We start from the raw sequence: 93,523 nt of genomic DNA on the forward strand, positions 1-93,523 counted from the left end.
AGTTTTTGTATTTTAGACCGCGCAGGCGGTCAAAGTTTGTATAGAGGCTAGACAAACTAAGCCTGCCTACGCAGGCTGAGAATAGTTTTTGTATTTTAGACCGCGCAGGCGGTCAAAGTTTGTATAGCCGCGACTTTAGTCGTTAGGCGGAATTTATATTATTGTAACCATAAAAGAGGTATAGGGTCATGTTCTAATATAGCCAATCCTGGTAATTGTTCTTTAAGCGATGAGTTTTTGATGTTTGTAAACTCTGGCTCTCGTAAAGCCAGCATCTCTACACCAGCCAATTTTTGTATTACTGCTTTATTCCGTAAATACAATACCCCATCCCAAGGCGCAATATCTATGGCTACACCGTTGCAAGTAGCTTTCCAAAAACTATACTGTCGTCTACAGTATTCACTCCATCTCAAACCAGTAGGTTTTTTATTGTCAGCTTTAAAAATACTGCGTATTGTCCGGATAGGACTTCTATACAACCAATCATATTTTATATATACAGTAGGAATACCAGAGTCTTGATCGGTATCAACACCAAATATCACAACATACTTGGATAGCTTGGCAAGAGTCGGCTGTAAAACTACCTCTGCGGGAATTATTTTATTAGCTGGTACAGGTGCTTGATTGAGTAAAGGTTGATAAAAATCTATAAAGTAAGATTCAGCTTTTGAAACTAATTCCGGATCGTTAGGACAAACCATCCAAGCTAACTTGATAGGACTTTTACGGTTAAGTTTGTTTAGATGTTCAAAACGATGATGGTTTTTCCATCTTGTTAAGAGTTTAATTGCCTTACCTACGTACAAGACTCTCTGGTTAGAGTCAAGGGCAAAGTAAATAGCCGGACAATCAGGTAAACTGTCCCGTTGTGCTAAATATTAAAATGGTAGTTGAGATAAATCAAATTCAGGAAACATAAAAACTATGATTCTGGCAATGGTGTCATGGTAAAATGATTAAGCGATCGCACATCATAAGACGCAGCAGCCACAGCGCTAACCAACCTTTCATCAAGCGTCAGTAGCGGCGCACTAACTTGCTGAGAAAGCGCAACATAACACGCATCATACGCGGTAATTCCATAATTCAAACCGATATTAACAGCTTCTTCCATTAACTCAGCTGTGGAAACTACTCGTAATGGTAAAGCTTTGAGACTGCCTAAATTTCCTTGCGCTAGAGCAACAGCATAACGCCCAGCACGGACATATTTCCAGAGGATATTAGCAGACTCGATATAAAACAGATCGGGTACGTATATTTCAGTCTCAGGAGAGGAAAGGCGAGCAAATAGATCCACTACTTTAGAGGATAGTGGATCTGGAATAAATTGCTTGATGCCTACACTTGCATCTACAACGCATCGGAGAGGTGTTGTCATCTGTCGCGGTCTTCTCTTAGTAAAATGGTACTATCAGGTAGTCCGAGATCTTGTGGTAGCGACTCGCGGCGTCGGTTGATCTCAGCCAAAATTTCTTGTACAGACTTGTTAGGCGCTTCTACTTGAGGTGGTTTTGTTTCACTTTTCAAAGCACTTTCTAACAGTGTAAGCACTTGTACATCAATTGAGCGATTTTGCGCTGCGGCTAATTGTTGCAATTTTGCATACAATTCATCGGGAAAGTTTTCCAAGTAAAGGGTTGCCATACATTTACCTTGAAATAGTTTTTCCTCAATTGTACATAACAACTACTGCACCCGCTACTCTTCTGTTCCCAAAACCTTACCACCTGTCATCAAATAACCGATTTGTTCCACAGTAGCGTTGCTAGCATCTAGGATATCCACGAATTTTCCTTCATACATGACGGCGATGCGATCGCTCATCATCATCACCTCTTCTAATTCGGTCGAAATATACAGGATTGCCGCCCCTCTTTCGCGTTCAGCTAATAGTTTTTGCTGCAGGTATTCCGTCGCCCCCACATCCAATCCCCGCGTCGGTTGCATGGCGATAATTAAATCTGGTGCCCCAGAAAGTTCTCGCGCCACTACAACTTTTTGTTGATTCCCACCCGATAATTGACTAACTTTAACAGATGGATTTTCAGCCCGAATATCAAACTTGTTCATTGCCGATGTGGCGCTATCATTGATTATCCCATACTGAAGCAACCAACTACGACAGAAAGGCAACAAATAAAAAACTTTCAAAATCAGATTTCTAGCGATGCTAAATCCCAAAACCAACCCCATTTTTTGGCGATCTTCAGGAATATAAGCGATCTCCCGCCTTGGCGAGGAGGGGTTAGGGGGGAATCGGCTAATTGTTCCCGCAGCCAGAGGGCGTAAGTTTGCTAAAGCATCCGCCAATTCCCTTTGTCCATTCCCATCTACTCCAGCAATTCCTAATATTTCCCCGGCGTGCAATTGAAACGAAACATCACGCACAGCCAATAATTTTCGGTCATCCTGCACTTGCAATCCTTGTACTTCCAACACCACCGACCCCAATTTTTTTGCAGGTTTATCCAACTGAAATAATACTGCCCTTCCTACCATCAATTCGGCTAATTGCTGACGGTTTGTATCGGCGGTTCTTGTCGTCGCGACTACCTGTCCTCGCCGCAACACGGTAACGGTATCGCAGAGATTCATTACTTCTTCTAACTTATGACTAATAAAAATAATTGTCTTGCCATTTGCAGCATGGCGTAAAATATTAATCAAAACCTCTACTTCTGGTGGAGTTAATACCGCTGTTGGTTCATCTAAAATCAGCAGTTGTGCTTGGCGGTAAAGTGCTTTGAGAATTTCCACTCGCTGCTGCACGCCTACGGGTAAATCTCCCACTTTTGCTAAAGGATCGACCTCCAAATTGTAGGATTTTGATAGAGATGAAATTGTCTCGGCTTTCTGCTTTAAATTTAGCCGCCAATTCCAGTTTTTGCCGAGGATAATATTTTCCGTGACGGTGAGTTGGGGGACTAGCATGAAGTGCTGGTGAATCATCGCGATGTTGCGCGCGATCGCATCGCTAGGCGAAGATATTTTTATCAACCGATCTTCCAGATAAATTTCTCCGAAATCTGGCTGATAAAGTCCGCACAAGATATTCATCAAAGTTGTTTTACCTGCCCCATTCTCGCCCAGCAACGCATGAATTGAACCGCGACTGACGGTTAAACTGATATTGTCATTGGCGACAAAATTGCCAAAGCGTTTGGTAATGTTTTCAAGGCGTAAATATGTCATGGTAATTTTGGATTTTAGATTTTTGATTAAGATTCCCAGACTGAAGTCTGGGGCTACACAAACGAAGTCCGCCTGCGCGGACTTTTTGATAATTTCAACCCGCGCAGGCGGGTTTTGTTTGTGTAGCCGCGAATTCCATTCGTTATGGCTAGTTCAACCCGCGCAGGCGGGTTTTGTTTGTGTAGCCGCGAATTCCATTCGTTATGGCTTGACGCATCGAGTATCTTTGCCATTTTCCTTGCAAGGTTCAAACATAATTTTTTTAGCCAAAATTGCCTGTTTTGTCTGCATTGCTTTTTGCTGCACCTCCTGGGAAACCATCGCGCCAAACTTGCCCAGGTGTAAAATTTCTGGATTTTCTAAACCAATCGTGTAAATCTCTCCCTTCAGATTTCCCTTCACCGCCAAATCTGCTAAATAAGCAATTGCCAAATCAATTCGCTTCACGGCACTGGTTAACACCGCCTTGGGCGCAACATCCAATTGATCTGCCGTATTCCCAAAGGCAAATATGCCCTTTTCCGCAGCAGTTTGCAGCACAGCAGGCGAGGCATTATCTAACCACTGATAAACCACATCCACTCCCGAAGAAATTAAAGCCAGCGTTGCTTCTTTCGCCTTCGCCGCATCATTCCAGTCACCCGTATAACTGGAAGCAATTTTAATATTCGGCTTCACAGACTTCGCCCCTAATTCAAATCCGCGCAATTCTTCATCTGTCGCTTGAAATGACTGTGCTGCAAGATAAGCCAATTGCCCCGATTTTGTCATCGCAGCCGCAATAATTCCGCAGACATAACTTGCTTGCAGGTGATCGATGCGTAACGAGGCAATATTATTTCCCTTGACGTTACCATTCACACCCACAAAAAAGGTATTGGGAAATTGCGCCGCTACTTGTTGAATCGCTGCATCAAATTGTCCGCCGTGGGCAAATACTACTTTATAACCTCGCCGCGCAAAGTCGGACATCGCTTCTGCTTGATCTGCTGGCTGGACTTTTTCTACATAAGCGGTTTCAATTCCCAGTTTTTCTTTCGCCGTTTGTACGCCTTGATAACCAGATTGATTCCAAGCTTGATCGGTGATAATTCCCGGTAAAACAATGGCAACTGGGAAATTTTTATCCGTTTTTGTGGTTTGGGTATTGCTGTTGCAAGCTTTCAGCAATAAACTCGTTCCCAAGGCGGCCCAACTGTATAACAGGAATCTGCGCCGAGTTACGTTTTCTGTCATGGGCGAAGCTCTCCCATACTCCTCGCTATGTAGTTATGTTACAGCTAGAGGTGGGATTTTGCGTTCGCGTTCGCTAACGCTTGCGGATGCGCGGATTCGTGCGGTCGGCATATCGCTTAACCCCAGATCAGATGATGAATTAGCGCGTCAGACCGCCAACACCAGGGCAGCTGGCGCGTAAATCTACCCCGGTCTTGTTAAACTCAGCTTCCCAATGGGCATGATAAATGATGACGCTTGAACGGATTCAGGGAGAATGACTGGGATGAAAGTGCTTGCAGATGCTGCGATCGTAGGATATCAAATTACCGAACAACTTTATACAGGTTCGAGAACGTTAGTTTATCGAGCAATTCGAGAGTCTGACCAGAAGCAGGTGATTTTGAAGCTGCTGCGAAACGAAATGCCCACCTTTAGCGAGTTGGTGCAGTTTCGCAATCAGTACGCCATTATGCGTGGAATTACTGAGATATACAGTAGCAATATATCGGGAGTTATCCAACCTTATAGTCTAGAACCTTGCGGGAATGGCTACGTTCTCGTGATGGAAGACTTTGGCGGGATTTCTCTATCGCAATTTACCCAAGGACACCCGCTAGAGATCGCTACATTTGGTGCGATCGCAATTCAACTCGCGGATATCCTGCACCACCTGTACCAACACCGGGTTATTCATAAAGATATTAAACCTGCCAACATCCTGATTCATGAAGAAACCAAACAAGTCAAATTAATTGACTTTTCCATCTCGTCACTTTTAGCCAGAGAAACTCAAGAAATCCAAAATCCCAACGTTTTAGAAGGAACCCTTGCCTATTTATCACCAGAACAAACCGGACGCATGAATCGCGGGATTGATTATCGCAGCGATTTTTATTCCTTGGGGGTGACGTTCTATCAACTACTTGCTGGGAAACTGCCGTTTCAATCCGATGACCCAATGGAGTTAGTTCACTGTCACCTGGCAAAAACTGCACGACCGCTACACGAGGTCAATTCATCTGTGCCTGTCGTATTATCAAAAATTGTGGCGAAATTGATGGCAAAAAATGCCGAAGATCGCTATCAAAGTGCAATGGGATTGAAGCACGATTTGGAAAATTGTCTGCACCAATGGAAAGAAACGGGAACGATTGCGGAGTTTGAGATTGGGCAACAGGATAGGAGCGATCGCTTCATTATCCCAGAAAAACTTTACGGTCGAGAAACCGAAGTTGCCACCTTATTATCAGCCTTTGATCGCGTCGCTAACGGCAGCAGCGAACTGATGCTAGTTGCAGGCTTTTCCGGCATTGGTAAAACTGCCGTAGTGAATGAAGTTCACAAACCAATTGTGCGTCAGCGCGGCTATTTTATCAAAGGGAAATACGACCAATTTCAGCGCAACATTCCTTTCTCTGCCTTTGTGCAAGCCTTCCGCGATTTAATGGCGCAATTGTTGGGGGAAAGTAAGGCTCAACTCTCACAATGGCGAAGCAAAATCCTGCAAGCTGTAGGCGAGAACGGGCAGGTTATTATTGATGTTATTCCCGAACTGGAACGGATTATTGGCAAACAGCCACCTGTACCGGAATTATCCGGCAGTGCGGCGCAGAATCGGTTTAACTTGCTGTTCCAGAAGTTTATTCAAGTCTTTACTACTAAAGAGCATCCGTTGGTGATGTTTTTGGATGACTTGCAGTGGGCAGATTCGGCATCGCTTTGTTTGCTGAAACTGTTGTTGAGTGAAACGGAAACCGGATATTTGCTATTGCTGGGTGCTTATCGAGATAATGAAGTGTTTCCAGCACATCCGTTGATGTTGACGCTGGAGGAAATCAAAAAAGCAGGTGCAACGATTAATACAATTACCCTGGCACCGCTGCATCAGGTGGATATCAATCAGTTGGTAGCAGATACGATCTTTTGCTCAAAAGAATTAGCGCAACCCTTGACGGATATAACATATCATAAAACCAAGGGTAATCCGTTTTTTGCCACGCAGTTTCTTCAGGCATTGTATAGCGAACGCTTGATTGCATTCAACCAGAAAGAACACCACTGGGAATGCGATCTAGCGCAGGTAAAAGCCGCTGCCCTCAACGATGACGTGGTCGAGTTTATGGCAGCGCAGTTGCAAAAATTGCCTGACCAAACGCAAGAAATGCTGAAGTTAGCCGCTTGTATTGGCAACTCTTTTGATTTGACGACGTTGGCGGTTGTGTCGGAAAAATCGCCAGTTGATGCGGCTGCGGATTTGTGGAAAGCGTTGCAGTCAGGGTTGATTCTGCCGATTAGTGAAACCTATAAGTTTTTCCAAAACAATGACGCAAAATCTACTCAAGATATATCGGTTCCCTACAAGTTTTTGCACGATCGCGTCCAACAAGCTGCCTATTCACTCATTCCCGACGACCAAAAACAAACGACCCATTACCACATCGGACAACTGCTGCTGCAAAAGATATCAAAAGAAGCCAGAGAAGAGCGAATTTTTGAACTGGTTAATCAATTAAACTATGGAACTACTTTAATTACCGAACAAAAAGAACGAGATGAATTAGCCGAACTCAATCTCATTGCCTGTGGCAAAGCGAGAGTCGCCACCGCCTATCAAGCGGGGCGTGAATATGCCAGCATTGGATTGTCAATGCTAGGAGAAAAACCTTGGCAACAGCAATATGAAATGAGTCTAGCATTCCATGACTTAGGGGCTGAATTAGCTTGGCTATGCGGTGACTTTGAGGCAATGGATCGTTTGATTGAGATGGTGATCGAGCAAGCACACACTTTACTTGAAAAGGTTAATGTTTACCACATCAGGATTCTAGCCAATTTCTCCCAGAATAAACTGACCGAAGCCATTGCGATTGCCCAACAAATCTTGCAACAGTTGGGTGTGACTTTTCCCGAAACACCCACAGAGCATGACATTCAACAGGCAATTGCAGAGATTGCACAACTGATTGGAGACAGGGAAATTGAAGACTTTGTTAACCTGCCGATGATGACCGAGGTCGAAAAAATCGCCATTGTTCAGATTGCCAATAGCATCATAGCAGCCGCTTACATCTCTGGGTCTCCCTTGTTTCCATTGCTGGTTACCTTGTCAGTCAAGCTATCTATTCAATATGGAAATACATCAGTTTCCCCCTTTGCTTATGCTAGCTATAGCATCATTGCTTGTAATCTTTTGCAAGATGTGGATATAGGGGTAAAGTTCGGTCATTTGGCACTTCGGGTCGTCTCCAAACTGGATGCTAAAGCTGTCAAGCCAGAGATATTCAGTGTGGTGGGATTATTCATATTACACCGCAAATCTCACATTAAAAAAACGCTACCGCTTCTGCAAGAGGGGTATGCGGCAGCGCTAGAAGTCGGAAACCTGGAATACGTCGGATATACTGCCCACAAGTTTTGCCTCAATTCTTTTTGGTGCGGTCAGCCCCTTGCTACTTTGGAGCAGGAGACTCGCGCCTACTGCAATGGATTGATGCAATTAAATCAACTGACAACAGCTAATTGGTGTCGCATCTATTGGCAATCTATTTTAAATTTGCTGGGGCTGGGGTCTGAGCCTATTATTTTGTCTGGGGAAGCCCTCCAAGAAGCAGAATTTCTGCCCCTACTGCTCGAAGCCCATGACTTGTTTGGGTTGTATTTCTTTTATTTATACAAGCTGATGCTTTGCTACCTGTTTGGGGAAATTGAATCAGCTCAAAACCATGCAGTTGAGGTCAGACACTATTTAATGGCTGTTGTTGGAACTGTTGGTGAACCCGCATTTTATTTCTATGATTCTTTGACCGTTCTAGCAGCTAGTATTCCACAATCAGAGAAGACATCAGAGGCATTAGGGCGGGTGGAAGAAAACCAAACGCAATTACAACAGCACTGGGCGCACTATGCCCCCATGAATCACCAACATAAGGTTGACTTAGTAGAAGCGGAAAAATGCCGCGTTTTAGGCAAGAATTATGAAGCAGGAGATTGGTACGATCGCGCCATCTCTGGAGCCAAAGCCAACGGATACATCCAAGAAGAAGCACTTAGCAACGAACTCGCTGCTAAATTCTACCTCGACTGGGGTAAAGAAAAAGTTGCCGCAGGCTATATGCAAGCAGCCTACTACTGCTACGCCAAATGGGGAGCCAAAGCCAAAGTTGAAGATTTGGCAACCCGCTATCCGAAACTGCTGAGTCCAATTTTGCAAAGATTGCATATTAGCGATATCTCACCCCTCGCCACTTCGGTTAATACCCTTATTTCCCTGCACCAAACTGTCTCCAGTACTGCCACTTCTATCTCTAACCTGCTCGATCTCGGCACTCTCCTTAAAGCGGCTCAAACACTCTACAGCGAAATCCATCTCGATAAACTACTTGCTACTTTAATGCAAGTCATTGTCGAAAACTCTGGAGCCGATAAAGCGGCTCTATTTCTCGAGCGCGACGGCGAGTTAGAAGTGGCTGTCGAATATTTAAATAATGCCATTGAGTGCTTGTCTCCCAAGTCTGTAAATGAGTGCAAGCACTTCCCATCAGCCGTGATTCACTATGTAGAACGCACCTTAGAAACCGTCATTACCGATGCTAAAACCCATCCCAGCATTGTTAGCGATCGCTATTTCACCCAACACCAACCCCAAAGTCTGTTGTGTACCCCCATTCTGAATCAAGGCAAGCTAATTGGCGTGTTGTATCTAGAAAACTCCCTCACCAGCCAAGCATTTACTAGCGAGCGCGTCGAATTGCTCAAATTCCTCTGTTCCCAAGCCGCAATTTCTCTACAAAATGCGCGACTCTATCAACAATCCCAAACTTATGCCGAACAACTGCGCCAGAAATCTCAGCAATTGGAGCAAACCTTACAAGAACTTCAAACAATGCAACTGCAACTGGTGCAGAAGGAAAAAATGTCGGCTTTAGGCAATTTGGTAGCAGGCGTAGCCCATGAAATCAACAACCCAGTTGGCTTCCTCAAAGGCAACATCCAACCTGCCCTCGACTATATCAAAGACTTGTTTGGCTTAATCGATTTATATCAAGAAAAATACCCCAATCCCGATGCGGAGATTGAAGATGAAATCGAAACAATTGATTTAGAATTCTTACGCGAAGATTTACCCAAATTGGTTAGATCAATGCAAGAAGGAGTCGCTCGCATCGGTAACATCAGCACTTCACTGCGAACCTTCTCCCGTGCTGATAGCGACACTCCCGTTCCCTTCAACTTGCATGAAGGACTCGACAGCACGATATTGATTCTCAAACATCGCCTCAAAGCCAACGAAAATCGTCCAGAGATTAAAGTCATCAAAAACTACGGTCAGATTCCTAACGTTGAATGCTTTGCCGGACAGCTCAATCAGGTGTTTATGAATATTCTGGCGAATGCCATCGACGCGCTGGAAGATGCAAATATAGGCCGCAGTTTTGCAGAGATTAAAGCTCAGCCAAATTGGATTGCCATTACCACCGAATGGGTCGAAACTCAGAACGCAGTTTGTGTTAAAATTAAAGACAATGGCACGGGAATTCCCGAATCAGTGAAGCACAAGATTTTCGACCATCTCTTCACCACTAAAAGCGTTGGCAAAGGGACAGGATTGGGGTTAGCGATCGCTCATCAAATTGTGACTCAAAAACACAATGGTTTGCTCGAAGTCAACTCTACCTTCGGTCAAGGTTCGGAATTTATCATCACACTCCCTGTCAAGACTAATGTGTAGTTATGTTAAGGCAAGGCAGTGGTGAGAGCTTTCGCTCCGTTCGTAGTAGGCACTTGGGCGCCCCTCGTAGTTGCAAGATAAAATAATCAAATAGTTCAGTAGCTTATTGTTCTATGGATCGCGGCTACAAAGAGGATCTTGCTTACATTCACGATGTGGGATTTGGCACTTTCGCCACTCAATCCGCACCCGGATTACTAGAAATATTGCGCCAAAAAGGTATAGAAAAAGGTCTAATTGTCGATTTAGGATGCGGTAGCGGCATTTGGGCAAAATCCCTCACCGAAGCCGGATATAATGTTTTGGGGATAGATATATCCGATGCGATGATAGATTTAGCCAGGAAAAAAGCACCCAAGGCTAATTTCCAAACAGCATCTTTACTAAAAGTAGAAATACCAAAATGCAATGCCGTCACTTCAATCGGAGAATGCTTAAATTATCAATTTGACGAACATGGCTTAACCGAAATTAAACAACTATTCGCTCGAATATACGAAGCATTGCGCCCAGGCGGATTATTTATTTTCGATATTCTGCAACCAGGATCTTTAACCGTTTCCAATCCCCACCAAACTTATTACGAAGGGGAAGAATGGGCAATTTTGCTGGAAAAAGAAGAAGATAAAAAAAGCAGTACGTTAACTCGCAAAATGACAATATTCCGTCAAGTAGGCGAGCTTTACCGCAAAAGTGAAGAAATTCACTCTGTTCGATTGTATAAAAGTGCTGAAATTGCCAAAGAACTGCGGCAAGTTGGCTTTCGAGTCAGAATCATTCGCGGATATGGAGAATTAACATTTAGAAAAGCTCACGTTGGATTTATAGCAACAAAAGTATCGTGAAGAACAAGCAGAGATTAATTATAGCAGTCAGCATTTTCCTCCTGCTCACTCTCACACCAAAAGCAGTATTGGCAAATGCAGGTAGTCCGATGATGTGGTTCGGTCTCTTTCACCTTGCATTTGGGAACGCGCTGATAGGAATACTCGAAAGCTGGGTAGTAAAAAAAGTACAAAAATTGAATATTGAAGCATGGAAGATCGTATTAGGAAACTATCTATCAATGTTTTTTGGTCTTTACTACATCGCTCCATTTTTGGCAGTTGCAGCGGGAAATCGTGATTTTTGGCGTGCAACAAGAGCAGTCGAAGAATATAAGCTGGGAGGCTTTCTAGTCGGAATGTTTTTTGCTTACCTTGCCACACTATTCCTGGAATATCCATTCTTTAAATGGGCTATAAACCCAGAAAATAAATCAAAAGCTCTCCCAGCAACCTTATTGTCAAATACAGTCTCATACCTGAGCATGACAGGAATTTATTTTATAATAAATTTGCCAGAGAGTAAGTGGTAAAAAAGTGACCATCTGCAACGAATACAACATCGGCCTTTACTTGTTTTGTGCTTGGTAGTTGCCCAAAAATAACAGTTTTATCGCGCTCTGATAAAATATTATTTTCAGGACTTACGCAAAAAAACAAAGGGCGATCCGAAAAATCGTGGGTGTAGAGGCGCTCTATTGACGCATCACCTTTGTTTTTGGCCCCGCGTGCTAGAGTCCTGATTTTAATAAAGAGCGGAAAAACAGATGGCGCCTGCTCTATGATTTACCATCCTTATCTTCCTCTGCTTCAATTACAGCTTGTGGCAGTGTTTGATATAGTTTCCGGTTGCATTGGAATTACTCTGTGTAGGGGCAATTACCAATTACCAATTACCAAGAAAGCCAATCATTCCGATGCAACCGGATTTAATATGAGAGTTATATTTGACAAAATGAAGTTTATGGGTTCAGTCATGCCTACTATCGATATGACCTTCCCGCTCTGGGGTTTAGCAATCTTCATTCTGTGGACGATTGCGATCGTTATCCTTCTACTCGCAGTCAGGATTCGTCATCTATCTGCCGGTGGATCTGTAAAAGATTTCGCCACACAGAACGATGAAAGCTTGCTTTGGCGACTATTTCGGGTGCAGTCCAACTTGGTAGAAAACCTGCCTTTGTATATAGGAGTTGTTTTCCTCCTGACAGTTCGAGGCGTATCCGGAATAGCCGTAGATTCGCTTGTAGTTGTATACATTGTATTTCGGCTTATACACTCAGCGATTCACATAGCTGGTATCGATCCAACGTTTAGGTTATTAAGCTTAGTGATTCAGTTAGTCTGCTTGGTCGCCTTAACTGTTCTAGCAATTTTCTAGTTTTGGATGCTTGCAGCAAGTGTTGGTAGGATTCAATCAAAGGATTTAGCCCACAGATGAGTATAGAAAAACTCTCCATCGCTCGCCTGACAACTGATGAATGGGAAAAAGCAATAGATAGCATTACGCTGTTTTGGGATACCGCACCTAGTCAGGAAACAATTGTCAAATTTCTGAGCAATTCTCAAAACATTTTGTTGTCAGCAGAGCTAGATGATGCGCCAGTCGGTCAACTCATTGGTTATATTCTCGATCGCTGGGATAAAAATGAACCAATGTTATTTTTGTATTCAATCGATGTGGCAGAACCCTACCAACGCAGAGGAATTGGAAAAGCATTAATCGCAGCAGTCAGAAAACTTGGTCGGATAGAGGGTTGCTCCGAAGCATTTGTGTTAACGAATGAAAGCAATCTTCCAGCTATGCAGTTGTATCAATCTACGGGGGGGAAAAGATCGAACCCAGATGATGTTGTGATGTTTGAGTACGATTATTAGTTGCAGAAATCCTTGAGGTGGCAAGAGATGGCATCATTACAGGAATTTTTGGCGGCAAATCAGCAGAGGGATATTTTGGCGATCGCTCAATACATAGAAGCTCATATTGCGCTCAACTGGCAAACCCTAATTCACAAGAATATTGATAAGTTAGTGGGCGTATTCAACAAAGCCGGTGATATGGCCTATGGAATGTATCTAGGCTGGCTATTTCTCCCCATTCACAAGCAACTTAAACAAGCCCAATTGCGTCCCGAACCGAGATTTCCTGGAGATTTCAACATCTCAAGAGAATGGGGTAATCAAGAACAAACCGATCAACAACGTTGGATGTGGAGTACGATTGAATCAGCAGAAGGAAAGTCACTGGGAACCATTGTTACCATTACTTTTCACGACCACACCCAGTTTCGCATCCCTCAAAAACCCCAGATTATCGCCTTAACAGAAACGAGCAAAGAAGCTGTTGTAGAGACGCTGTCCCAACGTTCCGCTGATTTCAAAAACGCACTTGAATTCCAGATTGAATACGCAGATTACTTGCGAAATTTAGAGCGTGTTTGAAAAGTATTTGATCCCCCCATGCCCCCCTTTTTAAGGGGGGGTAAAGCGAGTAAAGCTTTCCCTTTTTAGGGAAAATTAGCGTATTCAAAGTCCCCCTTTTTAAGGGGGATTTAGGGGGATCTCCAACCAGTAAAGGTATCGCGAATCATGTCACTCTCCGAAAAACCAGAACGTTCCGCACTAACTGCAAGAGCAGTAGCAGCAGCAGTATCTATTGCTACTGCCCACGGTATAAATATTGATGAACCCCAGGTAATAGCTGATGCTTATTCCGTGCGAATCCATCTAAAACCTGCACCAATCGTTGCGCGTGTAAGTACCATCACCTCTTTGCTACGCTCTCCGATCGAATCATGGCTTTTGCGCGAACTTTCGGTGGCTGAATTTCTGGCATCAAAAGGCGCGAACGTAGTCCCACCCAGCGATATTTTGCCACCAGGGCCGCACTATTATGATGGATTGTTTATGACTTTCTGGCGATACTTCCAACCAGTATCTGATGCCTTACCAGAATCGGCAATTGTGGGAAAAATGCTAGCCGAATTGCACGCCGTTTTGCGCGATTATCCTGGGTATTTACCGCTTTTAGCACCGCCACTAAACGATATTCCAAGAGGACTTGAGCGGATTGAACGTGCTGGCGATATCCTCCCCAAAAGTGACTTGACGCTATTACAAGAAACCTACGATAAACTGCTTCCTCAATTGAACAATTCAGCTAGTTTGTTGCAGCCATTGCACGGGGATGCCCATGCTTTCAATTTAATCCCGACTGCGGATGGATTGCTGTGGAACGATTTTGAGGATACTTGCATCGGTCCGGTTGCTTGGGATTTGATTAACCTTGACGACGAGGGGAGGGCAGCTTACCCAGACGCCCCCGACTCTGCGACGCTGGAACCTTACATCAAGATGCGACAGCTACATGGGATTGTCTGGGTGTATGCATTGCTGCCTGAGTTTCCTAACTGGGTTGCACATGTCAAAGTCATGCTGGATGATTTGCGCGAGCGATCGCAAAGGTTACATTAGTATTTGCGACAGACCGATCAAAAAGTTCGTTCACTTCCCACTTCTCGGAGTCGTTTTGCTATGCCCCAAAGACTATACGTACACAACTTCAGATGCCTAGAAAACTTTGAACTAACCCTCAAGGAGATGCCATCTGCTCTGTTACTCCCTTCCCGCCGGAAGAATTTGTACTGAATGAACCGCGAAGACGCGAAGAACACGAAGGAAGAGAAAAGAAGAAGTACATAATTTTCTACCGGGATGGGAGTAATTGGAAAAAACGGTTCAGGTAAATCAACTATTTCTCATGTCTTAGAGGTATTTCAGTCCATCAGTCGAGTCACAAATAGAGTTCGCGATCTTGTCAAGTCAAAGGATTTCGCTCGTGGAAGGTCTGATGTTCCGATCCGATTTGAACTAGAAGTATTACTTGATGCCACCGGACATGATATGATAGACAATCCGAGCAAGTAGGTTATCGTTAAGCCGAGACAAGCAATTGCTCCTCAGGACTAACACTTAAATCATCCTTGTGTTTGAACACCAATAGGGTAATATCATCAAACACCTTTTGTTCTCCAATAAATCGCCGCAGGTCTTCAATTACGGCTTGCTTGATTTGCGCGGCATCCAAATGCCAATGAGAGCTAACTACGTCACACAGCCTTCCCAGTCCGTAGAAGTTTTTATGGATATCTATGGCTTCCGGAATGCCATCCGTATACAGAACTACCCCATCTCCGGGCTGTAACTCCACCGTTGTATGGCTAATTAAATCTGCAATATCCTCATCTAAACCAATGAGCATTCCTAACTCGATTGTGTCCACCCGTTCCACAGCACCGGACTTTCTCACCACTAAGGTTTCTTCATGGAAACCACTGATACTGAGCAGACCAGAAGCATAGTTGAGAATAGCGAGGGTCAGGTTTTTATCGGAATTCATCCGTTGCACGTTTTTATAAATCGTGCGGTTTAAGGTATCTAAAAATTTCACCGGGTCGTATTCTTGTACTTCCTTGAGCGTTCGCACAGCGGTTTGAGTCATCAGCATCAGCAGACCACTTTCTAATCCGTGTCCCGTTACGTCACCAATCCCTAAAGTGACAATACCTTCTGTCTCGAGTACGTCATAATAATCACCTCCTACTTCATCGGCAGGAGCCATATAACCAGCAATATCTAAACCTTCAATATTTTCGAGTTCTTCAGGTTTAGGCAGGAGCATCTGCTGAATTTGACGTGCAACATCAAGTTCTGCTCCCATTCGCAGGTTTTCCTGCTTCAGCTTCTGGTTGAGGGCGATAATTTCTTCGTTAGCGGTGGCGAGTTCGGAGGTGCGTTCTTTGACTTTGCTTTCCAAGGTAGCATTGGCATGGCGTAAATCGGCTTTGGCTTTGTCATTTTCGCTGAGTACTGCACCTAACAACAGAGTTGTAAGAGCAATAACACCAACAAAGGAATCCAGCAGTAGCAAGGATTCATTTTGGGAATTGCGAACAAAGTAGCCAAAGCCTTTTGCTGTTCCGACTACAGCAATTAAGCAAAGGATAACGGTTAGTAAGGTAGAGCCGGGTTGATGGAAGCGAAAGGCTGCCCAAACGATTAGGGGAATGACCATGAATTCGATTGGATAGCCGCCGCCAAAAGCAATGCGGCTGACAGCAATGACCAAGAAGAATAAAACGGCTGCTTCCATCCACCGTTTTTTAAACCGTTGGACTGCCTGCCTGCTGTTCTGACTCCAGGCTAGGAATAAAGGAGTGAAGATTAGAACGGCAAACTGCTCGGAAAGTGTCCAGGTTAAGACAACTGTGGGGTAGAGCGACCAGGGTATTTTGCCATAAAAATAGAGGATAGCGGGAGACATGATTCCTGAAGGCATACAACCGATAAATGCTCCCACAATCATAAAAATTACAACATCTTTTACCTGATTTAGGATGTAGCGATTGCCGATCAACCGTCGTACCAGATAAGCGGCAAAGATGCTGATAAATGTCTCTGATACGGTAACCCATAACGTAGTGACAAATCCATAGGACGATAACTGACCCAAGTAGCAGCCAACAAACACTCCTATCCACATGGGATAGCCCCATATCAAAGTAGCTGCCAGTGAAGTTCCCGCAGGAGGCCATAGAGGGACAACATCACCAGGTAGGGTAATAAAGGCAAGGGCTAACTTAGCAGTCGCATAGTAGGCGATCGCAACCAGAGCCGTTTTCAACCAAAAGTTCCAGTCCCTAAAAGATGAAGGAAAAAGTTTTCTTAAAAATGGGTTAACTTTCATAGGTTCTTTCCAATTTTTCAATCCTCGGATAGTACGACCAGAGCAAGTCGGAGGTGAAGCTTCAGGGGTGCTTCGTTCATGATTTGAGGCGATTCATGCTGCCAATGTCATCCACAAGGACATTAACCCCGCCAATATCGTCTTACACCCCGAAACCGGACAACTTAAAATCATTGATTTTGGCATTGCCAGCGTCTTAAGTCGGCAAAATCCTACGCTGACAAACCCCAATTGTCAACAACATTGTCTTCCAGCCTTTGGATATCGATGGCTCTCCCGTAAATCAGTTGATAAGTTTTCCTAATCAAACATACAAGCTAATAGCTTTTCACGGAGATGATCAAAATTACTAAACCCATAACCCTGACGGAGAATTAACTTAATTTTATTGTTGATACCCTCCATTACACCGCTGGTTGTTCGGCTAATAAAATAATTACAAATATGTTCTAAGTGCTGGCGAATAGTTTGAGCAACTTTCCCTAAAACAATTTCAGCATAACTTAACCATTTTTTCATTTTTATTAGTCCCATCTCGACTGTACTGGTTTCATAAATTTCTCTAAACTCCTCTTTTAGTTCATCAGCAATTGTCACAACTGCTGAGTTTGATAAAAGCTGTGCTAGTTCAACTTTTTCTGATTCATTCAAATCGGCACCATTTTTTAAAAGCAAGCACCGATTCTTTAAACCTTTTAACTCCAAGGCTAACCGAATTTTATTCAGAGCTTAATTTACCAATTTCATCACATGGAACCGATCGATAACTATGACAGCATTTGGGAAAGCTTCGGTAATCACTCTTCTACATCCTCCCCACATATCAACGCTGACCTCTTTGACTTTTGCTCTCACTGACAAAGGTTGTTTTTCTAACACTTTAATTATTTCTTCACTTTGATGGCTGTCAATCGCCTCAATTAAGGCTCCTCGGTCAATATCGCTGACTACTGTGACAAATTTTCTTTGACCTTTAAGCCTGCTAAACTCATCCAGACTTAGACGGTAAGGATCGCCCCAATCTTTTTTTTTCGGCGGCTAATCCGATGAAAAATTCCTTGGACTTCTTTGGCACTAATGCCTTCATTTCTACTGACTTGTTCGGTGGCTAGCTGTTTAACTTGTTCATAAATATATAATTCATATCTTTGGGTGTACTTTCGCCCCATCTCCATCCACTCTAAACGTTCTGTAGAATATCTTGAACAGTGATGACAATAAAATTGTCGGCGGGGAACTTGTAGATAAACTTCTTGCCCACAGATAGCTAAATCCCGCACAAAAAAAAATTGTGCGAGTTTGATTGATATCATCCGTATAGGTTTGGCAATGTGGGCAAACCGTCCCTTCATTTAAAAACTGGAGTTTTAGAATAATGAACTTTGGCTCTTGACAACAAGTAAAAACTGTCACATTCGGTAAATTTAACAGCGCATCTAAATGAAAGTCCATCACTAAGTTACCCCAATCAACAGACTTAACTGCATCAGTCGATTTTTTCAAGATAATTAACCAGCTTGTTTTAGGGAAAGGGCTAATACTTATAGCGAGGATGCGAGCTGGTTAATTATCTTCAGTTTAATGACTTGGCCTGGATATTTTGTAGCTTATGTTACTTTTTCCACCTCGACCCCGAAAGACCCGTTCCTTAAGTAACAATTCTTTTACACTCAGCTTGGCTTGCATAGAGTCAAAGTAGGCAGCGACTTCTCTTGTATTGTACTTTCTGGGAAACTATAGCGGATTGCAGCCGTATGAGGTACGGCTTCGTTTGTGTAGCGGCACCCTTAAGGGTGCCGCTACACAAACGAAGCGATTTCGCTTTCCCTTACTCGCTTGCAATCTGCTGTAAAGGGCAAAAAAGGTGCCGTACTCTCGGCTAACACACCCTACAGGATTTTAACTGCCCAACAGAGAACGATAACGCCCTAAAGCAGTCAGCGGGAAATGTTGAAAGTACAGATGATATTTCAGATAAAAGTGACAGGGGAAACCCGTACCTGTAAAGTAACTTTCATCCCAAGTACCATCCGCACGTTGAGTTTCAACTAAATAATTTACTCCCCGTTCAATCGCTGCTTTGGCATAATTTCCAGTTGCTTCACCTGCTGCTAGTAAACCAATTAATGCCCACGCAGTTTGAGAGGCGGTACTCTCTCCTTTTCCTTTCAAACTGGGGTCATTATAACTGCGGCAAGTTTCGCCCCATCCACCATCTTTGTTTTGGCAGGAAACTAACCATGCTGCACCGCGTTCTATATTTTGCCGATGAGATTTCGGCGCAACTAAAGCAAGTGCAGCGAGTACTCCACTCGTTCCATAAATGTAATTTACGCCCCAACGTCCAAACCAACAACCTTCTGGTTCTTGTTTTTTGGCGAGATAAGCTAAGGCGCGATTCAAGTTGTAATTATCAATAGATAAATCGCAATGCCCCAACATTTCTAAAACCCGCGCCGTCACATCTGCCGTGTTAGGATCGATCATCGCTTTTAAATCGCCATAAGGCACGGCATTCAGCCAATCTGCATTATTATTCAGATCGAATGCTGCCCAACCTCCATCAACGCATTGCATGGAAGCAACCCAATTTAAGGCGCGGATAATTGCCTGTTTCTTCAAATTCTCATTCGGCAATTTCACCCCTTGTAACGCCATCATTACAACCGCCGTATCATCCACATCTGGATAGAAGCGATTTTCAAATTCAAATGCCCATGCGCCCGGTTTTCCAATTTTATTTTTAACCGCCCAATCTCCATAAGAAAGAATTTGTTTCTCGAGCAACCATTCTCCACCTTTGACTAACGCAGGATGATCCGGGGCGAGTCCAGAATCAACTAATCCGCGCATGACTAACGCCGTATCCCAAACCGGGGAAATACAACAATTCATGCGGTAAGTATCTTCGGTTTCAATTGCAAATCCATCTACCGCTTTTAACCCTCTTTCCACAAACGGATCTGCCGGATCGTAATTTAAGCAGCGCAATGCTAATAGGGAATTCAGCATCGCGGGAATAATTCCACCCCAGTCGCCGGTTACTTCTTGGCGTTCCAATACCCATTTTTCAGCGGCTTTAATTCCTTCCTCTCGGAATGGAACTAAGTTCAAGTTTTGGGCTAATTTAAAGGCATTGTCGAGATAGACAAAGATATCCGTCCAATCATTGTTACGGGGTAATTCAAATCTAGCGTTTTCAATTCCCTCTGCATAAAGTTCGTCCAAATTAATCGGTGTATCGATTTTAAAAATCGGCTTGCGGTCAAATACAATCAGCAACGGAACCGTGCTACTGCGCGCCCAACTCGACATTTCGTAGATGGGGAAAGATTCCGGCAACAACATAATTGAAGGTGGAATCGAAGGAACGCCGCGCCAGTTGTAACACCCAATTAATGCCAGGTGGAGTTTAGTAAAAATGCGCGTTTTGCTAATGCCGCCCCGGTCTAAGATAAACTTACGTGCTTTTACCATCGCGGGGTCATGTTCCGACACGCCCAACAACTTCAGCGCCATATACGCTTCTACCGATGCGCTGATTTCTCCCCCATCGCCGTAGTATAATTCCCAACCGCCATGTTCGCGCTGTTCTCTGCGTAGATAGGTTTCGACTTTATGCAAAGATCGCGTTTTGTCTGTTCCCCAAATTTTGTGCAAGAGAACGACTTCTGCGGTAATGGATACGTTCGATTCTAATTCTGCCCACCAGTAACCTTCTGGGTTTTGAATCGAAAGCAGGTAGTTTTGAGATGCAGCGATCGCACGCTTTACCTTAGTCTCAGTCGTAGTCCTGTCTTGAGTCTGCATGTTTACCGTTCACTCTAGTCGTTTTTTAGTTCAAAAACCAACGGTTTAAATATAAAGCTTCCCAGTTTTGGCAGCAACGCGAGTTACCATAGGACTTTGATGATTTTGCTTGTTGTCGATTGGGTTGATTGTATTTGTCTGGTTAGGTTCAATCGGTAGATAATCTGGGTAGATATCAGTAACGCTCAAGCCTTACAGCAGAGGAGGCGAGGCGCAAATGGGTACTAAAATTGATTCGACCGACATCATCATCATTGGCGCGGGGATTGCTGGGCTGGCGGCGGGCTGCTATGCCCAGATGAACGGCTACCGCACCGAAATTTTTGAGCTGCACGACCTGCCCGGTGGTTTGTGTACTGCCTGGGAGCGCAAGGGGTACGTCTTCGACGGCTGCATTCACTACTTGTTTGGCTCCTGCGCGGGACAGCCTTTCAACCGTCTGTGGCAGGAACTTGGGGCGGTTCAGGGTCGGCAGTTCGTCGATCATGATGAATACATGCGGATTGTTGGGGCGGACGGGAAAACGCTGATTGTTTACAGTCACCCCGACCGACTCGAACAACACATGAAGCAACTATCCCCCGCAGACAGGTGGTTGATCGAAGACTTCTGTGCAGGGATTCGGGCGTTTACTCGCTTCGATATGTCATTGCTGCAACAGAAGCCGAAACCCCTGATGGGGCTTGCCGATTGGGGTCAGCTTGGTTTGAAGATGCTGCCGTTCCTTGGGTCGGTGACAAAATGGGGGACAATCTCGGCTGAGGAATTCGGCGCGCGCTTCCAAGACCCCTTCCTCCGTCGCGCCATCCCGCAAATGTTTTCCTGGACGAACATCCCCGTCATGGTGGGCATGTCGCTGCTGGCTTACGCACATAACAAGAACGCCGGATTTCCGGTGGGTGCGTCCCTGGAATTTGCCCGCGCCATCGCCAGACGCTACCTAGAATTGGGCGGTAAAATTCGCTACTGCTCCCAAGTAGAACGCATTCTGGTGCAGAACGACCGAGCCATAGGCGTGCGGCTGTACAACAACGAAGAGTACCGCGCCCACCGCGTCATCGCAGCCTGTGACGGTCGCGGCACCCTGTTCAACCTGCTGGGCGGTAAATACCTCAACCCCCAACTCAAAAGCCTCTACGACGGTCACCTGCCCGTCCACTCGCAACTACAGGTGTCCCTGGGTGTCAACCGCGACATGTCTGGCCAACCCCACTGGGTGACGTACCTGCTCGATCGACCTGTAGCGATCGCGGGTGAGCAACGCTACGAAATCGGTGTCAAGCACTACTGCTTCGACCCCTCCCTAGCCCCGACGGGCAAGTCAGTCGTTATCGTCATGCTGCCTACCCCCTACGATTACTGGCAGCGCATCTACGGACGGTCAATCTACAACGCCGAGCAAGTCCAGGAATCGGGCATTCTGATCGACCGATTGGAGCAGTTTTATCCCGGTATCAAAGCTGACATCGAGTATGTGGATGTTGCTACGCCGCTCAGCTACGAGCGCTATACGGGCAACTGGCAGGGTTCTAGCTGTGGCTGGCTGTTAACTAAACAGACGATGTTTATGATGATCTTCGGGCTGCCTAAGACACTGCCCGGTCTGCACAATTTTTACACGATCGGTCAGTGGGTTGAGCCTGGGGGCAGCGTACCCGTGGTCGCGATGTCGGGTCGCAACATCATCCAGCAAATTTGCCACGAGGATAAAAAGACGTTTGTCGCTACGATTCCCACTTAAATCATCCAGATGCACGACCCTACATAACTCAAGTTGCTAGTTATCTCATAAATAGAAGCGAATGGCTAATGGCTAATGGCTAATGGCTAATGGCTAATGGCTAATGGCTCAATCAGGATATTACGAAGCTATCTCACAATTAGCAATTAGCAAGCTTGCAACGCCAAAGTTTATAACTAGCAACTTGCGTTAATATTTTCCAGCAGTCCACAAAGCGTGGACTTTCGCTATTAGCCGGGGATTAAAATCCCCGGCGGGTTTTATGGGTAGCGACAAGGCTGTGAGATCTGGGTAATGACAAGGCTTGCAAGCCGGGGTTTTACTTTGATCTGATCTGTCCAAATATTCTGGAAGCACCTTGATTAAGTTCGCGCTACTTTAAGGGCAGCATTTGTTTATCCGTTTCTATGTCCAACTCTTCTATCACCGTCACCGTCAAACTGTTTGCTGTCTACCAGGAAACATACAAAGTCCCTGAGTTAGTCCTGGAATTTCCTCAAGATACACCCGTCGTTGCAGTGCGCGATCGCTTCATCACCGAACACCCCTCTCTCGCACAATGGCGCGATATCACCCGCTTTGGCATCAATCTCCAATTCGTCGAACCTGATACCGTTATGCAAGATGGCGACGAAGTTGTACTTATTCCTCCCGTCAGCGGCGGCTAAATTCACCAGGTGGGCAAGAGGTGCAGGTGTGCAGAGGGGCAAGAGGTGCAGGTGTGCAGGTGTGCAGAGGGGCAAGAGGAGAATTTGAATATATATTCTCCCTTGCTCCCTTGCTCCCTTGCTCACCCGCTCCCCTGCTCACCTGCTCACCTGCTTTCAAGAACTAAGTAACTTTTGTCAAGGTTAACTTAATTAATATTGAAATTAATTTTTAATTTTTAATAATACCGGATTTTGGAGTAGCGATATGCCTCCGGCACGCTTCGCGAACGCTCTCAATCCTACTGCTGACTCAGCTTACACAATACCCGACAAAAAAAGTCTGATATATTTGACGAGTATTTTTACTGCGTGATAGCATCGAATGCATGTTGACGGAATGCTGAAAGAGTAGAGATTAAACCCATGACTGTTGCGACCACCACCCCAACCCAGGCTAAAACCTCTAACTTTAAACACCTCAAGTGCAAAGAGTGCGGCGCAGAGTACGAAGCCAAAGCGCTGCACGTCTGCGAGTTATGCTTTGGGCCGTTGGAAGTCGCATACGACTACGACGCCATCCGTCGCCAAGTCACTCGCGAAAGCATTCAATCTGGGCCAAACTCGATTTGGCGCTACCGGCAATTTTTGCCCGTCGCCACCGACAACGTAATTGACGTGGGAACCGGGATGACGCCGCTGGTTCGTTCTCACCGCCTCGCCCGCCGCCTGGGACTGAAAAATCTCTACATCAAAAACGACGCCGTCAACATGCCCACCCTCAGCTTCAAGGATAGGGTGGTATCCGTCGCACTGTCCCGCGCCCGCGAGTTGGGATTCACCACAGTATCTTGCGCCAGCACGGGAAATTTGGCTAATTCTACAGCTGCGATCGCCTCCCACGCCGGACTAGACTGCTGCGTCTTCATCCCCTCCGACTTGGAAGCCGGTAAAGTTTTGGGTACGTTAATCTACGGCCCCACCGTCATGGCAGTTCAAGGCAACTACGACCAAGTCAACCGCCTCTGCTCCGAAGTCGCCAATACATATGGATGGGGATTTGTCAATATCAACTTGCGCCCCTATTATTCCGAAGGTTCCAAAACCCTCGGCTACGAAGTCATCGAACAACTCGGCTGGAAACTCCCCGACCACATCGTCGCCCCCCTCGCTTCTGGTTCCTTATTCACCAAGATTTACAAAGGCTTCCAAGAATTCGTCAAAGTCGGTTTAGTGGATGAAAAACCAGTCCGCTTCAGCGGCGCGCAAGCAGAAGGATGCTCCCCCATCGCCTCAGCCTTCCGGGAAAACCGCGACTTCATTAAGCCAGTCAAACCCAGCACCATTGCCAAATCTATCGCCATCGGCAACCCAGCAGACGGAGTTTATGCCGTAGACATCGCGCGGAAAACCAACGGTAACATCGAATCCGTCACCGACGCCGAAATAGTCGAAGGCATCAAACTGCTAGCCGAAACCGAAGGTATTTTTACCGAAACCGCAGGCGGCACCACCATCGCCGTATTAAAGAAATTAGTAGAAGCTGGGAAAATTGACCCAGAAGAAACTACAGTGGTATACATCACCGGCAACGGTTTGAAGACTCAGGAAGCCGTACAAGGTTACATCGGCGAACCCCTGACCATCGAGCCGAAGCTAGATAGTTTCGAGCGAGCTTTGGAACGCGCTCAAACCCTCGAACGCCTCGAATGGCAACAAGTGCTTGTTTAATAGCTAATGGCTAATGGCTAATGGCTAATGGCTAATGGCTAATGGCTAATAGCTAATGGCTAATGGAAGAGTGGCTTTTGAACCACCTAACAATTAGCAGTTAGCAATTAGCAGTTAGCAATTAGCAGTTAGCAATTAGCCATTAGCACTTCACAACTGACAACCGATCGCAAACTATGTCTGTAAAAGTTTTAGTCCCCACCCCACTGCAAAAATTTACCAACGACCAAGCAACCTTAGAATGTAGCGCTAACAACGTTGCTGAACTGATAGAGTCTTTAGAACAAAGCTGTCCCGGTATCAAATCCCGTCTGTGCGACGAAGAAGGAAAACCGAGAAGATTTTTGAACTTCTACGTCAACAGCGAAGACATCCGCTTCTTGGAAGGAACCGAGACACCGCTTAAAGATGGCGATGAAGTTAGCATCGTTCCAGCCGTTGCAGGTGGCTGAAGATTTGACCGAATTTTGGAATTTAGATCGCACTTCGTACAACAGACGGTTAAAAGCCTTGGCATCACCACCAAAAGCTTTTGACCGTCTTCTGCATAAAGGTATTCCTGCCAAGCGAATAGTGATATGATGTTCGTTGAATTTCCCATAATCAAAAAACCTCACCCCGTCGTTGCGTAGGGGCACGGCATGATAGATATCTCGGACAAACAGATAACGTTAATAATGCCGTGCCCCGGCTGCCGATTATGGGTAATCGACCGGACATGATATGACAAGGAATTAACAGCATAGTTATCGGAGAGCAGTATTAAGCACATATGCTCTCACCACGTTAGCTGGTGAAGAAAGCTGCTCAGCTTGTCTGTCAAACTGCTCTCTTGCTTCGTCAATACTGATTTTTGGCGCTTTTCCCTTTCTTGAATCCTTATCATCCCACTGATGACAGTTAAACCAACCAACTAGGTAAAGACCATATTTTGAAGAATTATCTTGCAAATAACGCTTAACAAGCTGTTCCTCCATCGCGCTGTTGAGATCCTTATGCCAACAACCTTTCACTTCAATGATGACAGTTATGCAGTCATATAACTCTCCATTTGGCTTTTTCACAACAGCATCCACATGAATATCTGTTCGCTCTCCTGGTGAACCTCCATAGTTACGCCTCAATTCTACTTCTCTGTTGACGACAATACCTCGTGACTTCAAATCTTTATCAAGAAAACGCTTCACGTAGTCCGAAAAGGCATTTTCATCAACGGGTTTGAACTTCTTGTCGTCAACCTTATCCCATAAATCTCTAACAGCAGGAGTTTCCCCTTGAAGTTCCAGTTCAAGACGTTTTAGAGATTCAAGCAATACATCTAGTAGTTGCTGACCATTTTGAACCAAACGTCTTGTGGAGTCACTGACAATCTGAAGAATCTGCTCTGGTTGCGGTGGTTGCCAAGTTTTACGCCGCATATTTGCTTGAGCATCAATCAGCGTTTTTCTGAGCCAAGCTATGTCCGGTAGTTCTTGGATAAGACGTTGAATTTCAGCACATGCCTGAAGAGTTGCTTGTTCCTTCAGTTGTGTCAAAACATTGTCTCTTAGATTAGCCATACCTTCTCTAGCCGTTACAAAGTGGGCAAGCACTTCATTGCTATAGTCGGGGTCTTCATCGTAAGGATATTGCTGAACAAGCCAAAGGTATAGGTCAGCTAATTGTGTTTCAGTCAAATGTAACTGAATCCCAAAAGAATAACGGTTGGCAGCTAATTCGAGGACTTCGCGCCCAAAAGATGAGTCTTGTTGAATCAGTGACCAAAGAAATGACCAACTAGATGGAGCTGAATTTTCAACCAGCACTCTAGAGGCAATCAGAGCCTTTTCACGCTCATTCTCAACTAATGGTAATGGAAAAGAAATTAAAGAATTTGCAAAATCTCTAGCTTCAGTTAACCCTTGCTTTAGAAGTTCTTCGAGCAACTGCCCAACACATTGGGGTTTCAGCGAAGGATCTTTAGCCTTTTCTATTAAGGCTAACTTTAGTCGTTCATCCCAACACTTATCAAAGCGATTAACTCCAAATAAATATTCATGCTCCTGATTGTCTTTATCAATGAGCGTTATCATTGTATTAATAAACACTTGGGGTGCATTTAGATAAGAACGTTTGAGTATTTCCAGATAGGAATCTTTGTGTTGATTATCAAAAGGAGCAGCAATAATAACAGGTGTCAATTTTCTGCATATTTCAGGCGAAAGAGTATTTAGGAAATCTGAGCTTTCTTTTAAAAGCAAATGTAAAGCTCTGCAACCTGCTAGTGCTGGTCGGTTGTCAGTGTTTGTTCCTATCCAGTCATAAGGTATATCATTTTGTTGTTGAATATACTTCTTAGCACCTTCAATGATTCTCTTTCGAGTAACTTCCTCTGCCTCCTGCCATCCAGGAAGTTTAGTCAAATCTAATTCAAGTTCATCGCCATAGTATTTACTTTCAGGCTTAAGAGTCATTTCCCTATTAAGCTGCCACCAAGCAGATAAATCTCCAGCTTCTAACTTCTCTAAAAGTTGAAGAACTCTTTCTTTGGGTGGTGGCTCTAGCAAAGGAGTATTTTGCCTACGATCTTGCATTTCTTGCATTCTGAGGTAATCATATCTCAGTTTTTCAGCTAGAATTGAATCTAGTTCAATTGGTTCAAAATAAGGTGCAAAAAATCCCAGCAAAATGTTATTAGTCTGAGTAGCCGTAATAATTGCATCTATTTGCTTTGCATCTTGACGGTTAAAACTCCATTGAAGCAGTTGAACCCAAATTTTTTGAGGCTTTTCATAATCATAATTCTGAAGCATTTCAAGTATCCAAAAAACATCTTCTGGAATTAGAACGTTTTCGTCCTTCAGATATCTGAATAGGAAAAACGGATTTTCTTCGGTTTTTGAAATAATTAAAACTGCTTGCTCGATTAGTGTGCGTCGTTTTTTACTGTCATTCAAAAGCGACGATGCAAATTGATCTTGTAGCTTACTATCATGAGTAATGATTCTCTGATGATCTCTCCATTGTACTAAAGCTACTTTAGTGAAACTTTCCGCCACACCAGGCAAATCAAAATGTTCCCAAGCTTTGATGAGAATAGCATCTGCAAGTTCTTCAAACGGATGCCCAAAACATCTAATGCCTTGCTTTTCAATCCAATTGAGGGCAAATACTAAGTCATGTGGCTGTAGTTGTGGAGCAAGATGGTATTTGAGAAACATCTGGTATGCACCGAAAAAGTTCAATTTCTTCGGTGAGGTCAAAGCTTGAAACAATTCCTCTGCTGTCAAATGATCTGACCAAAGTGCCTTAAGGATATACCCTTTAAGCCTGTCATCTTCATCTTCTGGAAGCTGCCTAACAGCTAAAGGCTTCAGCTTCAATCTCGTATCTACATCACCAACAGAGCAAATAGCCTTGGCAGCACTCACTCTTAGATAAATTGATTGTGATGAATCAAGAGCAAGATTCACTAACTCTTCCTGAAACTCATGTACTTCGCAACCTTCAGCAATATGAATTGCTAAATCTCGCGCATCAATCTGCTTATTCGGGTCACAGATATAAGGGTGTAACTGAGCAGCTAATCCGGAATGATTAAGTTTGGCATAGTGGCGATAGTTATCTAGGTTTCTATCAAATAGTTTTTCCTGCTCGTACTGGAGCAACAGGTTATCAACAATTGATGCTCTAACATCTGCATCGGTAGGTATATCACTTCTCAACAGAACATCTGGATCTGTCTTTATAATTTCTTGTAGGACATCCGCTCTCATGCTAGCTAACCATGCAGCAGTTTCATGAAGCTGAGGGATTAGTTTACGATCTGGATATTCAGATGAATAAATTAATTCCGTTATCTGAGTTAGAGGTATTTCATGTTGCACCAAATACCAAGCAGCCAGAAATTCAGCGTAGGTCTGATGGGACCATCCCATTCGATATAGTCCACGAGATGAGAACAATCCAGTATCTAAAACCTCTTTAATTGCTGCTTCAGTGACTTCAAAATTTCTTCCGTTAGCACTCTCATTTCCCTGACACAATTTTTGCAGCAACACATCTTCTTCCGGAACTTGCCCCCAATCAACACCAGTCCAAACTGCAAAACGATTACCAAAGATTGTAACCGCAGCAATCCGAGCGGCAACGATTAGGCGCTGCTCTAGCTCCAAATTGCCCTTCTGCCTCGAACTACGAGGATCTTCTGGATTATCCTCGTCACACAAAAGTTTACAACCAGCCTGATACAAGTCACATAAGGTTTGATTTTCAGGGAATTGACCGTTGTAGCGACGGTAGGTATTGAGAAGAAATTTCAGCGTGACTGGCTTTATAGCTAGGGGAACAAGGTTTTTGTTCCAAATTTCTGTCAAAAAATATTCGGATTCGATCCCCTCACTTGCTGCCGCTGCTCTTACATCTGCAAGACGAAGTGGTGCTAATTCATATACTCCTACACCATCTTTTCCAAAAATATGTTTCAGTCCTTCTTCGAGGGTAGTTGACCAAACAGCGGTTCGGCAATTGATCCGAAGGAATAGGCGATTTGCTTTATCCTGGTATTCTATAAACTCATCAGCCAACAATGCTGCTACAGTGTCTATTCGCAGCAAACACTCATCTAGGCTATCGAGAAAAATATACAGACGATGCGTACCTTCTACCCAAGTTGTAAATTTTGGACTTTCAAATAATTTCTTAACGAGCCTGTCTTCACTCCCGAATGAGTGAAGATCTAAGGTTAGTTCCTCGTCTCCATTCGCTTTGATTTGATTGCAAATCCTTTCTTGCTCGGCCTTCATTGCATGGGTTTTACCGATACCTGGTTCACCCAAAAGCACTAGGCAAGGCAAGCTGGATATTTCCGCAAAACTTTTCAGGTCTGGATTATCTGCCCTCCCCCATTCAGTATCCGGGTCACACAAATAACCGCGATCGCCAAGGCTAATCCGACTTGACCGAGGGCACCAGAATCGCTTCCAACTGTAAGCTTGTTCTGACATTTTAAATAATACGTAGAGCGAACAAAAGCTTGTATTTCTAAGGATAACCCGACCTGGGAGTTACGCCTAATTTGGCTCTGTCTCACCAGAAGTTGCTTGCTCAATCCTCCGTTCTAGGGTTTTCTCCCAATCAGGATCGTCCGGGTTGATGGTTATCATGCGCCCTGCTGCTTTTGAACGATCGACATAGACATGAAAAGCATTTACGTCTTCTCGGTGAATCAGCACATACCGACGCAGTTCGTCAAGACTCATATTGTTGTAGTTGACTAATGTCATGGCTCGTAACCTCCTGTTGGCTTGATTTCAAAGTCAAGACTATCTCCAGCAAGTACGTCAATAGACCTGTTGCAAAAGTATTCTTCATCCACTCTCTTCGGCAGGCGAGACGCCTACCCCACAAGAATTTTTTTTGTTTTGTGGGGTGGGCATCTTGCCCGCCGCCTACCCCACAAGAATTTTTTTTTGTGGGGTGGGCATCTTGCCCGCCCCAAATACTTTTGCCAGAAGTCAATCAAATCTGAAATCTCACGGCGATCGCTCGCTGTTGCCCGGTAAACGCTAGAATTTGCCCATGTCCAGTACATAATAATCCTAAAATTCTGTTGAATTGAGCTATGGCAGAAGCAACCAATCACAATGAAGCGGGTGAAGTAGCACCCAGCACAGTTGAACAGCAAGCTCCCAGCGTCGCTGAAGAACGCGCTCCCAGCACCGACTCCCCGGTGGCGACGGATATTCCCTCTGCAAACGCGCCCGATCCAACAGCATTAAATCCAGAAACAAGTCCGAATGCGGCAGTTGAGAAAACTGCTGCCAAAAAACCTGCTGGTGATGCAGCTAAACCAGCTGCTGCCAAAAAGGAAAAAGCACCAGCTGTTGAAGATAAACCCTTCGCCGAGTTTATTCAACAAGACTTCATGCCAGCGTTGAAAGCAAAACTGGCTAAGCAAGGTGTTGAGGATTTAGAACTGACGCTGGCAAAGCAAAAAATTCCAGTGATTGGCTATGCCGATGCGCCGGAATGTTCGCAAATTATCGGTCGCTGGAATGATGGTTGGCGTGAATTTCGCGTTTATTTCATCCAAGACAATCTTCAAGGGCCACGGGGTTTTTCCTATGCTGAAAATAAAGGAAAGCCTAGTACAATTGAACCTTTCTTGATTGACGAAAGAAAAATAACCCTCGATTTGCTATTGTTTGGGGTTGTCCAGCGGTTAAATGGTCAAAAGTGGCTGGTGAGAAATTAGGGAATAGGCATAATTAAACGCCACATGGATTTCTTTAAAAACCCGGTTTCTTAAAGAAACCGGGTTTTTTGAGCGCAATCGAAACAATAAGCAATACCCAAGTTATAGCCGGAAGTTACCCCCACGGGGGTAACTTCCCTGTTACCGTTACTGGTACATACTCATGCAAAAAATCAAGCAGTAAGCTGTTGAAAAATTTTGAATTATCTAGATTGGCCGCGTGCCCCGCCTTGGGAATCACCTGATATCGGCAATTTGGTTCGCGTGTTGCCCATACTGAGGCAATCTTTTTAATGTTACCTGTCATATCATTATCACCATGCGTTAACAACAGGGGTTGCGTAATGTGATATCCAGGTTCGTAGTGCAAGACCTTCGTTAACTCAGTCATCACCGCGATAAAATTATGCTTTGATATTTGCTCGAATGCTCGATTCAAATACGCTCGAGCCTCAGCACTGATCGCGCTCACCTGAACCATCTGATGCTTCAGTAAATTCCACGGATAGAACTTGAGCAGTGAAATGGCAATTTGAGTCTGCAACATTTCTAGTTGTGAAAGTTTGAGTGTGTTACAAGTGCAACCCAGCATGACCAATGCCCTAATGGAGTTTGGATAATAGAACACAAGCTCCTGATGAATGTTGCCTCCCATTGAGTGTCCAACAAAGGTTGCCTGGGAGCAACCCAACCGCTCAAGCATTGTGAGTAGATCGTTGATCGCATCGCGAATTGTAAACTCTTTGCCTCTTAGTTGCGATAGCCCATGTCCACGCACGTCCCAAGTCAGCACGCGATATTCTTGAGCAATGAAAGGTACTTGCGCGTCAAACTCGTGGTGATCTACTCCGGCTCCGTGCGTAAAAATAATTAAAGGTTTATCTTCTGAACCAGTCAGCCAGTAGTGAAGCAAACAGCCATCCTGCTCAACGATCTGCTCAGTAGTCACCTGATTAACTCGTTTCATTGCTGCCAAAACCACATTAATGAAAGCTGATATCTAACTGATACTTCTAAAATGCTGCGATTCTTACTATTTGCTAATTGCTAATTGCTAATTGCTCATGGGAATATTTGACGGCTCTACCATTAGCCATTAGCTATTAGCTATTAGCTATTAGCGATGATGGGCTATTAGCCGGATGTGTCTAAGAGCGATATGCCGACCGCACGCTAAGAGCATCCGCGCCGCGAAGCTTACGCGATCGCACCCCAACCTCACAATTCGATAAAGTCATAAATTACAACACCAGAAACTGGATCGTTACCGACATCGATATAGCCGCTTTGCACCATTTCCTTTAAAGTCGCTTCCACCTCGGCAAAGCCAACCCCAGTATCCATTACTGCTTGAGTGACCGTAATTTTACCACCACGAACCGCCGCCGCTTTGACGAGTTTTACCATCAATTGCTCGCGGGGAGTTTGAACAACAGCCGCTGCAACGGCGGCTTGAGTTAAAGGAACTCCCGTGGGAGATAAACCCAATTTGGCTCTAGTTTGGGCGTTGTGTTCGTCCACCATGTTGGGAACCAAAACTAAATCGATAAATTGCCCAACGCCAAATAAGCCCCAGGTACAAAACCACAGCAGCCCCGTGCCAATCTTTTTGTTATAAAGCCGATGCAGTCCGCCTAAGCCGAAAAACCAACCCAGCCAGAACAGATAGCTAGTGCCTATATCGTTCATCGGTTACTAACGCTAAAGTTATCCAATTTTAATCATAGTAGCTCTTCTTCACACCAGCTTCACAAATACAGGAATTACGCAAGGGCTTTCCTAGAAACCGGGTTTCTGCCTAGATCTCTAGTTCCAAAGCCACGATTTTTCACAGAAACCCGGTTTCTTTGCGTTGCGCGCTTCTTGACAAAAATAATTTACTGTGCTATAAAAAATCATTTACCTGCCTTCTGCCTTGTCATCAACCTTTGCAAGTCTTAACAAAATCCGCAACAATTAGTAGCCTAGACCTTGGTAGACTAAAACCCAGCCCCTGAATCGCTGGACACAGGCAAAAACTTAAAAACAGATAAAAGAACAATTACCTATGGTAGATTCCCTCAAGAAACCCAGCTTTGAAGAACTAAGGCCCGGAATAAAAGTCCCAGCAAAGGACACCATCCTGACGCCTCGGTTCTACACCACCGACTTCGACGAAATGGCGAAAATGGATATTTCGCCCAACGAAGACGAGTTGAGGGCGATTTTAGAAGAGTTCCGCACCGACTACAATCGCAACCACTTCGTGCGGGATGCTGAGTTTGAACAATCTTGGGATAGCATCGACGGGGAAACTCGCAAGTTGTTCATCGAGTTCTTGGAACGTTCCTGTACGGCGGAATTTTCCGGCTTTTTGCTGTACAAGGAACTGGGACGCCGCATGAAAGATAAAAGCCCAGTTTTGGCAGAATGCTTTAACCTGATGTCGCGGGATGAAGCACGCCACGCGGGTTTCCTCAACAAGGCGATGTCGGATTTCAATCTGTCCCTAGACTTGGGATTTTTGACCAAAAATAAAAAATACACCTTCTTCAAGCCCAAGTTTATTTTCTACGCCACCTACCTTTCAGAAAAAATTGGTTACTGGCGCTATATCACAATTTATCGCCATTTGGAAGCCCATCCAGAAGATCGGATTTATCCGATTTTCCGCTTCTTTGAAAACTGGTGTCAGGATGAAAACCGCCACGGGGACTTCTTTGACGCCATCATGAAGTCGCAACCCCACACGCTGAACGATTGGAAGGCGAAGCTGTGGAGTCGCTTCTTCCTGCTGTCGGTGTTTGCGACGATGTATCTCAACGATATTCAGCGCAAAGATTTCTACGCCTCGATTGGTTTGGATGCGCGGGAATATGATATTCACGTGATCGAGAAGACCAACGAAACCGCTGGGCGCGTGTTCCCGGTGATGTTGGATGTGAATAAACCAGAGTTTTATCAGCGACTGGATGTTTGCGTCAAGAATAACGAAAAGTTGACAGCCATAGTCAACTCCAACACTCCGAAATTCCTGCAATTGTTCCAAAAGCTGCCCTACTACATCTCGAATGGTTGGCAGTTACTGCGACTGTACTTGATGAAGCCAATTGATGTAACGCATCTCCAAGGTACAGTCAAATAGTTTTTCATATGTTGCTCCTTGATTATCCCGGTTCTGCTTTTAGCAGAACCGTTTTTTTTTGCAAAGGATTTTGCCGGGGATGTGACACATGATATATTTGCTACCGTATTACAGCGGATTGCAAATGATTGAAGGAAAGCCTTTTGGCGCTTTGTTTGTGTAGCGGGTATTAAATACCCGCTACACAAACAAAGCGCCGTACCACAGGGGGCTGCAATCCGCTATAAGATAATCTATCCCCTCCATTTGGTTCGCTGCTAGCACGCTGCGGGTTTAAACTTATAATTTTAGCTGGCAATGAAATTCAATTACTCGCTTGTACCGATCGGCATTAGCTTGACACTGGTAACAACTCCTGCTTGGTGTCAAACTCAACCCCAAGCAACTCCCACGCCTGCTGCTGGCGAACAAACTCAGCCGCAACAAAATCCTACCCCTGCTGCGGGTGACTTAGATTTAAGTCCAGAAATTATTGAAAGCAGTCCGGTTTTGCAGCGGTGGCGACAGCAAGTACCGAATGTTTTGCGGGATATTAGAAATGACCCTAGTTTTCGTACCAGATTGCGGTTGGGTTATTCCCAGTTTCCTTCGAGCGATCGCGCTAGTGGTGTAAATTTAGGTGTGGAAGATTTTTTTCTAGGTCGAACCGGGTTAACCCTAAGTGGAGAATACCAGACTTCGTTTAACGGCGAACGATCGGGGTATGGGGGAGATTTGCGTTATTATCTGCTGCCTTTAGGTGGCTATATAAATGTTGCCCCTGTGTTGGGTTATCGGCATTTAGAAACCGAAAAATATTCCAGGGGTGGGGTGAATATCGGTGCTAGGTTAATGTTGGTATTATCTCGCGGCGGTGCGGCAGATATTTCTTTAACTCAGAGTTGGGTATCCCCAGGAACCGATGAAGAAATTGGTTTGACAACGCTTTCTTTTGGTTATGCCATTACGCGCAATGTCCGAGTTGCTACAGATATTCAGCGGCAAAATGCTAGGGAAGATAAAGATAGTCGGGTGGGAATTGTTTTCGAGTGGATGCCTTGAGGTTATACAGCGAGGTCTAGAGGCAGCAAATCGCTGATATCTCTCAAATGCTTGCCTTCAACCATAATTCGCAACATTTCACCAGCATCCTCTAAATCTGCTTCCCTAACAGATGCCATTAACTCATAAAGAGAAAAATGGTAAACACAGTCTATATCACCTGTGCCAAGCGCAATAGAAGCAATTCGGCTGGGCAAAGGTTCAGCAGTTACTACAATAATGTGATGCCAAAGTGAGCGACGGGAGTCGCCTGGTCGCTTTTTGTTAAGCAGGCTAAAGCCTTGACAAGGCAAACCGCCGATCACAACATCCGACAGGGGAATTTTTGGTTTTCTCCCTAGCCAGTCTTCGATATTGGCTAATATCCCATGTCTGCCAAAATTAGCGGCATAACTTTCTATAGCAGCCTTATCGTTATCTAGGGCAAGGATACTTTGAAATCCACCCCCATATCGTGATATCGTGTCCGGTTGCATCGGTTGCGTTTGGAGAGCAAAGGGGATGGGGGAGCAAAGGGGATGGGGGAGAAAAAACGCTTTTTCGCACAATCAACTATACACAACTGATCTCTCGCGGACATGATATGAGTCGGTGAATCCAAGAGTCAAACCGCCTGCTCCTGAGAATAGGTCAATTAGACGATATTTCTTAGCTAGGCTTCTGTTCAATTGATCACCCCTGCTACTTTGTTGTAGTGCTATTGATTAATCAAAGATTTAATGCGATCGCTCACCTCGGCTATCTGTTTCTCATCTAGATGTTCGGCAATATCGTTATAAAATACGACCACAGCAACAACCGAACCCGATTCTACAATCGGCACGCCCAAAGCTGCCTTTAACCCGACTTTTTTAGCCAGATGGGATCTGTAGTATATTGATGGTTCTAAGGATACGTTTTCAATCGATTCGCTTTGTTGCGTTAACCACACGCGCCCCGGTAACCCAGCACCTGCGCCAAAGGTAAAAGTTTCGGATTCTTTGCGGAACTCTGCATATTGCTCATCAGCCATGTAGTAAGCTTGATGGCATTGCAGCATATCGTTTTTTGGCACCCAGATTTCGCCGTATTTCCAGCCAGCAGATTCGCAGATTTGTTTGAGGATCTGCGTCAATTCGGTTTCTGAATTATCGGTTTTAATTTCCGGCAAGATGGCGTTCCAGGTTTTATGCGATTGCCTATCATTATACATCTATCTTTAGCTATTCCGATAAAAATAACCCTCCAGCAAAGTTGCCAGAGGGTTATTTTCCAATCTTTCTCTTAACTAGCCCACCAATGTCAAATCTTTGTCAGGCGTAGAAGCAGAAGCTTTTTCTTCCGCCTTTGGGGCGTACAGCACTTCCTCAACCGTGACATCAGAGGCAACTTCTGGATGTGCGGTAGTATCAACTACAGCATCAACTACAGCGGCTTTTGCCATACGTGCTTTATAAACTACACCTGCTGCCACAGCGCCAGCAACGGCGGTAATCCCAACGCCTGCGATCGCCATCTTTTTGGTAAAATCGACTTTGTTGGCAGTTAAGCTGGGGGAATTGCCTTCTGTGGCGGCATTAGCGCCCTTATTCTTGCCGAACATACACGAATAAGCTTCGGCGGGAGCAACTGAAGCTAACAAAATGCTGCTAACAGCAGCCGTAGAAAGGATTGCTGAAAGGCGTAGATTTAGTTTCATTATTGCTAGTTGTTAAGAATGATTACTTTTGTAGCAACAATGTCAAAGGTTTGTCAAGTTAAGCTGGATACAAAAAGAACAAATTTATTTTATTGCTGGTAGGCAGGGAGTTTTTGACCCTGACAGAATTTATACATAGTTAATGAGAAAATCTGAAGCAGTTTATGAGATTTGGCAATATTAATTGAGTTGCTAAAAGAACTTAAGGACAAGCTGATGTTGACTTTGACGCAACGCTTACCAGCAAATCCGGATGCAGCAGTTAGCTTTACCCTGTCCCTGACCGCAGAGGAACGCACTCGCAGTCGCCATCGCTACCTTGCTCCTGACGGACAAGCAATGTATTTGCGCTTACCGAGAGGAACGGTGCTGCGAGATCGCGATCTGTTACTCTCGGACAGCGGTGATATTGTAGTTTGCGTGCAGGCTAAACCAGAACCCGTCCTGACGGTAACCGCTAAAACACCCCTAGCGCTGCTAAAAGCAGCTTATCATCTAGGGAATCGCCACGTAGCGCTAGAAATTACTACAACTTACTTACGACTGTCTCCAGATCCGGTGTTGAAGACAATGCTCGAACAAATGGATCTGGAGGTAAAAGAAGAAATATTGCCTTTTCAGCCGGAGGTAGGTGCTTATGGACACCAGCATTAGCGGCATGTGGGATTTTGGATTAGGTTTCTTCTTCGGGCGATCGCTTCGGGGTTCCCAACTCGTCTGGCAAATCTTCCAGACTGCAATTTAAAGCTCGACAGAGGGCTTTAATTTGAGGAATAGTCAAACTAGGTTGATACTCGCCACCCTCCCAAGCTTGAACAGCTCTGGTAGAAACTCCCAGTAACTTTGCTAGTTGCTCTTGGGTTAATTGTACTTTTCTTCTTAACACCTTCAAAGGACTTTCCGGTGCGTCTACTTCTCGTTTTTTCTTGACCATGTTAACCATAATGGATGACCTCGTAATGCTAAATTTGTTGCAATTGACTAATTCAGCCCTTCCTGTGGGCGCTTACAGCTATTCCGAAGGTTTGGAACAGCTAGTTTCTTGGGAAACTATTAAAGATGAACCGAGTTTGAAACATTGGTTAGAACGGGAACTAACCTGCGGTGCAATTCGGTTAGAAGCGGCGGTGATGTTGCGAGCTTATCAAGCTGCTAAACTGGGCAATTTAGAGAGGTTGAGTTATTGGAATGCTTGGGCGTCAGCGGCGAGGGAAACTGAAGAATTACGCCAGCAAAGCTGGCAAATGGGACGCGCTTTAACGCGCTTGCTGCAACAGTTGGAACCGCAGCTAATGCCGATGGTGAACGCTTGCGGGAGTCATTGTAATTATGCGATCGCTTTCGCCATTGTCGCCGCCCACTGGCAAATAACCGATAAAACCGCCGTACTCGGATACTTACACAGTTGGGCTACCAATTTAATCGGTGCTGGGGTTAAACTGATTCCCTTGGGGCAAACTGCCGCTCAACAGTTGCTGCTAAATTTACATATCAGCATCGTTGAATCGACGGAAAAAATTTTAGCTTTGTCAGATGATGACTTGAGCAGTTGCAGTTGGGGATTAGCAATAGCAAGTATGGCTCACGAAACCCAATATACTCGGTTATTTCGCAGTTGATTTATTTGGCTAATTGCTAATTGCTAATTGCTAATTGCTAATTGAAGCCATAATCGATTATCTTCTATCTCCTTCATGGTAATTGATGCCTCCTGATTTAATTTCGCCAATCAGATGTAGCTTTTTACACCTCAAACCTAGCTTATCCAATTATCTAGGTGGCGTCTACCATAAAAACGGAATTTTACTGAATCTTTATCTAAATAATTAGATTAATATTTATCCAAACATTGTTTAAAGATTGCATAAAGAAATGGGCTTAAATATACTGAATTTACTTAAAAATTTAAAATAGTTTATGAAGAAAAAAGTGGGTTTGGTGCAGCAGTTGCAAATCGACAAAGTTTTGGTAAAGTTGGTGTAAAATGAACAGGAATTACGCAGAAAGATACTATCACCTTTGTTTCTGGCTGCGAAAGAAACAAAGGTGATTTGCGTAAGTCCTGACGAAGAAAGCGCTCGCAACCAATTAAAAGTTCCAGTAAATTTACGGATAATAGCTGTTAGATGCTTTAATTAAAATAACTGGATCGGGAGAAACCATCTATGACTGGGTTTCGCGTGGGAATTGCAGGCCCGGTGGGGTCGGGAAAAACGGCGTTGGTCGATGCATTGTGCAAGGGGATGCGCCAGCAATACAGCATTGCGGTGGTGACCAACGATATTTATACCCAGGAGGATGCTCAGTTTTTGGTCAGGAGTCAGGCGTTGGAGAGTTCGCGCATCGTCGGCGTGGAAACTGGCGGGTGTCCCCACACGGCAATTCGGGAAGATGCGTCGATGAATCTAGTCGCCATCGAACAGATGGAAAATCGCTTTAACAACCTCGACCTAATTTTCGTCGAAAGCGGCGGCGATAACCTCGCTTCTACCTTTAGTCCAGAATTGGTGGATCTGACAATTTACGTGATTGATGTGGCGGCTGGTGATAAAATTCCCCGTAAGGGCGGCCCCGGTATCACCAAATCGGATTTACTGGTGATTAACAAAATTGACCTCGCTCCCTTGGTAGGTGCTTCTTTGGGCATTATGGAACGGGATGCCAAAAAAATGCGCGGCGATAAACCATTTGTCTTTACCAATTTAAAAACTCAGGAAGGACTTTCTTTTGTCATCGAGTTTATTAAACTGCACTTAGGCGAAACAACCGAAGCATCTTGGCTAATGGCTAATGGCTAATCGCTAATGGCTCGCCGATACAATAATGAGCAATGAGCAATGAGCAATGAGCAATGAGCAATTACCCATTACCCATTACCCATTACCCATATTTGTAGTATTTTTTGGAAAGGATTCATAGGTTTCATTCCATGCAACAGCTCTTTCACACGATTAACCGTTGGAAAAAATACTACACGCGGCTAATTTTATCAGTCGCGGCGCTCTTGCTGTTTACCATCTTGGTGGCAGCACCCGCAAGTGCTACTGGAGTTTATCAGATGCCGAGTTTAGCAGCTTTTGATCCCACGCGAGTACTCGACGAAGCGGAAGTCCTCAGCCGCGCCACTGAAGGTAAAATTAGCAACGCACTGAATAATTTAGCCAAGACTACGGGTAACGAAGTCAGATTTGTTACCATTCGCCGCCTCGACTACGGGGAAACCATCGACAGCTTCACCGATGGGTTATTTGAAAAGTGGTTTCCCACTGCTGATGACCAAGGGAATCAAACGTTATTGGTGATGGATACTTTAACCAATAACACTGCGATTCGGACGGGGGATAAAGTCAAATCCATCCTTTCTGATGAAATTGCCGATAGCGTGGCGTCGGAAACCGTTTTAGTGCCTTTGCGGAATGGGGAAGCGAAATACAACCAAGCATTTTCCGATGCAAGCGATCGCTTAGTCGCCGTCTTATCCGGACAACCGGATCCAGGCGCACCCCAAATTGCCGATAACATTCAAGTCGAAGGCACTTTTAAAAAGGCCGAAGAAACCGACCAAGGCAACGCTACAATCTGGGTCGTTGGCTTGTTAATTGCCGCTACGGTCATCCCGATGGCAACTTATTTTTGGTATCAAGCAATCGGGTCATAGTCCCAATTGCCAAACCCGGTTTCTTTGAGGGAAATCGGGTTTAACAGTTCCTAGTTATCTAGTTATGGCTGCTAATCGCTAATAGCTAATGGGAGCAGTCAAAATTTTACAATTAGCCATTAGCCATTAGCCATTTAAGCAACAGATAGGTTTATAGCTAGCAACTTACATTATTAGTCTTGAACGTACTCTTCCCCGCTAATCAGTGCCATTTGGGCCCGCACAAATTCTCGCCCCAAATAAGCGGCATGGTCTAACATTGTCACCGGACAGGGCTTGGTTTCTTCAAAAATTTTGACGCAAAGTTCCTTCGCGGTTCTACCAGTATATAGGGTTTCGTGGGTGCGTTGTACTTTACCCTTGGCGGGAATCACTTTTCCGGTTTCCGGATCTACGGCTAAACCCTGTTCGTTAATCGCATTGGTGAAGTGCTTGGCACAAATTAGTCCAGCATCTCGCTCCAGATAGATAATAAAATATCCACCCGGATCTAGGTCAATATGACGATGGGATAGTTGATTATCAATTTCAGCAATTTGATTAATTTGTGCGGTTTTTTTCTGTTTTTTTTGGTCGGATAGTTCAATGCGTTGGCGAATAGCTTCCTCTGCGATGCGGATATTTTCTTCGATTGGTTCGCCTTCAGGAGTCGTCATTGGGCCATACCAAGTCGCTTCTGAATCGGGTGGATTACGGCGACTAAATAATACGCGGATAGCTTCATCATCATCTCGGTGTGACAAGATATAGGTTCTTAATTCTGCGTTGCTCATTTTCTCAAAGTTCGGTTTCATCCAAAAACCTCCATTGTCCATTTTGGGGTACAATAATTTGCAGCTCATCCCCTGCCAAAATATACACTTCTCCAGTTTGAGCGTTAAAGCGGAAAACTTGGATGTCCCTATAGCAGTTAGACAGCATGTGACAAACGCGCAGACAAGCTAGAGCTTGTTCGTTGGTGGGAGTAATTGTCTGTTCCTCAATTGTGACACAGAGAATACAATACAACGGTTGCGTTGCATTCAGGAATCTGCATCGGAGAAGGTTACTTCCCCATCCGGGTTGAGTTGAACTTCGCGACGGCTAAAGGGAATATCCTGATTAATGGCGTCGATTTCTTGCCGTTCAATTTCGTTGACTTCGCTAATATAAGACCGGAGAATTTGAGACAGACGAGGGTTGTAAAAGCGGTGTAAGCTGTGATTGGCTGTAGCGGGGAAACCGCGACGTTTTTTATGCTGACCTCCCGCACCTGGATCGAAAATTTGGATGTTGTTTGCGATCGCCCACTCAATCGGCATATAGTAACAAGCATTAAAGTGCAAGCTGTCGATCTCGTGGGTAGAACCCCAGTAGCGTCCGTAAAGGCGATCGCCTTTAGTGATGCAAAAAGACATCCCCGTTGGATGGTGGGAATCGTACTCGCTATAAGCGGCGACAAATAACACCCGATGACGATAATGGTGATGCAGTTGCTCAAAAAACTTCTTTGTCAGATACTTGCTGCCCCACCAGCCAAATTTATCGCAATGGTCGCTGTAAAATTTGTACATGGTGGGAAATAGCGACTTGGGAATTTCATCCCCCGTGAGAGTTACCAATCGCAACCCTGCTGTTTCTACTGCTTTGCGTTCCCGCTTGATATTGCGGCGCTGGTTGGCATTAAAAACTTGCAAATAATCATCAAATGTGTTAAAGCCAGAATTTTGCCAAACGTAGCTGTGGTGCATCCAACTGGTGAAACCGTGGCGTTCGATTATCGGACGCCATTCGGGGTCAACGTAGAGGAAATTACAACCAGAAATTTGGTGGCGAGCGCAAAAATGGTCGATCGCCCCTACCATTAATTCAGTCAGTTGATCTTCATCTTCTCCAGGGGCAATTAAAAAGCGATAACCTTCCGCTGGAGTAAACGGCGTCATCCCCAACAGTTTCGGGTAATATTGCACGCCCAACCGATAAGCTAGATCTGCCCATTGGTGGTCAAAGACAAATTCGCCGTAACTGTGACCTTTGACGTAAAGCGGAGCGGCGGCGATGAGTTGGCGATCGCGCCACACGGTAAGATGGTTGGGTAGCCAACCTGCCTTCGGAGTCGCACTGCCAGAAGTTTCTAGATTATTCAACCACTCCCATTCTAGAAATGGAGTTTTGAGCGGCATGGCGAGGGCGTCCCACGCTGTCTGAGGAATTTCAGCAATCTTGTTAATCCAGGAAACAGAATAGCGAGGTAATAGCTGTTCTACCATTGGGGAAACTGGGAGCGCGAAAAATAAACTTTTTTTAGGGTAACAAGATTCTGCAAGAAGTCCCCCATCGTCACTCCCTCAGTTTACTCGTTTCGGTGCCTGAAGAATTCGTATTATTGAACCGCGAAGACGCAAAGGACACGAAGGAAGAAGAAGGAAGAAGTAGATAATCTTCTATCGGGAAGGGAGTAAAGCAGCAATTGCTCGGTCACCACAATCAACAGCTGCGGCTAGGTGATGGAAATTTGCACCGTACCGAAACATATCTATCGAAATCGTTGAGGAGTGGATAAAGCGATCGCAAAGCTAACAGGACTTACCCAAGGACGAACCCAGAAACCGGGTTTCCAAAACCCGGTTTCTTTACGTAATATCGAGTCCGGTAGTATCGAACTCGTATGGTTAATGGTTTTGTAGGGGCGGGTTTTACCAGACATCTTTGATCCCAAGCGAATTGTATTGATAAACCCGCCATAAGCGCGATGCCGATGCCAGCGGACATGATATAAGTCCTGTATATGTAGGGTGCGTTAACGCAGTGTAACGCACCATCTCCACAAAGCTTGTTGATCAAGCCTCGCGATCTGAAATAGTCAGTCCTGTATATGTAGGGTGCGTTAACGCAGTGTAACGCACCATCTCCACAAAGCCTGTTGATCAAGCCTCGCGATCTGAAATAGTCAGTCCTGTATATGTAGGGTGCGTTAACGCAGTGTAACGCACCATCTCCACAAAGCTTGTTGATCAAGCCTCGCGATCTGAAATAGTCAGTCCTGTATATGTAGGGTGCGTTAACGCAGTAACGCACCATCTCCACAAAGCTTGTTGATCAAGCCTCGCGATCTGAAATAGTTTTTGGCTCTTTATTTTGACCTGGGTATTCTCCCCATTGCTGAATTAATTTTGCCACTAAACCAGTCCAACCAGTTTGATGGTTAGCACCAATTCCAGCGCCAATGTCCCCATGAAAATACTCATAGAAAAGAATCAGGTTGCGCCAATTTTCGTCATTTTGAAACTTGTCAATGCCGCCATAAACAGGACGCCAATCATTTTTAGATCCAGGCTGGAAGGGATTGGGAGCCGGATGTTTGACAAAAATATTTATCAATCGACGAGATAACTCCATCGATACTTCCCATAAATTCATTTCCTTGACTTCCCCATTCCCAGTTGGACATTTGACTTTAACCTCATCTCCCCAGTAATAATAAAACTTCTGGAGCGACTCAATAATCAGAAAATTCACAGGCAGCCAAATCGGGCCGCGCCAATTAGAATTGCCCCCAAACAATCCATACTTTGATTCCGCCGGTTCGTATTCTACGCGATATTGCTGCCCTTGTACTTGCAATACATAAGGATGCTGCTCGTGGTATTTTGACAAAGCCCGTATCCCGTAATCGCTCAAAAATTCTTTTGCATCTAACATTCTGTTCAATATCTGTTGCAGTCGCTCTTTATTCACCAGCGACAAATACAAGCCTTTTCCCTTGGTGGCAACAAGATCGATATTTTTGTGTTCCGTAAGTTGTGGCCGATTCTTAACAAACCAATACATGCGTTTTTTGAAATCGGAAGCTAAATATTTATCCACAATTTCTTTTTCAATTGTTTCCACAGCAAACAGTGGAATTAGCCCCACCATCGATCGCACTTTCATCGATAGCGCCCCCGACTTATCCGCACCGGCTACCTTACCGGGAGGAGCCTTCAAGATATCGTAGTAAAATTTGTCAGCGTCGTCCCATATATCGACATTCTCACCTCCAACTTTATTCATCGCATCCGCTATCAGCAGGAAATGCTGAAAAAATTTGGATGCCATATCTTCGTAGTTGGATCTGCCAGATTTTGTCACCAGTTGCTGATAATTTTCGCTCAGTTCCTTATCTTTTTGTTCCAGAGCCAGGTTCTCATATTTTTGGCGCATTTCTTCATATTTTTGCGCCAAATCCTTATCTTTTTTTGCCAGTTCCGTCGCAATTTTCAGCATATTAAGACAGTACATTCCCATCCAGCTAGTACCATCTGACTGCTCTATACTTGCGCCATCAATAGTAATGTTGCTCCGGTCGATTGCACCAATGTTGTCTAACCCTAAAAATCCGCCTTGGAAGATATTGTTACCTTCTGCATCCTTACGGTTCACCCACCAGGTAAAATAGAGAGATAACTTCTGAAAAACGTCTTCCAAAAAGTTTGTATCGGCTTGACCGTACATCTTTTCTTCTATTTTGTAAACGCGCCATGCAGCCCAAGCGTGAACGGGCGGATTCACATCCCCAAAATTCCACTCATAAGCTGCCATTTGACCGTTAGGATGCAGATACCATTCCCGCGTGAATAGATATAGTTGCTTCTTGGCAAATTCCGGATCTATCAGCGCCAAAGGAATCGTATGAAAAGCCAAATCCCAAGCAGCAAACCAAGGATATTCCCATTTATCTGGCATCGAGATAATATCCTCATTAAATAAATGAGTCCATTCGCGGTTTCTGCCCGATTTACGCTGTTCTGGAGGCTTGGGCTGATTTGGATCGCCATTGAGCCAGTCGTATACTACATAGTGATAAAATTGCTTGCTCCACAACATACCAGCGAAAGCTTGTCGCTGCACGGAACGCATATCATCTGAAATCGGATACGGACAAACAGCCTGATAAAATTCATCTGCTTCCTGCTGTCGCTGGCGGAAGATATTATCAAAATCAGTACCGAATGGGTCATCTAAATTTTCTAGATCGCTGAGGCGCAGGCGCACAATTTTTGTTTCCCCTGGAAGCACTATTAATTCGTAATGCGCTGATGCTTTTGTGCCTACTTGATTGGGATTTACTGTCTGTTTTTGACCGGAAGACAGAATATAATCGTTGATGCCATCTTTGACATAGGAAGAATTCTTTCCCCAGCCAAATCTTTCTTTATTAGTTTCGTTTTCTGTGTAGAGGAGTTCTTTAGGCGCTTCGCAATACAGCCATCTTTTTCCTAAACTGCCATCGTTACACCAAACTTCTATTACGCTTAAGTTAGGTTCTGACTTAACTGTCTTTAAGGATTTATCTTCTTTTTTCTGAGTGTGATATCCCCAAGACCAAGTATTGCGAAACCAAAGCGTCGGTAAAACGTGTAGTTTGGCTATTTCTTTACTTCGATTGGTGACAGCAATTCGGAGCAGAATATCTTCCGGTGAATTTTTGGCGTACTCTACAGAAACATCAAAGTAGCGATTGTCATTAAAAATACCAGTATCCATTAGCTCAAATTCAAAAGCTGCTGGATTTGTGGATTTCCGACGCCGATTCTCTTCAATTAACCAGGCATAAGGAAAAGCTTGTTGCGGGTATTTATACAGACAACTCATGTAAGAATGAGTGGGTGTATTGTCAGTATAAAAGTAATATTCTTTGACATCTTCCCCGTGATTGCCTTCGCTATTAGTTAAACCAAACAGCCTTTCTTTGAGGATGGGGTCTTTTTCATTCCACAGAGCGATCGCCAAACAAACATTCTGGTGATTATCCGAGATTCCAGCAATACCATCCTCACCCCAACGATAGGCGCGAGAACGAGCTTGAGCGTGGGAAAAATAGTCCCAAGCAGCACCATTATCGCTGTAATCTTCCCGCACCGTTCCCCACTGGCGATCGCTCAAATACGACCCCCACCGCTTCCAATATTGGGTTTTATTGCGGTCTGCTTCCAGTCTCTTCCATTCAGCTGTATTTTTAATCTCTGACATCGTTCCCTCCACTGTTTGTACTATATTAACGTAAGTTGCAGTGAAAATTTATATCTTTTCCCCAAATTTTTACAGCAGGAATAGCTAAATTTTACCAGGCTTCTCTGCCGCCTTACTAAATTCAGTTATTTTGGGCATTTTGACGCTTGTCACTAGCAATTTGCGATCAAGATATAAAATTACCATAAGTTCTAACGATATACCTTAACGGTGGGGCGTAATTAGCCATTCATAAAATGTTATACTTCCCACTCCATAGCACAAAAAGTTCAGATTTTATTTGGGCAAAAAAGTATGAAGATTTGCTGCAAATACGGTGTGGGGGATGGGACAAAGCCAGGACTTACGCAGTCGCTTGCCATCACCAAAGTTTCGACCTGGAACTCTAGTTTCCTTGCTCAAGGATTTTTCACAGAAACTTTGGTGTTTGCGTAATATCATGTTTGGTGAATTGCCCATAATAAAAAAACCTCACCGCGTCGTTGCGTAGGGAACATTATTAACGTTATCTGTTTGTCCGAGATATCTATTATGTTCCCTACTCCTAATTTTGGGTAATCGACCGGACATGATATAAGTCCTGAAAGCGAAATTGCTCAATTAGATTGGAATATTAACCGTTTGAATAACAGCTTAGTTGAGTTATACTTAGGACGGTGATAAACTGGCAGAAAAGGTGGTTCCCAGGCAAGAATAGCAAAGCTATCACAGTTAGCAATTAGCAATTAGCAATTAGCAATTAGCAATTACGTCAAGTGAAACTCAAGCAAACAATGGGGCTGGAAGCAGGCAGCCAACATTGTCTGCTTTGGCATCACCGTTACTTTCGTTGCCGGCGGTAATGTAGAAACAATTCATGCTCGACTTGAGAAACCGACAACAGTTCTAAACGCGGTGCTTGAACAGTTAAAAATCCTGCGCCTTCTACGGGAGTGGGAGCCGTGGCGCCGCCGATAATTAACGGACAAACGGTGAGCCAGAATTCGTCGATTAAATCTTCTGCCACTAGGGAAGCGACGAGTTCGCCGCCGCCTAGAACGGCAATTCGCTGCAAACCCAATTGTGCCATCTCCGAGAAGGCAGCGTGCCAGTCAATGCCTTTATCGCCTCCATTAGCGACTAAAATGCGATCGAATCCCGGCTGTTGTTCCCATCGCTTTGCTCCTTCTGGGGTGGTAAGCAACCAACGAGGGATGGGTTGACTAAAGAATTTGATTTGAGGGTTGATTTCGGCGTTGCGGGAGCAAATAATTTGGATGGGTTGGGGGGGTTGTCCTTGTTGTTCTCGTTGTTTGAGGAGTTCGGGGTTAGTCACGGGTAACACGGTTTCGCCACGGCGGATGGTAGTCGCACCGACTAGAATGGCATCAGCTAAAGCGACTTGGGTTTCCAGGTGGTCTTTATCGTTAGGAGAACCGAATAGAGTGGGCGATCGCGCCGCATCGGTTATCTTACCATCGGCACTCATTGCTAGAATCGCTGTCGTCTGGGGTCGAGTCATCGGTTTATGAGGTAGAGTCAGGTAGCGCCTATCACAGAACATGGTACTGCCGTTGTCGCCCATCAAGGCGACAAAGCAGATGGGTAATCTTGTCCCCTTCTATAATTGTGTTTATGACTCGAAAAAGTAGACTGACTCAAGGCGTGCGACGTTGTCGAGCAAAAAATGGTAAGAAAATCCCGCTCATACCTGATGGAGGAACCTGCTTGAGCAGTCATTGGTCAAGCGGCGATAGTAATGACCGATGACAAGCGCGTCGGTAGAATTAGTTGGTGTTGGGGATTCCACCTTAAAATAGAGACGGTTTATGGCAAAGCCAGATAATTCTATATTCCATCGCCTTTTGCGATCGCCCATCTTGAACTTCATGGCTGAACCCCGGGAATCTTCCTTTCGTCGCATCCTGCTGTCCCGCATTTTGCTGCTCTCTGTCCCGGTTCTACTCGTGGGGGAGTACGTCACCTATCGCAAGGCACGCTCTAGCCTGCTAGAAACCGCTCGTCAAAACCTCACCGAAAGCGCCATCCGCAAAGGTGAAAGAATTGGCGAGGCAATTGAAGCGCTACAAGCTAACCTGATTACCGCCTCCGATACCGCTATTCTACATTCAGGCTCAAAAGAGGAGTCGCAACAATTCCTGGAGCAGCTGCAACAACAACTGCCGACGAAGATTCAGTGCATTCAATTGATCAACTTACAGAGCGGTCAACCTGTCAACAGTACCTGCGGAGAACCAGGGATTGTTGCGCTTTCAGCTTCTTTATGGCCTCAGCAGCCAACTCAATTGCTGCCCAGCCGCTCTAGCGTGCGTGTAACGACTCTACTCCATCCTAAATCCCCTCTGGGGGCACAGACAGCCGCTCCAACAACTCCCAACGGTCAACTGCAACTGGTTTTAAGCGCACCCGTTTACAACCGCGCTGGGCGATTGCGCTACGCCTTAAGCATTCAGTCAAGCTTGTATCAGCAACGCAATGATAAGCAAGGGTCGCTTTATGGCTCTACGGTCGTGATTGACCAAGACGGCACTATTTTAGAGCATCCGATTGCGGACCGAGTTGGACGTAATATTGCCGAGGAAACAGATGCGGCGCGACTGCAAAGCGTGCTGAAAAATGCCCTCGCTGGCGCGCAGGATTTTTTACACATATACGACTTTGAAAGCAAAAATATAGAATCGGTGGTAGGGTATACGGCAATACAGAACCCTATAAGTAAAAACCCAGAGGATAAATGGGTGATTTTAGCCGTTGCCAGCATAGACAACGCGCTATATGGCCTGGAAGAAATTAAACAGGTAATGTTCAATTTGATTTTGGGGTTGTTAGCGGCTAACTTATTGGCAACTTTGTATATATCTCGCGATCTGGCTCGTCCGTTGGAAAAACTGGAAGACTACGCGCTCAACGTCCAAGGTCGAGGGGGATCGGAACGGATACCGAGCAACTTTAAAATCCGCGAATTTAATCATTTAGCGCTCGCGCTCAATACGATGGTGGATCGCTTGACGGCTTGGGCAGAACAGGTAGAATCGGCTTGGAAAGAAGCGCAAGCAGCTAATCAATTAAAAAGCGAGTTTTTGGCGAATACTTCCCACGAGTTGAGAACTCCGTTAAATGCAATTATTGGTTGTATTCGCTTGGTGAAAGATGGCTGCTGCGATGACGAGGAAGAAGAAAGAGAATTTCTACAAAGAGCAGATGATGCGGCGATTCACCTGCTGAAGATTATCAACGAAATATTAGATTTATCAAAAATAGAAGCAGGAACGCTAACTGTCGTAACCGAACCCTTGGATATGCGCTCGCTGCTGCAAGAAGTAGTCGATATGCAAATGGTTCAACTAGATCAAAAAGGTTTACAGTTGCATTGGGTTCCCCCAACTGAACCAATGCCGGTTCAAGCCGATCCGGCGAAGCTCAAACAAGTTGTCCTCAACGTGGTTAGTAACGCAATTAAATTTACCGACGTTGGTAGCATCTCGATTAAGATGGAAATCCCATCAGGTACAAACAAAGTTATACTCACCGTCCGAGATACGGGATGCGGCGTTCCACCTGAACAACAGCAAAAACTGTTTCGTCCCTTTGTAATGGCTGACGGTACTAGAACCCGCAAGCACGGCGGTACCGGACTGGGATTGGCGATTTCGCGCAAGTTAATGGAACTGATGGCAGGTACGATAACTTTATACAGTCCAGGGACGGGTAAGGGAACGACGGTTGAGATTGCTATGCCCGCGATCGCAGCAGCCCGCTTGAGCGGCAGCGGTAACGAAATACCGAGTAAAATCAGCGATGCTGATTCTGTAAGCGTTGCTAGCGATTCTAACGGGTACGCTAGTCCCGTTCTGGGCGAGACGAATATCCCAAATGCTTCCAAGCAGCAGTAGTGGCGACTCTCCCCCGTGGAGTGCGGTGAATAAATCCAATTTGCATTAAATAAGGTTCGTAAACTTCTTCAATGGTTTGGGTATCTTCACCCGTTGCGGCGGCGATCGCTTCCAATCCCACTGGCCCGCCTTTAAAATTATTAATCATTACACTCAGCATCGTGCGGTCTGTCCAATCCAAACCGCATGGGTCTACATTGTAAACTTCCAGTGCTTCGGCGGCTATTTCTAGATTGATCGCACCCGCAGCTTTGACTTGAGCATAATCTCGCACCCGTTTCAGCAAGCGATTGGCAATCCGGGGGGTTCCCCTGGAACGGCGGGCAATTTCCTCTGCACCTTCTGGGGTAATTTGCACCTTGAGAATTTCCGCTGTGCGTTGCACAATTAAGGTGAGTTCGTCGGGTTCGTAGAAGCGCAGGCGTTGGATCAGTCCGAAGCGATCGCGCAATGGCGAAGTCAATGACCCCACCCGCGTCGTCGCCCCCACTAAAGTAAATGGCGGTAACGATAAACTACGAGTCCGCGCCGTTTGTCCTTTCCCGACTGTAATATCAACCCGAAAATCTTCCATCGCCGGATAGAGTAATTCTTCCGTCATCCTGGTCATGCGATGAATTTCATCAATAAATAGAATATCTCCCGGTTTTAGACCCACTAACAACCCCACAATATCCCGCGGACGTTCTAACGCCGGTGCAGCCGTAATTTTACACCCCACCCCCATTTCCGCCGCCAAAATTAAGGCCATCGTGGTTTTTCCCAAACCGGGAGGGCCATATAATAACAGGTGATCCAGGGTCTCGCCTCGACCTTTTGCCGCTTTGATGGCAATTTCCAGCACAGTCTTTAAATCTTTTTGTCCGATATAGTCTGCCAGTCTCTGGGGTCTAATTCCTTCTTCTAATTGATCGAGTTCTTCGCTGTTGGCGCTAGGTTGCAATAATTCTGACCGAGTTGGCGCATCGCCAGACTTGCGCTTGGCTTTTGACTTTTGCTGCTGCGGTTGACGATCTGGTTCGGTTGGCTGTTTAGAAGAAATTATCGCCATAATTGCCAATTTAGTTCAAGACTCGAAATATATCTGCTTACAGAAGATTCTGTTGCGCCAGACTCTCGATTATCATGACATTTTTTGACACTCCCCGCCCTATAAGGGCATATGCAGCTCAAAAGATAAATTTAGATCCCCCTCAATCTCCCAAAACAGCGGGGGACTTTATCCCTCAACCCAAACGCCAATCGTTACATGAAAATCGTATTCTGGTTTCACCTCCAACCCTAATTCTTGTCGGATAGACATCAAGCAAGGCGAATAGACATTAAGCCACCAATACCTGCCATTCGTCTTAATTTCGTTAGAGTAATAAAAATTGATGGTTTGACTTGGGTAGGCACTCCATCTAAAATGATTGTTAACAACTTCACCTCTAACAACAGTTATGTGAGAGCCAAGCCTGGGGTGTTGTAATCGCAGTCCCAATTGCTTTTGCACAAACCAGCAGTAGTACAAGCCCAGATCGCGATCGCATTCCAGAATTAACCATCCTATATTATTGGATTCTCCTTCCAGGGGATAATATTTTAGCGTGCCTTTCGCTAGTAGCATTATTAAATACAATATGTAACATAAGATTAATGATAGCGCATTGGTCAAGGATTTTTGACTAAGTTCTTGACGCTTAAACGATCTGTTTTGATTGCCTCATCTACAGCAGCATATTGAGTTGTTTTTCCTTTAGCCTTAAACTCTAAAACGAGCATTTGCGTGGAAAAAATCTACGCAAATATTCTATCTTATCAAAACCGTCCAGGAAGGACGGGGCTAATAACCCATTTTTTGGTAAATTGCCATGCTAGCGAAAAGAATTTTGCCTTGTCTGGATGTCAAAGCGGGGCGAGTCGTCAAAGGAGTGAACTTCGTCGATCTCAAGGATGCGGGCGATCCGGTGGAACTCGCTCAAGTTTACAACGACGCCGGGGCGGATGAGTTGGTATTTCTGGATATTACCGCCACCCACGAAGACCGAAATATTATCATCGATGTTGTCTACCGCACGGCTGAACAAGTTTTCATCCCTTTGACAGTTGGCGGCGGGATTCAATCCTTAGAAACGATTAAACAATTGTTGCGCGCCGGTGCGGATAAGGTCAGCATCAACTCGGCGGCGGTACGCAACCCGGATTTTGTCAGCGAAGCGAGTTCGCGCTTTGGAAATCAATGCATTGTGGTGGCGATTGATGCAAGGCGCAGACAAGATCCTCATAACCCTGGGTGGGATGTTTACGTGCGGGGTGGACGGGAAAATACGGGGATAGATGCGATCGCTTGGGCGAAAGAAGTAGAGCAACGCGGCGCCGGAGAGCTTCTGGTCACGAGTATGGACGCCGATGGGACGCAAGCGGGCTACGACCTCGAATTAACCCGAACTATCGCCGAACAAGTCCAAATTCCCGTCATTGCTTCCGGTGGCGCGGGCAACTGCGAACATATTTACCAGGCACTGGGGGAAGGCAAGGCAGAAGCAGCGCTGCTAGCATCTTTGCTCCATTATGGGCAATTGACTGTAGCAGAGATTAAATCTTACTTAAAGAATCGTCATATGCCCGTGCGCGTGGAGTAAACTGCCTGCATTAAGGGATACGCTGCTCAGAGCCAGATTTTGAGCCTGATCGAGACAGTCGCCCCCTCCCTGGCAGGCACGATCGGCGACTGTTACAATAGGTAAAAGTGTTACATTTTATTAAAATATGCTGGCATTTATTCTAATATTTGTGGTGGCGTTAGTGGCCTGGTCGCTGCACCTGATGGAGCAGGCAGTCGAGCATAAAGAATTTTCTTTGATGCTGGCAGGCACTTTAGTAGCGAGCGCGGCGGCTGCCATGTTGGTGGTGTATTTCCTCATGGGCGACTGCATCAGCTATTTAACCACCGCCCATTCTCCCTACTCATCCTACTCTTCCCAAGAATTGGTAGACACCTACTTGACAAATTACCAATAGTTGAGGCAAGATAGTAAAGCACCGCAAGGGGTTATAGCTCAGTTGGTAGAGCACCTCAATGGCATTGAGGGGGTCAGCGGTTCGAATCCGCTTAGCTCCATAAAGAGCGATCGCATCTGCGATTGAAGAAAGGTTGAGTAACCGCGACTGGGTACACAGATCGGGGAGTTACTGGCAAGCGATCGCGCTTGAGATGTCGAACTGCAAAAGCTTGCCCAACGGTTGGTTAAACCGGATGGTACTGAATCCGGTTACAAGTTGTAAATAGCGCTTTTCTCAGCTAACTAGCGCGATCGCTCTCAATCATCCCTGGTTTGAGCAACGCCTGGAAGTAAGCTCTAGTGTGACAGTTGAGGAATGCGTACCAATTAAGTTGCAACTCTTAATTGAGCATGAGGGTTGCTCTATGGCTGTAAAACGAGCCTTGACTGACTTTTTCTTCACGAAAATGCGATCGCTTGAGAAAGTGACACAGTAAATTACAATCCCCTCACTGTAGCTGCATACATTATGGGCGAGGGATCGCTCAAAATCATAGTGTTTGAAGCAGCCGACCAAAATCTGAGAATTATCTGATTTTTCTTCAACTTAAGCAGCCGTTCTTACAGGGCGAAACAAAGCAGTAACCAACCGAGGAGTATACGCTGGTGCCAAAAATAGAGATGAAAGATATGGTAGTGCTGTTGCCTGGAATTATGGGCAGCGTGCTGCAAAAAGATGGTAAAGATATTTGGAATATCTCAACTGAGGCAATCTGGAGAGGAACTTGCGAGGTAGTTAGTCGGGGTTCGTTGTTTGAAGAACTAACATTACAGGAAGATGACCCAGAAAAAGATTACTTGGACGATGGTATCAGGGCAACTGGTTTGATACAGGATGCTCGTTTGCTTCCGGGGTTCTTCAAGGTAGACGGTTACTCGTATATTCGGACTCAGATCATCAAAGACTTTAACATCACTCCTGGCAAGGTAGACGAAGATACAAGAGCAAACTTTTTCGAGTTTCCCTATGACTGGCGACGCGATAACCGGGTTGCAGCTAGGTTGTTGAAGAAGCTGATCGACCAGAATTTACCGAGATGGCAGGAAATACATCCGGGGGCTAAAGTCATTCTCATCGCCCACAGTATGGGGGGGATTGTTGCCCGTTATTATCTGGAACACTTAGGCGGCGCGGAGCATTGCAAGGCTCTGATTACTTTGGGTACGCCCTACCGAGGGTCAGTTAAAATACTGAACTATCTGGCAAACGGCTTCCGAAAGCGACCTCTTCCCGAACTGACTGAAGTGGTACGTTCTTTTACCTCAGCTTATCAGTTGCTGCCGATGTACCCAATGGTTAATGTCGATAGTAATTGGCAGCGAGTGGCAGAAGCGGATGGTATCCCAGGCGTGGTAAAAGAACGAGCGGAACAAGGACGAGAGTTTCTCTTGTCGCTCAAAGGCACGGGTGCATATCAAACCAAACCCATTGTTGGCGTGGGGCAAAGTACGTTTCAATCGGCAACGTTTGCCAATGGGAAACTAGAAGTGAGCAAAGACGCACTGCCAACCAATCCCAACAGTCAACAAGCGTTATCTCCGAGTTATGCCACTGGCGACGACACCGTACCCCTGTTGTCAGCTATTCCGCTTGAATTATCTGACCAACTGCAAGATGTGCCTTTGATAGAGTGTCACGGTTCGTTGCAATGTAATCCTCAAGTATGGACTTTAGTGAGGACTGCCCTCATGGGGCTGCAAGATACAATTAGTGACTTTCAAAACCCCAAAAGCATTCAATCTTTGTCACAACCAGCAGGTATTCGTCTCGATATTGATGACTTGTATCTCCCCGATGAGCCAGTGCAACTGCGTGCTGAAATTGTTAACGTGGAGCCTGAAACTCTCAATTCAACTGGGAACTTTGGTGGGCTAAACGCGATTATTACGCCAGTGCGGGTGAGTGGAGAGCAGGAAGAAGTGGAAACAGAGTTTGAGCAACAAGGGGATAGTCGATACGTGCTGACTCTCGATCCAACTGTTCTTGCTCCAGGACTGTACCGCTTGACTGTGGAAACGGCTAAGTCTCACGCTCAAGCGCCAACATCTGTACGCGATTTGTTCCAAGTGATGGGGTGAAGCAAGCTGTGGTTAGAAGAGTGCGGGAAGAGGGAGCATGTCAACTTTGTAGCCGACACCCGCCCATGGTGTCGCTACACAAACAAAGCCTGCCAAAGGCAGGCTTTAAAAGCTTTAGCCCGCTTTAGCGGGCTTCGTTTGTATAGCCGCACCCTTCAGGGTGTTGGTGTAGATTTGCATTCCTGACATGCTCCCGCGGGAAGATGCGATGCAGTGGTTTTGGGACAAAAAAGATGATTTAGGTCTAGCTCGCTTCGTTATCTATTCTAAAGATTCAGAAGCGGTTAAGACGTTCATTGAAAAAGCAGTTAAATCGTCCCATCTACCTAAGAGTGGCTACGATTTGCATCAAGACCCTAACGACGGACGTAAACAGCTTGTCGAAAAAATTTATCATGCTTTGCGCCATAACCAGGTCGAGTATGACCTGAATGAATTTCATGAGTTATCAGGAGACAGGCAACTCATCCGCACGCCGGAGGAAATTCTGGATACCCAAGGAAAAGGAACTTGCCTCGATTTGGCGATACTCTTCTGCGCGATTTGTTGGTATTACGATTTGCTATCCATCTTAATTCTGGTCGAGGGTCATGCCTTAGTCGCTGTGTCACTCACCCACAGTCTCCGGGATTGGGAAAACGAGGAACGTCGAGGGCAACAACTTTTCTGGGAAGGACTTGGAAGGCTTACAGATACTCGTGAACTCCAGAAGATGGTTAAACGAGAAGACTACTTGGCATTCGAATGTACAGGTTTTGCCAAGAGTGAAACTCTGTCTGAGTGCGAGGATGAAAAGTTCCAACGAGAGGATGGGTTTTTGTCCTTTGACCAGGCGGTTGAATTGGGTTGTAAGCAACTGGAACGACGCTTAAAATTTGCCCTCGATATTCACATCGCTTACAACTTTTGGTGGTCTAAAGTAGTATGTCAAAATCGCCTCGAAGCCGAACCCATAAAGCGGTTGATTAACAACCCTCTGACGAATGGGGAAAATCCTCTCCTAAAACTCTACGTGTCACTGGGACTGATAGAGCGAAAACCGGACGCACAGCGCCGACCTAGCGAGAATGACTTTTCTCCAGAAGGGTCATTGTTTAATCAGCCAGATTATCAGTATGAAGTTGTGCGAGAGTACAAGCATAAGGAATTTTTCGAGGAAGTTCTCAAACACAAGAGCAGCAGTAGGAGCCAAGGAAAACGACTGGCGATTGTTGGCGACCCCGGTGGCGGTAAAACTACCCTGTTGCAAAGGATTGCTTATTGGATACTAGAGGAAGAACAAGGATTACCGATTTGGGTTCCTTTGGGTTCAGTAGAGGGAACAGATAAAGCGAATGAGGGCTGGCTGTATCGCTATCTCTCAGAAACTTGGCTGAAAAATGTAGCAGGAGAACCCGAAAAAACGCCTATAGAATGGCAGCAAACTTTTGCAGAACTCCTCAAAAGTGGTCAGGTGTGGCTGCTGTTGGATGGGGCAGACGAAATGGCACTCAAGTCTCCTCTGACAAGGGTCAAGGAACAGCTAGCCAAAGGTTGGGCTGAGTCAGTGAGAGTCGTACTAAGTTGTCGATTAAATCTGTGGGAAGTAGAAAAAGAGGCTTTATGGGAAAAATTTGATATTTACCGCACGCTGGATTTTTCCTACCCTGACCAAGTGCATCAATTCATTAACAATTGGTTTGGAGAGGACAATCCGAAAGCAAAGGGATTACAGGATAAGCTAGCGGAGGAGAATCGGAAACGTCTCCAAGATTTGGTTAAAAATCCCCTGCGGTTAGCACTGTTATGTCGCATTTGGAAAAAAGGTCTAGGCACTTTACCGGATACGAAGGCTGACTTTTATCGATTGCTTGTCGAAAACCACTACAAATGGAAGGACGACAGTACCAATGAAGAATTTGCTATACCCGAAGACAGGAAGAAAGAACTGAATCGAGCCTTGGGTCAGTTGGCACGAGACGCAATTGATAGAGAAGATTTTCGCTTTCGGCTGCGGGAAAGTTATATTAGAAAGTATTTACAAGAACCGAATGAAAAGTTTTCACTATTTTGGTGGGCGTTAAAGTTGGGATGGCTGCTTAATGTAGGTTTTCCAACAGAAGGAGAAACAAATTTAGGCGAAAAAGTCTATGCCTTCTTTCATCCCACGTTTCAGGAATATTTGGCATCTACAGTAGTTGATAATTACGACTTTTTATGGCCTATTGAACACCGTAAAATACCCGTAAAATATAAAAATAATCCAGAAATATATAAGCGCTACCGTATTTTTGTCCCGCAGTGTAAAGAGGTGATTTTACTGTGGTTGGGGCGACCAAAAGAAGAGCTGCCTGACAAGCAGAAGGAGAGGTTTATCCAGGCATTGGTACAGTTTAAGAGTGGGTGTGGAGACTTTTATTGGTATCGCTCAATTTTTCTAGCGGCTGCTGGAATAGCAGAGTTTGATTGTAGCCGAAGTGATGAAATTGTAGCTAGTATTATTGCCTTAAGTTTTGGTTTCCTCCATGAGAAAAAACAAGAGTGGATGCAAATTCCAGATTGTATTGAAAGGGTAGCTAGATCAGCCCTGAAAGAGAGCGATCGCCAAAGAGTATATGATTGGCTAGTAGATCTACAAAACATCTGTCAAGATGGCAATACCAATTTTATAGTTGCAATGACCATAGCTAACGTTGATTTAGAAGAAATGACTAAGGAAATCAGCGATAATTCAAATTCAATTAACGATATAACTGAAGATGAGATAAGCGATATGGTGCGCTTGAGTATTCAGACACTTCGCGTATGCCAGAATAAAATTAATCTTTTGTCCGAAACTAACAGCGATCTAAATGAACGAGGACAGTTTAGTATTAAAAATTTCCACATTTATCAGAATGAAATATATCTTTTAGATGAAATTGAATTCTTAGGAAAACATGGTAATGGCTACTCAGAAGCCATTAACGCTTTGATTGAATTACTGGACAATAACTGGCAGAATCAGAGTATTTATCGGGAAATTGCTCTAAGCCTTGGTCGAATTGGTATCGAAAACCCAAAAGCTGTCAATGCTTTGATTAGAATACTAGACTTAACTCAGGATGAAGAAACCCGTCAAAACGTTGCTTTTGGCTTAGGTAAAATTAGTACTGAATCCCAAAAATATATTGATACCTTGATTAAACTCCTGGACAGTAAGGATGAAGAAACACGTCTAAATGCCGCTTCAAGCTTGGCACGAATTGGCACTATTGACCCAGAAGCCATTAACAAAAGTGCTGATACCTTAATTGATCTACTTTACTCCTGTCAACGTCTGGAAACTCTTATGCAAGTTCCGTATAGCTGGGAAGCTGTTTTATCATACAACCTGCTTCAAAAAACAGTTATAAAGTTGAAAAGGTATCTGAATGATGAAGTTGATAAAAACAATGACCGCTTTCATTTTGACCGTTTTAAGGCTTGCTACCAAGTCATCTGGTACTGCGCCCAAAACATGACCTACCCAGACTTCTATAAAGCTTGGCACAGTCAACCAAAGCACCGCAGTTGGTTTCAATGGCTTTGGCACAGAATCTCAACCAAGCTGCTGAATTAATTCAGAGCTTTCAGGCTGCACTAGCTGATATAGCGTTTCTAATTGAGATGTAAAAATCCGCGCCGTACAGGGAGTTGAGATTTGCTGACTATAGAAAGCGATCGCACTATCGTTTTGGTGTTTTACCAAAACCCCACCGCAGAAGCTAGAGAGAGCTTTTCCCCTACCTTCCTCACAAATTTGAGCAAATTCGAGGGTGCGATTTGTGTCGTTACCGACCAACCCATTGACCACATCCCCCTAAAATACTTTGCACCAACCAGTCCATAGAAGATGTGGTGGAGTGGATACGAGCGATCGCAATGGCACGTTTTAGCAGGATGAAGAGGCGCGGTCACTGATGACTGTCAATCTCCTCCAATTTCTCCAATCATGCGTCTCACGCCTCAATCTGCTGCTGTAATTGTTGGATGGGATCGCCAGTTCCCAATCAAGTTTAATCAATTGCGATCGCACTTTCTATTCTCGGTACTCGACACAAACCCTAAGATAATTCACAGAATAATTCGATAATGACTAATATCAACAAGGTTTCTGACGTTTCTCCATCGTACTAAACGGCAGAAAACAATGGGGACACTCGTCTTGTACCCATAACGCCGGAACCAGGCTCAAAGTCTCGCAGTTGGTACATTTCGATCATAAGTTTGTTTGATCTGACCGTCGTGTGACATATGCAATCTGTTAACAGACAGGTGACGGTAAGACTGTTAACACCATAAACACTAGATATATAGGTGTCTATCCTGGTAACACTAGATGTAGTCACCAAATTTTAACCAAAGTTGTGGACAAAAATGGTTAAAACAGGAGAGGCTAGAAGGGTACAGGGATTTCACCAAATGGCTGAAAGTCTTACTATTTGGCAATCAAACAAACGAGCACGGAGGGATTTGAACCCCCGACACCCAGAACCGGAATCTGGTGCTCTATCCACTGAGCTACGTGCCCTTACTTCTAGAAATTATAGCATTGGCGATCGCTAAACCCAACTCCACAACGATCTCAAATCCCCAACATTCCTCTCAGCATCGGAGGCATGGGCAAGATCATCGCGATCAACAACGCCATTGCCAACAGTCCCCAGAAGTCGCGCTGGTTGTCGAGTGCGGAGACATCGTTGAGTGCCGGTTCATCGTTAACCGGCATCAAAAATAATAGAATTGCCCACAGTAAAAACTCACGCTGCACCAGGGACCAACCCAGTAGCAAGAACCGCGCCACTTGACCAATTGCGATCGCAGCTTGTTGTCCCAACATCGCGTGGATGATGTGACCCCCGTCGAGTTGTCCCACCGGCATCAAATTCAATGCCGTGACGATGATCCCCAGGTAGCCAGCTACCGCCACGGGATGGAGGTCTATCGCCACGTTGGCGGTCAAAGCGCTGCCCAAGGTTAGCTTACTCAACAGGGTCATCAATAGGGAAAACCTGGGGTTAAACAAATCGAAATTTAACATGGCTGACTTATCAGACAGGGGAACGACGCTGGAATTGGCTAAGCCCCAAATCAACAAGGGTATTGTGACGATAAAGCCTGCAAAAGGCCCTGCGATCGCTACATCAAACAAAGCTTTACGATTGGGTACGGGACTCCGCATCTGGATAAACGCCCCAAACGTCCCCAAGAAAAAAGGCACGGGTATAAAATAAGGCAGCGTCGTGCGAATTTTATAGCGTCGGGCCGCCAGATAATGGCCTAATTCGTGGATACCCAGAATCGTCATTAAAGATAAAGCATAGGGCAGTCCTTGCAGCAAGGCACTTGGGTCAGATTTCACCGCTGCTTCGGTGACATTGGCGATCTCCGCACCAATAATGGTGGTGGTAAATAAAGTTACCAGCAGCAGTGCCAAAGCCAAACCTGGTCGCGTCAGGGGTTCGCTGTTGCGTTTTGCCTCGCGATGTGCTAGGGGGTTGGGGACTAGGGCGAAAAAGGGTTTGCCGGTGAAGTCTTCTTGAAACAGAATATAGAAGCGATCGCTAAAGTGTGCTTCAATATTCTCCTTGATTGTCTTGTAAGCCACCTCTGGATGGGAACGCAGACTGCCTCGGCAAATCACCGCTTGGGGTCGATACTCCAGATTTTGCAGGTAATAAATCGACCAGGGAAAACAATTGCGGAGGATTGCTTCTTCATCTTTGGTTAGCGCCCGCACAGTTTGCTTTTGGGCATCCCCGTTGAGAGTTTGTGCCGCAACTGGGGAATCTGTTGTCTTAGCTTCCTCTGGGGTTAGTTCCCGACGCCCCAAATGAATCAGCCACCAGTACAATATCGGACAAATGATAAACGGTCCGAGCAACAGTACCAAAGGCGGCTCTTTGCGGTAAATCCAAATCCAGCCACTCCAAATAAATGCGGGTGTCATCATCACCAGCCACAATATCCACACGGGTGTTTTTGTGATGCTGGCGACGCTGCGCTGCACAATGAAGTAGGTAACCAGTCCTAGTACTAGGAGTAAAAATAAGTTCATTTTATGCCCAAACCAGCAAGGGCTGTCTTTGACAATATTTTTGCATTTCCACCCAATCGAGAGACGTTGGGGGCGACAGCTTATTTCATTGTAAAGAACGATGTCAATATTCTGCTGGATTGTCCCGCACCTGACGAAGAAAACCAGCTATTTTTACAGGAGCGCGGCGGAGTCCGGTGGTTGTTTATAACCCATCGGGGCGGTATAGGCAAGCATGTCAAGGAAATTCAACAAACCTTTGGCTGCGAAATTTTGATTCAGGAACAGGAAGCTTATCTGTTACCTGGGTTAACCGTCACGACCTTCCAGAAAGAGTTTACCCTCTCTCCGACTAGCCAGGTTATTTGGACGCCCGGTCATTCTCCCGGTTCTTCTTGCCTTTATGACGGCGAATCTGGAGGCGTATTATTTACCGGGCGTCACTTATTGCCAAATCGGCAGGGTAACCCCGTCCCCTTGCGAACTTCCAAAACTTTTCACTGGCGAAGGCAAATTAACAGCGTGAACATGTTGCGGGAAGTTTTTAGCTCAGAAACCCTGCAATACATCTGTCCGGGTGCCAATACTGGATTTTTGCGGGGGAAAGGAGCGATCGCAAAAGCTTATGATAAATTGGCGCAATTAAATCTAGATGCGTTGCTTCAGGCAAAACCGGGGCTGTAAACTATTCACCGCCAACCCGTGAGGGTATGGCGGCAGCTTCTAGTTCCATAGCAAATCCGGTTCAAAAACCCCTTTTTTACCAACAGTCAGTCTCCAACTCTTGCTGATGAGCGAACCGTGGGGATAATATTAAGACAGAAACAGAAAATTCCCACCCGGATCGGAATCGAGAAAAAATATGAGCGGTGAAAAGCGGCGCTACGTCAGTTTAGAAGAACAGGAAAGTCGTTTGCCTTCGGTGCAGTAAGATTTACCCGAAAGATTAAATGCCGTCACAGAGCAAGCACGGCAAGAGTTTCAGCAACGCAAGACGCCGCTAGAACAACGCGCCAGACAGCAGGAACAAGAGACACAGAGACTTAGAAGCAGTAAAAGATTGCTAGTTTTTTAAGGGGTTGCATCTTGGGAAACTTGATAAATCAGCCTGACTGAGGGGAAATTTTTTAGATGACGGAACGGCTAGAATTAACGGCAAGACAGAATGAGAAAGCAGCGTCCAATATCACGACATTTTTATTGGCTGTGGCTGTATTAGCTCTTTCTTTAGCAGCAATTTTTATTCGATTGAGCGAGCAGGAAATAAGTCCGGTTGCTACAGTATTTCATCGCTTTTGGATAGCAACGATTGTCTTTGGGTTTTGGAGTGGATTAGAAGGAAAAGTCGGCGGCAAATTGGCGGAGGAAAGAACAGGAAAAAATTGGCTTTATACTCGTCGCGACTTAATGCTATTACTAACAATGGGAACAGTTGCGTCACTTTCAGTGGTTTTTTGGGCATGGTCGCTGACGCAAACTAGCGTTGCCAATTCGACAGTTTTACGTAATTTAACACCCTTATTTACCACATTGGGAGGGTGGCTGTTTTTCCAAAAGTGCTTTGACAGGCGATTTTTAACGGGAATGGCGTTGGCGCTCGCAGGCGCTATTACGATCGGGATTGACGACTTACAGATTTCTACCGATAATTTGTTTGGAGATGGAGCCGCTTTGCTGGCAGCACTATTGTATGGCTTCTACTTGCTGGTTGTCGAGCAACTGCGCCTTAAATTTTCGGCTTCAACGATTCTTCTGTGGCGCTGTGGACTCGGTGCTGTACTAACCTTCCCCATAGTTTTATTGGCAGAAGACCGAAGGTTCCCGATGACTTTGCAGGGATGGTTAGCTGTAATTTCGCTTGCCGTCATTTGTCAATGTTTGGGACAGGGACTTTTAGCGCAAACCCTCAATCAGTTATCTTCGGGATTTGTCGCAGTCGCATTGCTGCTCGAACCTGCAATTACTGCGCTACTAGCTTGGGCTATTTTCTCAGAAGGATTAAGTCTGAGCAACGGATTAGCTTGGGTCGTCGTTTTAGTTGGTATTTATCTGGCTAAAACGAGTTCATCTACTCAGAAAACCTAGAGTTTACAAATCGCTGTTTCACTTCATATCGCCCTATGACACTGACATATCACTTTGACTTGGTTTCGGCATACATGGAACGACTTTATCCAAAATTGCGGATTGCGGTTATTCATGGTGGGGACAAAAATAAAGAAGGCAGTGTCATTTACAAAACCCACAACCCGCGTTCAACGAAAACTTACGAACAAGTTGCCCACGATATTGCCAATGCTTTGGAAGATGTTGGCTTTCAGCAGGTTTTCGTCATGGCGGACGACATGACCCTTCCAGAAAAACTGAAAAAAGAAAACATCCACATTTGCTGGCTAAATACGGGGGGTGTCCAAGGCTATAATCCCCTCTGTCATACGCCTGCCATACTGGAAATGTTAGGTATGCCTTACGTCGGACATAATCCTCTCAATAGCTCGATTTTAGATAACAAACATTGCTTCAAACTAGAACTGCAAGCTTTAGGATTTAAGACAGCCCCCTTTATGACGTGGCATCCGTCCCAAGGAATTTTTCGACCCGAAAACAGTCGGTTTTTGTTGACTTTTGAAGGCTATTATGGGCCGTTTTTAGTCAAACCTGTTTCTGGTCGAGCGTCCTTAAACATATATTTTGTAGAAACAGCGGAGCAGTTAACCGATGCAGTTGCCCAAGTTCATCAGATTACCCAAAACACAGCTTTAATTGAAACCTATCTACCTGGACGAGAATTTTGCGTGTCCGTTTGTGGGTACGTCACTCATACCAAGAGACGTTTTTATAAAAATTCCCAGCCTTTTGTCTTTTCAACAATAGAGCGAGTTCTCGACCCTGGCATACCCATTTTTACCTCAATGGACAAGAGAGCAATTAGCACCGACAGGATGCGATTACTCAAAGATGAAAATCTGGATATTAAACAAAAATTAATCGATATAGCCCAGAGAATTTATCGGGAATTCAATTTAAATACTTTGGTGCGAATTGACTTGCGGGCAGACGAGCGGGGAACACTGTATATTTTAGAAGCGAATCCCAAACCCGATTTAAAGCGTCCGACAGAAAATGTGACGAGTTTAGTCGCAGAAGGTTTGGGAGAATACGGCATGAGTTATGAAGATTTAATTTTAAGCTTGCTTGCCGATCGCCTCGACTATTTACTCACCTATCGTAGCAATACGATCCCGCATATTGTCGAATTGATTGAGTGAAACACCTTATAGTGCTAAGAAGGTTTAATTCTACACACAGGACTTACGCACGACGAGCATAGAAACCCGGGTTTCTGCATAGATCTCTAGTTGCCAAACCAACGATTTTTCATAGAAACTTTGGTGTTTGCGTAAGTCCTGACACAGCTCCAATGGCAAGGCTTGTAGCCCGCCTGGGATTCAAATTTCGGGCGGGTGTGGGCGACACCAACGACTGATTTGCCAACAAGATTACAGCTGTTTGCAGGCGGTGATGGTACACCTTCGACAGCAGTGTGCGCGCAGCATTATAGCGGATTTCATTCGGATGAGGTACACCTTGGTTTGTGTAGCGGCACCCTTAAGGGTGCCGCTACACAAAAGGCGCGGTTTCGCTGTACCTCACGCGGCTGCAAGCCGCTGTAATGCTGCGCGCTTGACAAACAAAGCCGGGCTGTACCTCACCCATTTGAAATCCGCTATATTGATTTCTGCGCGGGTGTGGCGGTGTCAGATCTGATATTAGTCTGATAGCAGATAGATAAATTCCCTACAGGGTATTGATTCCAAAAATTAGGGTAAAAAATGTCAGTAAAAAATGGGTTGGGTTTTGCTTTGGCTCAACCCAACCTAAATCAACTGGGATTAATTAATTCCAAAATCGGATTAGAAATCCAACTAACGCCGACTTTAAGTTGATGTTCTAACCCAGGCATCCGATACAGATAGGCGAGGCGACGCATCAGGTAAGCGAGTTGACCATCGAGTTGCAATCCCATGCCTGTATAAGTAGCGCTATCGGTTCCCAATGTCAGCATTTCTCCCAAATTCTGATAGCGGAAAGGAAGCATTGGACGCTTAGTCAGGGATGCCCAAACATTCCAAGCAGCATAATCTGATTGTTGGAAAGCTGCTTGCGCCGATGGGGGAACTTGCTGTCCTTCATTGTCGCGACAGTCGCTTAAATCTCCCAAAACAAAAATTTCTTCACGGTCGATTGCTTGCAGCGTGGGTGTAGTCACAAGCTGTCCCCGCTGGTTTTGTTTGAGGGGGAGATTTCGCACTAAGGGAGATCCTTGCATTCCCACCGTCCACAGCACTATATCCACGGGAATCGTGTCTACAGTTCCTTTGTAAATCAGGGAAATCCTATCGGCTGCAATTGATTCGACGCCGGTTTCTAAATCGATCCAAACGCCTTTTGCTTCGAGGGTTTTACTTGCGGTTTCCCGGTTATATTCTGGGGAGTTTCTGAGAATTTTATCGGCTTGTTCAATAATCCTAAACCGTCCCCGTTCTTTGAGTCTATCTGCCAGCTTGCAAGCTAATTCGACGCCGCAATAACCGCCGCCGACAATTGCTATGCGAATTTTTTCTTTGTCGGATTGTTCTAAAACTCGCAGTCGTTCTTCCAGACGATAGGCATCGGCAAGCGTGCGGAATGGAAACGCATAAGATGCAGCACCCGGTACCTTATCTAGGGGCGATTCTCCACCCAGGGCTAAAATTAAGCGCTCGTAGGATATTTCCGCGCCTTCCTGCAATTCCACCCGCTGCTGTTCTAGATCAATTCCCGCGACATTTCCTTGACAAAAACGCACGCCTGTGTTATGGAGGATTTCGGCAAACGGGGGGGCGATTTCCCAAGATTGCAGTTCGCGAGTGAGGAGTTCATAGAGGAGGGGGACGAAGAGGAAGCGATCGCTTTTGTCCACCAGGACAATTTCCGGCTTTTGGGTTCCCTCCCAGGGTAGCTGGGAGAGGCGCAAAGCGGTGTAGAGACCACCAAAGCCTCCACCTAGTATACAGATTCGTGCGGGTTGTTCGGTCATGGTTGAATCGGCGCGAGTCGATGGTGGGGAACTCTTTTCAGGATAGCAAGGGCAGGTGTGCAGGTGTGCGGGTGGGCAGGTGTGCGGGTGAGCAGGTGTGCAGGTGTGCAGGTGGGCAGGTGGGCAGGTAGGATTATGAGCTTGATTTGACGGTTGATGATTATTTCCAGTCTATGCTCCGGGTGCTCCCCATCTCCCCTGCTCCGGGTGCTCCGGGTGCTCCCCATCTCCCCTGCTCACCCGCTCACCCGCTCACCTGCTCCTCTGCTGCTTGGGAAAGGAGAAAGATTTGTCACTACAAGATGCTGGCGGGATGAAATTTTCTTCGGGTGAATAATCTAACAAAGAGTATGTTATGTCTAACCCGCAAGCACCCGCATTTGTCCACATATAATCTAAAAATTTAAACGGTAAGTGTCCGGCGGGAGCATTGGTTTGATAGGTGATTCCAGAGATGGCATTTGGGTTTTGTTTATCGCTGAGTTTCCAATTTATCTGCTTAAACAATTCATCGGGTAATGTGGTTTTCTCGTAAAGTTGTTTTTGCACGCTCAAACCAAACTTTCCCTTGGAGTATTGCACCCATAATTGGTCGATGGCGCGTAAAGTCGGCGCGAGGCATTCTGGTTTTTCTCCAGTTGGACAAGGGTGACGCGCGATAGCGGCAAAGGTTTCCTCGTCTGCTTCTTTCCACTTTTTGGCTAAGAGTAAGTTACGCAGTTTGCTTAAGTCTGGCGTATCGTTTGGGGTTGGTTTTGCTTGGGTATCTATTGTATAAACTTGTCCGGGTGATTCGTTACTTGGAGCTTGGTTATCGGCTAGTTTAGAACCAGTTAGCGCGGGAAGTTTTAGCTGCTTTTCGGCATTGTTTAACCCGGTTTGGTATGCGGCAAGTTGTTTTTGAGCAAGTGCATACTTGGGGTTAGATCTTGGCACTGCTTTGATTAAGTCTATTGCTTGTTGCCACCGAGTCGCTACTAGGGTCCAGTCTTCTTTAGTTTGGGCAATTTGGGCGATATTTTTAGCACTGATGGCTTTATTTTCTGCTTCCTGGAAGAAGTCAGTTTCAGGGGATGTTGGCGGTGGGGAAGCTAAAGTAACGGGTGAAGGTGGAGGTGCAGCGGGGGTGAGTGGGGATGGAGGTAGCGAGGTCGGTGGTGCTTGCTGGGTGACAGTGCAAGCATACAGCAATACCGTCCCCGCGATTATGGCACTGTTAATCGCGATAGGGAGTTTCATGGGTGATGTTTAATGGCGAGTCGAGAGCGTTACCAAGTTACGCGATCGCGCAACTTTTCTAGTTTACTAGACCCAACTCCCGGTACTTTGTCAAGGTCTTCTAAAGAAGTAAAAGGTTTCTGCTGTCTTGCTTGAATAATTTCCCGTGCTAATTTCGCCCCCACTCCCGGTAAGGATTCTAATTCGGCAATACTTGCTGTATTCAGATTAACTTTTTGTTCTTGACTTTGCGGGGACAGGTTTTGACTTTGGTTGGGAGATGCTGTTATTATCTGCGGACATTGTTGCTGTTGCACTTTAATTTTCCGCTGCATCCAATCGGGTACACCCAAGACGGCATTTCCATAAAGTCGCTCGAATTCCCGCTTAAAATGAGCCGCGACTGTCTGACTTTGAATTACTAAAACTGTCTCGTCATTATTCCGATCGGCTGCTAATGACCAGTTGTGGGAACCCGTTATCACAATTATATCATCAATTAGGCCAAATTTATGATGTAATAAATCACCTTTTAATAACTGAGGAACGCCGACGGTAGAAATGGGATTTCCCCAAGGACGATTATGGGGTTCGTACTTGCATTTATTAGCAAAAGCAACTCCCATCATATCTAACGCTTCGCTGTAGCTGCGATAGGCGAAATCCGGGTCGATTAAAGCGCGTACTTGGACTCCCTGCTGATGACTTGTTTCTAAAATATTGACCAGATTCTGTTCTGAAAAAACGAACAATGCCAGATCGATTGTAGTGGTAGCTGTTTTTAAGGTTTTGCCGATTAAACCGTTACTGCTTTCATCCCAACCTAGCCTTAAAGAAGTGGGAGAAAATTGCAGGGAAACGGTTGTATCTCCCAGTTGGATTTGTTGCGCTGGTCGATCAGGTTTTTTGACGCCAAATTGACTATCGGGTTTGCCTCCCGGCCCATCGCCCCACATGATGTTAAACTCTTGAGTAAATAAGGCGGCTAATTCGGAGCTGGTAATTTTCAACAAGTTGTTGGCATTGCCCAAACTGCTGGTATTTTTAAAGTCGCCGTGAATGTCAGAAGTAGTAAAATTAGCCGAAGTAACGATAACTTTTACGCCATCGACGATAACAAATTTGTGGTGCATTAAACTGCTGCCTTTGGAACCATCCGCAGTGTCATCGATTATCGGGATACCGGCTTTTTTTAAGATGACTAGGGCGTCTCGATTGTTGATTTCATCGGGAGTGATATTATTATCGCGATCGCGGTCTATTAATTGGCGGAATTCTTGGTAGCGATCGCGTTCCCTCTCCGGCAATTTTTCCACCTCAGTCGCCGTCAAACTACTGAAAGGTCGGCTATAGTTATTTTCCAAGATTATCCTAACTTTAACCCCGGCTTTTTTCCGCTCGGCTAATGCTTTGGCAATTTGGGGTAAGCGGAATTCTTGAACGGCGATGTCTATGGTGGAATTGGCGGAGGCGATCGCATCCACAATAATCTGCTCTAAATTATCCCCATCGCGCCTTTGATTGCGTAATGGTTCGATATATTCCGCCGCCTGGGAATGGTTAAAATAAACTTCAACAAAAGCATCTTGAGGTAAAGGTTGAGGTCGCGTATTTTGGGATTGGACTTGTTGACAAGCAGTAGTCGTAAGTGCTAATAAAACAATGCCGCCAAGTCGCAAGCAAGAAGATAGAGAAAACATTGGCATGTCGTGGGATGATGCAAATTTGATTGACAGATTCATAATTCCCAAACGGCAAGTTAAAATTCACCAACCCTGGACAAAATCAGACGTTAATATAGATCCAGTAACATCCTTAAATCCTATGTTTCCCGCCAAATATCCCGTGCCTCAAAGTGAACCCCCCTTATCGCCGAGGGAAACACTACCGACGATGTACGATCTTCCTAGCGAAAACCCGGAGGAACCCGGTTTGCCAGACGAATTTCACGACTTTCAACCGCAATTATTAAGCCAAACTTTCCGTCCGCCACAATATCCGGCGTCGCGAGTCTTTTGCGGCAGTGACATTAATTTATACTATGATGTACGCCATCCTCTATGGTACAAGCGACCGGATTGGTTTGGGGTAGTGGGTGTCCCTCGATTTTATGATGAAGTTGATTTGCGCCTGAGTTACGTGATTTGGCAAGAAGGTGTTAATCCTTTTGTAGTTGTGGAGTTGCTTTCGCCAGGGACAGAGAAAGAAGATTTAGGGGAAACCGAGACGGAAAAACTGCCACCTGAATCTTCTGTTGCTGGTAACGGACAAGCAATTCAAACAGAAACTGAAAATAAACCACCCCGAAAATGGGAAGTTTACGAGCAAATTTTACGCATTCCTTATTATTTTGTTTTTAGTCGCTACACCGATCGGTTACGCGCCTTTAAAATAGTGGGAGCGCAATATCAAGAACTAGAGTTACACGAATCGCGAGTGTGGATTCCTGAATTAGAGTTGGGTCTAGGTTTGTGGCAAGGGGAGTTTCAAGGAATTGAGCGATTGTGGTTGCGTTGGTATGATGTTCAATGCAACTGGATTCTCACTGATGCCGAACAAGAAGGACAGCGTGCCGAACAAGAAAGACAGCGTGCCGAACAAGAAAGACAGCGTGCTGAACAAGAAAGACAGCGTGCAGAACAAGCTGAATCTAGAGCAGAACAAGCTGAATCTAGATTAGACTTGCTGATGCAAAATCTGCGAGATGCCGGGATCGATCCGGAGCAATTTTTGCAGGGTGGGGGTTGAAAAAAGAGTGCGATATGCCTCCGGTATATCGCCGGTACAGCGGATTGCAGCTGGATGAGGTACATCTTCGTTTGTGTAGCGGCAGCATTAATGCTGCGCGCTTGACAAACGAAACCTTAAGGTTGATTAACCGGATAATTCAGTGTCGCTGAAAAATTGCTGATTCATGCGATCGCAATGCTGACAGAGATTCTCCAGTTTCAGTGCATAATCAACAATTGGACTAGCAAAGGGCGGCTTAATAAAATTACCTATATACCCATAGGCAGTTGCATCTAAAGTCGTGGGTTTATCTCCCATAAAAAACGGTTTATCAGCCAAAAAATCCGACAGTGCTTGAAGATCGGCAGTAATAATTTGGTAGATTTCCTCACTGCTGTGACGCCCCATACCCTGAACGTACATTTGATTGCGGAGATTTTCGCGCAATTCTTCGAGGAATGGCTCCCATCCTTCTGGCGGCGCTTCAGTTCCTAGCATACCAGCTAGCACTTCTTTATAAACTAGCCAGTTTTCTTCCACAAAGTAGCGAATGTAGACTCCTCCATAGTAAGTGTTTTCTTTGAGCATTCGGCGGAAAGCAAGCGAGATTGATCGCTCAGTAGATGTTAAACATGAATCGAGATATATCCCTTCTTTTTCCTTGAACATCTCGATGATTAAAGTCGAATCGCCGACAAGTTTTCCTTGATATTCAACGAAGGGAATTTTGCCCTTTGGGGCTGTTGCTATATTTGCTGTTATATCAGTTTTGTGAGGAATTTTTGCCATGCGAAGCCAGGTTTCCAGCTTGGCACAGGCGGGGCTAATACTTGGTATTCCCCAAAAGGATGGTGTGGTGTATAAGGTAATCATCAAAGTCAATCGTTTTAAGTAGTCAGGTTTTCCTCTTCCAAGTTTGTAGTAAGGACTTCAGTCCTTGCCAAGTTTGTAGTAAGGACTTCAGTCCTTGCCAAGTTTGTAGTAAGGACTTCAGTCCTTGCCAAGTTTGTAGTAAGGACTTCAGTCCTGATGTTCCGGAGCGGCTAAAATTAAAGATGCCCACCCGGAGTCGAAAAAACTAAAGTCCTTACTACGAACTGTTGTGCTTACCCTCCATCCTAAACTATTCCGCCTTTTCCTATCGCTGCTAGGTCTGTTTCTGGCTTGTTTTATCGCTATTCGCACCATCGGTATCCCAGGGATAGAAAGCAACGAAATTCTTTGGGATACTTGGGGCGTTCCTCATATTTTTGCTCAAGATAGGGAAAGTCTCGCTCGTGGTTTTGGTTGGGCGCAAATGCAAAATCACGGTAACTTAATTTTACGCCTCTACGGTACGGCACGGGGACGCGCCGCCGAGTACTGGGGAAAAAATTACCTCGATGGGGATAAGTTAGTTAAAATAATGGGTTTTGCAGATTCTGCACCAGAATGGTATCAAAAACAAAATCCCGATTTCCGCCGCTATCTTGATGCTTTTGTGGCGGGGATGAACGACTATGTTACACAAAATCCGGATAAAATAGCCGATGAATTGAAAGTTGTTTTACCAATATCGGCAACTGACGTTCTCGCTTATATTCAATTAGGGTTTTTTAGTTTTATCGCCCAAACTGGAGGATGCGGACAAGTTGCTAACTTGGAAACATGGGCAGGAATGGGATCGAATGGGTGGGCGATCTCTCCCTCTCACTCTACTACCAAACACGCCATGTTACTGGCAAATCCCCACCTAGCATGGTCTGGCGGTCAAACTTGGTTTGAGGCACAATTAAAGTCACCAGAAATCGATGCCTACGGTGCAACTTTAGTCGGGTTTCCAGTTTTGGGAATTGCTTTTAACGATTATCTGGGTTGGACTCATACAAATAATACTATAGATGGATGCGACTTGTACAAACTTAGTTTAGCTGATGGGGGATATCGGTTTGACGGACAAGTGCGTGAGTTTGAAACTTCTAAACGAACGATAAAAGTTAGACAAGAAGACGGTACTTTTAAGGAAGAATTGCTAGTAGTACGGCGGTCTATACATGGTCCGGTGCTAGAAAAAGATGGAAGTGCGATCGCTATCCGCATCGTCGGCGTGGATCGATTCCCCGCCTACGGGATTGTAGAGCAATTGTGGAATACTGCCAAGGCAAAAAACCTCAAGGAATTTCAAGCAGCACTCCAACGACACCAACTGCCATTTTTTAATGTAATTTACGGCGATCGCGACGGTCATATCCTTTATCTATTTAACGGATATGTACCCGTGCGAAACCAAGGAGATTTTAATTATTGGCAGGGTATTATCCCCGGCGATACCAGTGAAACTTTGTGGCAAAAAATACATCCGTTTAGCGAATTGCCGAAAGTTATTGACCCTGCTGGCGGATGGGTGCAAAATTGTAACGATCCGCCCTGGAGTTCGACATTTCCCCAAAAACTAGATCCGAAAGATTTTCCGCCTTATATAGCACCCCAGTTTATGAGTTTGCGGGAGCAGCGTTCGGTACGAATGTTACAGGAAAGCGCCCGGATCTCGTTTGATAAACTAATCGAGGATAAATATTCCACCCGCTTGGAATTAAGCGATCGCATCCTCGATGATTTAATTGCTGCTGCTAGAAAATACGGCAGTCCCTTAGCGCGTCAAGCAGCAAATGTATTGGCAAAATGGGATCGTTTCGCCGACGCCGACAGTCGCGGTACGTTGCTTTTCCAGTTATGGGTAGAGGAAATAAAATCTCAGCGGGGTAACTTATCTGGAATGTTCGCCACGCCCTGGAATCAAAGCAACCCCCTTACCACCCCAAAAAGTTTAGCCGATCCAGGCGCTGCTGCCGTTGCCCTAGAAGCTGCCGCAACAAAACTTCAAACTGCCTACGGCGCGTTAGATGTGCCTTGGGGTAACGTGATGCGGCTGATCCGGGGTAAAGTAGATTTACCCGCTAACGGCGGTTCTGATCAACTGGGTATTTTCCGTATAATCGAGTTTGAGCCAATGGCCGATGGGCGGTTTCGAGCGGTTTTTGGCGATAGTTATATTGCGGCGATTGAATTTTCCAACCCGATAAAGGGTAAAATACTCAACACTTACGGCAATGCTACCCAACCCGGATCGCCCCATATAGGCGATCAGTTGGAACTTGCTGCGCGTAAGGAGTTAAGATTTGTGTGGCGATCGCGACAAGAAATTGTTGCTCACTTGGAGTCTCGCCAAGTTTTCTCCAGTCTGGGAATGTAAACGATTCTCGAAGATTTAAAATATTTAGAATAAAAGCTATTATTCGTGGCTTTTGTGCCTTATAGACCGCCAGGGTCTTTAAGGCAATAGCCCTATGGGTGTGTCCTTTTGAATTCACACCGCATGTGTTATGCCTAGAAGAAAAAAGACGTTCCTGTGCGGTCACAAAGGATACGGGCAAGTTTGCCATCTTTGTGTCCAACAACAGGTAGAACGGGACCAAAAAAAACAGCAAAAACTAGAGTGGGAAGCTACTTTCGCAGCAGATCCGATCGATCTAAGGGATTTGCCCAACCACGTAGTCGTCAAGGCTCGCGTGGTAATTGCTGCGTTGCAGAACCAAAGGCATTATACAGAATTTGGTGGCAAGCGACTGCGACACGATCGCTTTGTCATCAGCATTCCCATTACCCGTAATTACCGCATGATCTGTCGCGACTGCGGGAGCGTCCTGGTTCCCTGCCAGGTCTTGTCCCACGAAGATTATAATGTCCGCAAACCAGGAGGATAGGGCAATTTTAGATTTTAGATTTTAGATTTGAGATTGTAGTAAAGTGTGGCTGAAAACGAGCCAGCTTGACTACAATCATGTTACATTTGAATGGACTCAGACATTATATTTTTTATGGCTCAGTATCAAAAGGTTGAATATCGTATCGGCAAAGACGGCAAAATTGTAGAAACCGTACTTAACGGTGTGGGTGAGAGTTGTACTGCCAATACTGCCGGACTCGAACAAGCACTGGGTGAAGTAGAATCTCAAGAACTGCTCCCAGAATACTATCAAGATGAAGAAAACGTGACGATCGATCAAAACCAATCGCAGAAAATGGGTAATGGGTAATGGGTAATGGCGTTCCCAGGCAGGATCCAGGGAACGAGGGTAATGGGTCAGAGGTAAATAATTACCCGTTACCCACTACCTCTTTACCAATTAGCAATTAGCAATTAGCAATTACCTAATATGGATGACACCAATTTATTCTGGTTTGGTTTGGTTCTGTGGTTGGTTATTATTTTGCTAGGCTTCAGCTTCTTTGGTTCTCAGAACGACGTTGAGGATAGCGATAAAAAAGATCCTGCTACTGCAAAAGAAATCGAAGAATTGCGGCAAGAATGCTTGCGACTTCGGGAACAATTGCAGCAGCAATCAAGCCAAGTGACTGCCGATTTACAGAATAATACCTTCTCGCAATTACAAAGCCTATTGACGAACTATCCCAGCGTTCGTCAAATGGTGAAAGCGAAACCAGATTTACCAGCTAAAAATCTAATTTCGCTGTTTATTCCATTGGATAATATGTTGAAAAGTTGGGGATATGAACCGATTGGTTCGCCTTGGGAACAAGTGCCATATAATCCCCAACTGCATCAAGCTGATACCGATGATATGACGGAAGGGGAGTTAGTTTATGTCCGGTTTGTCGGGTATAGAGACAATTCGCGCATCCTTTCCCCCGCCAAAGTTAGCCGCACTTTACCTATTCCCTCTAAATAATAAGCAGGTGAGCAGGGGAGCGGGAGAGAATTATCCAATTAGCAATTAGCAATTAGCAATTAGCAATTACCAATTACCCAATGATTATTGCCATTGATTTTGGGACTAGCAACACGGTTGTTTCTACGTTAGATCCGGTGACGCAGACGCCACGGACGTTGAGATTTAATGAGATTTCGCGGTTGTTTGAAACGCCGGGTGGTTCGGTATCGGTTGTGCCGACTTTAGTGTATGTCCAGAAAGACCGAATTGCGTTTGGGGAGATGGTGCGATCGCAACGTCTCTCCTCTAGTCAACCTGAGCGTTTTTTTCAATCCTTTAAACGCGATTTAGCTGCCGATTTTCAGCCGCCACCTCGTCAAATTGATGGCAATAGTTACTCGGCAGAATATGTATCGGAACTGTTTTTAAAAGAAATTTGGCAGCAGCTATCATCGGCACAAATTAACCCAGATCGGGTAATATTTACCGTTCCAGTTGGTGCTTTTGAGCGATATTTAGACTGGTTCCGCGACGTAGGAGAAAGATTAGGAGTTCCCGAAGTTCAAATCGTCGATGAATCCACCGCCGCCGCGTTAGGTTATGCGGTCAAAAGACCCGGTTCTCTAGTTTTAGTCGTAGATTTTGGCGGCGGAACTTTGGATTTAAGCTTAGTTCGCACCGCCGCCGCAAGTGGTGGGAAAAAAGTATTAAAAGCCGAAGTAATTGCTAAATCAGATGCTTACATCGGCGGAGTTGATATTGATGCTTGGATAGTCGAACATTATTTGCGGAAAATTGATTCATCGCGAGAAGAAATCAAAGAAATCGGCTGGCAGAATTTATTAGAAATTGCCGAAAGATTGAAGATTCAACTTTCAAATGCACCAGAAGCGCAGGAAAGTTGGTTTGATGACGAGAATTTTATTGCCCACGATTTGAGTTTAAATCGCGATGAATTAGAAGAAATATTAGAAAATCAGCAATTATTAGCACAACTGCGGGAAGCTTTAGATGAAGTGTTGGCGATCGCTTACAGTAAAGGCGTGGCTAAATCGGATATAGAATTAGTCGCAATGGTGGGGGGTAGTTGTTTAATACCCGCCGTGCAGCAGTTGATTATATCATACTTTGGTAAATCGCGCGTACAAGTTGGCAAACCATTTGAAGCGATCGCTCACGGTGCGTTAACCTTACCTCAAATAGTAGAAGTAGAAGATTACTTGCGCCACGGATATGCAATTCGTTTGTGGGAACCGCAAATTAAAACTTATTCCTATTTGCCATTATTTGAAAAAGGTAGTAAATATCCCTGCAAATCGGATGAATCGCTGACATTGCAAACAGCCATTGATGGACAGCGAGAAATTCGTTTAGATATTGGGGAAGTTGCAGATATATCCCAAGCAGAAGTCACCTTTGATGCGAGAGGGCGAATGACCAGCAGTCACTTGCAACATCAATCGCAATATCGGTCATTAGAAAGCCATCACGAACAAGTTTGCGTGGCACATTTAGATCCGCCTGGAAGAACTGGAATCGATCGAGTTGAGGTATCTTTTGAAGTGAATGAAGGGCGGATATTATTGGCGACAGTCAAAGATTTGCTGACGGGGAAAGTGTTAGTGGAAAGGGGAGCGATCGCTAAACTCCAGTAAGATTGTTAAATCCCCAGCCCGCCCGGAAATAAATTTCCGGGCTAATAGCGAAAATCCATTAAAATGTATTGAAGAGTTATCAAGTCCTCTTGAGAGGACTTCAGCTATTAGCCAGGGAATTGATTCCCTGGCGGATGCTAGCAATCAACGAGAGATTTCTGATAGCGATCGCTAAACTCCAGTAAATTAGCTAAAATTCAGGAAAGGCAGTACTTGTACTTTGGAGGATAAAAAATATGACGACCTTATACGATGAGATTTTCAGAGTAGCCTTGTCCTTACCCGCAGGGTTACGCGCCATGCTAGCCGAACACTTACTCAAAAGTCTAGATTCGGCACAGCAAGCTGAAATTGATGCACTTTGGGCAGAAGAAGCAGAGAGAAGAATTCAAGAAATTGAGCAAGGTACTGTTGGGTTAATTCGAGGCGAACAAGTATTTCAAAAATTACGCTCTAGGGGTCAGTAACAGTAAATTAGCTAAAATTCAGGAGAAGCAGTATTGATTAAATTGGATCTGATTCAAGCGATTGACCTGGAAAAAATGAGGAATTCAATACTTGCTCTACCTCATAAACACACTCTTGCGGAAAATCTTTATAGCTTAAAGAAGTTTCGCGTACAGCTAAAGCTAGCCCGTACTGATAAGCTTTTTCCAATGCTTCGGGTAAATAAGGCTTCAAGCTAGGACTTTCTTCCAACAAATCTGAAATTTGATAGCGTTGCTCCCGAATGGTAGCAACCCAACTTTTAGAGCGGTTTTCGGGTTGAAACTCCCACTTCAACAAATGTCCTAGCAAAACTCCCAAACGATTCCTCAGTTCCTGTCGCTGTTGCTTGCCCAAAGATTCAATCTCCTCAACCAAATTTGAGATATCTAAGCGCTCCCACGCACGATCTTGAAGAAATTTTACCTGTTCCTGCGTCCAGGCATAAAAGTCAATTTCATAAAGTCCAGAAGAATTAGGTATAGGCTCGTTAAAGTCAGGAGAAATTACTACTTTACCGCGATCTAACCCTGGAATTCTCGGTAATGAGCGATCGACAATTGGCACTATACGGGCAATAGGAGTCCCTCCTTGAGAAATAATTACTTCTTCTCCTGACAACACTCGACGCAGCAATTCGGTCAAGTCTGCCTGTAGTTCTGGGAGTTCTACAGTGTACATATAATCGCTCCGACTTTGACGATACTACTATGCTGGCACAATCGAATACCCTTGTCTGAAACATACCATAATGGTAAGAGTGTAGAGGTCAAGGCACAATGGCAGAAAATCCCAATCAACCCAAAGAATATGATGCCGTCCTGGGCGGACAAAACTCACCCCCCATCTACGCCGCTGTCTTAGGCGGAATTGAGGGAGTAAAAAAACGCCTCGCCAGTCCAGTTGTAGAAGTCCGCATCGCCGCACTTTCTGACGCGCTCAAGTATGGAGAGAAAGGCTTAAATTTAGTACTGCAAGCTTTGCAAGATGAATCAATGCAGATGAAATTTGCTGCCTATTCCTTACTCAAAGACAGACAGGAACCAACAGTCAAGCAGCAGTTAGACAAGATTCTCCCTTTGTTTGATTTTGAAGTAGTGACAGTTGATGCTTTTGGAAAAATAAACAGTCGTCGCCGTCACTATGCCCAATACTTTACAGAAGATTTGGGGGATGGAGTCAGCCTAGAAATGGTATTGATTCCCGGCGGGACATTCCTAATGGGTTCACCGGCAACTGAGAAAGGTCGGGATGACAACGAAAGTCCCCAACATCAAGTCACTGTGGATACATTTTTTATGGGGAAGTTTCTTGTTACTCAAGCTCAGTGGAAGGCTGTAGCAGCCTTCCCCCAAATCAACATTAACCTAAATCCCGATCCATCCTACTTCAAAGGCAAAAATCTACCTTTAGAGCATATATCTTGGAACGAAGCACAAGAGTTTTGTGCCAGACTTGCTAAAAAAACTGGCAAGATTTATCGACTGCCTTCGGAAGCCGAATGGGAATATGCTTGTCGTGCGGGAACAACTACACCTTTCCACTTTGGTGAGACAATTACTACTGATTTGGCTAACTACAGTGGACATACTTACGCCTCTGAACCAACGGGGAATCGCTGCTCTCAAACAACAGAGGTAGGAATTTTTCCCCCCAATGCTTTTGGCTTGTACGATATGCACGGCAATGTGAACGAATGGTGTGCCGATCATTGGCACGACAATTACGATGGCGCACCTTCAAATGGAAGTGTTTGGGAATTAGGCAGAAATGATACATATCGGCTGCTGCGCGGTGGTTCGTGGAGCCAACCTCCTAAGTACTGCCGTTCGGCGATTCGCAACGCCGATCTTGCGGGCAACAGTCACAGCTTCAACCACGATTTTCGGGTTGTCTGTGCTGCGGCGTGGACTCATTAGCCCTTTATCCTCTTGCCCTTTTGCCCTTTTCCCTCTTTTCTTTTCCCTTGCCGCCTGCGGCGGCTCAAAAATTTTTGGGAAATTGGCAGCAATATCCTCTGTTGAATCAGCTTTCTACAACAGGATTGACGCAAAGAAACCCGTGTTCTCGGAAAAATCGTGGGTTTGGCAACGAAAAGAAATCAAGGTAGAAACAATTGAGTTTTTGAAGTCCCTAAACTCAAATTATTCAAATCGTTTTCCGAGAAAGAAATGGGTTTAGGTATAGTTTTCTAAAATGCAGCAGAAAAACGGGGCGCGATCGCGATTATTTACTGCTAATGTCAGTAGTAGTTGCGACCTTCTTGATTCGCGGTCTGCCTAGCTTTACTCGCCTCGTTTCAATGCGCGAGCGATTTTTATCCAGGTAATCTTTCAGGTTTTCTAGGCTGACCTCTACTGTTTTACCACCTTTCAAGTAGACTGTTACCATAATTGAACTCCCACGTTATTAAGTTAGGCGATCGCGTTTCCATTGTTTGAGACACCACACTCTACCAGTGTAAACCACCGCAGCGAATGTCTAAGACAGGCTAAGCCAAAGCATCCCCCAACCTCGATCACTACAACTATAATACAAAAGGCCATCCACTTTAATTGCTGCAATGGCACAAAATCAGCCAAGATCCTACGATGTCGTTTTAGGGGGACACACGCCAACTCCCATCAATGCTGCCGTTTTGGGAGGCGTTGCAGGCGTGAAGCGGCGTTTAACCAGTCAACACGTCGCTCAACGAGTAACAGCACTTTCAGAAGCGCTGAAATATGGACAAGCGGGGATAGATTTAATCTTTCAATCCCTCAAAGATGAATCTTGGCAAGTGAGTAAAACGGCTTACTTGCTGATTCAAGACTGTGAAGAATTGACTTTAAAACGGGCATTACAAGAATACAATCCCTATCAATTATTTGAATGTTTGCACAAACATTCTATGGCAGGTGCGACAACTTATTCTGTGGCGATTAGTGCCGATGGACAATATCTGGTGAGTGGGGGAAGCGATAAGAAAATTGTTGTGCGATCGCTCCACACCGGCAGAGTTATTCGCACCCTCTCCGGACATACCGATGGCGTCAAATCTGTCGCGATTAGTGAGTCGGGACAAACCATTTTTAGTTGCAGTTGGGATAATACCATAAAAGTCTGGAATTTGCAATCAAGTAAAGCCTTGGGAGATGGATTGTTGCATACATTTGCAGCGAGTGAAGCCGGTGTGAATTGTATCTGCATTGCACCCGAAGCAAAGACTCTGATAGCAGGTAATGAAGACGGAACGATTGGATTGTATAACTTAGAAAAACAGGCAAATTTTCGCAGCTTGACCGCCCATAAACATGGGATTAAATCCATTGCCATAACACCAGATGGAAAGATGTTAGCCACAGGTAGCGCCGACGAAACAATCAAAATTTGGGATATGGCGACTGGGGAATTATTGCATACCCTTGAAGGACATTCAGAATGGGTAAAGTGTTTGGCAATTATTCCCGATGGAAAAACTCTCTTTAGCGGCGCGCAAGATAAAACAATAAAACTGTGGAACTTACAGACAGGAGAATTATTAAATACCCTAGAAGGACATTGGGATGAAGTAACCTCAATTGCTATTAGTCGAGATGGAAACACCCTGGTGAGCGGCGGGGGAAATTTAGATCAAACTATTAGGATATGGCATTTCAAGACCGGGACGCAATTGCACGTTTTAGAAGGACATTTTAATGGCATATCCTCGGTTGCTATGACTCCAGATGGAGAGAAGATTGTTAGCAGCAGTTGGGATAAAACAATCAGAGTGTGGGGGGCGCGATAATTTTTGATTTGTCGGGGTGGGTTTTACCAGAAGACTATGAAAAAAACAAACAATCTGAATAAACCCGCCCCCATTGTTGGGTGATAATAAAGATGCGAGCGCATATAATTTCCATTTACTCTAAAACAGAATGTTGAACCGCTAAAAGAGTAATATCATCAAATTGCTCCGCCCCTTGAGTATGGGATAAGACATTCAGACTAATATAGTCTACAATATCGGAAGCTTTCGGGGGGCAAAACTGAAGCAAATGACGTAACTTTTCAATCGTAAAAAATGAGTTTTGACAATCCCGCGCATCCGTCACTCCATCGGTAAAACCGAACAAAATTTCATTGGGTTGGAGATAGACTTGACTAATGCTAAATTTAGCATTAGATAAAATCCCGATCGCTGGACTGGTAGAAGTTAATATCTCTCGGATTCCCGCCTGCGGATTGAGGATAAAAACTGGTTCATGTCCCGCGTTAATATAGGTTAATAGTCCCGTTTGTGGATCGAGTACGCCAAAAAATAAGGTGGCGAACATGCCTAAAGAACCGTGATGACGGGCAACATAATCATTAGTTAAATTCACAGATTGTAACGCATTTAAATGAGCTAGATTAACTGTACTAGAAGAACCGATCCATCCGGCTTTAGGTTGATACATTTCTAATAAATTAGATGCCGTTCCTCGCAATTTTGTTTCTTGAGAAAAGATGCGGATGAGACTGCGAAATAGTGCCATAAATAAAGCGGCTCCTACTCCCTTATCACAGACATCAGCGATCGCAATTCCTATGGCATTATTCGATAATTCAAAAATATCATAGAAATCCCCCGCCACTTGTCTAGCTGGTTTAAAGAAGGCGGAAAATTCCCAACCTGATTTAAGATAAATTTGTTTTAGCTCGTCACTGCTTGGTAAAAAGTTAAGCTGAATTTGTCTTCCTTTTTCCAATTCTAAGTTGAGAGTTTTTGAGTAAATTTCTATTTGATCGTAGCTATTTTTTAGAGCAAATTCTGCTTGCTTTCGCTGGTCAATTGCCTGATAAATTTGTTGATACATTTCCTGAAAAGTAAAAATTACTTCTCCTAATTCATCATTGCGCTTGAAGAAATTAGAATCAAACTGAGGATTGGGTTGATCGTAACAAATACACTCAGCCGCTTTTCTTAAATCTTTTCTCAAGTTAACGATAGGAGCAATTACGATTCGCTGGAGTGCGTTCCAAGTTCCGGCTGTGACAAATAAAGAGATAATTATCACTAACCCAATAACTCGTAAAATGAAACCGCGTACTCCTCGAGCAACCATTGTGGCATCATGGCGCAGAATCAACAGATAATCTTTACCCAATTCTACAGCTGTCCACGCTACATCATATCGAGATAGTTGATAATCTAATAAATCCTTTTTTTCAGCAGCATCTACATCTTGAAAAATTAATGCTGGCTGTTCGCCAAATGTTCCCACCCTCTGACCATTAGATTGATAAAGAGAACCGCCGACAATTACAGAACTTCCTTTCAGATTCGCCAGCAGGTTTAAAACATTTTCTGGAGAAGCTTGGGGAGGAGAAACTTTCATCAAGATTGAAACTTTCTCGGTGGAAATTTGTCTCAATTGACCGAGTAATTCTTGTTCTCGTCGCAGCACAGAGGGAACTAAAACGATCGCTTCGATGACGATAACACTGGTAAACAACCAGAAAACCACCCGTCTGGATAAGCGAGTTTTAAGAAGTTTAGCGAGTTTATTTAACATATTTATTCAGCCAGATGACGATAAACAACTAAAATATTGCGATTGCGATCGCCCACTCTCTCGTAAATAAATCTATCCACACCTTGAATCGCTAAATAAACTCCTAATCCTCCGATTTTTCGTGTTGACAAAGGTTTGTCTAAATCATCAGGAGTTCCTTGTTCTATAGGATCGTAGGGGATTCCCGTATCTTCGAGACAAATAGTTACAGCATTATCATCAATGTCTACGTTTAAATGGATATCGCCTTGCTTTCCCACCGCTTCGTAGCCATAACTAATAATATTGGTGGCGATCTCATCTACCGCGAGACGTAATCGATAAGTTGCTTTTTTATCTAACTTGGCATTGCTAGCTACAGCTAACACATACTCAGAGAGGGTATCTAAAGAATCAAAGCTTGCTGATAAAATTAGAGATTGCATGGTGTTTATGCCTGGAGCGTGAATGCTAGATAGCTCAAGTTGCTAGTTATCTCTCTGGGAGCGGCTAATGGATCGATTGGTAAAAATCCAAGATTAGCAATTAGCAATTAGCAATTAGCAAGCTTGCAACGCCAAAGTTTATAACTAGCAACTTGCGTTAAACAATATTGACACTATGATGAAAACCGACTGTTTTCAGAGTAGAGACGATCGTTTCCGATGCCCCGGTAATATCAATATCTACCTGAGAACCCATTTTCTGTTTAGCGAATACAAGAACGCGCAATCCGGCACTAGACATATAGGATAAATTTCCCATATCTAAAATCAGTTTTCGGATCGCTTGTTTGGCAGTTTGTTCGATAGTTTCTTGAAAAATTGCGGCGGTATTTGTCACGATTTCGCCCGTCAGGGTAATCGTTGCCACTTGATCGATGATTTTTAACTCTGTTGTCAGATTCATATTATTTGCCTACTAGAATAACAATCGAGCGATCGCCTACTAAAATCCCCGTCTGATTCTCTAATAACGGTTCTTTTCCCACTTGCCAAATATCATGAGGATGAGGACATCCCGTATTAGCGAAAATGTGCCATTGTAAACCAGAAGGTAAGCCCGGTAACTCAAAATCGAGAGGACAATAGTGCATATTCATCGCTACATAAATATAGTCATCTTGCGCGTGTTTACCACACAATAGAAAAGCGAGAACGCGACTAGAATTAGACCAATCCGCAGACCATGCTTTAGTGCCATGCCATGATATATCTGCGTAGCCACTGCCCATCCTATCAGTATGATGGAAATGAGCGGCATTTCTTAACGCAGAGTGGGCATGACGAAAGGCAATACAAGTCTTAAAAAAATGGAATAACTCAGCATTTTTGTCTAGAAGTTGCCAATCTAACCAATTTAATTCGTTGTCATGACAATAGGCGTTATTATTTCCTTGTTGGGTTCGTCCCATCTCATCTCCCATCAGAATCATCGGCACACCTTGAGAGATCGTTAATATAGCGATCGCATTTTTCATCAACCGCTGTCTTAGGTTTAAAATATTGGCATCTTCCGTCCATCCTTCTGCCCCACAATTCCAACTATAATTATCATTTCCCCCGTCCTGATTATGCTCTCCATTGTCATGATTATGCTTATCGTTATAAGAAAACAAATCAGCAAGGGTAAAACCATCATGGGCAGTAATAAAATTAATTGAAGTCGTCGGTGGTCTGCCAGAATGTGCGTACAGATCGGGAGAACCTTGGATTCTTTGCGCCATTTCTCCGACGCATCCCTCATCTCCCTTTAAAAATTTACGGATACAATCGCGATATTTGCCATTCCACTCCGACCAACGACCGAAAGCGGGGAAAGATCCAACTTGATACAATCCCCCCGCATCCCATGCTTCAGCAATTAATTTGCATTTAGCCAGAATCGGATCGAAAGCGAGGGATTCTAATAAGGGAGGATTAGACAGCGGTTTACCCCAAGGATCGCGACCAAGAATAGTTGCTAAATCAAAGCGAAATCCGTCGATATGATACTCACTTGCCCAATATCGCAAACAATCTAAAACCAGATTTCTGACAATCGGATTATTACAATTGAGCGTATTTCCCGTGCCGCTAAAATTAAAGTAATAACCTTCGGGAGTCAGCATATAGTAAGTTTTGTTATCCAATCCGCGAAAAGAAATTGTTGGACCCCGTTCGTTTCCCTCAGCAGTATGGTTAAAAACCACATCTAAAATTACTTCAATGCCGACACGATGCAAGTCTTTAATCAGCGTTTTTAACTCATCTACCTGCATTCCCCATTTTCCTGTAGATGCGTAACCCGCTTTCGGGGCAAAAAAACCGACGGGACTATATCCCCAATAATTGACTAATAATTCTCCCGTTTCGGGATGGATGCGAGAATTTTCAAACTCATCGAATTCGTAAATTGGCATCAGTTCGATCCCATTAATTCCCAGTTCCTTAAGAACGGGAATTTTTTCACGAATTCCTGCAAACGTACCCTGATGTTTCACCCCGGAAGAAGGATGCTTAGTGAACCCGCGCACGTGCATTTCATAGATAATTAAATCTTGAGCCGGAATTTCTAAAGGTCGGTCATCTTCCCAATCAAAATCATCGAAAGCAATCCGCGCGCGATGTTGATAAATATCCTGCCAATTAGGCGGTATTCCCCACTTATCTCGACCGCCAATAATTTTAGCGTAGGGGTCTAAAAGTATTTTCGTTTTATCAAACCAATGTCCTGCTTCTGGGTTAAATTCCCCATCCATGCGATAGCCATACTCTAAATTTTCGTAGTCGAGATCGAAAACAACCATACTGAACGCATTCCCTAAACGAAACTCATCGGGAAAGGGAATTTCAGCGAAAGGTGCGGCAGCATGTTTTTCAAACAGGACAAGAGTACAAGACTTGGCATAACTAGAAAAAATCGAGAAATTCACCCCGAATGGCACTAAAGTAACGCCAAAAGGAAACGGTTTCCCGCGTCTAAGTTTGAAGGTTTGATAACGATGAGTGGGATGGATATCGATGCGTTCCATAGTAGGAGATTGGGTTTATTGCTAATTGGTAATTGGTAATTGGTAATTGGTAATTGGTAATTGGATTTATTGGTAGTAGGGGCGGGTTTAACGAAATATTTCTTGGTTCCAATCAATGGTTGGTAAAACCCGCCCCTACTTATTTAATGAAGTAGGGCTAAACCCGAATCTAGAGTGTCGCTGATGGTAAAAAAATTGAGAAAACCAGTAACTGCCATCGTGTCGGCGATTTCTTCGGATAGTCCTACTAACACTAACTTTCCATCGAAAGCGCTAGTTTGACGGTAGAGAGAAAGAAGAAAGCGTAAACCCGCACTGGACATATACTTGACTTGTGACATATCGAGGAGAATTTTATTACCCGAAGTTGCTAGGGGCAAAATTTTTGCTTGAATTGTGGGCGCTGTGTTGGTGGTAATGTCTCCTGAGAGGGAGACAACAGTTATAGTTTCTAAGGGATTGATGGTGATTTCCATAGGTTTAATTCGGCACGATTTGAACTTTAACTTTTACCCTGTCTTTGCTGTCGGGGAGAGCGATCGCTAATCCTTGGGGAGCGAAATTGGTGTATTTTTCTCCGTCAATCTCACACGCTCCTATCTTGATACTGTTTGGGGGTAAAATATCGGGTGATACTCGAAGAATTCGCTGGTCAAATCCATCCGCTAGGGGTTTAAAATAGAAGTCCATCGGCTGTTTATAAATCAGTAAATTCGTGTAAACTGCCGCCAGATAACATAATTCTGTAGAGTGATAGCCACTCATGGAATGGGAACTTTTATTGCGTTCGTTTCCTCCTGCTAAATAAGGCATTCCGTTCGCAAGGACATTGAAATAAACGCCCCCATCTTCAGTGTCGAGAAACCATGCGTTGTAAAATGATGCAGCTTCTTGCGCTAGTTGGTGATATCGAGGGTTTTTCAGACAAGCTGCGAGGATGTAATAGGCTAATATTGCTTGTTCCTGTTGCCACCAAGCTTTGCGATCGTGCCAAACAAAACGATAATATGATTCGTTGTTTTTTAAGCGACGTTCTACGACATCATACCATCCTCCCCTCGTGCGATCGCTTCCCACCTCCGGCATCAGATCGGCGATTTTGCAGGCTAATTCCAAATATTCAGATTTCGGTTTAATATTGTACATCCGCATCAGATTCCAAGCGATTTTCAAGTTATGTCCCACCACGGCACGATCTTGCTGCCATCCCCAGGATCGATCCGGTGACCAATCAGCATAAAATCGTTCTTGCACGAAGGGGCTATATTCGTAATCGGGAAAGCGTTTCACAATCGTATCGCAAGTATTTTCTAGCATTTGAAAATACTTTTGCTCTCCCGTTGCTAACCAAAGGTTGATTAGGTAAGCAGGGGCATGATCTCCGATAGAATTCCAGTTTTTTTTGCCTTTATTGTCTCCTAATGCTTCGCTATGAGGATCTAAAGTGACGGGATCTAGATGTGAGAAATAGCCCCCATACTCGCTGCGATCGCGGAAAAACCGATCGAATAGTCTAACCGTCAATCTTGCATCGTTGAGAATGCGAGAATCGCCAGCGATCCGATAGGTTTGAACCGGACCTGCTAGGGCATATATTTGTTCGTAGGCAGGGATAGCATAGTAATCATCGCTAAACTCGGAAGCAAAGATTTTTTGTTCGAGTTTATCCTTGACATTGATCCCGTGATACCAATAGACAATCTCGTTATCAATGTCCAAAAATCTCATGTGTTCTCGCAGATATTCTGTTCCCTTCTCCGCTGCCTCTAAAAACGGTTCTTCCCCCGTCATTAAATAAGCAGTAGCAAAACCATAAACTAAGCGAGAAATAGTATCAGTTTCTTGACTGTAGTTGGTCGTAGAACGAATTCCCGCTAGACTAAGATGAGTCCGATAGTCACGATAATCGATGCCATCTTTACCAAACTGGGCATTTAGATAAAAGTTAGCCAAAGAACGAACTTGATTTACCCACCAGGTAGGGTTTTCAAACAGAAAACCCTCGACTTGATAACCGACAAAAACCAGGAATTTCACCTCGAAATCGGGACTATTAGGATAAAAAATCCCATAGGCATAAAGATAGCGTCCCGATTCTAAAAGCGATCGCATTTTCCCCGTAACATCAATGTAACTTTCATCCAAATTTTGTAACATTTTGGCATAAGCCATCGGACTGAGGACTGCGTGAAATTCTTCTCCAGCGCTGGTTTTGATGCCTAAGCGATCGCCATCGGGATTAAAATAGGTGACATACCCCGCAATTAGGTCAGAAGTCGGTGTTTTCATGATTTTTCTATCTGAGACAAAAACACAGTCATAAATTCTTCGACGACACCTGGATGTCTAGCAGAAATTAAATTTCCATCCACATAAGTTGCGATCGTTTCGCCGCTTTCATAAATTGCGATCGCTCCTGCATTCTCCACATCGGCGATAATATTATGAGCGCAGGTGACTTTTTTACCTTTTAGAAGCGTTCGATCGGCACAAAACAACCACAAACTATGACAGATAGTGCCAATTTTCAATCCTTCTGTATGTACCGCTTGGCGCAGAAATTCAACCGCTGGTGCTTGACTGGGTTTCCCCGCTTCTGGATTTACTTGATACCGCAGTCTATCCATCGCGTAACCCCCGATTAAAATCAATCCTTTGTAATCCCTGGGGTTAACCGTTTGCAAGTCAATTGTTACCGTAACTTCTGCTTCGCGATCGTTTCCCTTGAAAGTGAGTTTTTCTTGTCCCCAAAGATGGGAAATATATTCCACTTCATACCCCCACTGAGGGAAGAATTCATTAAACCGTCGGTACTCAGTTTCGTCAAAATGTTCCTCGATCAGTACCCCGATTTTACCTTTGATTTCCTGGTTCATTATTTCCTTACAACTCGATCAAATTGACTAACTCATCGGGCGCATAAACATCTCGATAAAACGTTAATTGTTCCGTTTTCAGATACACTCCACCTTGATGTCCCCGCCTTAAAAAGGTGACATTTCCTTTCGCTAATGTCTCATTCGTTTCGTCATCTACACATTTCCATTCAAAGTAGACGACCTCGTGATGAAACATCACAATGGGCCAACACATAGTCACGTTTGGTTGTGCGATCAATGCCCACCAATGTTTTTCTCGTTCTTGTTGTTCTTTCAAGCCAAAATAGCGACCATCTTGACATAGATACACCAAATCCTCGCGATATTCTCCGGTTAAAATATCTCCTCTTCCTTGTCTCAAAGCCTCGCAATGAGTAGGCCACCATTCTTGATTTTCTTGCTCGATTTGTTCGGCAGTATAACTAGAATTGATGCTGGGCAATTCTGCTTGCTTTTTGGCGCTCAATTCTTCAGCGAATTGAATTAATTGACCCTGCATATCCTGGGAGATTAATCCTGGTCTTGAGTAATCTGCCGATAAGTTTTGGTAGTAGTTAACTCGCTTTTTCATTGCCGATATTCCCTTGATTTTTGGTAATCTTGCCGTGCCTTTTCAAACAGTACTTTTGCTTTCCTTAAAACTTGATTAAACTCTAACTGTTCTCCATTCGGGCCTTTGCAATAAACCAGCGTCCAACCCTCAAAGTCTCCGAAATCGGCACCGTAGAGTTTGCAAGAGTTATATTCAGATGCAACTTGTTGCCTTTCTGCTTGCGATCGCACTGTCACAATCCGGTTACACTTGACTTGATCCATCCCCCTTTTATGACATTCTGTTTCTAAATCCTTGACAAATTTATCCACATCTACATCATCTTTGAGATAAAAAGAGATGTGCATAGAATTGACAAAAGCAGGACTAGAATAGGCATGTTTTGCCGGAAAAGCATTACTTCCGTTCGGTGCAGCATTAGCATCTCGATACTGAAGAATTTCCAGAACCACATTATCGAACTGAATAAAATAAAGGTCTAACTTTTCCGTCCCATCTCTGAGATTAGGCACGCCAAGACTTTTCGGATCGACCCCCTTTTCTATTGCCTCAATTTCTTCCTTTTGAAATAGGGTATTGTGCATTGTATACCCGGCTAAACCGATTTCGGGAATAATAATTTTACCTCCCAGAACCTCGGTATAGAATTCTAAGGCTTTTCCCATATCTTCGACGGTGATACCAAAGTGATGCACTCCTTGAATTTGTTGACTTAAAGCCGATACAGGCTGAGATTCAAGCATGTGTGAGGATGGAATAGTAGTCATAGCCTAGTGATAGTTTTTTGGGTGTCTAGATCGTTTACAGTGGAGCGTATTCTTTGTGAGGTACAGCCTTAAGGCTTTGTGTGCGGGCAGCATTAATGCTGCCCGCACACCGCGAAGGAAGGTGTACCTTATACGGCTGCAATCCGCTGTATACGAGGATTATCATCGTTTGGATTTAGACAGTTTCAGAATTTTTCTTTTTTGCTTTATTCACCAGCCTGCCGATGCCTAAAACGCTTAAACCCATGACTAAAGAAGGTTCGGGAATCGGTTGCTGAACATCAACCCCTGAATTGTCAACTTGAAACGCACTACGTACATCGTTTCCATTGGCATCGGTTGCGGTTAGAATCTCGATAATTCTCAGATCCGACAAACCATCATCCATCAAAGCCGATCCGACTCGATAGCTAGTCGTGAATAAATCGATTGTCGTATTCGGCGCAACACCAGAACCACTTAAAGTTGCGCCTCTCACCTCAGATCTGGGATCGGAAAGATCGATGGTGAAAATATTTAGATTGGGAAATACTGCCTGACTGCTGCTATTATCTAAACCGATTAACGGTAATTCAGCCGCATCGCGAGCAACGCTAAAAACTAAATTAGTTAAATTGGCTGTTAATCCATCAGTATTGAGGCGAAAGGTGAAATTAATCACATCTCCGATATTAGTCGAGCGAGCGAAAATTGGATCGCTATCTAACTGCGTCCCTCTGGGAACTAGGCTTAAAGAAGCACTGTAAGCAGGCATTCCGACTAAAAGTAAAGCGGTGGTAGCGGCTAAACTGCCCAAACCTAAAGATGTCGTAAATTTCATACAACTTATCTCCTAATGATAAAATTTTCCCTGACATAGGGAGGGGGGAACAGTTCAAATACCCCAACTAAAATTCAGCTTATAAGCTGCACCTGCAGAATGACAATGGAAAAAATATTGATTTAGTAAAAATAGTTGATTGCCAACTTTTTCGAGCAATAAATCCAAAACAACTTTTTCAGCGTAGTAGTAGTTATGGCAACTTGTTACCGATAAAAAGATCGCAATGATGAGCATAGATAATCTTGATGCAGCAAAGTCCTCATTCGATCGCACCGCAGGGTGCTTGTGTCTTTCGAGACAAACAATCTCTAGCCCTTTCCCTTTCCCAGATCGCCCGCAATTAAGTGAAATTTTTAGCTATATCGACGCTAATTACTGCCAAAACATTGGTTTAAAGGATATATCCCAGGTTTTCGGCTATTCCCCTTCCTATCTCACCAATCTGGTGCGTCGTTTGACAGGAAAAACCCTTTATCAATGGTTAATCGATCGCAGAATGTTTCAAGCACGCTACTTGTTATTAAACACCGATCTGCCCGTTCATCAAATCGCTAGATCGGTCGGTTACGAGGATTCGGGGCACTTTATCAAGCATTTTCGCCAACATCACGCTTTACCTCCGAAAACATGGCGAGAACATAGGAATTAGCAGATCGTATCTGCGCTAGTTAGGTCTGCGATCGCTACCCAAAACAAGAATCATAGAATACAAAGTTTTGGGCGATGCGATCGCCCCTAAGAGAAAAAACACAATGCCAGAAAACCCGAACCAACCCAGAGAATACGATGCCGTCTTGGGAGCGTTGTTATAATCAATGACATAACCCCTGAGCTAAACTCGCTGGAGGAAATGATCGGTATGATTCAGACTCAGAAAAAGCTTTACACATTTGAAGAATATCTGAATTATCATGATGGCACCGATCTGAAGTATGAGCTGTTTAATGGAGAGCTAATTCCCATGCCACCTGCCAGCGGATTACATGCACTAATTCTGGTGTTTTTACTCATTCAATTTAATGCAGAAATCCAAAGGATAGGTTTAAATTGGCTAGCTATGCCTGGGAATGTTGGCGTTCGCACGGGGGAAACAAAATCTAGAATTCCAGACTTAGTAATTCTCTCGGAAATTCAAAGGGAATCAATTAGAACGATGTCGTCTGCTGTTTTAGAAGTTCCGCCTATCCTGGCAGTGGAAATTGTCAGTCCGGGAAACTCCCAAGATGATTATCGCTACAAACGTTCTGAATATGCCGTGCGAGAAATTCCTGAATATTGGATCGTCGATCCGATGCAGTCTAAAGTTTCTGTCTTGCTACTGGTTGAAGGCTTTTATGAAGTTACAGAATTTACAGGTAAGCAAATAATTAGATCGCAAACTTTCCCTGAATTGACGTTAACGGTTGAGCAAGTTTTGGCAGCTTAAATAGAATAAATGAGAAACGCCCGCACTCTAAAGCATGGGGCTACACAAACCAAACCCACCGACCTGGGCTAAAATTCTTGCAGGCTGCTCTGGCAGCCAAAGTTTGTATAGCCGCGCCCTTCAGGGTGTCGGATTTTGGCGAAGGTATTGTCTAAAAAACCGGGTTTCTGCCCCAGATACATCAGTTTTGTTAATATAAAGGAAAAAATCTCATGTCAGAAAATCCCAATGAACCCAGAGAATACGATGCCGTCTTGGGCGGACAAAACCCGCCACCAATCTACGCCGCTGTCTTAGGCGGAATTGAGAAAGTAAAAAAACGCCTCGCCAGTTCAATTTTAGAAGTACGCATAAACGCACTTTCTGACGCCCTCAAGTATGGAGATAAAGGATTAGACTTAGTTCTGCAAGCCTTGCAAGATGAATCATTCGAGGTGCAATTTGCTGCCTATTCCTTACTCAAAGATAGACAGGAGCCAAGAGTCAAACAGCAGTTAGATAATTGCTTCCCTTTCTTTGAATTTGAAGTAGTGACAGTTGATGCTTTTGGACAAATAAACAGCCGTCGCCGTCACTCTGCCCGATACTTTACAGAAGATTTGGGTAATGGAGTTGGAATAGAAATGGTTGCAATTCCAGGTGGAACTTTCCTCATGGGTTCACCGGAAACTGAGGAGGGTCGGCTTAAAAACGAAAGTCCTCAACATCAAGTCACTGTCAAGCCCTTCTTTATGGGCAAATATCCCATTACTCAAGAACAATGGCAAGCCGTGATGGGAAATAACCCTTATTTTAAAGGTGGAAAAATACCTGTAGAAAAAGTATACTGGCAAGATGCCATCAAATTTTGTGCCAAATTGTCGCAAAAAACCGGGAAAAATTATCGCCTACCCAGCGAAGCAGAATGGGAATATGCTTGTCGTGCGGGTACAACGACACCTTTCCACTTTGGCGAGACTATTACCCCCGATTTAGTCAATTACAACGGAAACTTTCCCCACGCTTCTGCGCCAAAAGGACTTTACCGACAAGAAACAACCCCGGTGGGGAGTTTTCCGCCTAATGCCTTTGGGTTATACGATATGCACGGTAACGTTTGTGAAGTGCGATTCGTTTAACCTAAATTGCTAAGAGGTTAGCTGGGGTAAAACCCTAGACAACTGATTACATTTGTAGGTGAAAGTCCTACCCTCCAAGTGCAGGAGTGAAAGCGTAACCCCTAGTTTGATGGGTAGCAACCAACAGGCTAAAGCGGGG

83 protein-coding genes, 2 tRNA genes and 6 pseudogenes are annotated in these 93,523 nt (G+C 44.7%); 44 read left to right on the forward strand and 47 right to left on the reverse strand.

The features are described from left to right. Nucleotides 1-158: 158 nt before the first annotated feature. The 5 genes from MiSe_RS02780 to MiSe_RS02800 form a co-directional block, all read right to left on the reverse strand. Complete coding sequence (locus tag MiSe_RS02780; RefSeq protein ID WP_226574699.1) at nt 159-845, reverse strand: GIY-YIG nuclease family protein; 687 nt, start codon at nt 843-845, stop codon at nt 159-161. Nucleotides 846-928: 83 nt separating this feature from the next. After that, nucleotides 929-1,387 carry a type II toxin-antitoxin system VapC family toxin gene (locus MiSe_RS02785; protein ID WP_226574346.1) on the reverse strand — a complete coding sequence of 153 codons (459 nt, stop codon included), beginning with the start codon at nt 1,385-1,387 and terminating at the stop codon, nt 929-931. Then, on the reverse strand, nt 1,384-1,653 hold the full coding sequence (locus MiSe_RS02790; protein WP_226574349.1) for a hypothetical protein: 270 nt from the start codon (nt 1,651-1,653) through the stop codon (nt 1,384-1,386). The genes MiSe_RS02785 and MiSe_RS02790 overlap by 4 nt, the downstream gene beginning before the upstream one ends. A 54-nt stretch (nt 1,654-1,707) precedes the next feature. Then, nucleotides 1,708-3,201 (reverse strand): ABC transporter ATP-binding protein, encoded by a 1,494-nt coding sequence (locus tag MiSe_RS02795; RefSeq protein ID WP_226574352.1) that lies wholly within the window; start codon nt 3,199-3,201, stop codon nt 1,708-1,710. 201 nt (nt 3,202-3,402) lie between these two features. After that, entirely contained in the window at nt 3,403-4,437 is a 1,035-nt protein-coding gene (locus tag MiSe_RS02800; protein WP_226574354.1) for a BMP family protein, read from the reverse strand. 265 nt (nt 4,438-4,702) lie between these two features. On the opposite strand from MiSe_RS02800, the gene MiSe_RS02805 reads away from it, so the two are divergent. The 8 genes and pseudogenes from MiSe_RS02805 to MiSe_RS53605 form a co-directional block, all read left to right on the forward strand. After that, complete coding sequence (locus tag MiSe_RS02805; protein ID WP_226574357.1) at nt 4,703-10,147, forward strand: trifunctional serine/threonine-protein kinase/ATP-binding protein/sensor histidine kinase; 5,445 nt, start codon at nt 4,703-4,705, stop codon at nt 10,145-10,147. A gap of 113 nt (nt 10,148-10,260) precedes the next feature. After that, nucleotides 10,261-10,992 (forward strand): class I SAM-dependent methyltransferase, encoded by a 732-nt coding sequence (locus MiSe_RS02810; protein WP_226574360.1) that lies wholly within the window; start codon nt 10,261-10,263, stop codon nt 10,990-10,992. Continuing rightward, entirely contained in the window at nt 10,989-11,504 is a 516-nt protein-coding gene (locus MiSe_RS02815; protein ID WP_226574363.1) for a hypothetical protein, read from the forward strand. The genes MiSe_RS02810 and MiSe_RS02815 overlap by 4 nt, the downstream gene beginning before the upstream one ends. Before the next feature lie 431 nt (nt 11,505-11,935). Continuing rightward, nucleotides 11,936-12,352: an MAPEG family protein gene (locus tag MiSe_RS02820; protein WP_444980453.1), complete on the forward strand. Its 417-nt coding sequence runs from the start codon at nt 11,936-11,938 to the stop codon at nt 12,350-12,352. A gap of 56 nt (nt 12,353-12,408) precedes the next feature. Beyond that, nucleotides 12,409-12,849, forward strand: coding sequence for a GNAT family N-acetyltransferase (locus MiSe_RS02825; RefSeq protein ID WP_226574369.1), 441 nt, complete (start codon nt 12,409-12,411; stop codon nt 12,847-12,849). Between the two features lie 27 nt (nt 12,850-12,876). After that, nucleotides 12,877-13,413 carry a DUF6022 family protein gene (locus MiSe_RS02830; protein ID WP_226574384.1) on the forward strand — a complete coding sequence of 179 codons (537 nt, stop codon included), beginning with the start codon at nt 12,877-12,879 and terminating at the stop codon, nt 13,411-13,413. 147 nt (nt 13,414-13,560) lie between these two features. Then, a complete protein-coding gene (locus tag MiSe_RS02835; protein ID WP_226574386.1) occupies nt 13,561-14,445 on the forward strand; it encodes a phosphotransferase in 885 nt (294 codons plus the stop codon). 240 nt (nt 14,446-14,685) lie between these two features. After that, nucleotides 14,686-14,859: pseudogene (locus MiSe_RS53605) on the forward strand (AAA family ATPase); the annotation flags it as partial. 46 nt (nt 14,860-14,905) lie between these two features. On the opposite strand, the gene MiSe_RS02840 reads toward MiSe_RS53605, so the two are convergent. Further along, on the reverse strand, nt 14,906-16,717 hold the full coding sequence (locus MiSe_RS02840) for an MASE1 domain-containing protein (protein ID WP_226574389.1): 1,812 nt from the start codon (nt 16,715-16,717) through the stop codon (nt 14,906-14,908). 85 nt (nt 16,718-16,802) lie between these two features. Between MiSe_RS02840 and MiSe_RS52525 the strand changes: the two are divergent. Further along, nucleotides 16,803-16,949, forward strand: a pseudogene (locus MiSe_RS52525) (protein kinase domain-containing protein); the annotation flags it as partial. 68 nt (nt 16,950-17,017) lie between these two features. On the opposite strand, the pseudogene MiSe_RS02850 reads toward MiSe_RS52525, so the two are convergent. The 3 genes and pseudogenes from MiSe_RS02850 to shc all read right to left on the reverse strand — a co-directional run bounded on the left by MiSe_RS02850 (nt 17,018) and on the right by shc (nt 20,527). Next, nucleotides 17,018-17,713 (reverse strand): annotated as a pseudogene (locus MiSe_RS02850) (ISL3 family transposase). 2 nt (nt 17,714-17,715) lie between these two features. Beyond that, nucleotides 17,716-18,030, reverse strand: coding sequence for a helix-turn-helix domain-containing protein (locus tag MiSe_RS02855; RefSeq protein WP_226574392.1), 315 nt, complete (start codon nt 18,028-18,030; stop codon nt 17,716-17,718). Between the two features lie 586 nt (nt 18,031-18,616). Then, nucleotides 18,617-20,527 (reverse strand): squalene--hopene cyclase, encoded by a 1,911-nt coding sequence (shc, locus tag MiSe_RS02860; RefSeq protein WP_226574420.1) that lies wholly within the window; start codon nt 20,525-20,527, stop codon nt 18,617-18,619. Nucleotides 20,528-20,744: 217 nt separating this feature from the next. Between shc and MiSe_RS02865 the strand changes: the two genes are divergently transcribed. The 4 genes from MiSe_RS02865 (at nt 20,745) to MiSe_RS02880 (ending at nt 25,098) form a co-directional block, all read left to right on the forward strand. After that, nucleotides 20,745-22,268 carry a phytoene desaturase family protein gene (locus tag MiSe_RS02865; RefSeq protein ID WP_226574424.1) on the forward strand — a complete coding sequence of 508 codons (1,524 nt, stop codon included), beginning with the start codon at nt 20,745-20,747 and terminating at the stop codon, nt 22,266-22,268. A 407-nt stretch (nt 22,269-22,675) separates the two neighbouring features. After that, nucleotides 22,676-22,936 (forward strand): MoaD/ThiS family protein, encoded by a 261-nt coding sequence (locus MiSe_RS02870; RefSeq protein WP_226574427.1) that lies wholly within the window; start codon nt 22,676-22,678, stop codon nt 22,934-22,936. 405 nt (nt 22,937-23,341) lie between these two features. After that, entirely contained in the window at nt 23,342-24,646 is a 1,305-nt protein-coding gene (gene thrC, locus MiSe_RS02875) for a threonine synthase (RefSeq protein WP_226574431.1), read from the forward strand. Nucleotides 24,647-24,822: 176 nt separating this feature from the next. Beyond that, the gene (locus MiSe_RS02880) at nt 24,823-25,098 is read left to right on the forward strand and encodes a MoaD/ThiS family protein (RefSeq protein WP_226574434.1); all 276 of its coding nucleotides are present in this window, start codon (nt 24,823-24,825) and stop codon (nt 25,096-25,098) included. Nucleotides 25,099-25,259: 161 nt separating this feature from the next. Here MiSe_RS02880 and MiSe_RS02885 read toward each other — a convergent pair whose 3' ends face one another. The 3 genes from MiSe_RS02885 to MiSe_RS02895 all read right to left on the reverse strand — a co-directional run bounded on the left by MiSe_RS02885 (nt 25,260) and on the right by MiSe_RS02895 (nt 29,910). After that, on the reverse strand, nt 25,260-25,418 hold the full coding sequence (locus tag MiSe_RS02885) for a hypothetical protein (RefSeq protein WP_226574437.1): 159 nt from the start codon (nt 25,416-25,418) through the stop codon (nt 25,260-25,262). Further along, entirely contained in the window at nt 25,393-29,553 is a 4,161-nt protein-coding gene (locus tag MiSe_RS02890; protein ID WP_226574440.1) for an NACHT domain-containing protein, read from the reverse strand. The genes MiSe_RS02885 and MiSe_RS02890 overlap by 26 nt, the downstream gene beginning before the upstream one ends. Nucleotides 29,554-29,697: 144 nt before the next feature. Further along, on the reverse strand, nt 29,698-29,910 hold the full coding sequence (locus MiSe_RS02895; protein ID WP_226574445.1) for a DUF6887 family protein: 213 nt from the start codon (nt 29,908-29,910) through the stop codon (nt 29,698-29,700). 154 nt (nt 29,911-30,064) lie between these two features. Here MiSe_RS02895 and MiSe_RS50755 point away from each other — a divergent pair, with 154 nt between their 5' ends. Then, complete coding sequence (locus MiSe_RS50755; RefSeq protein ID WP_264196303.1) at nt 30,065-30,196, forward strand: hypothetical protein; 132 nt, start codon at nt 30,065-30,067, stop codon at nt 30,194-30,196. 52 nt (nt 30,197-30,248) lie between these two features. Beyond that, nucleotides 30,249-30,881 carry a DUF2996 domain-containing protein gene (locus tag MiSe_RS02900; RefSeq protein ID WP_226574449.1) on the forward strand — a complete coding sequence of 211 codons (633 nt, stop codon included), beginning with the start codon at nt 30,249-30,251 and terminating at the stop codon, nt 30,879-30,881. 115 nt (nt 30,882-30,996) lie between these two features. On the opposite strand, the gene MiSe_RS02905 is transcribed toward MiSe_RS02900, so the two are convergent. Beyond that, nucleotides 30,997-31,848: an alpha/beta fold hydrolase gene (locus tag MiSe_RS02905; RefSeq protein ID WP_226574452.1), complete on the reverse strand. Its 852-nt coding sequence runs from the start codon at nt 31,846-31,848 to the stop codon at nt 30,997-30,999. 251 nt (nt 31,849-32,099) lie between these two features. After that, nucleotides 32,100-32,570: a TM2 domain-containing protein gene (locus MiSe_RS02910; protein WP_226574455.1), complete on the reverse strand. Its 471-nt coding sequence runs from the start codon at nt 32,568-32,570 to the stop codon at nt 32,100-32,102. A 358-nt stretch (nt 32,571-32,928) separates the two neighbouring features. On the opposite strand from MiSe_RS02910, the gene acsF reads away from it, so the two are divergent. Both acsF and MiSe_RS02920 read left to right on the forward strand, forming a co-directional pair. Next, nucleotides 32,929-34,005: a magnesium-protoporphyrin IX monomethyl ester (oxidative) cyclase gene (gene acsF, locus MiSe_RS02915; protein ID WP_226574479.1), complete on the forward strand. Its 1,077-nt coding sequence runs from the start codon at nt 32,929-32,931 to the stop codon at nt 34,003-34,005. Between the two features lie 297 nt (nt 34,006-34,302). Beyond that, a complete protein-coding gene (locus MiSe_RS02920) occupies nt 34,303-35,046 on the forward strand; it encodes a hypothetical protein (protein ID WP_226574483.1) in 744 nt (247 codons plus the stop codon). Nucleotides 35,047-35,048: 2 nt separating this feature from the next. Here MiSe_RS02920 and MiSe_RS02925 read toward each other — a convergent pair whose 3' ends face one another. The 3 genes from MiSe_RS02925 to MiSe_RS02935 form a co-directional block, all read right to left on the reverse strand. Beyond that, nucleotides 35,049-35,522 (reverse strand): NgoMIV family type II restriction endonuclease, encoded by a 474-nt coding sequence (locus MiSe_RS02925; protein ID WP_226574486.1) that lies wholly within the window; start codon nt 35,520-35,522, stop codon nt 35,049-35,051. Nucleotides 35,523-35,743: 221 nt separating this feature from the next. After that, complete coding sequence (locus tag MiSe_RS02930) at nt 35,744-36,238, reverse strand: GAF domain-containing protein (RefSeq protein WP_226574491.1); 495 nt, start codon at nt 36,236-36,238, stop codon at nt 35,744-35,746. Between the two features lie 75 nt (nt 36,239-36,313). Continuing rightward, the gene (locus tag MiSe_RS02935; protein ID WP_226574494.1) at nt 36,314-36,724 is read right to left on the reverse strand and encodes a hypothetical protein; all 411 of its coding nucleotides are present in this window, start codon (nt 36,722-36,724) and stop codon (nt 36,314-36,316) included. 216 nt (nt 36,725-36,940) lie between these two features. Between MiSe_RS02935 and ureE the strand changes: the two genes are divergently transcribed. Beyond that, nucleotides 36,941-37,378: an urease accessory protein UreE gene (gene ureE, locus MiSe_RS02940; RefSeq protein WP_226574502.1), complete on the forward strand. Its 438-nt coding sequence runs from the start codon at nt 36,941-36,943 to the stop codon at nt 37,376-37,378. Nucleotides 37,379-37,397: 19 nt separating this feature from the next. Here ureE and MiSe_RS02945 read toward each other — a convergent pair whose 3' ends face one another. Continuing rightward, nucleotides 37,398-37,667: a helix-turn-helix transcriptional regulator gene (locus MiSe_RS02945; protein WP_226574505.1), complete on the reverse strand. Its 270-nt coding sequence runs from the start codon at nt 37,665-37,667 to the stop codon at nt 37,398-37,400. 1 nt (nt 37,668) lies between these two features. Between MiSe_RS02945 and MiSe_RS02950 the strand changes: the two genes are divergently transcribed. The 3 genes from MiSe_RS02950 (at nt 37,669) to psb32 (ending at nt 40,382) form a co-directional block, all read left to right on the forward strand. After that, nucleotides 37,669-38,343, forward strand: coding sequence for an urease accessory protein UreF (locus tag MiSe_RS02950; protein WP_226574507.1), 675 nt, complete (start codon nt 37,669-37,671; stop codon nt 38,341-38,343). Between the two features lie 546 nt (nt 38,344-38,889). Further along, nucleotides 38,890-39,522 carry an urease accessory protein UreG gene (ureG, locus tag MiSe_RS02955; RefSeq protein ID WP_226574510.1) on the forward strand — a complete coding sequence of 211 codons (633 nt, stop codon included), beginning with the start codon at nt 38,890-38,892 and terminating at the stop codon, nt 39,520-39,522. A gap of 131 nt (nt 39,523-39,653) precedes the next feature. Beyond that, the gene (gene psb32, locus MiSe_RS02960) at nt 39,654-40,382 is read left to right on the forward strand and encodes a photosystem II repair protein Psb32 (RefSeq protein ID WP_226574533.1); all 729 of its coding nucleotides are present in this window, start codon (nt 39,654-39,656) and stop codon (nt 40,380-40,382) included. 173 nt (nt 40,383-40,555) lie between these two features. Here psb32 and MiSe_RS02965 read toward each other — a convergent pair whose 3' ends face one another. The 8 genes and pseudogenes from MiSe_RS02965 to MiSe_RS02995 all read right to left on the reverse strand — a co-directional run bounded on the left by MiSe_RS02965 (nt 40,556) and on the right by MiSe_RS02995 (nt 48,243). Then, on the reverse strand, nt 40,556-40,927 hold the full coding sequence (locus tag MiSe_RS02965) for a DUF4346 domain-containing protein (RefSeq protein WP_226574707.1): 372 nt from the start codon (nt 40,925-40,927) through the stop codon (nt 40,556-40,558). Between the two features lie 96 nt (nt 40,928-41,023). Continuing rightward, nucleotides 41,024-41,224 (reverse strand): annotated as a pseudogene (locus tag MiSe_RS52530) (DUF6887 family protein); the annotation flags it as partial. After that, entirely contained in the window at nt 41,160-41,390 is a 231-nt protein-coding gene (locus MiSe_RS02970) for a DUF6888 family protein (protein WP_226574536.1), read from the reverse strand. The gene MiSe_RS02970 and the pseudogene MiSe_RS52530, both read right to left, overlap by 65 nt. 14 nt (nt 41,391-41,404) lie before the next feature. Further along, nucleotides 41,405-42,631, reverse strand: coding sequence for a GNAT family N-acetyltransferase (locus MiSe_RS02975; protein WP_226574539.1), 1,227 nt, complete (start codon nt 42,629-42,631; stop codon nt 41,405-41,407). A gap of 266 nt (nt 42,632-42,897) precedes the next feature. Further along, complete coding sequence (locus MiSe_RS02980) at nt 42,898-43,068, reverse strand: hypothetical protein (protein WP_226574542.1); 171 nt, start codon at nt 43,066-43,068, stop codon at nt 42,898-42,900. 392 nt (nt 43,069-43,460) lie between these two features. Continuing rightward, nucleotides 43,461-46,373 carry an MGH1-like glycoside hydrolase domain-containing protein gene (locus MiSe_RS02985; protein ID WP_226574545.1) on the reverse strand — a complete coding sequence of 971 codons (2,913 nt, stop codon included), beginning with the start codon at nt 46,371-46,373 and terminating at the stop codon, nt 43,461-43,463. Between the two features lie 820 nt (nt 46,374-47,193). Next, nucleotides 47,194-47,874 (reverse strand): RibD family protein, encoded by a 681-nt coding sequence (locus MiSe_RS02990; RefSeq protein WP_226574548.1) that lies wholly within the window; start codon nt 47,872-47,874, stop codon nt 47,194-47,196. Between the two features lie 183 nt (nt 47,875-48,057). Beyond that, nucleotides 48,058-48,243, reverse strand: a complete 186-nt coding sequence (locus MiSe_RS02995; RefSeq protein ID WP_226574552.1) for a hypothetical protein — start codon at nt 48,241-48,243, stop codon at nt 48,058-48,060. Here MiSe_RS02995 and MiSe_RS03000 point away from each other — a divergent pair. Next, on the forward strand, nt 48,242-50,266 hold the full coding sequence (locus MiSe_RS03000; RefSeq protein ID WP_226574555.1) for a sensor histidine kinase: 2,025 nt from the start codon (nt 48,242-48,244) through the stop codon (nt 50,264-50,266). The genes MiSe_RS02995 and MiSe_RS03000 overlap by 2 nt on opposite strands. Here MiSe_RS03000 and ruvB read toward each other — a convergent pair. Both ruvB and MiSe_RS03010 read right to left on the reverse strand, forming a co-directional pair. Then, a complete protein-coding gene (gene ruvB, locus MiSe_RS03005) occupies nt 50,214-51,317 on the reverse strand; it encodes a Holliday junction branch migration DNA helicase RuvB (RefSeq protein ID WP_226574562.1) in 1,104 nt (367 codons plus the stop codon). The genes MiSe_RS03000 and ruvB overlap by 53 nt on opposite strands. A gap of 168 nt (nt 51,318-51,485) precedes the next feature. Then, on the reverse strand, nt 51,486-51,875 hold the full coding sequence (locus tag MiSe_RS03010; protein ID WP_226574568.1) for a hypothetical protein: 390 nt from the start codon (nt 51,873-51,875) through the stop codon (nt 51,486-51,488). A gap of 244 nt (nt 51,876-52,119) precedes the next feature. Here MiSe_RS03010 and hisF point away from each other — a divergent pair, with 244 nt between their 5' ends. From hisF to MiSe_RS03040, 6 genes are all read left to right on the forward strand, one after another. Continuing rightward, entirely contained in the window at nt 52,120-52,890 is a 771-nt protein-coding gene (gene hisF, locus MiSe_RS03015) for an imidazole glycerol phosphate synthase subunit HisF (RefSeq protein WP_226574599.1), read from the forward strand. A 127-nt stretch (nt 52,891-53,017) separates the two neighbouring features. Further along, a complete protein-coding gene (locus tag MiSe_RS03020) occupies nt 53,018-53,269 on the forward strand; it encodes a hypothetical protein (RefSeq protein ID WP_226574615.1) in 252 nt (83 codons plus the stop codon). A gap of 27 nt (nt 53,270-53,296) precedes the next feature. Beyond that, nucleotides 53,297-53,369: transfer RNA gene (locus tag MiSe_RS03025), tRNA-Ala, on the forward strand. Between the two features lie 547 nt (nt 53,370-53,916). Beyond that, nucleotides 53,917-55,389, forward strand: coding sequence for an alpha/beta fold hydrolase (locus tag MiSe_RS03030; RefSeq protein ID WP_226574620.1), 1,473 nt, complete (start codon nt 53,917-53,919; stop codon nt 55,387-55,389). 187 nt (nt 55,390-55,576) lie between these two features. Then, nucleotides 55,577-58,969, forward strand: coding sequence for a HEAT repeat domain-containing protein (locus MiSe_RS03035; protein ID WP_226574624.1), 3,393 nt, complete (start codon nt 55,577-55,579; stop codon nt 58,967-58,969). A gap of 81 nt (nt 58,970-59,050) precedes the next feature. Continuing rightward, nucleotides 59,051-59,239, forward strand: coding sequence for an NACHT C-terminal alpha/beta 1 domain-containing protein (locus MiSe_RS03040; RefSeq protein ID WP_226574626.1), 189 nt, complete (start codon nt 59,051-59,053; stop codon nt 59,237-59,239). A gap of 608 nt (nt 59,240-59,847) precedes the next feature. Here the strand turns inward: MiSe_RS03040 and MiSe_RS03045 are convergent. Both MiSe_RS03045 and MiSe_RS03050 read right to left on the reverse strand, forming a co-directional pair. Continuing rightward, a tRNA-Arg gene (locus tag MiSe_RS03045) sits at nt 59,848-59,920 on the reverse strand. 54 nt (nt 59,921-59,974) lie between these two features. Next, nucleotides 59,975-61,447: a site-2 protease family protein gene (locus MiSe_RS03050; RefSeq protein WP_226574628.1), complete on the reverse strand. Its 1,473-nt coding sequence runs from the start codon at nt 61,445-61,447 to the stop codon at nt 59,975-59,977. Nucleotides 61,448-61,450: 3 nt separating this feature from the next. On the opposite strand from MiSe_RS03050, the gene MiSe_RS03055 reads away from it, so the two are divergent. The 4 genes and pseudogenes from MiSe_RS03055 (at nt 61,451) to MiSe_RS03065 (ending at nt 64,695) form a co-directional block, all read left to right on the forward strand. Then, on the forward strand, nt 61,451-62,110 hold the full coding sequence (locus MiSe_RS03055; protein ID WP_226574630.1) for an MBL fold metallo-hydrolase: 660 nt from the start codon (nt 61,451-61,453) through the stop codon (nt 62,108-62,110). Nucleotides 62,111-62,288: 178 nt separating this feature from the next. Further along, a pseudogene (locus MiSe_RS53610) lies at nt 62,289-62,477 on the forward strand (hypothetical protein); the annotation flags it as partial. Nucleotides 62,478-62,557: 80 nt separating this feature from the next. Beyond that, on the forward strand, nt 62,558-63,511 hold the full coding sequence (locus MiSe_RS03060; protein WP_226574632.1) for a DMT family transporter: 954 nt from the start codon (nt 62,558-62,560) through the stop codon (nt 63,509-63,511). Nucleotides 63,512-63,546: 35 nt separating this feature from the next. Continuing rightward, nucleotides 63,547-64,695 carry a D-alanine--D-alanine ligase family protein gene (locus tag MiSe_RS03065; protein WP_226574641.1) on the forward strand — a complete coding sequence of 383 codons (1,149 nt, stop codon included), beginning with the start codon at nt 63,547-63,549 and terminating at the stop codon, nt 64,693-64,695. Nucleotides 64,696-65,309: 614 nt separating this feature from the next. Here the strand turns inward: MiSe_RS03065 and MiSe_RS03070 are convergent. The 3 genes from MiSe_RS03070 to MiSe_RS03080 form a co-directional block, all read right to left on the reverse strand. Beyond that, on the reverse strand, nt 65,310-66,506 hold the full coding sequence (locus MiSe_RS03070) for an NAD(P)/FAD-dependent oxidoreductase (protein WP_226574643.1): 1,197 nt from the start codon (nt 66,504-66,506) through the stop codon (nt 65,310-65,312). A 252-nt stretch (nt 66,507-66,758) separates the two neighbouring features. Next, complete coding sequence (locus MiSe_RS03075) at nt 66,759-67,745, reverse strand: GUN4 domain-containing protein (RefSeq protein ID WP_226574645.1); 987 nt, start codon at nt 67,743-67,745, stop codon at nt 66,759-66,761. A gap of 29 nt (nt 67,746-67,774) precedes the next feature. Then, complete coding sequence (locus MiSe_RS03080; RefSeq protein WP_226574656.1) at nt 67,775-69,424, reverse strand: DUF655 domain-containing protein; 1,650 nt, start codon at nt 69,422-69,424, stop codon at nt 67,775-67,777. A gap of 124 nt (nt 69,425-69,548) precedes the next feature. On the opposite strand from MiSe_RS03080, the gene MiSe_RS03085 reads away from it, so the two are divergent. Then, nucleotides 69,549-70,472, forward strand: a complete 924-nt coding sequence (locus MiSe_RS03085) for a Uma2 family endonuclease (RefSeq protein ID WP_226574709.1) — start codon at nt 69,549-69,551, stop codon at nt 70,470-70,472. 126 nt (nt 70,473-70,598) lie between these two features. On the opposite strand, the gene MiSe_RS03090 is transcribed toward MiSe_RS03085, so the two are convergent. Further along, nucleotides 70,599-71,327: a glutathione S-transferase family protein gene (locus tag MiSe_RS03090; RefSeq protein ID WP_226574710.1), complete on the reverse strand. Its 729-nt coding sequence runs from the start codon at nt 71,325-71,327 to the stop codon at nt 70,599-70,601. Nucleotides 71,328-71,556: 229 nt separating this feature from the next. Here MiSe_RS03090 and MiSe_RS03095 point away from each other — a divergent pair, with 229 nt between their 5' ends. From MiSe_RS03095 to MiSe_RS03120, 6 genes are all read left to right on the forward strand, one after another. Beyond that, a complete protein-coding gene (locus tag MiSe_RS03095; protein WP_226574658.1) occupies nt 71,557-73,686 on the forward strand; it encodes an acylase in 2,130 nt (709 codons plus the stop codon). Between the two features lie 130 nt (nt 73,687-73,816). Continuing rightward, nucleotides 73,817-74,197, forward strand: coding sequence for a DUF7682 family zinc-binding protein (locus tag MiSe_RS03100; protein WP_226574660.1), 381 nt, complete (start codon nt 73,817-73,819; stop codon nt 74,195-74,197). 114 nt (nt 74,198-74,311) lie between these two features. Further along, entirely contained in the window at nt 74,312-74,530 is a 219-nt protein-coding gene (locus tag MiSe_RS03105) for a DUF2997 domain-containing protein (RefSeq protein WP_226574661.1), read from the forward strand. Between the two features lie 120 nt (nt 74,531-74,650). Further along, a complete protein-coding gene (locus MiSe_RS03110; protein ID WP_226574663.1) occupies nt 74,651-75,184 on the forward strand; it encodes a nucleotide exchange factor GrpE in 534 nt (177 codons plus the stop codon). Nucleotides 75,185-75,264: 80 nt separating this feature from the next. Then, the gene (locus tag MiSe_RS03115) at nt 75,265-76,821 is read left to right on the forward strand and encodes an Hsp70 family protein (RefSeq protein ID WP_226574665.1); all 1,557 of its coding nucleotides are present in this window, start codon (nt 75,265-75,267) and stop codon (nt 76,819-76,821) included. A 236-nt stretch (nt 76,822-77,057) separates the two neighbouring features. Continuing rightward, entirely contained in the window at nt 77,058-77,288 is a 231-nt protein-coding gene (locus MiSe_RS03120; protein WP_226574666.1) for an addiction module protein, read from the forward strand. Nucleotides 77,289-77,325: 37 nt separating this feature from the next. Here the strand turns inward: MiSe_RS03120 and MiSe_RS03125 are convergent, their stop codons facing one another. Together MiSe_RS03125 and MiSe_RS53615 are read right to left on the reverse strand one after the other, a co-directional pair. Beyond that, complete coding sequence (locus MiSe_RS03125; protein ID WP_226574712.1) at nt 77,326-77,790, reverse strand: DUF29 domain-containing protein; 465 nt, start codon at nt 77,788-77,790, stop codon at nt 77,326-77,328. A 78-nt stretch (nt 77,791-77,868) separates the two neighbouring features. Next, nucleotides 77,869-77,988, reverse strand: a pseudogene (locus tag MiSe_RS53615) (type II toxin-antitoxin system Phd/YefM family antitoxin); the annotation flags it as partial. A 98-nt stretch (nt 77,989-78,086) separates the two neighbouring features. Here MiSe_RS53615 and MiSe_RS03135 point away from each other — a divergent pair. After that, nucleotides 78,087-79,226 carry a formylglycine-generating enzyme family protein gene (locus MiSe_RS03135; RefSeq protein ID WP_307731158.1) on the forward strand — a complete coding sequence of 380 codons (1,140 nt, stop codon included), beginning with the start codon at nt 78,087-78,089 and terminating at the stop codon, nt 79,224-79,226. A 307-nt stretch (nt 79,227-79,533) separates the two neighbouring features. Here the strand turns inward: MiSe_RS03135 and MiSe_RS03140 are convergent, their stop codons facing one another. Further along, on the reverse strand, nt 79,534-79,698 hold the full coding sequence (locus MiSe_RS03140) for a hypothetical protein (RefSeq protein WP_226574668.1): 165 nt from the start codon (nt 79,696-79,698) through the stop codon (nt 79,534-79,536). Between the two features lie 172 nt (nt 79,699-79,870). Between MiSe_RS03140 and MiSe_RS03145 the strand changes: the two genes are divergently transcribed. Then, entirely contained in the window at nt 79,871-81,076 is a 1,206-nt protein-coding gene (locus tag MiSe_RS03145; protein WP_226574670.1) for a WD40 repeat domain-containing protein, read from the forward strand. Nucleotides 81,077-81,191: 115 nt separating this feature from the next. Here the strand turns inward: MiSe_RS03145 and MiSe_RS03150 are convergent, their stop codons facing one another. The 10 genes from MiSe_RS03150 to MiSe_RS03195 form a co-directional block, all read right to left on the reverse strand. Then, entirely contained in the window at nt 81,192-82,826 is a 1,635-nt protein-coding gene (locus MiSe_RS03150) for a PP2C family protein-serine/threonine phosphatase (RefSeq protein WP_226574672.1), read from the reverse strand. A gap of 2 nt (nt 82,827-82,828) precedes the next feature. Beyond that, a complete protein-coding gene (locus MiSe_RS03155; protein WP_226574674.1) occupies nt 82,829-83,251 on the reverse strand; it encodes an ATP-binding protein in 423 nt (140 codons plus the stop codon). Between the two features lie 157 nt (nt 83,252-83,408). Then, nucleotides 83,409-83,714, reverse strand: coding sequence for an anti-sigma factor antagonist (locus MiSe_RS03160; RefSeq protein ID WP_226574676.1), 306 nt, complete (start codon nt 83,712-83,714; stop codon nt 83,409-83,411). A gap of 1 nt (nt 83,715) precedes the next feature. Next, entirely contained in the window at nt 83,716-85,818 is a 2,103-nt protein-coding gene (gene glgX, locus MiSe_RS03165; protein ID WP_226574678.1) for a glycogen debranching protein GlgX, read from the reverse strand. 143 nt (nt 85,819-85,961) lie between these two features. Beyond that, entirely contained in the window at nt 85,962-86,294 is a 333-nt protein-coding gene (locus MiSe_RS03170) for an anti-sigma factor antagonist (protein ID WP_226574680.1), read from the reverse strand. Between the two features lie 4 nt (nt 86,295-86,298). Continuing rightward, a complete protein-coding gene (locus MiSe_RS03175; RefSeq protein ID WP_226574682.1) occupies nt 86,299-88,107 on the reverse strand; it encodes an AGE family epimerase/isomerase in 1,809 nt (602 codons plus the stop codon). After that, entirely contained in the window at nt 88,104-88,694 is a 591-nt protein-coding gene (locus MiSe_RS03180) for a DJ-1/PfpI family protein (protein WP_226574684.1), read from the reverse strand. Before MiSe_RS03180 ends, MiSe_RS03175 begins: the two co-directional genes overlap by 4 nt. A 7-nt stretch (nt 88,695-88,701) precedes the next feature. Beyond that, complete coding sequence (locus MiSe_RS03185; protein WP_226574686.1) at nt 88,702-89,268, reverse strand: hypothetical protein; 567 nt, start codon at nt 89,266-89,268, stop codon at nt 88,702-88,704. After that, complete coding sequence (locus MiSe_RS03190; RefSeq protein ID WP_226574688.1) at nt 89,265-90,017, reverse strand: VOC family protein; 753 nt, start codon at nt 90,015-90,017, stop codon at nt 89,265-89,267. Before MiSe_RS03190 ends, MiSe_RS03185 begins: the two co-directional genes overlap by 4 nt. Nucleotides 90,018-90,192: 175 nt before the next feature. Beyond that, nucleotides 90,193-90,837 (reverse strand): hypothetical protein, encoded by a 645-nt coding sequence (locus MiSe_RS03195; protein ID WP_226574690.1) that lies wholly within the window; start codon nt 90,835-90,837, stop codon nt 90,193-90,195. Between the two features lie 226 nt (nt 90,838-91,063). On the opposite strand from MiSe_RS03195, the gene MiSe_RS03200 reads away from it, so the two are divergent. From MiSe_RS03200 to MiSe_RS03210, 3 genes are all read left to right on the forward strand, one after another. After that, nucleotides 91,064-91,489, forward strand: coding sequence for a helix-turn-helix transcriptional regulator (locus MiSe_RS03200; protein ID WP_226574693.1), 426 nt, complete (start codon nt 91,064-91,066; stop codon nt 91,487-91,489). 210 nt (nt 91,490-91,699) lie between these two features. Further along, nucleotides 91,700-92,266 (forward strand): Uma2 family endonuclease, encoded by a 567-nt coding sequence (locus MiSe_RS03205; protein WP_226574695.1) that lies wholly within the window; start codon nt 91,700-91,702, stop codon nt 92,264-92,266. Nucleotides 92,267-92,478: 212 nt separating this feature from the next. Then, nucleotides 92,479-93,384, forward strand: coding sequence for a formylglycine-generating enzyme family protein (locus MiSe_RS03210; RefSeq protein ID WP_226574697.1), 906 nt, complete (start codon nt 92,479-92,481; stop codon nt 93,382-93,384). The last annotated feature ends 139 nt before the right edge of the window (nt 93,385-93,523 follow it).

The sequence above is a fragment of the Microseira wollei NIES-4236 genome, assembly GCF_020521235.1.
In the GTDB taxonomy this organism is placed as follows: Bacteria; Cyanobacteriota; Cyanobacteriia; order Cyanobacteriales; family Aerosakkonemataceae; genus Microseira; species Microseira wollei.

Excerpts from the sequence above, each read along its gene's own strand:
- MiSe_RS02840 (WP_226574389.1), bottom strand. The coding sequence starts at position 16,717 with ATGAAAGTTAACCCATTTTTAAGAAAACTTTTTCCTTCATCTTTTAGG.
- MiSe_RS02835 (WP_226574386.1), top strand. The coding sequence starts at position 13,561 with ATGTCACTCTCCGAAAAACCAGAACGTTCCGCACTAACTGCAAGAGCA.
- MiSe_RS03055 (WP_226574630.1), top strand. The coding sequence starts at position 61,451 with ATGCCCAAACCAGCAAGGGCTGTCTTTGACAATATTTTTGCATTTCCA.
- MiSe_RS03210 (WP_226574697.1), top strand. The coding sequence starts at position 92,479 with ATGTCAGAAAATCCCAATGAACCCAGAGAATACGATGCCGTCTTGGGC.
- MiSe_RS02925 (WP_226574486.1), bottom strand. The coding sequence starts at position 35,522 with ATGCAACCGGACACGATATCACGATATGGGGGTGGATTTCAAAGTATC.
- MiSe_RS03105 (WP_226574661.1), top strand. The coding sequence starts at position 74,312 with ATGGCTCAGTATCAAAAGGTTGAATATCGTATCGGCAAAGACGGCAAA.
- MiSe_RS03010 (WP_226574568.1), bottom strand. The coding sequence starts at position 51,875 with ATGCTACTAGCGAAAGGCACGCTAAAATATTATCCCCTGGAAGGAGAA.
- MiSe_RS03175 (WP_226574682.1), bottom strand. The coding sequence starts at position 88,107 with ATGAAAACACCGACTTCTGACCTAATTGCGGGGTATGTCACCTATTTT.
- MiSe_RS03060 (WP_226574632.1), top strand. The coding sequence starts at position 62,558 with ATGACGGAACGGCTAGAATTAACGGCAAGACAGAATGAGAAAGCAGCG.
- MiSe_RS03140 (WP_226574668.1), bottom strand. The coding sequence starts at position 79,698 with ATGGTAACAGTCTACTTGAAAGGTGGTAAAACAGTAGAGGTCAGCCTA.
- thrC (WP_226574431.1), top strand. The coding sequence starts at position 23,342 with ATGACTGTTGCGACCACCACCCCAACCCAGGCTAAAACCTCTAACTTT.
- MiSe_RS02810 (WP_226574360.1), top strand. The coding sequence starts at position 10,261 with ATGGATCGCGGCTACAAAGAGGATCTTGCTTACATTCACGATGTGGGA.
- MiSe_RS03065 (WP_226574641.1), top strand. The coding sequence starts at position 63,547 with ATGACACTGACATATCACTTTGACTTGGTTTCGGCATACATGGAACGA.
- MiSe_RS02885 (WP_226574437.1), bottom strand. The coding sequence starts at position 25,418 with ATGTGCTTAATACTGCTCTCCGATAACTATGCTGTTAATTCCTTGTCA.
- MiSe_RS03090 (WP_226574710.1), bottom strand. The coding sequence starts at position 71,327 with ATGATTACCTTATACACCACACCATCCTTTTGGGGAATACCAAGTATT.
- MiSe_RS03050 (WP_226574628.1), bottom strand. The coding sequence starts at position 61,447 with ATGAACTTATTTTTACTCCTAGTACTAGGACTGGTTACCTACTTCATT.
- MiSe_RS02865 (WP_226574424.1), top strand. The coding sequence starts at position 20,745 with ATGGGTACTAAAATTGATTCGACCGACATCATCATCATTGGCGCGGGG.
- MiSe_RS02795 (WP_226574352.1), bottom strand. The coding sequence starts at position 3,201 with ATGACATATTTACGCCTTGAAAACATTACCAAACGCTTTGGCAATTTT.
- MiSe_RS02950 (WP_226574507.1), top strand. The coding sequence starts at position 37,669 with ATGGATGACCTCGTAATGCTAAATTTGTTGCAATTGACTAATTCAGCC.
- MiSe_RS02855 (WP_226574392.1), bottom strand. The coding sequence starts at position 18,030 with ATGATATCAATCAAACTCGCACAATTTTTTTTTGTGCGGGATTTAGCT.
- MiSe_RS02935 (WP_226574494.1), bottom strand. The coding sequence starts at position 36,724 with ATGAAACTAAATCTACGCCTTTCAGCAATCCTTTCTACGGCTGCTGTT.
- MiSe_RS02785 (WP_226574346.1), bottom strand. The coding sequence starts at position 1,387 with ATGACAACACCTCTCCGATGCGTTGTAGATGCAAGTGTAGGCATCAAG.
- MiSe_RS02910 (WP_226574455.1), bottom strand. The coding sequence starts at position 32,570 with ATGAACGATATAGGCACTAGCTATCTGTTCTGGCTGGGTTGGTTTTTC.
- MiSe_RS03190 (WP_226574688.1), bottom strand. The coding sequence starts at position 90,017 with ATGACTACTATTCCATCCTCACACATGCTTGAATCTCAGCCTGTATCG.
- MiSe_RS02995 (WP_226574552.1), bottom strand. The coding sequence starts at position 48,243 with ATGAAGTTCAAGATGGGCGATCGCAAAAGGCGATGGAATATAGAATTA.
- MiSe_RS02990 (WP_226574548.1), bottom strand. The coding sequence starts at position 47,874 with ATGACTCGACCCCAGACGACAGCGATTCTAGCAATGAGTGCCGATGGT.
- MiSe_RS03135 (WP_307731158.1), top strand. The coding sequence starts at position 78,087 with ATGGCAGAAAATCCCAATCAACCCAAAGAATATGATGCCGTCCTGGGC.
- MiSe_RS03035 (WP_226574624.1), top strand. The coding sequence starts at position 55,577 with ATGCTCCCGCGGGAAGATGCGATGCAGTGGTTTTGGGACAAAAAAGAT.
- MiSe_RS03110 (WP_226574663.1), top strand. The coding sequence starts at position 74,651 with ATGGATGACACCAATTTATTCTGGTTTGGTTTGGTTCTGTGGTTGGTT.
- MiSe_RS03200 (WP_226574693.1), top strand. The coding sequence starts at position 91,064 with ATGATGAGCATAGATAATCTTGATGCAGCAAAGTCCTCATTCGATCGC.
- MiSe_RS03155 (WP_226574674.1), bottom strand. The coding sequence starts at position 83,251 with ATGCAATCTCTAATTTTATCAGCAAGCTTTGATTCTTTAGATACCCTC.
- MiSe_RS03020 (WP_226574615.1), top strand. The coding sequence starts at position 53,018 with ATGCTGGCATTTATTCTAATATTTGTGGTGGCGTTAGTGGCCTGGTCG.
- MiSe_RS03160 (WP_226574676.1), bottom strand. The coding sequence starts at position 83,714 with ATGAATCTGACAACAGAGTTAAAAATCATCGATCAAGTGGCAACGATT.
- MiSe_RS03150 (WP_226574672.1), bottom strand. The coding sequence starts at position 82,826 with ATGTTAAATAAACTCGCTAAACTTCTTAAAACTCGCTTATCCAGACGG.
- hisF (WP_226574599.1), top strand. The coding sequence starts at position 52,120 with ATGCTAGCGAAAAGAATTTTGCCTTGTCTGGATGTCAAAGCGGGGCGA.
- shc (WP_226574420.1), bottom strand. The coding sequence starts at position 20,527 with ATGCAGACTCAAGACAGGACTACGACTGAGACTAAGGTAAAGCGTGCG.
- ruvB (WP_226574562.1), bottom strand. The coding sequence starts at position 51,317 with ATGGCGATAATTTCTTCTAAACAGCCAACCGAACCAGATCGTCAACCG.
- MiSe_RS03170 (WP_226574680.1), bottom strand. The coding sequence starts at position 86,294 with ATGGAAATCACCATCAATCCCTTAGAAACTATAACTGTTGTCTCCCTC.
- MiSe_RS02830 (WP_226574384.1), top strand. The coding sequence starts at position 12,877 with ATGGCATCATTACAGGAATTTTTGGCGGCAAATCAGCAGAGGGATATT.
- MiSe_RS02980 (WP_226574542.1), bottom strand. The coding sequence starts at position 43,068 with ATGTCTGGTAAAACCCGCCCCTACAAAACCATTAACCATACGAGTTCG.
- MiSe_RS03205 (WP_226574695.1), top strand. The coding sequence starts at position 91,700 with ATGATTCAGACTCAGAAAAAGCTTTACACATTTGAAGAATATCTGAAT.
- MiSe_RS02825 (WP_226574369.1), top strand. The coding sequence starts at position 12,409 with ATGAGTATAGAAAAACTCTCCATCGCTCGCCTGACAACTGATGAATGG.
- MiSe_RS02805 (WP_226574357.1), top strand. The coding sequence starts at position 4,703 with ATGAAAGTGCTTGCAGATGCTGCGATCGTAGGATATCAAATTACCGAA.
- MiSe_RS02800 (WP_226574354.1), bottom strand. The coding sequence starts at position 4,437 with ATGACAGAAAACGTAACTCGGCGCAGATTCCTGTTATACAGTTGGGCC.
- ureG (WP_226574510.1), top strand. The coding sequence starts at position 38,890 with ATGACTGGGTTTCGCGTGGGAATTGCAGGCCCGGTGGGGTCGGGAAAA.
- MiSe_RS03115 (WP_226574665.1), top strand. The coding sequence starts at position 75,265 with ATGATTATTGCCATTGATTTTGGGACTAGCAACACGGTTGTTTCTACG.
- MiSe_RS02880 (WP_226574434.1), top strand. The coding sequence starts at position 24,823 with ATGTCTGTAAAAGTTTTAGTCCCCACCCCACTGCAAAAATTTACCAAC.
- MiSe_RS02945 (WP_226574505.1), bottom strand. The coding sequence starts at position 37,667 with ATGGTTAACATGGTCAAGAAAAAACGAGAAGTAGACGCACCGGAAAGT.
- MiSe_RS02870 (WP_226574427.1), top strand. The coding sequence starts at position 22,676 with ATGTCCAACTCTTCTATCACCGTCACCGTCAAACTGTTTGCTGTCTAC.
- MiSe_RS02900 (WP_226574449.1), top strand. The coding sequence starts at position 30,249 with ATGGCAGAAGCAACCAATCACAATGAAGCGGGTGAAGTAGCACCCAGC.
- MiSe_RS02985 (WP_226574545.1), bottom strand. The coding sequence starts at position 46,373 with ATGTCAGAGATTAAAAATACAGCTGAATGGAAGAGACTGGAAGCAGAC.
- MiSe_RS03120 (WP_226574666.1), top strand. The coding sequence starts at position 77,058 with ATGACGACCTTATACGATGAGATTTTCAGAGTAGCCTTGTCCTTACCC.
- ureE (WP_226574502.1), top strand. The coding sequence starts at position 36,941 with ATGTTGACTTTGACGCAACGCTTACCAGCAAATCCGGATGCAGCAGTT.
- MiSe_RS03145 (WP_226574670.1), top strand. The coding sequence starts at position 79,871 with ATGGCACAAAATCAGCCAAGATCCTACGATGTCGTTTTAGGGGGACAC.
- MiSe_RS02820 (WP_444980453.1), top strand. The coding sequence starts at position 11,936 with ATGGGTTCAGTCATGCCTACTATCGATATGACCTTCCCGCTCTGGGGT.
- MiSe_RS03195 (WP_226574690.1), bottom strand. The coding sequence starts at position 90,837 with ATGAAATTTACGACATCTTTAGGTTTGGGCAGTTTAGCCGCTACCACC.
- MiSe_RS03180 (WP_226574684.1), bottom strand. The coding sequence starts at position 88,694 with ATGAACCAGGAAATCAAAGGTAAAATCGGGGTACTGATCGAGGAACAT.
- MiSe_RS02905 (WP_226574452.1), bottom strand. The coding sequence starts at position 31,848 with ATGAAACGAGTTAATCAGGTGACTACTGAGCAGATCGTTGAGCAGGAT.
- glgX (WP_226574678.1), bottom strand. The coding sequence starts at position 85,818 with ATGGAACGCATCGATATCCATCCCACTCATCGTTATCAAACCTTCAAA.
- MiSe_RS03000 (WP_226574555.1), top strand. The coding sequence starts at position 48,242 with ATGGCTGAACCCCGGGAATCTTCCTTTCGTCGCATCCTGCTGTCCCGC.
- MiSe_RS03100 (WP_226574660.1), top strand. The coding sequence starts at position 73,817 with ATGCCTAGAAGAAAAAAGACGTTCCTGTGCGGTCACAAAGGATACGGG.
- acsF (WP_226574479.1), top strand. The coding sequence starts at position 32,929 with ATGGTAGATTCCCTCAAGAAACCCAGCTTTGAAGAACTAAGGCCCGGA.
- MiSe_RS03070 (WP_226574643.1), bottom strand. The coding sequence starts at position 66,506 with ATGACCGAACAACCCGCACGAATCTGTATACTAGGTGGAGGCTTTGGT.
- MiSe_RS03085 (WP_226574709.1), top strand. The coding sequence starts at position 69,549 with ATGTTTCCCGCCAAATATCCCGTGCCTCAAAGTGAACCCCCCTTATCG.
- MiSe_RS03075 (WP_226574645.1), bottom strand. The coding sequence starts at position 67,745 with ATGAAACTCCCTATCGCGATTAACAGTGCCATAATCGCGGGGACGGTA.
- MiSe_RS03185 (WP_226574686.1), bottom strand. The coding sequence starts at position 89,268 with ATGAAAAAGCGAGTTAACTACTACCAAAACTTATCGGCAGATTACTCA.
- psb32 (WP_226574533.1), top strand. The coding sequence starts at position 39,654 with ATGCAACAGCTCTTTCACACGATTAACCGTTGGAAAAAATACTACACG.
- MiSe_RS02975 (WP_226574539.1), bottom strand. The coding sequence starts at position 42,631 with ATGGTAGAACAGCTATTACCTCGCTATTCTGTTTCCTGGATTAACAAG.
- MiSe_RS02930 (WP_226574491.1), bottom strand. The coding sequence starts at position 36,238 with ATGTATAATGATAGGCAATCGCATAAAACCTGGAACGCCATCTTGCCG.
- MiSe_RS02895 (WP_226574445.1), bottom strand. The coding sequence starts at position 29,910 with ATGACATTAGTCAACTACAACAATATGAGTCTTGACGAACTGCGTCGG.
- MiSe_RS02790 (WP_226574349.1), bottom strand. The coding sequence starts at position 1,653 with ATGGCAACCCTTTACTTGGAAAACTTTCCCGATGAATTGTATGCAAAA.
- MiSe_RS03080 (WP_226574656.1), bottom strand. The coding sequence starts at position 69,424 with ATGTTTTCTCTATCTTCTTGCTTGCGACTTGGCGGCATTGTTTTATTA.
- MiSe_RS02920 (WP_226574483.1), top strand. The coding sequence starts at position 34,303 with ATGAAATTCAATTACTCGCTTGTACCGATCGGCATTAGCTTGACACTG.